At 69.2% G+C, this 114,426-nt stretch carries 106 protein-coding genes and 2 pseudogenes (2 of these 108 running past the window's edge); 39 read left to right on the forward strand and 69 right to left on the reverse strand.

From position 1 onward, the window contains the following. On the forward strand, positions 1–106 hold the 3' portion of the coding sequence (locus LCL61_RS38990) for an SURF1 family protein (protein WP_340684369.1). 716 nt of this gene lie to the left of the window's left edge; the window shows 106 of its 822 coding nt (coding positions 717–822); its start codon lies off the left edge, out of view; it ends in the stop codon at positions 104–106. 54 nt (positions 107–160) lie between these two features. Then, the gene (locus LCL61_RS38995) at positions 161–781 is read left to right on the forward strand and encodes an FMN-binding negative transcriptional regulator (RefSeq protein WP_340684370.1); all 621 of its coding nucleotides are present in this window, start codon (positions 161–163) and stop codon (positions 779–781) included. 389 nt (positions 782–1,170) lie between these two features. Here the strand turns inward: LCL61_RS38995 and LCL61_RS39000 are convergent, their stop codons facing one another. Both LCL61_RS39000 and LCL61_RS39005 read right to left on the reverse strand, forming a co-directional pair. Continuing rightward, positions 1,171–2,127 (reverse strand): CobD/CbiB family cobalamin biosynthesis protein, encoded by a 957-nt coding sequence (locus tag LCL61_RS39000; protein ID WP_340684371.1) that lies wholly within the window; start codon positions 2,125–2,127, stop codon positions 1,171–1,173. 38 nt (positions 2,128–2,165) lie between these two features. Beyond that, the gene (locus LCL61_RS39005; protein WP_340684372.1) at positions 2,166–2,861 is read right to left on the reverse strand and encodes a FadR/GntR family transcriptional regulator; all 696 of its coding nucleotides are present in this window, start codon (positions 2,859–2,861) and stop codon (positions 2,166–2,168) included. Between the two features lie 103 nt (positions 2,862–2,964). Here LCL61_RS39005 and LCL61_RS39010 point away from each other — a divergent pair, with 103 nt between their 5' ends. Together LCL61_RS39010 and LCL61_RS39015 are read left to right on the forward strand one after the other, a co-directional pair. After that, positions 2,965–3,459 (forward strand): gluconokinase, encoded by a 495-nt coding sequence (locus LCL61_RS39010; RefSeq protein ID WP_340684373.1) that lies wholly within the window; start codon positions 2,965–2,967, stop codon positions 3,457–3,459. After that, complete coding sequence (locus LCL61_RS39015) at positions 3,456–4,823, forward strand: gluconate:H+ symporter (protein ID WP_340684374.1); 1,368 nt, start codon at positions 3,456–3,458, stop codon at positions 4,821–4,823. The genes LCL61_RS39010 and LCL61_RS39015 overlap by 4 nt, the downstream gene beginning before the upstream one ends. Before the next feature lie 100 nt (positions 4,824–4,923). Here LCL61_RS39015 and LCL61_RS39020 read toward each other — a convergent pair whose 3' ends face one another. The 7 genes from LCL61_RS39020 to LCL61_RS39050 all read right to left on the reverse strand — a co-directional run bounded on the left by LCL61_RS39020 (position 4,924) and on the right by LCL61_RS39050 (position 12,211). Then, a complete protein-coding gene (locus LCL61_RS39020; RefSeq protein ID WP_340684375.1) occupies positions 4,924–5,928 on the reverse strand; it encodes an N-acetylglucosamine kinase in 1,005 nt (334 codons plus the stop codon). Next, positions 5,913–7,178, reverse strand: a complete 1,266-nt coding sequence (locus tag LCL61_RS39025; protein WP_340684376.1) for a 6-phospho-beta-glucosidase — start codon at positions 7,176–7,178, stop codon at positions 5,913–5,915. Before LCL61_RS39025 ends, LCL61_RS39020 begins: the two co-directional genes overlap by 16 nt. Further along, entirely contained in the window at positions 7,175–8,068 is an 894-nt protein-coding gene (locus LCL61_RS39030; protein WP_340684378.1) for a carbohydrate ABC transporter permease, read from the reverse strand. The genes LCL61_RS39025 and LCL61_RS39030 overlap by 4 nt, the downstream gene beginning before the upstream one ends. Beyond that, positions 8,065–9,054: a sugar ABC transporter permease gene (locus LCL61_RS39035; protein ID WP_340684379.1), complete on the reverse strand. Its 990-nt coding sequence runs from the start codon at positions 9,052–9,054 to the stop codon at positions 8,065–8,067. The genes LCL61_RS39030 and LCL61_RS39035 overlap by 4 nt, the downstream gene beginning before the upstream one ends. A 4-nt stretch (positions 9,055–9,058) precedes the next feature. Then, positions 9,059–10,441, reverse strand: coding sequence for an extracellular solute-binding protein (locus LCL61_RS39040; protein ID WP_340684380.1), 1,383 nt, complete (start codon positions 10,439–10,441; stop codon positions 9,059–9,061). A gap of 10 nt (positions 10,442–10,451) precedes the next feature. After that, a complete protein-coding gene (locus LCL61_RS39045; protein WP_340688789.1) occupies positions 10,452–11,702 on the reverse strand; it encodes an ROK family transcriptional regulator in 1,251 nt (416 codons plus the stop codon). Between the two features lie 263 nt (positions 11,703–11,965). After that, positions 11,966–12,211: a hypothetical protein gene (locus tag LCL61_RS39050; protein WP_340684381.1), complete on the reverse strand. Its 246-nt coding sequence runs from the start codon at positions 12,209–12,211 to the stop codon at positions 11,966–11,968. Positions 12,212–12,351: 140 nt separating this feature from the next. Here LCL61_RS39050 and LCL61_RS39055 point away from each other — a divergent pair, with 140 nt between their 5' ends. Beyond that, positions 12,352–12,729, forward strand: coding sequence for a helix-turn-helix domain-containing protein (locus tag LCL61_RS39055; protein WP_340684382.1), 378 nt, complete (start codon positions 12,352–12,354; stop codon positions 12,727–12,729). 851 nt (positions 12,730–13,580) lie between these two features. On the opposite strand, the gene nudC is transcribed toward LCL61_RS39055, so the two are convergent. The 6 genes and pseudogenes from nudC to LCL61_RS39090 all read right to left on the reverse strand — a co-directional run. Next, positions 13,581–14,594 carry an NAD(+) diphosphatase gene (gene nudC, locus LCL61_RS39065; RefSeq protein ID WP_340684384.1) on the reverse strand — a complete coding sequence of 338 codons (1,014 nt, stop codon included), beginning with the start codon at positions 14,592–14,594 and terminating at the stop codon, positions 13,581–13,583. Next, positions 14,594–15,970: a pitrilysin family protein gene (locus tag LCL61_RS39070; RefSeq protein WP_340684385.1), complete on the reverse strand. Its 1,377-nt coding sequence runs from the start codon at positions 15,968–15,970 to the stop codon at positions 14,594–14,596. Before LCL61_RS39070 ends, nudC begins: the two co-directional genes overlap by 1 nt. After that, on the reverse strand, positions 15,967–17,271 hold the full coding sequence (locus LCL61_RS39075; RefSeq protein WP_340684386.1) for a pitrilysin family protein: 1,305 nt from the start codon (positions 17,269–17,271) through the stop codon (positions 15,967–15,969). Before LCL61_RS39075 ends, LCL61_RS39070 begins: the two co-directional genes overlap by 4 nt. Before the next feature lie 21 nt (positions 17,272–17,292). Then, positions 17,293–18,891 carry a DUF2207 family protein gene (locus LCL61_RS39080; protein WP_340684387.1) on the reverse strand — a complete coding sequence of 533 codons (1,599 nt, stop codon included), beginning with the start codon at positions 18,889–18,891 and terminating at the stop codon, positions 17,293–17,295. Between the two features lie 40 nt (positions 18,892–18,931). Further along, on the reverse strand, positions 18,932–20,701 hold the full coding sequence (locus tag LCL61_RS39085; protein WP_340688790.1) for a DUF2207 family protein: 1,770 nt from the start codon (positions 20,699–20,701) through the stop codon (positions 18,932–18,934). Between the two features lie 919 nt (positions 20,702–21,620). Then, positions 21,621–22,526: pseudogene (locus LCL61_RS39090) on the reverse strand (RDD family protein); the annotation flags it as partial. A gap of 61 nt (positions 22,527–22,587) precedes the next feature. Here LCL61_RS39090 and LCL61_RS39095 point away from each other — a divergent pair. After that, complete coding sequence (locus LCL61_RS39095) at positions 22,588–23,595, forward strand: stage II sporulation protein M (RefSeq protein ID WP_340684388.1); 1,008 nt, start codon at positions 22,588–22,590, stop codon at positions 23,593–23,595. A 39-nt stretch (positions 23,596–23,634) separates the two neighbouring features. Here the strand turns inward: LCL61_RS39095 and LCL61_RS39100 are convergent, their stop codons facing one another. From LCL61_RS39100 to LCL61_RS39130, 7 genes are all read right to left on the reverse strand, one after another. After that, positions 23,635–24,417 (reverse strand): hypothetical protein, encoded by a 783-nt coding sequence (locus tag LCL61_RS39100; protein ID WP_340684389.1) that lies wholly within the window; start codon positions 24,415–24,417, stop codon positions 23,635–23,637. Positions 24,418–24,503: 86 nt separating this feature from the next. After that, positions 24,504–25,250 carry a maleylpyruvate isomerase family mycothiol-dependent enzyme gene (locus tag LCL61_RS39105; protein WP_340684390.1) on the reverse strand — a complete coding sequence of 249 codons (747 nt, stop codon included), beginning with the start codon at positions 25,248–25,250 and terminating at the stop codon, positions 24,504–24,506. Between the two features lie 58 nt (positions 25,251–25,308). Next, a complete protein-coding gene (locus LCL61_RS39110; protein WP_340684391.1) occupies positions 25,309–26,595 on the reverse strand; it encodes a DUF58 domain-containing protein in 1,287 nt (428 codons plus the stop codon). Then, positions 26,595–27,554, reverse strand: coding sequence for a MoxR family ATPase (locus LCL61_RS39115; protein ID WP_340688791.1), 960 nt, complete (start codon positions 27,552–27,554; stop codon positions 26,595–26,597). The genes LCL61_RS39110 and LCL61_RS39115 overlap by 1 nt, the downstream gene beginning before the upstream one ends. 17 nt (positions 27,555–27,571) lie before the next feature. After that, positions 27,572–28,696, reverse strand: coding sequence for a DUF4350 domain-containing protein (locus LCL61_RS39120; protein ID WP_340684392.1), 1,125 nt, complete (start codon positions 28,694–28,696; stop codon positions 27,572–27,574). After that, the gene (locus LCL61_RS39125) at positions 28,693–29,334 is read right to left on the reverse strand and encodes a DUF4129 domain-containing protein (protein ID WP_340684393.1); all 642 of its coding nucleotides are present in this window, start codon (positions 29,332–29,334) and stop codon (positions 28,693–28,695) included. Before LCL61_RS39125 ends, LCL61_RS39120 begins: the two co-directional genes overlap by 4 nt. Then, positions 29,328–30,482, reverse strand: a complete 1,155-nt coding sequence (locus LCL61_RS39130) for a hypothetical protein (protein ID WP_340684394.1) — start codon at positions 30,480–30,482, stop codon at positions 29,328–29,330. The genes LCL61_RS39125 and LCL61_RS39130 overlap by 7 nt, the downstream gene beginning before the upstream one ends. Positions 30,483–30,698: 216 nt before the next feature. Between LCL61_RS39130 and LCL61_RS39135 the strand changes: the two genes are divergently transcribed. Both LCL61_RS39135 and LCL61_RS42780 read left to right on the forward strand, forming a co-directional pair. Further along, positions 30,699–31,784, forward strand: coding sequence for a neutral zinc metallopeptidase (locus tag LCL61_RS39135; RefSeq protein WP_425341966.1), 1,086 nt, complete (start codon positions 30,699–30,701; stop codon positions 31,782–31,784). Positions 31,785–31,801: 17 nt separating this feature from the next. After that, positions 31,802–31,897, forward strand: a pseudogene (locus LCL61_RS42780) (putative glycoside hydrolase); the annotation flags it as partial. A 93-nt stretch (positions 31,898–31,990) separates the two neighbouring features. On the opposite strand, the gene LCL61_RS39140 reads toward LCL61_RS42780, so the two are convergent. Further along, on the reverse strand, positions 31,991–33,067 hold the full coding sequence (locus LCL61_RS39140) for a potassium channel family protein (protein WP_340684395.1): 1,077 nt from the start codon (positions 33,065–33,067) through the stop codon (positions 31,991–31,993). 88 nt (positions 33,068–33,155) lie between these two features. On the opposite strand from LCL61_RS39140, the gene LCL61_RS39145 reads away from it, so the two are divergent. Then, on the forward strand, positions 33,156–33,542 hold the full coding sequence (locus LCL61_RS39145; RefSeq protein ID WP_340684397.1) for a hypothetical protein: 387 nt from the start codon (positions 33,156–33,158) through the stop codon (positions 33,540–33,542). Positions 33,543–33,608: 66 nt separating this feature from the next. Here the strand turns inward: LCL61_RS39145 and LCL61_RS39150 are convergent, their stop codons facing one another. Continuing rightward, a complete protein-coding gene (locus LCL61_RS39150) occupies positions 33,609–36,866 on the reverse strand; it encodes an ATP-dependent helicase (RefSeq protein ID WP_340684398.1) in 3,258 nt (1,085 codons plus the stop codon). Further along, positions 36,863–40,078 carry an ATP-dependent helicase gene (locus tag LCL61_RS39155; RefSeq protein WP_425341967.1) on the reverse strand — a complete coding sequence of 1,072 codons (3,216 nt, stop codon included), beginning with the start codon at positions 40,076–40,078 and terminating at the stop codon, positions 36,863–36,865. The genes LCL61_RS39150 and LCL61_RS39155 overlap by 4 nt, the downstream gene beginning before the upstream one ends. 54 nt (positions 40,079–40,132) lie before the next feature. Here LCL61_RS39155 and LCL61_RS39160 point away from each other — a divergent pair, with 54 nt between their 5' ends. Then, the gene (locus LCL61_RS39160) at positions 40,133–40,456 is read left to right on the forward strand and encodes an MGMT family protein (protein ID WP_340684400.1); all 324 of its coding nucleotides are present in this window, start codon (positions 40,133–40,135) and stop codon (positions 40,454–40,456) included. 14 nt (positions 40,457–40,470) lie between these two features. Beyond that, positions 40,471–41,298, forward strand: coding sequence for a siderophore-interacting protein (locus LCL61_RS39165; RefSeq protein ID WP_340684401.1), 828 nt, complete (start codon positions 40,471–40,473; stop codon positions 41,296–41,298). Between the two features lie 374 nt (positions 41,299–41,672). Here the strand turns inward: LCL61_RS39165 and LCL61_RS39170 are convergent, their stop codons facing one another. The 3 genes from LCL61_RS39170 to LCL61_RS39180 are packed head-to-tail and all read right to left on the reverse strand — an operon-like array spanning position 41,673 to position 44,788. Continuing rightward, entirely contained in the window at positions 41,673–42,962 is a 1,290-nt protein-coding gene (locus LCL61_RS39170; protein WP_340684402.1) for a sensor histidine kinase, read from the reverse strand. A 55-nt stretch (positions 42,963–43,017) separates the two neighbouring features. Continuing rightward, entirely contained in the window at positions 43,018–43,827 is an 810-nt protein-coding gene (locus LCL61_RS39175) for a uroporphyrinogen-III synthase (RefSeq protein ID WP_340684403.1), read from the reverse strand. Beyond that, on the reverse strand, positions 43,820–44,788 hold the full coding sequence (locus LCL61_RS39180; RefSeq protein ID WP_340684404.1) for a YafY family protein: 969 nt from the start codon (positions 44,786–44,788) through the stop codon (positions 43,820–43,822). Before LCL61_RS39180 ends, LCL61_RS39175 begins: the two co-directional genes overlap by 8 nt. Before the next feature lie 60 nt (positions 44,789–44,848). Between LCL61_RS39180 and LCL61_RS39185 the strand changes: the two genes are divergently transcribed. The 3 genes from LCL61_RS39185 to LCL61_RS39195 all read left to right on the forward strand — a co-directional run bounded on the left by LCL61_RS39185 (position 44,849) and on the right by LCL61_RS39195 (position 47,647). Then, positions 44,849–45,244 carry a DUF3224 domain-containing protein gene (locus LCL61_RS39185; protein ID WP_340684405.1) on the forward strand — a complete coding sequence of 132 codons (396 nt, stop codon included), beginning with the start codon at positions 44,849–44,851 and terminating at the stop codon, positions 45,242–45,244. Between the two features lie 9 nt (positions 45,245–45,253). Beyond that, positions 45,254–46,372 carry a DNA glycosylase AlkZ-like family protein gene (locus LCL61_RS39190; RefSeq protein ID WP_340684406.1) on the forward strand — a complete coding sequence of 373 codons (1,119 nt, stop codon included), beginning with the start codon at positions 45,254–45,256 and terminating at the stop codon, positions 46,370–46,372. Between the two features lie 93 nt (positions 46,373–46,465). Then, positions 46,466–47,647, forward strand: a complete 1,182-nt coding sequence (locus tag LCL61_RS39195) for a Kelch repeat-containing protein (protein WP_340684407.1) — start codon at positions 46,466–46,468, stop codon at positions 47,645–47,647. Between the two features lie 35 nt (positions 47,648–47,682). On the opposite strand, the gene LCL61_RS39200 is transcribed toward LCL61_RS39195, so the two are convergent. Genes LCL61_RS39200 through LCL61_RS39225 form a run of 6 tightly spaced genes read right to left on the reverse strand, consistent with a single transcriptional unit; the run spans position 47,683 to position 56,512 of the window. Next, positions 47,683–48,786, reverse strand: coding sequence for a uroporphyrinogen-III synthase (locus LCL61_RS39200; protein ID WP_340684409.1), 1,104 nt, complete (start codon positions 48,784–48,786; stop codon positions 47,683–47,685). Continuing rightward, on the reverse strand, positions 48,783–49,130 hold the full coding sequence (nirD, locus tag LCL61_RS39205) for a nitrite reductase small subunit NirD (RefSeq protein WP_340684410.1): 348 nt from the start codon (positions 49,128–49,130) through the stop codon (positions 48,783–48,785). Before nirD ends, LCL61_RS39200 begins: the two co-directional genes overlap by 4 nt. Further along, positions 49,127–51,631: a nitrite reductase large subunit NirB gene (nirB, locus tag LCL61_RS39210; RefSeq protein ID WP_340684411.1), complete on the reverse strand. Its 2,505-nt coding sequence runs from the start codon at positions 51,629–51,631 to the stop codon at positions 49,127–49,129. The genes nirD and nirB overlap by 4 nt, the downstream gene beginning before the upstream one ends. Beyond that, on the reverse strand, positions 51,631–52,989 hold the full coding sequence (locus LCL61_RS39215) for a nitrate/nitrite transporter (RefSeq protein WP_340684412.1): 1,359 nt from the start codon (positions 52,987–52,989) through the stop codon (positions 51,631–51,633). The genes nirB and LCL61_RS39215 overlap by 1 nt, the downstream gene beginning before the upstream one ends. 29 nt (positions 52,990–53,018) lie before the next feature. Then, positions 53,019–54,446 carry an FAD-dependent oxidoreductase gene (locus LCL61_RS39220; protein ID WP_340684413.1) on the reverse strand — a complete coding sequence of 476 codons (1,428 nt, stop codon included), beginning with the start codon at positions 54,444–54,446 and terminating at the stop codon, positions 53,019–53,021. Beyond that, complete coding sequence (locus LCL61_RS39225; RefSeq protein ID WP_340684414.1) at positions 54,443–56,512, reverse strand: molybdopterin oxidoreductase family protein; 2,070 nt, start codon at positions 56,510–56,512, stop codon at positions 54,443–54,445. Before LCL61_RS39225 ends, LCL61_RS39220 begins: the two co-directional genes overlap by 4 nt. Positions 56,513–56,847: 335 nt before the next feature. Here LCL61_RS39225 and LCL61_RS39230 point away from each other — a divergent pair, with 335 nt between their 5' ends. The 3 genes from LCL61_RS39230 to LCL61_RS39240 are packed head-to-tail and all read left to right on the forward strand — an operon-like array spanning position 56,848 to position 60,308. Next, positions 56,848–57,372 carry a PadR family transcriptional regulator gene (locus LCL61_RS39230; protein ID WP_125680292.1) on the forward strand — a complete coding sequence of 175 codons (525 nt, stop codon included), beginning with the start codon at positions 56,848–56,850 and terminating at the stop codon, positions 57,370–57,372. Between the two features lie 15 nt (positions 57,373–57,387). After that, positions 57,388–58,068 (forward strand): ABC transporter ATP-binding protein, encoded by a 681-nt coding sequence (locus LCL61_RS39235; protein ID WP_340684415.1) that lies wholly within the window; start codon positions 57,388–57,390, stop codon positions 58,066–58,068. Further along, complete coding sequence (locus tag LCL61_RS39240) at positions 58,065–60,308, forward strand: FtsX-like permease family protein (RefSeq protein WP_340684416.1); 2,244 nt, start codon at positions 58,065–58,067, stop codon at positions 60,306–60,308. Before LCL61_RS39235 ends, LCL61_RS39240 begins: the two co-directional genes overlap by 4 nt. Position 60,309: 1 nt before the next feature. Here the strand turns inward: LCL61_RS39240 and LCL61_RS39245 are convergent, their stop codons facing one another. Further along, complete coding sequence (locus LCL61_RS39245; protein ID WP_340684417.1) at positions 60,310–61,107, reverse strand: TIGR02569 family protein; 798 nt, start codon at positions 61,105–61,107, stop codon at positions 60,310–60,312. 105 nt (positions 61,108–61,212) lie between these two features. On the opposite strand from LCL61_RS39245, the gene LCL61_RS39250 reads away from it, so the two are divergent. Further along, positions 61,213–62,181: a hypothetical protein gene (locus LCL61_RS39250; RefSeq protein WP_340684418.1), complete on the forward strand. Its 969-nt coding sequence runs from the start codon at positions 61,213–61,215 to the stop codon at positions 62,179–62,181. A gap of 233 nt (positions 62,182–62,414) precedes the next feature. On the opposite strand, the gene moeZ is transcribed toward LCL61_RS39250, so the two are convergent. The 3 genes from moeZ to LCL61_RS39265 form a co-directional block, all read right to left on the reverse strand. Then, positions 62,415–63,593 carry an adenylyltransferase/sulfurtransferase MoeZ gene (gene moeZ, locus LCL61_RS39255; RefSeq protein WP_034313402.1) on the reverse strand — a complete coding sequence of 393 codons (1,179 nt, stop codon included), beginning with the start codon at positions 63,591–63,593 and terminating at the stop codon, positions 62,415–62,417. Positions 63,594–63,711: 118 nt separating this feature from the next. Further along, on the reverse strand, positions 63,712–64,887 hold the full coding sequence (locus LCL61_RS39260; protein ID WP_340684419.1) for a DUF3152 domain-containing protein: 1,176 nt from the start codon (positions 64,885–64,887) through the stop codon (positions 63,712–63,714). 81 nt (positions 64,888–64,968) lie between these two features. Continuing rightward, positions 64,969–65,826 carry an alpha/beta hydrolase gene (locus LCL61_RS39265; protein WP_340684420.1) on the reverse strand — a complete coding sequence of 286 codons (858 nt, stop codon included), beginning with the start codon at positions 65,824–65,826 and terminating at the stop codon, positions 64,969–64,971. Positions 65,827–66,148: 322 nt separating this feature from the next. Between LCL61_RS39265 and LCL61_RS39270 the strand changes: the two genes are divergently transcribed. Continuing rightward, positions 66,149–66,772, forward strand: a complete 624-nt coding sequence (locus LCL61_RS39270; RefSeq protein ID WP_125680286.1) for a TetR/AcrR family transcriptional regulator — start codon at positions 66,149–66,151, stop codon at positions 66,770–66,772. A gap of 71 nt (positions 66,773–66,843) precedes the next feature. On the opposite strand, the gene LCL61_RS39275 is transcribed toward LCL61_RS39270, so the two are convergent. Further along, a complete protein-coding gene (locus LCL61_RS39275) occupies positions 66,844–68,265 on the reverse strand; it encodes an amidohydrolase family protein (RefSeq protein ID WP_340684421.1) in 1,422 nt (473 codons plus the stop codon). Positions 68,266–68,300: 35 nt separating this feature from the next. Continuing rightward, the gene (locus tag LCL61_RS39280) at positions 68,301–69,341 is read right to left on the reverse strand and encodes an amidohydrolase family protein (RefSeq protein WP_340684422.1); all 1,041 of its coding nucleotides are present in this window, start codon (positions 69,339–69,341) and stop codon (positions 68,301–68,303) included. A gap of 167 nt (positions 69,342–69,508) precedes the next feature. On the opposite strand from LCL61_RS39280, the gene LCL61_RS39285 reads away from it, so the two are divergent. Then, positions 69,509–70,045, forward strand: coding sequence for a carboxymuconolactone decarboxylase family protein (locus LCL61_RS39285; protein WP_340684423.1), 537 nt, complete (start codon positions 69,509–69,511; stop codon positions 70,043–70,045). 78 nt (positions 70,046–70,123) lie between these two features. Here LCL61_RS39285 and LCL61_RS39290 read toward each other — a convergent pair whose 3' ends face one another. Continuing rightward, the gene (locus LCL61_RS39290) at positions 70,124–71,047 is read right to left on the reverse strand and encodes an alpha/beta hydrolase (protein ID WP_340684424.1); all 924 of its coding nucleotides are present in this window, start codon (positions 71,045–71,047) and stop codon (positions 70,124–70,126) included. Next, positions 71,044–71,952 (reverse strand): diiron oxygenase, encoded by a 909-nt coding sequence (locus LCL61_RS39295; RefSeq protein WP_340684425.1) that lies wholly within the window; start codon positions 71,950–71,952, stop codon positions 71,044–71,046. Before LCL61_RS39295 ends, LCL61_RS39290 begins: the two co-directional genes overlap by 4 nt. 50 nt (positions 71,953–72,002) lie before the next feature. Here LCL61_RS39295 and LCL61_RS39300 point away from each other — a divergent pair, with 50 nt between their 5' ends. Both LCL61_RS39300 and LCL61_RS39305 read left to right on the forward strand, forming a co-directional pair. Beyond that, positions 72,003–72,770 carry a TetR/AcrR family transcriptional regulator gene (locus LCL61_RS39300; protein ID WP_340684426.1) on the forward strand — a complete coding sequence of 256 codons (768 nt, stop codon included), beginning with the start codon at positions 72,003–72,005 and terminating at the stop codon, positions 72,768–72,770. Next, on the forward strand, positions 72,767–73,093 hold the full coding sequence (locus tag LCL61_RS39305; protein ID WP_340684427.1) for a DUF4873 domain-containing protein: 327 nt from the start codon (positions 72,767–72,769) through the stop codon (positions 73,091–73,093). Before LCL61_RS39300 ends, LCL61_RS39305 begins: the two co-directional genes overlap by 4 nt. 87 nt (positions 73,094–73,180) lie before the next feature. Here the strand turns inward: LCL61_RS39305 and LCL61_RS39310 are convergent, their stop codons facing one another. The 3 genes from LCL61_RS39310 to LCL61_RS39320 form a co-directional block, all read right to left on the reverse strand. Next, complete coding sequence (locus LCL61_RS39310; RefSeq protein ID WP_340684428.1) at positions 73,181–74,461, reverse strand: heparan-alpha-glucosaminide N-acetyltransferase domain-containing protein; 1,281 nt, start codon at positions 74,459–74,461, stop codon at positions 73,181–73,183. A 114-nt stretch (positions 74,462–74,575) separates the two neighbouring features. After that, on the reverse strand, positions 74,576–74,806 hold the full coding sequence (locus tag LCL61_RS39315; RefSeq protein ID WP_005167610.1) for a DUF3107 domain-containing protein: 231 nt from the start codon (positions 74,804–74,806) through the stop codon (positions 74,576–74,578). A 60-nt stretch (positions 74,807–74,866) separates the two neighbouring features. Beyond that, positions 74,867–75,520 (reverse strand): ferritin-like fold-containing protein, encoded by a 654-nt coding sequence (locus LCL61_RS39320; RefSeq protein WP_034313407.1) that lies wholly within the window; start codon positions 75,518–75,520, stop codon positions 74,867–74,869. A 463-nt stretch (positions 75,521–75,983) separates the two neighbouring features. On the opposite strand from LCL61_RS39320, the gene LCL61_RS39325 reads away from it, so the two are divergent. Together LCL61_RS39325 and LCL61_RS39330 are read left to right on the forward strand one after the other, a co-directional pair. Further along, positions 75,984–77,582 (forward strand): DEAD/DEAH box helicase, encoded by a 1,599-nt coding sequence (locus LCL61_RS39325; protein WP_340688793.1) that lies wholly within the window; start codon positions 75,984–75,986, stop codon positions 77,580–77,582. A gap of 210 nt (positions 77,583–77,792) precedes the next feature. Further along, on the forward strand, positions 77,793–79,187 hold the full coding sequence (locus tag LCL61_RS39330) for a hypothetical protein (protein WP_340684430.1): 1,395 nt from the start codon (positions 77,793–77,795) through the stop codon (positions 79,185–79,187). A gap of 40 nt (positions 79,188–79,227) precedes the next feature. On the opposite strand, the gene LCL61_RS39335 is transcribed toward LCL61_RS39330, so the two are convergent. From LCL61_RS39335 to LCL61_RS39375, 9 genes are all read right to left on the reverse strand, one after another. Beyond that, complete coding sequence (locus LCL61_RS39335) at positions 79,228–79,911, reverse strand: hypothetical protein (RefSeq protein ID WP_340684431.1); 684 nt, start codon at positions 79,909–79,911, stop codon at positions 79,228–79,230. A 115-nt stretch (positions 79,912–80,026) separates the two neighbouring features. Continuing rightward, on the reverse strand, positions 80,027–80,365 hold the full coding sequence (locus LCL61_RS39340) for a hypothetical protein (protein WP_340684432.1): 339 nt from the start codon (positions 80,363–80,365) through the stop codon (positions 80,027–80,029). 34 nt (positions 80,366–80,399) lie between these two features. Beyond that, the gene (locus LCL61_RS39345) at positions 80,400–81,260 is read right to left on the reverse strand and encodes a PD-(D/E)XK nuclease family protein (protein WP_340684433.1); all 861 of its coding nucleotides are present in this window, start codon (positions 81,258–81,260) and stop codon (positions 80,400–80,402) included. Positions 81,261–81,467: 207 nt separating this feature from the next. After that, positions 81,468–82,097: a MarC family protein gene (locus LCL61_RS39350; RefSeq protein WP_340684434.1), complete on the reverse strand. Its 630-nt coding sequence runs from the start codon at positions 82,095–82,097 to the stop codon at positions 81,468–81,470. Next, on the reverse strand, positions 82,094–82,957 hold the full coding sequence (locus LCL61_RS39355) for a PHP domain-containing protein (RefSeq protein WP_219145857.1): 864 nt from the start codon (positions 82,955–82,957) through the stop codon (positions 82,094–82,096). Before LCL61_RS39355 ends, LCL61_RS39350 begins: the two co-directional genes overlap by 4 nt. A gap of 51 nt (positions 82,958–83,008) precedes the next feature. Continuing rightward, complete coding sequence (locus LCL61_RS39360) at positions 83,009–83,569, reverse strand: PH domain-containing protein (protein ID WP_276366931.1); 561 nt, start codon at positions 83,567–83,569, stop codon at positions 83,009–83,011. 24 nt (positions 83,570–83,593) lie between these two features. After that, positions 83,594–83,755, reverse strand: a complete 162-nt coding sequence (locus tag LCL61_RS39365) for a hypothetical protein (RefSeq protein WP_005167589.1) — start codon at positions 83,753–83,755, stop codon at positions 83,594–83,596. 681 nt (positions 83,756–84,436) lie between these two features. After that, on the reverse strand, positions 84,437–85,540 hold the full coding sequence (locus tag LCL61_RS39370; RefSeq protein WP_340684435.1) for a DUF2332 domain-containing protein: 1,104 nt from the start codon (positions 85,538–85,540) through the stop codon (positions 84,437–84,439). Positions 85,541–85,573: 33 nt separating this feature from the next. Then, positions 85,574–86,077 (reverse strand): MaoC family dehydratase, encoded by a 504-nt coding sequence (locus LCL61_RS39375; protein ID WP_340684436.1) that lies wholly within the window; start codon positions 86,075–86,077, stop codon positions 85,574–85,576. A gap of 324 nt (positions 86,078–86,401) precedes the next feature. Here LCL61_RS39375 and corA point away from each other — a divergent pair, with 324 nt between their 5' ends. From corA to LCL61_RS39390, 3 genes are all read left to right on the forward strand, one after another. Continuing rightward, the gene (gene corA / locus LCL61_RS39380) at positions 86,402–87,490 is read left to right on the forward strand and encodes a magnesium/cobalt transporter CorA (RefSeq protein ID WP_340684437.1); all 1,089 of its coding nucleotides are present in this window, start codon (positions 86,402–86,404) and stop codon (positions 87,488–87,490) included. A 177-nt stretch (positions 87,491–87,667) separates the two neighbouring features. Continuing rightward, the gene (locus tag LCL61_RS39385) at positions 87,668–88,315 is read left to right on the forward strand and encodes a metallophosphoesterase family protein (protein WP_340684438.1); all 648 of its coding nucleotides are present in this window, start codon (positions 87,668–87,670) and stop codon (positions 88,313–88,315) included. Beyond that, on the forward strand, positions 88,312–89,151 hold the full coding sequence (locus LCL61_RS39390) for a ParB N-terminal domain-containing protein (RefSeq protein ID WP_125680269.1): 840 nt from the start codon (positions 88,312–88,314) through the stop codon (positions 89,149–89,151). The genes LCL61_RS39385 and LCL61_RS39390 overlap by 4 nt, the downstream gene beginning before the upstream one ends. Before the next feature lie 223 nt (positions 89,152–89,374). Here LCL61_RS39390 and LCL61_RS39395 read toward each other — a convergent pair whose 3' ends face one another. Beyond that, positions 89,375–90,898, reverse strand: coding sequence for an MFS transporter (locus LCL61_RS39395; protein WP_340684439.1), 1,524 nt, complete (start codon positions 90,896–90,898; stop codon positions 89,375–89,377). Between the two features lie 122 nt (positions 90,899–91,020). On the opposite strand from LCL61_RS39395, the gene LCL61_RS39400 reads away from it, so the two are divergent. Next, positions 91,021–91,698 (forward strand): TetR/AcrR family transcriptional regulator, encoded by a 678-nt coding sequence (locus LCL61_RS39400; RefSeq protein ID WP_340684440.1) that lies wholly within the window; start codon positions 91,021–91,023, stop codon positions 91,696–91,698. Between the two features lie 25 nt (positions 91,699–91,723). Here LCL61_RS39400 and LCL61_RS39405 read toward each other — a convergent pair whose 3' ends face one another. Next, positions 91,724–92,647 (reverse strand): hypothetical protein, encoded by a 924-nt coding sequence (locus tag LCL61_RS39405; RefSeq protein WP_340684441.1) that lies wholly within the window; start codon positions 92,645–92,647, stop codon positions 91,724–91,726. A 247-nt stretch (positions 92,648–92,894) separates the two neighbouring features. On the opposite strand from LCL61_RS39405, the gene LCL61_RS39410 reads away from it, so the two are divergent. After that, positions 92,895–93,047: a PspC domain-containing protein gene (locus tag LCL61_RS39410; protein WP_016331469.1), complete on the forward strand. Its 153-nt coding sequence runs from the start codon at positions 92,895–92,897 to the stop codon at positions 93,045–93,047. 7 nt (positions 93,048–93,054) lie between these two features. Here the strand turns inward: LCL61_RS39410 and LCL61_RS39415 are convergent, their stop codons facing one another. From LCL61_RS39415 to LCL61_RS39445, 7 genes are all read right to left on the reverse strand, one after another. After that, positions 93,055–93,816: an NPP1 family protein gene (locus LCL61_RS39415; RefSeq protein ID WP_340684442.1), complete on the reverse strand. Its 762-nt coding sequence runs from the start codon at positions 93,814–93,816 to the stop codon at positions 93,055–93,057. 195 nt (positions 93,817–94,011) lie between these two features. Next, the gene (locus tag LCL61_RS39420; RefSeq protein WP_340684443.1) at positions 94,012–95,190 is read right to left on the reverse strand and encodes a sn-glycerol-3-phosphate ABC transporter ATP-binding protein UgpC; all 1,179 of its coding nucleotides are present in this window, start codon (positions 95,188–95,190) and stop codon (positions 94,012–94,014) included. A gap of 3 nt (positions 95,191–95,193) precedes the next feature. Further along, positions 95,194–96,036 carry a carbohydrate ABC transporter permease gene (locus LCL61_RS39425; RefSeq protein WP_034313318.1) on the reverse strand — a complete coding sequence of 281 codons (843 nt, stop codon included), beginning with the start codon at positions 96,034–96,036 and terminating at the stop codon, positions 95,194–95,196. Continuing rightward, a complete protein-coding gene (locus tag LCL61_RS39430) occupies positions 96,036–96,986 on the reverse strand; it encodes a sugar ABC transporter permease (RefSeq protein ID WP_340684444.1) in 951 nt (316 codons plus the stop codon). The genes LCL61_RS39425 and LCL61_RS39430 overlap by 1 nt, the downstream gene beginning before the upstream one ends. Then, positions 96,983–98,305 (reverse strand): ABC transporter substrate-binding protein, encoded by a 1,323-nt coding sequence (locus LCL61_RS39435; protein WP_340684445.1) that lies wholly within the window; start codon positions 98,303–98,305, stop codon positions 96,983–96,985. Before LCL61_RS39435 ends, LCL61_RS39430 begins: the two co-directional genes overlap by 4 nt. Positions 98,306–98,553: 248 nt before the next feature. Next, positions 98,554–99,066: a general stress protein gene (locus LCL61_RS39440; protein WP_340684446.1), complete on the reverse strand. Its 513-nt coding sequence runs from the start codon at positions 99,064–99,066 to the stop codon at positions 98,554–98,556. Between the two features lie 146 nt (positions 99,067–99,212). Continuing rightward, complete coding sequence (locus tag LCL61_RS39445) at positions 99,213–100,409, reverse strand: acyl-CoA dehydrogenase family protein (protein ID WP_126736350.1); 1,197 nt, start codon at positions 100,407–100,409, stop codon at positions 99,213–99,215. A 436-nt stretch (positions 100,410–100,845) separates the two neighbouring features. Between LCL61_RS39445 and LCL61_RS39450 the strand changes: the two genes are divergently transcribed. Both LCL61_RS39450 and LCL61_RS39455 read left to right on the forward strand, forming a co-directional pair. Continuing rightward, complete coding sequence (locus LCL61_RS39450) at positions 100,846–101,196, forward strand: DUF4190 domain-containing protein (RefSeq protein WP_340684447.1); 351 nt, start codon at positions 100,846–100,848, stop codon at positions 101,194–101,196. Between the two features lie 49 nt (positions 101,197–101,245). Next, on the forward strand, positions 101,246–101,896 hold the full coding sequence (locus LCL61_RS39455; protein WP_340684448.1) for a DUF4190 domain-containing protein: 651 nt from the start codon (positions 101,246–101,248) through the stop codon (positions 101,894–101,896). A gap of 76 nt (positions 101,897–101,972) precedes the next feature. Here LCL61_RS39455 and LCL61_RS39460 read toward each other — a convergent pair whose 3' ends face one another. Next, entirely contained in the window at positions 101,973–102,809 is an 837-nt protein-coding gene (locus tag LCL61_RS39460) for a slipin family protein (RefSeq protein WP_340684449.1), read from the reverse strand. Positions 102,810–102,897: 88 nt separating this feature from the next. Between LCL61_RS39460 and LCL61_RS39465 the strand changes: the two genes are divergently transcribed. From LCL61_RS39465 to LCL61_RS39480, 4 genes are all read left to right on the forward strand, one after another. Then, a complete protein-coding gene (locus LCL61_RS39465; RefSeq protein WP_340684450.1) occupies positions 102,898–103,809 on the forward strand; it encodes an aminoglycoside phosphotransferase family protein in 912 nt (303 codons plus the stop codon). 44 nt (positions 103,810–103,853) lie between these two features. Further along, complete coding sequence (locus LCL61_RS39470) at positions 103,854–105,152, forward strand: magnesium transporter MgtE N-terminal domain-containing protein (RefSeq protein ID WP_340684451.1); 1,299 nt, start codon at positions 103,854–103,856, stop codon at positions 105,150–105,152. Beyond that, a complete protein-coding gene (locus tag LCL61_RS39475; protein ID WP_340684452.1) occupies positions 105,145–105,654 on the forward strand; it encodes a DUF1003 domain-containing protein in 510 nt (169 codons plus the stop codon). Before LCL61_RS39470 ends, LCL61_RS39475 begins: the two co-directional genes overlap by 8 nt. Before the next feature lie 94 nt (positions 105,655–105,748). Further along, complete coding sequence (locus LCL61_RS39480) at positions 105,749–106,894, forward strand: Mrp/NBP35 family ATP-binding protein (protein ID WP_340684453.1); 1,146 nt, start codon at positions 105,749–105,751, stop codon at positions 106,892–106,894. Positions 106,895–106,975: 81 nt separating this feature from the next. Here the strand turns inward: LCL61_RS39480 and tatB are convergent, their stop codons facing one another. Continuing rightward, positions 106,976–107,395, reverse strand: coding sequence for a Sec-independent protein translocase protein TatB (gene tatB / locus LCL61_RS39485; RefSeq protein WP_340684454.1), 420 nt, complete (start codon positions 107,393–107,395; stop codon positions 106,976–106,978). Between the two features lie 55 nt (positions 107,396–107,450). Further along, positions 107,451–108,992, reverse strand: a complete 1,542-nt coding sequence (locus tag LCL61_RS39490; protein ID WP_340684455.1) for a S1C family serine protease — start codon at positions 108,990–108,992, stop codon at positions 107,451–107,453. Between the two features lie 261 nt (positions 108,993–109,253). On the opposite strand from LCL61_RS39490, the gene LCL61_RS39495 reads away from it, so the two are divergent. Then, positions 109,254–109,661, forward strand: coding sequence for a hypothetical protein (locus LCL61_RS39495; RefSeq protein WP_340684456.1), 408 nt, complete (start codon positions 109,254–109,256; stop codon positions 109,659–109,661). Positions 109,662–109,670: 9 nt separating this feature from the next. Here LCL61_RS39495 and LCL61_RS39500 read toward each other — a convergent pair whose 3' ends face one another. Both LCL61_RS39500 and sigE read right to left on the reverse strand, forming a co-directional pair. Then, positions 109,671–110,348 carry a zf-HC2 domain-containing protein gene (locus tag LCL61_RS39500; RefSeq protein ID WP_340684457.1) on the reverse strand — a complete coding sequence of 226 codons (678 nt, stop codon included), beginning with the start codon at positions 110,346–110,348 and terminating at the stop codon, positions 109,671–109,673. Beyond that, positions 110,345–110,944: an RNA polymerase sigma factor SigE gene (gene sigE, locus LCL61_RS39505; protein WP_016331450.1), complete on the reverse strand. Its 600-nt coding sequence runs from the start codon at positions 110,942–110,944 to the stop codon at positions 110,345–110,347. Before sigE ends, LCL61_RS39500 begins: the two co-directional genes overlap by 4 nt. A gap of 199 nt (positions 110,945–111,143) precedes the next feature. On the opposite strand from sigE, the gene LCL61_RS39510 reads away from it, so the two are divergent. Next, a complete protein-coding gene (locus LCL61_RS39510) occupies positions 111,144–111,794 on the forward strand; it encodes an O-methyltransferase (RefSeq protein WP_340684458.1) in 651 nt (216 codons plus the stop codon). A gap of 23 nt (positions 111,795–111,817) precedes the next feature. On the opposite strand, the gene LCL61_RS39515 is transcribed toward LCL61_RS39510, so the two are convergent. Then, complete coding sequence (locus LCL61_RS39515) at positions 111,818–113,053, reverse strand: MFS transporter (RefSeq protein WP_340688794.1); 1,236 nt, start codon at positions 113,051–113,053, stop codon at positions 111,818–111,820. 105 nt (positions 113,054–113,158) lie between these two features. On the opposite strand from LCL61_RS39515, the gene LCL61_RS39520 reads away from it, so the two are divergent. Together LCL61_RS39520 and LCL61_RS39525 are read left to right on the forward strand one after the other, a co-directional pair. Next, on the forward strand, positions 113,159–114,043 hold the full coding sequence (locus LCL61_RS39520) for a LysR family transcriptional regulator (RefSeq protein ID WP_340688795.1): 885 nt from the start codon (positions 113,159–113,161) through the stop codon (positions 114,041–114,043). 69 nt (positions 114,044–114,112) lie between these two features. Next, positions 114,113–114,426, forward strand: partial view of a phosphatase PAP2 family protein gene (locus tag LCL61_RS39525; RefSeq protein WP_340684459.1) — the 5' portion only. 298 nt of this gene lie beyond the right edge of the window; only the first 314 of its 612 coding nucleotides appear in the window; its start codon is at positions 114,113–114,115; its stop codon lies off the right edge, out of view.

Genomic DNA, 114,426 nt, shown 5'->3' on the forward strand with positions numbered 1-114,426 from the left:
CCGCGAGCTGAAGCCGGGCGGCGCGCTGGCCACGGAACGGCCGCAGCGGCGCAAGAGTGTCGCGGAGATGCTGGCCGAGGACGAACGCTCCGAAGTGGCCACCTGATCTGATGCAAAAATGGCCCTTTTATAGGTCCACTGCGCGTGATCTCCTTCGATCATGCTGATTCACCCGTGGGACGCCGCCCACGATGACGCCGAATGGCAGGCCTGGCTCTCCGCGCACGACTTCGGCCAGCTGATCGCCGGGGGCGCGGGCCGTGACCTGCCGATCGTCAACCCGGTGCACTTCGTCTACGACGGCGACCGAACGGTCCTGCTGCACCTCGCGCGCCCCAACCCGGTCTGGCCGTTGCTGGAGGAACACCCGCGCGCGCTGCTGTCGGTGATCGACGATCACACCTACATCCGCTCCGAATGGAACACCCCGGCCGACCCGCCGCACGGGGTGCCGACGTCGTATTACGCGTCCGTCCAGCTCGAATGCGACGTCCGGCTGATCGACGACGCCGCGGAGAAGGCCGCGCTTCTGGACCGGCAGCTCGCGCACTTCGAGCCCGGTTCGGACCGGGTGGGGGTGAGCGCCACCGAGGCGCCGGACAAGCGGGTTCTTCCCGGCATCCGGGGCGTCGAACTGACTGTCACCGGGGTGCGGGCGAAGTTCAAGTTCGGCGGGAACAAGCAGCCCGCCGACCGGTCACGGATCGACGCGGAACTCGCGCGTCGCGACGGGCCGATGGACGCACGGGCGCGGGCGCAGCTGGCGCGGCGGGAGCGGTAGCAAAGGTCCCTCGCTCCCCTCGGGCGATCACCGTGGGACTTCTGGTCACCCAACGCACCAAAATCCCCACGGTCACTACGCGGAGTAGGTGGTGTGTGGAAATAGGGACACTCAACGTCTCTATTTCCACACACCTCCACGCGGCAGCAAAGGTCCCCCGCTCTCTTTCCGCAGGTCAGAGCGCCAGTCGGCAGCAAAGGTCCCTTGCTCCCCCGCGGCGCGACGAAGCCAGGCCGGATCACGGTGACTGTGTGGATTTTGGGACGTCAGATGTCCCAAAATCCACACGGTCACCCGCGGCAGCAAAGGTCCCTCGCTCTCTTTCCGCAGGTCAGAGCACCAGGCGGTAGCAAAGGTCCCTTGCTCCCCCGCGGCGCCGGAACCGCGGGTCAGCGCCGCCGTCGCCGAAGCCCGACGAGACCCGCCAGCACCACCGAACTGATCGCGCCCAGCCAGCCGACCACCCGCGAGAGTTCCACGGCCCGCGTCACGTGCCCGGCGTCCGGGTTCCGGCCGATGCCGAGCACCGGCAGTTCCTCGACCCCGTGCGGATACACCGTCCGCCCGCCGACCCGGATCTCCAGCGCCCCGGCGAACGCGGCCTCGACGCGGCCGGCGTTCGGGCTCGGGTGCGCGGTGGTGTCCCGCCGCCACGCCCGCCACGCGCCGCCCGCCGAGCCGCCGACGACCGGGGCCGCGAGGACGGTCAGCCCGGCGGCGACCCGGGTGGGCACGAGATGGACGACCTCGTCCAGCCGGGCGACGAGCCACCGGTACCGCTCGGGACGCCCGCGCCCGATGCCGCGCAGCAGGCTGATCACGCGCGAGCCGAGCAGGCCGGGGACACCGGCCAGCGCTCCCCACACCAGCGGCGCGATGACGACGTCGGCGGTGTTCTCGGCGAGCGTCTCCACCGATGCGCGCGAGAGGCCGATGACACCGAGGCCGTCGGCGACCCGGGGGTCCAGTGTGGACAGTGTGCCGCGCGCGGTTTCGAGTTCGCCTTCTTCGAGGTCCCGGGCCAGCGACGTGCCGTGCGCGGCCAGGCCGGCGGCGCCGAGAACGGCCCAGGTGGTCACCGCGGTCGTGGTCGCCTGCAGGACGGGACTGCGCCGTCCGGCGCGTTCGGCGAGCACGCCCGCCAGCACGGCGGAACCCGCCAGGCCACCGATCCACAGGATTCCGGCCACCGGATGCTTCGACCGCACCTTCGTGTCCACCGCCGAAGCCGCCCTGGCGAACGCCGTCACCGGACGCCGTGACCGAGGGTCCCCGATCACCCCGTCCGCGGCCACCCCCAACACCAAGCCGATCGCGCGCGCCGCGCTCACCATCGCCCCCTGCATGCAGTATCCCTCGAAGACCTGCAGAGATTACTCGAAGATCATCCGTCCAGAAGGACGGCCATCTCGTCACGCGCCTGGATGACGATGTCCCGCATCGCGCGTTCGGCCCGGTCGGCGTCACCGGCGTCGACCGCCGCCGCGACCTCGACATGCAGGGCGACGGCCTCGGGTTGCGGCTCCTCCGGCATCAGCCCGTGCCCGGTGCGCCCGGCGAGCACCGCGGCGACGACGGCCGAAAGCTGCGCGAACATCGGATTCCGCGACGCGGACAGCAGCAGATCGTGGAAGGCGACGTCGTGGCCCAGGAAGGTTTCGAGGTCCCGCTGGTGCGCCGTCTCCTCGAGCCTCTTCGCCAAGGCCCGGAGGCGGCCGCCTTCTTCCGGTGTCGCCCGCAGCGCGGCGTACCGGGCGGCGCACGGTTCGACGCCGGAGCGCAGTTCGGTGAGGGTCCTCAGCGCGGTCTTCCGCTCGGATCCGTCGAGCTGCCAGCGGAGCAGTCTCGGGTCGTAATGGTTCCAGTCACGAGGCTCGCGCACGATCACCCCGACCCGGCGCTTGCTGCTGGTCAGGCACATCGTTTCGAGCACACGCACCACCTCGCGCGCCACCGTGCGGGACGCGCCGAACCGCTCCTGGAGCTCCTCCGAGCGCAGGACGGAGCCCGGCGGAAGCTCCCCGTTGGCGATCGCGGAGCCGAGCGCGTCGAGCACTTCGGCATGCCTGTCGTTGCCCACCAGGCGACTGTAACGTTCTGACTCGATTAAGTAGTACTTGATGTTGCTTAAGTAGTACTTTTGAGCTGTACTCGTCCCGGCTACAACGACGTGGGAGGTACGGATGACCGTCATCGTGGTGATGGGCGTTTCCGGCTCGGGCAAGACGACCGTGGGCACGGCACTCGCCGAACGCCTCGGCGTCGACTACGCCGAAGCGGACACGTTCCATCCGAAGGCGAACATCGACAAGATGAGCTCCGGCCACCCGCTGAACGACGAAGACCGGCGACCCTGGCTCGAAGCCATCGCCGCCTGGATCCGGGACCACCAGTCCTCCGGCGGCGTCGTGACGTCCTCCGCGCTCAAATACCGCTACCGCGACATCCTGCGCGGCGGCGGCGACGTCTGGTTCCTGCACCTGCACGGCGACCGAGACCTGCTCGCCGACCGGATGAAGACCCGCTCCGGTCATTTCATGCCGGTGTCCCTTCTGGACTCCCAGCTCGCCGACCTCGAACCGCTGCAGCCCGACGAATTCGGCCTCGTCGCCGACATCGCGAAGAAGCCGGAAGAGATCGTCGACACCGCCCTTTCCGCTTTCGAGGACCGCCGATGACCACCACTCTCGCCGCCGCCTGGACCGGACACGACACCCGCCTCATCGGCGCGACGGTGCTCGCCATCGCCGTGATCGTCGTCCTGATCACCAAGGCGAAGCAGCATCCGTTCCTGGCCCTGATCCTCGGCTCCGGCGTGCTCGGGCTCGTCGGGGGCATGCCGGTGGACAAGCTGATCAAGAGCTTCAGTTCCGGCGTCGGTTCCACCGTCGCCTCGGTCGGCGTGCTGATCGCGCTCGGTGCGATGCTCGGCAAGCTGCTCGCCGACTCCGGCGGCGCGGATCAGATCGTCGACACCATCCTGCGCCGCTCGGGCGACCGCGCGCTGCCGTGGGCGATGGCACTGGTCGCCGCGCTGATCGGGCTGCCGATGTTCTTCGAGATCGGCCTGGTCATGCTGATCCCGGTGATCCTGCTGGTCGCCAAGCGCACCGGGAAACCGCTGCTGATGCTGGGAATCCCCGCACTCGCCGGGCTTTCGGTGCTGCACGGTCTCGTCCCGCCGCACCCCGGACCGCTCGCCGCTGCGGGCGCGCTGAACGCCAACGTCGGCCTCACCCTGGCCTTCGGCCTGCTCGTCGCGATCCCGACGGTGATCATCGCCGGGCCGCTGTTCGGCAAGCTGGCCGCGAAGATGGTCCCGGACGCGGTCGCGCCGGAACGCCTCATCCCGGAATCGTCCTCTTCGGACGGCCGGCGGCCCGGCTTCCTCGCGACGCTGTCCACCGTGCTGCTGCCCGTCGTGCTGATGATGGGCAAGGCGCTCGCGGACATCCTGCTGGAGAAGGAGAACCACGTCCGCCGCGTGCTCGACTTCATCGGCGACCCGCTGGTGGCGCTGCTCGCCGCGGTCCTGCTCGGCATGCTCACCCTGGGCAAGTCCGCGGGCTTCACGCGGGACAAGCTGTCGTCCACGCTGGCGGACTCGCTGCCGCCGATCGCCGGCATCCTGCTCATCGTCGGCGCGGGCGGCGGGTTCAAGCAGACCCTCGTCGACGCCGGTGTCGGCAACGTCATCACCAGTCTCGCCACCGGCGCGAACCTGTCGCCACTGCTGCTCGGCTGGCTGGTCGCGGTCGCGATCCGGCTCGCCACCGGCTCCGCGACGGTCGCGACCGTGTCCGCCGCCGGCATCGTCGCCCCGCTCGCCGCGACCATGGACCCGTCGCACAGCGCGCTGCTGGTGCTCGCGATCGGCGCCGGTTCACTGTTCTTCTCCCATGTGAACGACGCCGGGTTCTGGCTGGTCAAGGAGTACTTCGGGCTTTCGGTCGGGCAGACGCTGAAGAGCTGGTCGATCATGGAGACGGTCATCTCGGTGGTCGCGATCGCGCTGATCCTGCCGCTGGGCGCCCTCCTGTAGCCGAAGTAGCCCCCTGCGCGTGAAGGCCCCCTTCCCTCGGCTGAGCCGNGAAGGCCCCCTTCCCTTCGCTGAGCCGAGGGAAGGGGGCCTTCACGCGCGTTCAGACGCGTTTGGTGGCGGCCTTCAGTGCGGCCTTGGCGGTGCCGGAAGCACCGATGGTGTCCAGCGCGAACAACGCCGCACCGACCACGGGGGCCACATCGACCACCTGGATCGAGGCCTGCGGCGCCACCTTCAGGCACCGCCGCTCGATCTCCGCGATCACCTGCGCGCCGACCCCGGTCAGCACTCCCCCGCCGAGGATGACTTCAGGTGCTTGTTCGGTGAGCTCCAGCCGCCGCAGGATGACCGAGACCAGCAGGGCGACCTCTTCGACGAACCGGTCGACCACGTCCTGCGCCACCTCGTCGCCGCCCGCCGCGACGGCGAACAGCAGCGGGCAGAGGGTGTGGATCGAATCGGAGTGCAGCTCCCCGAAGTGCAGGCGCTCCACCACTTCCAGCACCGAAGACGTCTTGAAGTGCGCGGTGACCGCGGCCTGCAAAGCCGTGCCGGGGCCCCGGCCGTCCTCGGCGCGGACGGCCCACCACAGCACCTCCTCACCGAGCCGGTAGCCGCCACCCCAGTCGCCGGAGATCTTGCCCAGCGCGGGAAACCGGTGCTCACGTCCGTCGGCGCTGACGCCGGCGCCGTTGATCCCGGCGCCGCACACCACCGCCACCCCTGTCCCGTCGGAACTCCCCGCGCGCAGCAGCGCGAGCGTGTCGTTGCCGACGATCAGCGTGTCGCTCCAGCCGCGCGCCGCCAGCGCGGCGTGCAGGATCGCTTCCTCCTGCGGGAAATCCAGCCCCGCGAGATAGGCGGACGTATGTGTCGCGAAAGGACGTTCGCCGGGAAGCCCTGCCCCGCGAAGGGCTTCCAGGACCAGCTTCTCCAGCGCCTGGACGCTGCCGTCGACCCCGATGTTCTGCGGGGACGCGCCCGGCCCTCGCGACTGTCCGAGCACCCGTCCGTCCCGGGAGACGATCAGGACGTCGGTCTTGCTGTTGCCGCCGTCGATCGCGACGACGACGTCCTGTGAGCCGGCCGTCATGCCCCCGCCCACGGCAGGAACTCACGGTTGGTCCGCACCAGCGTGTCGGCGAGCTGATCCGCCTTGGTGTACTGGCCGACCAGCGGATGCGCGAGCAGCGCGTCGGCCACCCGATCGCGGCCGCCCTTGATCGCCGCCTCCAGCGCGAGGTGCTCGTACGCGGTGACCCCGGCGATGAGCCCGGCGAACCGCTGCTCGACCGGCGGCTGCGGGATCGGACGCGGCCCGTTACCGTCCACAAGGGACGGCACCTCGATCACGGCGTCGTCCGGCAGGAAGTCGAAAGTGCCTTCGTTGCGGACGTTGACGACGTGTTCCTCCGCCGGGCCACCCGAGGTGAGTGCGTGCACGAGCTGCACCGCGGCCTCGGAATAGTAGGCACCGCCCCGCTTTTCCAGCTGCTCCGGTTTGGTCACCACCTCCGGGTCGAGGTAGACCTTCAGCAGTTCCTCCTCGACATCGCTGACGACGTCCGCGCGCGGCCGCTCGGTGCGCTGCTTCGTGACCTGCTCGTCGTGCCCGTAGTAGTACTTCAGGTAGTACGACGGCACGACGTTCATCCGCCGCATCCATTCGACCGGCGCGGTCACGTGCTCGCCGAGGAATTCCGCGTGTTCCGCGAGCAATTCGGGCAGCCGGTCCTCGCCGTTGACGAGCACCTTCCGTTCCCAGCTCAGGTGGTTCAGTCCGGTGTGGACGAGTTTGACGTCGTCGACGCCGGCACCGAGCAGATGCGCGAACGTGCGCTGGAGGTGGATCGCGACGTTGCACAGCCCGACGGCACGGTGGCCCTCGTTCAGCAGCGCCCGGGTGACGATGCCGACCGGGTTGGTGAAGTTGACGATCCAGGTGTCGTCCCCGGCGATCTTCCTTACCCTGTCGGCGATGTCGAGCACCACCGGAACGGTGCGCAGCGCCTTCGCGAGACCGCCCGCGCCCGTGGTCTCCTGTCCGACACAGCCACAGGCGTGCGGGAACGTCTCGTCCCCGCGCCGCGCGCGCTGCCCGCCGACCCGCAGCTGGATCAACACCGCCGAAGCCCCGTCGACGCCCTCTTCGAGACTCGACGTGGTGCGCACCCGGGCCGGGTGCCCGGCGTGGCTCAGCAAGCGGTTGCTGAAGTCCCCGACCGCCTCCACCCGGTACGCGTCCGGATCGATCAGCACGATCTCGTCGACGTCCAAAGTGGACCGCCGTCCGGCGATCCCGTCGATCAGCTCGGGCGTGTACGTGGACCCACCACCGACGACTGCCAGTTTCATCCCTTGACCCCTGTGAATGTGATGCCCTTGACGAAGGACTTCTGCGCGAACACGAACAACACGATCACCGGCAGCATGATCAGCGCGGTGGCCGCCATGGTGAGGTTCCATTCCACGTGGTGCATGCCGCGGAACGACGCGATCGCCAGCGAAAGCGGCCAGCTGTCCCGGGTCTCACCCGTGTAGAGCAGCGGACCGAAATAGTCGTTCCAGGTGAACAGGAAGCAGAACATCGCGGTGGCCGCGATCCCCGGCTTCGCCATCGGGATCAGCACCTTGACCATCGCCTTGAATTCGTTGCAGCCGTCGATCTTCGCCGCTTCGAGGTAGTCCTTCGGAATGGTGAGGAAGAACTGCCGCAGCAGGAAGATCGAGAACGCGTCGAAGAAGAAGTACGGTGCGATCAACGGGATCAGCGTCCCGGTGAACCCGAGCCGTACCCACAGGTCGTACAACGGCACGACGGTGACCTGCGGGGGCAGCATCATCGCGGCGACGGTCAGCATGAAGAACAGGTTCTGCCCGCGGAACTTCAGCTTCGAAAGCGCGTACGCCGCCGGGATCGCCGAGACGAGCGCCCCGACCGTGGCCAGTGTCGAATACAGCATGCTGTTGCCGAAGTACCGCAGCAACGGCGCCTTCTCGAACACCTCGATGAAGTTCTCGAAATGCCATTCCGTCGGCCAGAAGTTCGACGAAAGCGCCTGATCGCTGGACATCACCGCGGTGAGGAACACGAACAGGATGGGCAGCATGAAGATCACGCCCATCGCGATGCCCACGCTGTGCGTCGCGATCCAGTACAGCTTCTTGTCCCACTTGCGCCGCATCCGCACCTTCGGCGGTTCGGACGCCGGGGCGGCGTGCCGGGGTTCGGCGAGTGTCGTCATCCGCCCTCCTCCTGATGCTGGGACTTACGAAGCTGCCTGACCAGAATCCAGGTGAAACCGGCCGAAACGACGAACAGCAGGACCGCCATCGCCGCCGCGTAACCCATGTTGAAATACCGGAAACCCTGGACGTACAGCCAAACCGGATAGGTCAGCGTCGAGTTCTGTGGCGCGCCGATGAACTTGGTGTTACCCGCGACGTCGGCCGCGCCCGCCGCGGCCGATCCCGCGACGATCGCCTGCGTGAAGAACTGCAACGCGAAGATGATCGAGTTGACGACGCCGAACAGCAGTACCGGCGAGATCGACGGAAGCGTGACATGCCAGAACCGGCGGACCGGTCCGGCGCCGTCGAGTTCGGCGGCCTCGTACTGCTCCTGCGGCACATCGAGCAACGCCGCCAGAATGATGATCATCAGCTCGCCCGAACCCCACATCACCAGCAGGGTCAGCGCCGGCTTCGACATCGCCGGGTCGTTGAACCACAGCCCGCCGTCGATGCCGACGAAGTCCAGGAACGCGTTGACCGGGCCGTATTCCGGGTTGAACAGGAACACGAAGGCCAAGGTCGCCGCGGCGGGCGGGGCCAGCGAAGGCAGGTAGCACAGCGTCCGGACCAGTCCGACACCCGATTTCAGCCGGGAGATGACCGAGGCCACGCCGAGCGCGAACACCACCCGGCAGACGGTCAGGACGATCACCAGCCACAACGTGTTGTACGCGGCGGTGCCGACCAGCGGCTCGCTGGTGAACATCCGGACGTAGTTGTCGAAGCCGATGAACTCCGGCGCGTTGATCAGGTCGTACCGGGTGAACGAGTAGTACACCGTGGCGATCAGCGGGTAGCCGAAGAAGATCAGGAAACCGAGCATCGCCGGGGCGATGAAGTAGAAGACGGTGCGACGGCGGCGCGCCGCGTTCCCCTTCCGCGTCCGGGTGGACGCGGAAGGGGAGGCGACCGCCCTGGAATCCAGGGTCGAAGTCATGCGATCAGCCGCCGGCGCGCTTCTGGGCCAGCTCGTCGTTGATCTGAGCGTCGACCTGCTTCAGACCCGCGACCATGTCCGGGACGTTGCCCGCCTGCCACTTCTCGGCGAAGTCGTTGACCGCCTTGAGGTGCGCGTCGCCGATCGGGGTCGACGGGTTCGGCGTCAGCTTGCCGCCGTTGTACAGGTCGAGGAACGTCTTGAACTCCGGCGTGACCTCGAGCTTCGGGTCGGTCAGCGCGGCCTTGGTGCTCGGGACGTTCTTCAGGCCGTTCGACAGCTCGACCAGCGTCGACGTGTCGAGGGTGACCTGCTTGATCAGTTCCCAGGCCGCACCGGGGTTCTTGGCGCCCTTGGGGATCGCGATGATCGTGCCCGTGGTGAACGCGCCGCCGTAGCGGTCGGGCTTGCTGTCGAGCACCGGCGGGGCCGCCGTGCCGAACTTGAGCTGCGGCGCCTGGTCCTTGATGAACGCGGTGCGGTACTCGCCGTCGATCATCATCGCGAGCTTGCCGCGCTGGAAACCGTGGTCCGCCGAGTACTCCTCACCGAGACCGGCCTTGAACTGCTCGACCTTGGCGTGGCCGCCGTAGAAGTCCACCAGCTGCTTCTGGAAGTCGAACATCGCCTTCCACTCGGGGCTGTCGGCGAGATGCGACTGGCCGTCGGGGCCGAGGTAGGTGGCGCCGAAGTTCGGGGCCCAGTACTGCGCCATGTTGGCGTAGAACGGCATCGACGGCAGGAAGCCGGCGACCTTGATGGAGCCGTCCGTGTTGAACTCGGTCAGCTTCTTGGTGGCCTCGAACAGTTCCGAGGTCGTCTTCGGCGGCGAGGTGATGCCCTTCGCCGCGAACATGTCCTTGTTGTAGTAGAAGCCGTAGACGTCGGCGAGCAACGGCATGGCGCAGCGCTTGCCCTGGTATTCGGTGTAGCTGCGGACCGCGTCGGGGATCTGCGTCAGGTCGATCTTGTCGCGGTCGATATAAGGCTTGAGATCCTGGAAACTGCCCGTCGAGCACCACGCGCCGAGGTTGTCGGTGAAGAACGAGATCGCCACGTCCGGCGGATTGCCACCGCGGATGGACTGGGTGATCTTGTCGTCGTCCTGCTGGCCCTCGTGCTTGATCTCGATGTTCGGGAATTTCGCCTTGAGCTTGTTGAGCCCCGCGGTGACCACGTTGTATTCGCGGTCGGTGAACTTGCTGTAGACGGTCAGCGTGAGCTTCGCGTCCGCGGCGGGGGCGGCCGCCGCGTCGCCCGCCCCACCGTTCGGGCCGCTTGCGGCGCCCGAACAAGCGGACACCAGTGCGGCGACGGTGACCGCGCCGAGCACTATCGAGCCGCGCCAACGGCGGCCACTTCTCCGAACCTGGGTCGTGGAACTCATGACCCTCCTCCTAGTTGGTTGGGGCGGGAGACGGTGGTTCTGTTCGTGAATCCGGGATCGCCACGATCGGATTTGGCTCTCCCGCCCCGGACCGCCCGGGCCCGAGGAGCGAAGGGGTGTTGACGCCGAAGACGTCCCGTCGGACGGTGGCGAGCGCCGATTGGAGCGCGCCCGCGCGGACCGCGTTGCCCTGCACCGAAGCCACCCCGACGGGGGTGCGGGGCAGGACCAGTTCGTGCAGCCTTCGCGCGACCAGTGCGGCGAATTCGTCGCCACCGGCCCGGCTGGTGTCGCCGGAAAGCAGCACGAGTTCGGGGTCGACGACCGCGATCAGGCCTGCTGCTCCGCCCGCGACACGGCGGGCGAGGTCGTCGAGGAAGGCTTCGTTGTGGCTTTCCCGAGCCTTGGCGACGGCGTCCGCGCCGGTTTCGGCCACGATGCCGTGCGCGGCGGCCAGCTCGACGACGGCCGGAGAGGCGACGAGATCACCGAAACGATCTCCCGCGCGAGGCTTCTCCCTTGGCGTGGCAACGGAAACCGGATCGGGAACGCGCATCCAGTCGATCTCGCCACCACCGCCGGTCGCGCCGCGCAACAGCCTGCGGCCGACCACCACCGCGCCGCCGACGCCGTCGCTGAGCCAGATCATCACGAAGTCGTCGAGCCCGACGGCCTGGCCGACGGTCATCTCGACGATCGCGACGAGGTTGACGTCGTTCTCGATGGTGACCTCGACGCCGAGCTCGCGGCTGAGCCTGCGCGGCACGTCGAAACCGAGCCAGCCGGGGATGTGGGGCGCCGAGGAGAGCAAGCCGGTGCGGGGATCGAAGGCACCTTGGGCGCCGATGACGACGTGGCGGAGATCGGTGGCGGCGAGACCGGCGCTGTTCGCGACGTGGGTGAGCGCCGCGCCGAACGTGCCGACGACGTCCGCGCCCTCGTGGACCGGCAGCGGGACCTGGTACTCGGCGAGCACCGCGCCCGACACGTCGGCGACCACGAAGTCGGCCTGCCGCGGAGTCAGGTCCACGGCCGCGACGTAGGCGACACCACCGTTGACCTGCCAAAGCTGCGCCCTCGGGCCGCGGCCCCCGCCGCGGACGCCCGCCTTGGTGACGACGTCGTCCTGTTCGAGCCGAGTGAGCAACTGCGCCGTCGCGGGCTTCGACAGGCCGATGGCGACCTCGAGCTCGGAACGCGTCAGAGGACCGTCCCTGAGGAGGACCTCGATGGCCGCGCGATCGTTGATCTCGCGCAGCATTCGCGGACTGCCGGCTCGCACTTGGCTCGCTCCCGAGTTCGTTAGGAAACTTTACAGACGGTTTCCGGGGACTGTAGTGAGCCGAGCCACAGCCGTCAACGGCGCAGGGAAACGGGGAGGTAACGCTTGGCGTGTTCCGCACAGTGGGTACATGCACCGGCGCGGAGGGTGCTCGCGTGGCGGACTTGCCTGGGAGTGACGACAAAGGGCCGCTCAGGAGGTTCGAAGCCTCCCGAGCGGCCCTTCGGCGACGCGGTGGTGGATCAGAAGTTGGGCTGCACGTACAGGTCGTACACCCAGGGGAACGTGGGCGAGGGGTAGCACATCCACCCGTTCCAGTCCCCGGCGATCTGGCCGTGGTGGCCGGTGATTCCGCAGTCCTCCTGGCTGTACGAACCGAAGTACTCGTAGTCCGAGGCCTGCGCCGCTCCCGCGGTCACGGCGCCGATCGAGGCGAAGGCCGCGACAGCGGCTCCGGCGACGGCGAACCGCCGCAAGGTGTTCTTCATGTTTTCCCCAGTGTCCTAACTCGATGGTCCTGGAAACGGACAGCAGGAGAATAGCGGACACGTCACCGCCTTGAGGGCGAATCACCAACCTTCGCCAGGAGTTCTTGACTGGTCATTCTTGAATGACTATTCTCAAACCCATGGCCCGACCACGCCAGTTCGACGAGACGACAGCGATCGAAGCCGCGGCGGCGGTCTTCCGGCAGCGGGGATACAACGCGACTTCGGTCGATCACCTCGTCGAGGCGACGGGTGTCCACCGGGGAAGCCTGTACGGCGCGTTCGGCAGCAAGCACGGCTTGTTCGCCCGGGTGCTGGAACACGTCACCGCGGACCGCGACGAGCAGCTCGACATCCTGCTGGTCGCGCTGCTCGAACTGGCGCCCACCGACGAGCGGCTGCGCGCCCGGGCCCAGGCCGTCATCCAGGACCTCGGGACGACACCCGACCAGCTGGGACGACGGCTGCTGGCCCGCGCCCGTGTGCAGGACATCGACGACGAAGGAGAAAAGACATGAGCAACAACCGGGTCACCATCAGCGGCGACCGGCTCGTGGTCGAACCCGTGGGGATCGACAAGGTCTGGTCATTCACCCGACGGCTCGAATTCCCGCTCGCCCACGTACGCGGCGCGACACACGACCCGGGGATGCGCGACGAGCCGAAGGGCTGGCGCGGGCCGGGTCTCCGGATCCCCGGCAAACTCTCCGGCACCTTTCACGCCGACGGCGACCGGCAGTTCTGNCCGGGTCTCCGGATCCCCGGCAAACTCTCCGGCACCTTTCACGCCGACGGCGACCGGCAGTTCTGGAACGTCTCCGGGTTCGACCGCACGGTCGTCATCACCCTCGACGAGGCCGAGGACTTCAACCGGCTCGTGCTCACGGTCGACGATCCCGCCGAGACCGTCACCGCCGTCAACAACGCGATCGCGTGATCTACCCGCCTGAGTACGTGAAGGCCCCCTTCATGTACTCGGCAAGGTGTGAAGGTCGAGTTTTCTCGGCTGAGCCGAGGGAAGGGGGCCTTCACGCGCAGTCGTTGTGGCTGCTGGTGCGGGTGAGGCAAACGTGGCGACCCACCAGTGTGCAGGCGGTCGAGTGCGGAGGAAACGGCGTGTCCGCGAGGGACACACCACGCGACCAGATCTGCGGTTCATACCTATATAGGCAGTTCCGCATGGAGGCAGGGGCGATAGGGCTCGGTGTCCCCAATGTGGCATGGGGGACACCGAGCGTCTCCGATGCCACATTGGGCGCAGTCCGTGGGATCAACCGCAACCGGAATCCAAGGAACTGCCTACACACGCTGGCTCAACGACCCCACTCCCGGCACGAGAGCAAAGGTCCCTTGCTACCCCGCCAGCCTTCTAGACCCCGGCCCAAGCAGCCAGCATCACGCGCGCGATCGACGAGTTGCCCGGCAGCACCAGCTGCCGGGTGCCGCCGGCGATCGGCGTCGGCACGGCGCCCGCGTTCCGCAGCTGACTGTTCGCGAAAGCCGCCCGCACCTCCTCGCGCGAAACCCAGAACGCCTCTTCGATCTCGCCCTCCGCGGGCACGATCGTCGAAGAGATGTCGGCCCGCGCGGTGAAGCCGAGCATGATCGACCGCGGGAACGGCCACGGCTGACTGCCGAGATAGCGCACATCGCGCACCTCGACGCCGACCTCTTCGCGGATCTCCCGCTCGACACACCCTTCGAGCGACTCCCCAGCCTCGACGAAACCGGCGAGGATCGAGTACCGGTCCGGCGGCCAGATCGGCTGCCGCGCCAGCAGGACGTGCTCGCCGTTGACGCCGGCGTCGTCGTGCACGAGGCAGATCACCGCCGGGTCGGTGCGCGGGTACTCCTCGCGGCCGCAGCCGGTGCACTTGCTGGCCCAGCCCAGCTGGATCAGCTCGGTCGGGCTGCCGCAGCGCGTGCAGAACTTCGCCTGCAGCCGCCACGCCTGCAGCGCCTGCGCGGTGGTGAACAGCCCGGCCGACGTGTCGTCGAGCAGGTCGCCGTAGCCGCGCAGGTCGACCCAGATCTCGCCGTCGCGGCGCTGGACCTGTTCGACGACGCCCCAGCTGCCCGCCATTTCGACGGTCTCGGTCTCCCCGGCGGGGCGGCCGGGCATCGACCAGTAGTCGGCGCCCTGCCACTCCCCCAGGAAGACCGCGTCCGCGGGCGGCTCGGTGCCGAAGTCCTGCGACTTGCGGGTCGCGAGCGTGCCGGAACCCTCCACCACCGGGGTGCGCGCGTGCTCGTCGAGCAACACGATCCTGGCGTTCGGCCAGCGCTCGGCGAGCCTGTCCGGGTTGGTGCGCAAGGATTCCTGACGGTCCGCCGTGGAGCGCGAAAGCGTCGGGAGCGCCCCCAACCCGAACGGCGTCTCCATCAGGAGGGCTCCCCGACGGTCACGTCGCCCAGCGCCGTCAGCTTCGGCGCGAGGACATCGGCGTCGCCGACGACGACACCGGTGAACCGCTTGGGCGCGAAGAACTCCAGCGCCGCGTTCGCCACTTCTTCGGCGGTGACCGCGGCGAGGCGCTCCGGATGCCCGGCGAGCCATTCGACGCCCAGGCCGGTGGCGGCGAGCGCGGACAGCTGCGCGGCCAGGCCTCCTTGCGACGACGCCGCCGTGACCAGCGAACCGATCGCGTACTGCCGCACCGACTCGACCTCGTCGGCGGACGGCGGCACGAGACCGAGCCTGGCCAGCTCGTACCGCGTCTCCATGAGCGCGGCCGCGGTCGCGTCGGTCGCGGTGTCCGCGTCGACGTTCACCACGGCGGTCTGGTCGGTGAACTCGAATCCGGAGTGCGCGCTGTAGGTGTAACCCTTGTCCTCACGGATGTTCTCGACCAGCCGCGACGAGAAGTACCCGCCGTACACGAGGTTCGCCAGCTGCAGCGCCGGGTACCGCGGGTCCGTGCGCGACACGGTCTGCGCGGACAGCCTGATCTGCGACTGCACGGCACCGGCCCGCGGCACCAGCAGGACATTGCCGCCGGCGAGCTCGGGCAGCGCGGGCAGGCGGACGGCGGAGCGGTCCGAAGCCCAGCCGCCGAACGCCTTCTCCAGGTCGCCGATGACGGTCTCCGGGTCGATGTCCCCGACGATCACCAGCACGGACCCCCGCGGCAGCACCGAAGCCCGGTGCAGCGCGCGAACGCGATCGGGCGCGACGGCAGCCACATCGTCGGCCTGCGGGACCTCGCGCACCGCGGGGTGGTCACCGTAACGGTGCTTCTGCAGCGCCTCGCGGGCGATCGTCCTCGGCTGGGTGCGGGAGACGGCGATCCGCTCGATGAGCCGCTCGCGTTCCCGCTCGACCTCGGCGTCCGCGTACGAGGCGCCGGTGAGCGCGTCGGCGAGAACGTCGAGCATCGTCGGCAGGCCGTCGGCCAGCGAGGTACCGGTGATGACCAGGCGCTCCGGGTCGACGCCGGACGCGAGGTCACCGCCGATCAGCGCCAGATCCGCGTCGATCTCGATGCGGTCGCGGCGGGCGGTACCGGTCAGCAGGGTTTCGGCCAGCACCTCGGCGGTGGCCGGGTGCGACTTGTCGTCACCGGCGAACGGGATCCAGACGCGCAGCTCGACCAGCGGCACGGTGGGCTTGCGGACGGCGAGCACCCGCAACCCGTTGCTCAGCGTGGTGTCCACATGGGACAGATCGGCGACGGCGCGCTGTGTCCCCAGCGGCGGGACCGGCCGAGGCCCGGTGGCCGTGCGGCCGATCTCCTCGGCGGTGCGGTGCGGTGCGCTCACTGCTCGGTACCTTCCTGGTCTGAAGATCCACTGCCGGGGCGGATGACGAGGACGGCGCGCGAGTCCGGCCGCAGTGCCTTCGCCGCCGCCGAAACGGCTTCCGCGGTGACCGCCGACATCTTCTCGGCGAGCCGGTACACCAGCGACGCGTCGCCGTACAGCAGCTCGAACGAGCCGAGGGCCAGCGTGCGGGACACCAGCTTGTCGTGCTCGGAGTGCAGGCTCGCGGCCCAGCGCGCGGTGACCTTCTTCAGTTCGTGGTCCTCCGGCGGCGTGGCCGCCAGCTTCTCCAGCTCCTCGTCCAGCGCGGCGAGGACCTGATCGGTGCTCACCTCGTGCGGGTGGATCGCGGTGATGGTGAACGTGTCCGGGTCGCGGGCCTCGAAGGGCCCGAACAGCCCGGCACCCGCGCCGATGTCGACGACCAGCGGCTCGCGGTGCACCAGGCGCTGCTGCAGGCGGGAGCCGTCGCCGTCGGTCAGCACGCCGGCGAGCACGAGGTTCGCCAGGTAGCCGTCGAGGTCGTTGATCGGATCCGGCATGCGATAGCCGACGCCGACCGCGGGCAGCGGGGCGTGCGGGTCCACGTGCTCGCCGCGCAGCTCTCCCTCGGGGGCGGGCTCGGCGAACGACGGACGCTCCGGCGCGGGCCGGTGCGGCACGTCGCCGAAGTGCTTCTCGATCAGCTCGCGGGCCTCCTCGACGGTGAAGTCACCGGCGACGGTCAGCACCGCGTTGGCGGGCGAGTAGTAGGTGTCGAAGAAGGCCGCGCAGTCGTCGAGGGTGGCCTGTTCGAGATCCTCGAAACCGCCGTAACCGTTGTGCGCGTTGGGGAACGTGGAGTACAGCACCGGCGGGAGCAGGATCCACGGGAACCCGCCGTACGGCCGGTTCAGCACGTTGAGGCGGATCTCCTCCTTGACCACGTCGATCTGGTTGGCCAGGTTCTCCCGCGTCAGCTTCGGCGCCCGCATCCTGTCCGCTTCGAGGAACAGTGCGCGCTCGAGAGCCGCGGCGGGGAGGACCTCGAAGTAGTCCGTGTAGTCCGGATGGGTGGAGCCGTTGAAGCTGCCACCACTCGACTGGACGTACCGGAAGTGCGCGAGCTTCTCCAGGCTCTCGCTCCCCTGGAACATCAAATGCTCGAAGAGGTGCGCGAAACCGGTGCGCCCTTCGGGCTCGGAACGGAAGCCCACGTCGTAGTGGACGCTGACACCCACCACCGGAGCGGTCGCGTCGGGCGCGAGCACCACGCGCAGACCGTTGTCGAGGGTGAATCGGACAAGCTCGGGATCGGCCATGCGCACCACCCTACGGGCTACTCAGGCCTCCAGGCGACGACCCTGGCGGGTCGCGGCGAAGGTTCCCACTAGTGCGGCGGTGAAGTCGCTCACCCGCGCGATCGGGACTTCATCGCCGTCTTCCTTGCCGTACCAGTAGATCTTGGGCGGCCCCTTGAGCGCGGCGAATCCGGAGACCCACTGTTCTTGTTCGCCGAGAGCGAGCGCGTAGGGCAGCGCCCGGGAAAGCAGCACCTCGCGTTCGAGCTTCGGAACGGCCGTCGCCTCGGTCGCCAGCAGCGCGTCACGGACGCCGAGCAGCCGCCGGTGCAGCGCGACACCGGCGCCGGTGCGCACCGGCAGCCACCGGCCGGCGACGGCGAGTACCGCGCCCGCGGCGATGACGATCACCCCGAGCTGGGCGTAGCCGACGGTCAAGGCCAGCAGGACGGTGAGGAACAGACCGTAGAAGCAGATCCGCAGGCCGGCGCGGGTCAGCCTGCCGGGCAGCCGCGAGTACCAGCGGCGTTCGACGACGCTGTCGTCCAGCGTGTCCCGCACCGTTTCGATCCCGATCCGCGCCGACTGGATCTCCGACAGCAGCACGGACTCGCGTTCGCCGGGCAGCAGCGCGTCGAAGACGGCGCGTTCGTAGGCGGTCAGCTGGTCGTCCGGCGGGTTGCGGCGGACGAGCCGCCAGCCGGTCAGTTCACCGGGCTCCTCGCTCACCCAGAGGTAGTTCCGGACGGCGAGGTCGACGACCGTCGCGGCCAGGTCGACGGCGTCGGCGCGACCCGTGAGCACGGTCCCGACCTGTCCGGGCAGCACGCCGTCTGGCGAGGCGAACGCGGCCTGGTCGTCCTTCCCGGTGAGCAGCCGGACCGGGAGCGCGTCGCCAGGGTGCTCGTCCCGCCTCCTCAGCAGGGTCAACGCCACCGCGGCCGCGATCAGCGCGAGCGCGAAGCCGAACCAAGCCCAGCCGACCGGAGCGGTGAGCACGAACGCGCCGGCGAAGGTCTTCGACGGCTCCAGGCGCGCGTTCGCCGGGACGGTCCCGCCGGGCAGTTCGACCGAGATCTCCATCCGCTGCCCGGCCACGAGGTTCTGCTGGCTGAACCTGGTCAGCCCGGAATGCGCGATCTGGGCGGTGCCGCAGCGCGCGCGAGACCCCTCGGGCCCGGCGTGACAGGTGACCGCGTTCGGGACGGACGGCGCGGCGAAGCTCGCTCGCACGAGTTCGAGCCGGGAGTCCCAGCCGCCCGCGAGCCGCCAGCTCACCCGGGTCAGGCCGTCGGCTTCGGAGACCGCACCGTCCACTGTGTACCGGACGACCGAGGTTCCGCCCTTGAGCTTGACGGTGAACTCTTCGTCGGTCAGCTCGGCGTTGCCCGCGCCCTCGATGACGACGTCACGGATGCCGATGATCCGGTCACGGTCGTGCGGGGCCGCCGTGCGGAGCGGGATCCGGCGGGTCATCGTCGCCTCGCTCGGCACGGACACCGCCTCGACGACCGAAAGCGCTCCGTCACGCTCCACCTTGAGCGAGATCTCCGCGCTGTTCGGCAGCGAGGGCAGCTGCGGTTCGCCTTGTGCTCCCGCCGGTGCCGCGCCCAGCACGACCAGGAGCACCGCCAACCCCACGCATTTAGTCCTCTGAATGCGGTAGTTGCGCGGGTTCACGTCAGGCGGGGACCGGTTCGGGGCGGAGCGAGCGCAGGTGCCCGGATTCGGCGAGCAGACCGTCCAAAGCGGACAGGAACGACGGAAGGTGCGCGGCGAACCGGCGCAGATCCCGATCGCCTTCGAGGCCGCCGAACCAGTACAGCCCGGCCGAACCGTCCGCCGACGGGTCCAGCCCCTCGAACGTCCGGAGCCAGCGCTCGACGTCACCGAGCACGATGGCGTACGGCAGCGACCGGGAGAACACCATTTCCCGGTCCCCCACCGGAATGTCGGCGACCTTGACGGTGTGCAGGTATTCGAGCAGCCCGCGCACCTGGCCGACCAGGCGCCTGCCGCGCGAGGTCCGCGGCGGCACCCACGAAGCGCCCAGCAGCGCGGCGACCCCGGCGAGCACGGCCGCGACGCCGAGCAGCGCGTGCCCGATGGTGAAGGTCAGGACGGCGGTGCCCACGAGGCCGAGCGCGATCAGGCCGATGCCCGCCCACGTGAGTTTGCTCTTGCCCTTGTCCGGGCGGCGCGAGAACCAGCCCTTGCGCACTACGTCGGCGTACATCGCCTCGCCCGCGACACGGAGATCGACGGTGCCGCGGTCGCGGAGTTCCGACAGCAGCACGGAATCGGTGCCGTCGGGCAGGATCGCGGTGTAGATCTCGCGTTCGAAGGCGGCGAGGTGCTCGTCCGGCGCGTTGCGGCGCGCGATCCGCCAGTCGACCGTGCCCGCGCCGCGGACCTCGGCGATCCACAGGTAGTTGCGGACCGCGAGGTCGACCACCGTGCCGCTGACGTCCACGACGTCGACCGTCTCGTCGACGACCGTGCCGACCTGTCCCGGCAGGACACCGTCCGGCGAGGCGAACGAGACCCGGTCGCCTTCTCGCATGAGGACGTCGACCGGACCGGTGCCCGCGGTGAGCGCGCCCTTGTCGCGGCGGCGCAGCAGCCAGATGGCGAGCGCGCCGAGCACCAGGATCAGCGCCAGCGCCCCGAAACCGAGGCCGGCGAGGGCGGTGAGGGCGAACGCGCCGCCGACCGTGGCGATCTGCTCGAACCGCGCGTTCGCGGGCACCGTGCCCGCCGGGAGCTGAACGGCGAGGTCGACCCGTTCACCCGCCGGGAGTTTGTCCTGTTCGACGCGGACGACGCCGCTGTGGTCGGTCTCCGCGAGCGAACACTGCCTGTCCGAACCGAGCGGACCGGCGAAACAGTCCACTGTGGGCATTTCACGCGTCGGCGCGCTGAACGATGCGGACACCCGGGACAGCTCGCCGTCCCAGCCGCTCGCGACCTGCCAGCGGACCTGCTGCGCGCCGTTGACGTCCGCGACCGCCCCGTCCACTTTGTACTTGAGGGTGGCCGCGCCGCCGTCGAAGGTGGCGACCAGCTGTTCGCCGTTCGGCTCCGCCTTGCCCGTGCCCTCGACCGAGACGTCACGGACGACGTACACGCGGTCCTGCTCTTCTCCGGCGGGAACCTTCAAGGGAATCCGGCGTACGAGGTGCTGTCCACCCGGGACGGTCACCTGCTCGGTGATCGACAACGAACCGTCGCGTTCCACCTTCACCGCGACGTTCGCGGCCGCGCCGCTCGGCGGCTGGAGCAGCCCGAGCTGACCGCGCGCGCCGATCGGCGGCGGCTTCGGCAATTGCGGCGCGTTCGTCAGCGAAGGGCCCGCCGCGGGCGCCTCCGGAACGTTTGTATCCGACGGCGGGGCCATCAAGGCCGTGCTCGCCGCGACGGCCACGACCGCCGTCCCCCATTTCGTCAACACAGCCACACACTCTAGGGCAGCCGATCTATGCTGACCGCCGAAACGCCGAATCCGCCACCTGGGCGAACGGCGTTGCCGAATCGCATGGGGGATCCACTCGATGAACCAGCAGCCGCCCGGCCCGCCTGATCCGCGACGCCGGCCGACTCCGCCACCGTCACCACCCGGGCAGCCGCCGCGGGGTGGCCGTCCGCTCCCGCCGCCGGGAGCGCGTCCGCTGCCGCCGCGCGGTGGCCCGCCGATGCCTCCGCCGAACCGGCCGGGGCCCGTCCCGCCCGGTCGCCCTCGGCCGCCGATTTCGCGGCCGACGCCGATCCGGCCCGGGCCGCCGAGTGGCGGCATGCCGCTGCCCCCGCCGGGCGCGGCCCCGCTGCCGCCGCCGCGGATCGGCGCGCCGGTCCCGTTCCGGCCCGGAGCCGTCGGCCCGCCGCAGCTTCCGTACGGTCCGCGTTTCGCGCAGCCCGCGTTCGCGCCCTACGGGGGATACCAAGCCAAGAAGTCGAACGGCGGGGTCATCGCGGCGGTCGCGATCGTGGCGTTGATGGCGTTGATGGGCGGGCTGCTCATGGTGGTCACCATCGCCAACGGCGGCTCGAAGCACGTCGCTGATGTCGGATACTCGAGCTATCCGACGACCTCCTCTTCGGACTACACGACGACCACCACGTCCAGCGACACGTCGACGACGAGCACCCGTTCGCGCGATTCGACCGCTTCACGCGAGACGTCGGCGGGCTCGACCCGCGAGACGTCTGCCAGCCGCGCGCCGTCCGGGCCGCGACCGCACCACAAGCTGGCGGACAACCCGCTGTGGCTCGATTCCCAAGTCGGCCTGCCGAACCAGCCGTGCAACCTCGCGCGCNTACTTCTTCGCGCGCAAGACCATGTTCATCAAGTACTCGCAGGCGTTCATCTGCCTGCCCGGCGGCGCGAAGGGGTTCTCCGGAACCGGCGCTGAGGGAGATTCCGGCTGGACGACCGGCGCGGTCGCCTGAGGATAGGCCTGCTGCCCAGGCGCGGCGGGATATCCCGGCGCGGAAGGCGCCGGCTGCCCGTACTGCACCGCCGGTCGCAGCTTCGCCTGGTCCCGCCGCCGTCGCTCGGCCAGCACGGCCGACAGATACGCCCAGGACGGCACCCCTGGCGGCACCGGCGCCCCGATCGCCTCCGCGACCTGCTGCGCGAGCCCGTACCCGAGCGCTTCGACCGCTTCGGGGCGAAGCTCGCTCGTCCTGCTCAGGTACTGCCGGACGGCCAGCGCGAGGTCGTTCGAAAGCCGGGTCAAGTCCAGCTGCGAGGCCCAGTACGCCAGCTGCGGCGGCATCCCGACGTACGGCGTCCTGGCGGCGGGCATGCGTTCCCGGACCACCAGCGTGCCGGCGAGATAGTCGCCGACGCGGCGGCCGTTGGGCGACAGCAGCGACGTGACCACCGCCACGACGCCGAGCATCCCCAGCGCCCAGAAATCGATGAAGAACCCGGCGAGCCCGCGGACCAGCGCGTGCCGGAACCGCACCGGACCGCCGTCGGTGCGGACCACCCGCAGACCGAGCGCCATCTTCCCGAGGGTGCGGCCGCGGGTCAGCGTCTCGAAGATCACCGGGTAGCCGACCATGATCAGCACGACGGTCACCAGGAACAGGGTCAGCGCCAGCGCTTCGTCACCGAACGCGGCGACCTGGCTCAGCACCAGCATCGCGACGAACAGGGCGATGAGCTGGAGGACGACGTCGAGCATCATGGCGAGCCCGCGGCTGGCCAGTTTCGCCGCGCGGACGTCCAGGACGACGGCCTCGCCGGTGACGAGTTCGGACTCTTGTTCCACCGGGCAAGCGTAGTGACGAATAGGCTGGGCGACCAAGGACGATCGCCGGGAGGGCTCCGAGTTGGACGTGGACGTGTTCGTCGCCGCGCATCAGGCCGAATGGAACCGGCTGCGTGACCTCGTGGGCCGCGCCGGGAAACTCAGCGGCCCGGACGCCGACGAGCTGGTGACGCTGTACCAGCGCGTCGCGACGCATCTGTCGATCATCCGCTCGGTCGCGCCCGATCCCGTGCTCGTCGCGCAGTTGTCCGGCCTGGTCGCGAAGGCCCGCTCGGCCGTCACCGGTTCGCACAGCCCCGCCTGGCGCGAGATCGGCCTCTTCTTCACCCAGCGGTTCCCGGCGGCGCTGTACCTGAGCCGGCGCTGGTGGCTGGCGTCGGCGGCGGCGTCGATCGCGGTGATGGCGATCGCGGCGGTGTGGATCGCCGGTGACCCGCAGGTGCTCGCGTCGCTGGCCTCGCCCGAGGAGTTCAAGGACCTGACCGCGCCGGGCGGGAAGTACGAGACGTACTACTCGTCCGATCCCGCGGGCTCCTTCGCCGCACGCGTCTGGACCAACAACGCGTGGGTGGCCGCGACCTGCCTGTTCCTCGGCGTGGTGCTGGGTGTCCCGGTGATCTACGCGCTCTGGGCGAACTCGCTGAACCTCGCGATCGGCGCCGCCCTGATGTCCTCGGCCGGGCGGCTCGACGTGTTCTTCGGCCTGATCCTGCCGCACGGCCTGCTGGAGCTGACCGCGGTGTTCGTCGCCGCCGGGACGGGGCTGAAGCTCGGCTGGACGGTCATCGACCCGGGACGCCGTTCCCGGACGGCGGCGCTCGGCGAACAGGGTCGCTCGGTCGTGGTGATGGCGCTGGGGCTGACCGTGGTGCTGCTGATCTCCGGCGTGATCGAGGGTTTCGTGACCCCGTCGGGCCTGCCGACCTGGGCGCGCATCGGAATCGGTGTAGTCGCGGAGGTCGCGTTCCTGCTTTACGTGTTCGTCGTCGGGCGCAGGGCCGCGAAAGCGGGCGAAGTGGGCGACGTCGACTGGCGATACGCTGGAGACGCCCGGCCGGAAGCGGGCTGACCTGGGAAAAAGGAGCAAGGGACCTTTGCTGCCACTTGCTTAGCAGCTGCAACTACCCTCGAAGGTGATGCTGTTCCCGTCCTCCAGGCTCGCGCTGCCCGCGAACCGGATCTCGAACTCGCCGGGTTCGGTCAGGACGATCTTCGGGCTCGCCGCCGAGCCGTCGGCCCCGGTCTTCGCGGTCGCCGTCTCGGCACCGCCTTCGAAGACCAGCACGTTCTTAGGCCGTGCCGCGCGGACGAAGAAGTTCACCGGCACGTCGGCCGCGGGCTGGCCGTTCTCTCCGACCACGCGTACCACGAACGGCTGACCGGGCGTCTTCGTCGACAGCCGCTGCCCGTTCCCCGACAGGATCGCGAGCGTCCGCACGCCGGCCGCCCAGGTGTTGGAAAGTCCGGACAGCGAACAGACCTCCTGGTACAGCCGAGCCCCGACGACCGGTGCCTCCGCGGTCAGGCACCGAGCCGTCGCCACGTTCGCCAGCAGCACCAGCCCGGGCAGCCCGGCGTTGCGACGCCATTGCTGGTGACGGTCCTTGCCGTCGCACGCGACGAGTTTGACGCCGACCCCGTCGACGGGGCTGATCGCCGCCAGGCACTGTCCACTTGCGACATGCTTGTAGGAAAGCGCGGCCTTGTCGTACACCCAGTGCGCGTTGGCGTCCTTGGCGTCGGCGAGGGCGAGCTTGCCGTCGGCCGCGGCCAAGGAGATGGTGCCGCCCCCGTCGGCGAGGTAGACCGGTGTCCCGGCGGGCTGCGCGGAAGCGGGCGCCCCGGACAGCATCACCGAAACCACCGCGAAGAACAGTACGAACCTGCGCAAGCCTGGGCCCCAATCGTGTCGGTCCGGATCTCCTCCGAGCTAACCGCCCGCGACCGCCTTCGCCAACCGGCGCCACTCCATCGGGTTCAGCCGAACCGCACGTGGGTCCGCCACAGCTTGAACAGCTCAAGATCGCCGACGACGTCCCCGGCTTCCCTGCGCTGGTAAAGCGTCAGCACCAGATCCGTCAGCGAGCCGCGCACGGTCACCGCGGCACCTCGCCGCCCCCGCTCCCAGGTGACCGCCGAGCCGTCGAGGTCGAGGAACCAAGCGTGCTCCCCCGACTCGAAACCCACCGACCGGCCCGCCCCCAGGATTTCCCGCTTCTCCGGCCTGAACTCGAAGTGCGGTGGCAGCGCTTCGAGTTCCATCCACTCGTCGATCGCGTCGAACACGACGTCGGGCGCGGCGCGGAACTCCAGCCCCACGGCCAAGGTCGCGTCAGCGCGATGGACGAGCGTCTCATGCGTGAAGCGGCGCGCGTAGAACGACGCGTTCCGGTAGTGGAACGGCACCCAGACCTCGGCGTCCGGTCCCGCTTCCCGCAGTGCCGACGCCAGCCGGGAAGCACCGTCCACCAGCCAAGACCCGGGCAGCCGTCCGGAATCGTCGCCGTCCACCCGGCGCACCTGGTCGTCGGGCACCGGCGCGGTCGCCCGGCTCCGGACGATCTCGTCCGCCCATCGGTGCCCGGCGCCGAGATGCCGCACCAGCGCGCCCAGCGTCCAGCCTGGACAGGACGGCACGGGCGTCGTCAGGTCGGCGTCGGCCAGTTCGGTCGCGAGCAGCTCGGCCTGGGTGACGATCTCCGCGCAGTGCCGGTCGAAATCCATCGGTTCCTCCTGGTGATCGGTTCACCAGGGGGTCGGAGCCGGTCCACGGCTCTCGACATCACAGTCGTCCGGCCGCCTTCAACGCGAGATACCGGTCCGCCAGCCGCGGCGGCAGCTCCTCGGGCACGGCGTCGACGACCTCGACTCCGTGCCGCGCCAGCCGCGCGGTGACCTGGCGCCGTTCGGCCAGCACCCGCTCGGCCGCGGCCGCGTCGTAGACGGCTTCCGCGTCGCCACGGCCCGCCGCCATCTCGGCGACCCGCGGGTCCGCCACCGAAGCGATCATCAGCCGGTGCCGTGAGGTCAGCTTCGACAACACCGGGAACAGGCCTTCTTCCAGCGGTGCCGCGTCCAGCCCGGTCAGCAGGACGACCAGCGCGCGCCGCCGGGTCCGCCGCAGCACCTCCGCGACCATCCCCCGCGCGTCGGTCTCGACCAGCGACGATTCGAGCGGCGCCATCGCGTTCACCAAGGCGGGCAACAACTCCGTCGATCCCTGGACCGCGGCGTGGACCTGCCGGTCGTAGGCGAGGAGGTCGACGCGGTCACCCGCCCGAGCGGCGAGCACGGCCAGCAGCAGGGCCGCGTCCATCGCCGCGTCGAGCCGGGGCGCGTCCCCGACCCGGCCCGCCGAAACGCGGCCGGTGTCGAGCACCAGCACCACGTGCCGATCGCGTTCGGGGCGCCAGGTCCGCACCATGACGTCGGACGCGCGCGCCGAAGCCCGCCAGTCGATCGACCGGACGTCGTCGCCGATCACATACTCGCGCAGGGAGTCGAATTCGGTGCCCTGGCCCCGGATCAGCACCGCGTTGCGGCCGTCGAGCTGCTGCAGTCGCGCGAGCCGCGAAGGCAGATGCTTACGGCTGTGGAACGGCGGCAGCACCCGCACGGTCCACGGCACGTCATGCGAACCCTGTCGCGCGGCGAGCCCCAGCGGCCCGATCGACCGGACGGTCACCCTGGCGGCGATCCGGTCACCGCGCCGGGTCGGCAGGAGCCGCGTGGTCACGACGCGGCGTTCGCCAGGGGGCAACGTCAGCCGGTGCCGGTCTTCCGCGCCGGCGCTGGGCGGCCAGGCGTCCCGGAGCCACGCGCGCACCGGACGGCCGCCGGGGTTGGCCACCGTGAGCGTGACCTCGCACGCCTCCCCCAGCCGCACCGACGTCGCGCCGGAGCGCGCGAATTCCAACCGGCGCACACTCCCGGCGAGCAGGAGATCCAGCACCACCAACAAAAGCAGTACCGCGGCGGCCAGCCCGATCCCGGCCGACGAGGGCAGCAGGAAACCGACCACCGGCGCCGCGAGGAGCGCCAGTAGCCCAAGCCGCCCGGTGACGGCCATCAGCGCGGAACGGGCACGGACGCGAGGACACGGTCCAGCACGCCGTCGGCGGTCGCGCCTTCGAGCTCGGCCTCGGGCCGCAGGTCGAGACGGTGCCGCAAAGCCGGGCGGGCCAAGGCTTTGACGTCGTCCGGGGTGGCGTAGTCACGGCCCGCGAGCCACGCCCACGCCCGGGTGGCGGCAAGCAGCGCCGTCGCGCCACGCGGGGAGACGCCGAGCCGCACGGACGGCAGCGACCGCGTCGCCCGGCAGACGTCGACGATGTAGGCGAGCACTTCGGGGCGCACGGTGACCCCGGCGACCGCGCGCCGCGCGGCGTCGAGCTGGGCGATCCCGGCGACCGGGGTGACCCCCGCCGCGGACAGGTCCCGCGGGTCGAAACCCTGCGCGTGCCGGGAAAGAATGCCGAATTCGTCCTCACGGGACGGCATCGGCATGGTCAGCTTCAGCAGGAACCGGTCCAGCTGCGCCTCGGGCAGCGGGTACGTGCCCTCGTATTCGACCGGGTTCTGCGTCGCGATGACGATGAACGGGTCGGGCAGCGGCCGCGTCTTGCCGTCGCTGGAGACCTGACGCTCCTCCATCGCCTCCAGCAGCGAAGACTGTGTTTTCGGCGGGGTGCGGTTGATCTCGTCGGCCAGCAACAGGTTCGTGAACACCGGGCCCTCGCGGAACGAGAACTCGCCGCTGTGCGCGTCGTACACGATCGAACCGGTGATGTCGCCCGGCATGAGGTCCGGCGTGAACTGCACCCGGGTCGTCTCCAGGTCCAGCGCGGCCGCCAACGCCCGCACCAGCAGGGTCTTCGCCACGCCGGGGACGCCTTCGAGCAGCACATGTCCCCGGCACAGCAACGCGATGATGAGCCCGGTGACGGCCGCGTCGTTGCCCACCACGGCTTTTCCGACCTCGGTACGCAGCGCGATCAGCGCCGCGCGCGCGTCGGCCGCGGCGTCCACACTGGACTGTTCGGTACTCAAGACCGCTCCACCTCTCGTTCCACGACATCGAGTCCGTCCGCCAGCCGCACGAGCGCGGCGTCATCGGCGGGCGGGTCCCCGTACAACAGCGCGCCGATCTCGGCGGGCGCCCGGCCGGTCCGCGCGGCGACGGACTCCACGAGTGCGGCCGGTTCGGCGTCGCGGGTGAGCCCCAGCAACGGCCGGAGCCGCGCGCGAGCCGCCTCCCGCAGGGTTTCCCCGGCGTGCGCGGCGGCCTTCGCCTTGCGATACAACCTTGCCCGCCCTTCGGTGGCCTCCGCCGCGCGGACCACGACCGGGATCGGTTCGGTCACCACCGGCCCCAGTCGCCGGGACCGCCACAGCGCCAGCAGCACCACCGCGACCCCGGCCTGCAGCGCCGCGTACGACCAGCCCGCCGGGATCAGCTCGGACAGCGGCTTCTTCTCGGTCTCCAGCGACGGGTCGGCGGCCGTCGGCAGGTACCAGACCAGCCGCTCGTGCTTCCCGAGCAGCCGCATCGCCAGCGCCGCGTTGCCCTCGTCGGCCAGCCGGTCGTTGGTCAGCGGGGCGGGCGTGCCGAGCACGGTCACCGTCCCTTGTGGACCCGGGACTTCGAGATACGAGCCGCCGTAGCATTCCTGCGCCCTCGGCTGCGTGGCCGAATACTTCAGGCCGCCCATCGTCGCGTTCCCCGCCGCGACGGGATCCTTGGCCTCGCAGTCGGGCGCGCGGGTCTCGGTCTCGGCCTGGCCGTTCACCCGCACCCCGGGAAGGATTTCTTCGACCGTGCCAGGGCTCGGCTGCACCAGCACGACGTGCTCGGCGTTCTGCCTGATCTCCGTGAAGGCGCTCTTGGGCACGTACTCGGGCCGGGTGATCAAGACCGTCGCTCCCCTCGCGACCCCTTTGGCCGCGGCGGCGGTGCGCACGATCGGGATCTTGACGCCTTCCCGTTCCAGCAAGGTCGCCAGCGCGCGGCTGCCGGTGGGCTCGTAGGAACCCGGTTCGAGCGCGCCGGTGGTCTGGTCGCCCCGGAAGAGGACGAGCAGCGTCCCGGTCAGCACGATCAGGAGCACGACCGCGAGCGGGAGCCGCACCCCGCGCCAGATCCGGCGGGCGTCGGGCGAAACCGAGGTCATCCGGCCGCCAAGGCGACAGGCCTGGCACGACGGCAGCCTTCGTCCAATTCGGACAGTGACCGATAGCCGGCCTCCGTGGCGGGGATCCCGCCGTAGTGGACGTCGTCGAACAACCGGGCACCCGCACGCAACGGAACGGCGACATCGGGCAGCAGCCGTCCGGCTTCGATGGCGGCCTCGTCGGCGGTCCGCCCGGACTTCTCGTCCAGCAGCGCCCGCTCCTCCAAGGACCGCACCACGGCACGGAACCGCTCACGGACGGCGTCGTCGAAGTCGCCCCGCGACGCGGCCTCCTCGGCCGCCTCGCGATGTTCGCCGGACGCCTTGCGCTGCCCGGCGAACACGGCTCGCCCGCCTTTCGCCGACGTCGCCAGCGGACCGGATTTCAGCCGGATCACCACGACCACCACGATCAGCACGACGACCAGCAGCAGTACGGCGAAGATGCCGCCAGGTACCGCGCTGTCGACCGTTTCGAGGAAGCCCAGCAGCTTTTCGACCACCCAGTTGAACGCTTCGGACAGCCAGCTCGGTCTCGCGGCCAGATAGGCCTCGCCCGAGAGCTCCTCGGCGGCACGCAGCCGGGCGGTGTCCCGGTCGATGTCGACCGGGACCTCGGTGAGGAAGCGCGTCACCATGCCTGCGGCGGGGGCGGCGTCGCGATCCCGGCCGCGCGGGCCAGCTCGATGTCCATGCCCTCGCGGCGCATCCGCTGGTCGATGTAGAGGATCACGGTGACCAGCGCGGTGAACGGGCCGACGATCGTCTGCGCGATCACCGTGCCCACCGACTGCAGGATCAGGTCACCGGTCGACGGCACGTACATCTGGTCCAGATCGCCGAAAATGGACAGGAAGGCACTGAAGCTGAACGGGATCGTGATGATGGACGCCAGGAAGGACGAGATCACGGTGGCCAGCAGCAAGATGCCGAAGACCCGCCAGAACATCCCCGACACCAGCTTCACCGACCGGCGGAACGCCTCCATCACCGTGCCGCGTTCGAGGATGAACGCCGGGCTGGCCAGCGCCCAGAAGGTGTAGGGGATGATCGCGGGCAGCAGGCAGAAGATCGCGGCGACCATGATCGCCAGCGTGTAGAGCACGGTCAGGCCGAGCAGCGGCAGCAGCCGCGGCGTCGCCTCACGCAGCGCCTCCTTGAAGGTGACCGGCTTGCCCAGCACGGCCTTGCCCATCAGCACGGTGAGGAAACCGGTGAGGATCGTCGTCCCGAGCAGGGTGGCGACCAGGCTGATGGACGACGACGCCAGCGTCCCGCCGAGGACGCCGAGCATCTGGTTCATCAGTTCCTGATCGGTGGCCGCCGGGCCGAGATCGCGCATCCGTTCGAGATCGGCGGTGGTGTCGACCAGCAGCAGCCCGACCAGGTTGATGGCCGCGGTGAGCACGGCGGTGACCGCGGCGGCACCGAACACCATGCGCCAGTACTTGCGCATGGCGGTGACCGCGCCGTCGAGGATGTCGGTCAGGTTCAGCGGGCGCAGCGGGATGACGCCGGGCCTGCCGAGGCCGACCTTCCAGTTCGGGTACTGCTGCTGCGGCGGCGGCTGGTACGACGGCAGCGGGGGAGGCGGTGGCGTCGCCCCGGACGGGGACTGCCACTGCTGCTCCGGCGCCGGTGAAGGCGGCACTTCCCCCTGCGGCGGTGTCGGTGTCTCCGCCCGCGACTGTGGTGGTTCCCCCGCCTGCGACTGTGTTGGTTCCCCCGCCTGCGGCTTCGGCGTCTCGGTGCCTTCAGGCCCGGACGGTCCGCCGGTCTCCGTCATGCGACAGCCCCTTACCCGTTCACGTTGCTTGCGCCCACTCTTCCAGAGGGTCCGACACCCAGCCAGAGCTGGGGGGACGACACTGATGGGTGACCGCTCGCCTCACGCTGGATACCCTCTGCAGCCGAGCTGTGGGTGGGGACACCGTTAGCTCGTTATGCTGAACATCGGGCCGGGTACCCCCGGTTCGCCCCTAGAACCACCGGGACCGACTTGATGACGCAACCGCCCCACGGCCAGTGGCCGCCACGCGGCGCCGTCCAGCCACCGCCGGTGCACGGCCAGCACCCTGCCCAGTGGCACGGAGCGCCGCACCACTTCCCGCCTCCGCCGCCACGCCGTTCCGTGGGCGCGATCATCGGTATCTGCCTCGGCGCGGTCGCCGTACTGGTCCTCGGCCTGGTCGCGATCGTTTCACTCAATCGTGACGACTCCGATCACGTAGCGAACGCGGGCTACAGCACTCTCCCGGCCACGTCGTCGCGGACGGAACTGCCACCGAGCGGGTCTTCGTCGCCGTCTTCCTCGACGAACCCGTTCCCGACGTCGCCGTCCAGGGCGCCGTCCTCGTCGAGCGGGCCGCAGAAGATCCTCAAGCTCGGCGACCACCCGATCCTCCAGGACCCCAACGCCGGCCTGCGGAACCGCGTCTGCACGCTGCCGCAATGGCAGAGCAGCCAGCAGGCCGCCGAGGCGTTCTTCACGGCGGCGGGCAAATGCCTCGACAACGCCTGGGGCCCGTTCCTCGACGCCTACGACCTGCCGTTCACCCCGCCCGCGCTGCACTTCCCGACCGGGGCCAGCTTCGAGACCGAATGCGGCACGATCCAGGTGGGCATCGCGACGGCGGCGTACTACTGCGAGAACAACCTCTACGTGCCGTTCCGTGGTCTTCAGACCGACCAGTACGGCAACAACCCCGGCGTCTACCTTGCCCTTTTCGCGCACGAGTACGGGCACCACGTGCAGGAGGTCGCCGGGCTGATGGACGCGGCCTGGCAGAAGATCTACGACGCCGGGCAGAACAGCCCGGCCGGGCTGGAGATGTCGCGGCGCAAGGAACTCCAGGCACAGTGCTTCTCCGGGATGTTCCTCGGCGCGCACGTCGACCAGGGCGGCACGATCAGCCGGGACATGTACAACAAGGCCTGGAACGACCAGGAGACCCGCGGCGACAACACTTCGCGCAGCCAGGACCACGGGACGAACGCGCACTACGCGTCCTGGTGGCGGGCGGGTGCGAGCAACAACCGGATCGCCGACTGCAACACCTTCTCGGCGCCGGCGAGCGCCGTTTCCTGACGTTTGCGCGTGAAGGCCCGGTGTCGTGCTTCGCCAACGGCCTGGATCTGGAGAACGTCAACACGCCGTTCCTGGTGTACACCGACGGCAGGTTCTCCGCTTCGTTCGCCAACGTNGGGGTCCGATCGCTTACGCACGAACGCCATGCTCCCAGAACCTCGCGGCAAAACACAGAAGCCCCGGGAGGCGTCACCAAAGGTCCCCCGCTACCGCTCGATCGTCTCCGCGGAGGTCACCTTCCGGATGTACAGCAGCTTGTCCCCCGGCTCGATCGCGTCCGCCTGTGGCGCGTCCACGCGGTACAGGACGCCGTCGCGGACGACGCCCAGCACGATGTCCGGCAGATGCCGCGGCGAACCGCCCTCTTCGGACGGCTCCACCGGGCGTTCGGCGATCGCGAGACCGGACTCGGGGGTGAGCAGGTCCTCGACCATGTCGACCACCAGCGGCGTCGACGTCGCCATGCCGAGCAGGCGTCCGGCGGTCTCACTCGACACCACGACCTGGTTCGCGCCCGACTGCTTGAGCAGGTGGACGTTCTCCGCCTCCCGCACCGACGCCACGATATGCGACTTCGGCGCCAGCTCACGGGCGGTCAGCGTGACCAGCACGGCCGTGTCGTCCCGGTTCGGGGCGACGACGACGGCACGCGCCCGCTGGACCCCGGCGACGCGCAGCACGTCGGCGCGGGTGGCCGAGCCGTGCACGGTCACCAGGCCGAGTGAGGTGGCCGCTTCGAGGGCCTGCTGGTCGGTGTCCACGACGACGATGTGATCGGGTTCGACGTTCTCGTCCCCGAGCAGCGCGTTGACCGCCGACCGGCCCTTCGTGCCGAATCCGACGACGACCGTGTGGTCACGCACCTTCGTCCTCCACTTTTGGATCTTGAAAGCCTGGCGGGAGCGCTCGGTGAGCACTTCGAGGGTGGTACCGACCAGGACGATGAGGAAAAGCACCCGCAGCGGGGTGATCACCAGGACGTTCACCAGCCGCGCGGACGGTGTCGCGGGTGCGATGTCACCGTACCCCGTCGTCGACAGCGACACCGTCGCGTAATAGAGGCTGTCGAGGAAGGTGAGCCCGTCGCCGTTGGCGTCGCGGTAGCCGTCCCGGTCGAGGTAGACGATCAGGACGGTCGCGAGCAGGGCGAGGACCGCGCCGATGATCCGCTTGAGGATCGACCGCAGCGGGCTGACCGTCAGTTCCGGCATCCGGATCACGCCGACGAGCTCGTGGTCCGGGCGGTCGCTCAGCCTGACCGGGAAACGCTTGAGAACCCTCATGCACAGGCTCCGGCCTGGTCCGCGTCACTCACGGTCGGGAGGATAGCCGAAGATCCTCGCGTTGAGCGCGGTATGCGAAGCTCGGGGCATGTCTTCGGATTCCAAGCCGTCTCAGCGGCCCGCGTATTTCCTCGCCGGCCTGCTCGGCGCGGCCGGTGTACTGCATTTCGTCCAGCCGAAGCCGTTCGACGCCATCATCCCGAAGCAGCTTCCCGGCTCCCCGCGAGCGTGGACCTACGGCTCCGGCGTGGCCGAGCTGGGCGTCGCCACCGCTGTCGCCAACCCGAAGACGCGACGTCTCGGTGGGCTCGCGGCCGCGCTGCTGTTCGTCGTGGTCCTGCCGGGGAACGTGAAGATGGCCGTCGACGCCGATCGCCGCAAGGCCCCGAAGCACTGGCGGGTGGCCTTCTGGGCCCGCGTCCCGCTCCAGATCCCGCTGGTGACCTGGGCACTCAAGGTCCGCGACCGCGCCTGACCCCCGCATTTCGTCCTCCGAATGCGGTAGTTGCACACGCAAGGACCGCATTCAGAGGACGAAAAGCTAGATCGTCGGGACGCTCCGCAGGAGCTGCCGCAGTCCTTCGGCGTCCAGCAGATCCGCCGGGCGGACGGTCTTGTCGTGTTTCACGTAGTGGAACGCCGCCCGCACCTTCTCCACGGGGATGTTCTTCAAAGCCGCCCACGCCAGCCGGTACGCCGCCAGCTGCACGGCCAGGGATTCGAGCCGGTCGGCTTCCGGGACGGCACCGGTCTTCCAGTCGACGACGGTCCAGCCGCCGTCCGCGTCGGCGAACACCGCGTCCATCCGCCCACGCACCGTGACGCCCACGACGTCCGCGGAAAACGGGACCTCGACGGCGTGCGGCACCCGATGCGCCCACTCGCTCTTCTCGAACGCGGTCTGCAGCGCCTCCAGCTCGGTATCGGGCGCCTCGTCGACGTCCGCCGCCCCTGGCAGGTCGTGGATCTCCAGCAACTGCTCGCCGCCGAACCGCTGCTCCAGCCAACCGTGGAACGCCGTTCCCCGCCGCGCGTAGGTGTTGGGGCGCACGGGGAGCGGCCGCCGCAGCCGTTTGGCCAGCGCGGCGGGATCGGCCGACAGCTCGACCAGCTGACTCACCGAAAGATGCGGCGGCAGGACGACCTGCTGCACCCGGTCCCGCGCCCGTGCCCGCTCCTCCAGCAGCACCTTGGTGTCGGAGATCCAGCCGTCCGGATCGTCCTCTTCGTCTTCCTCGGCATGCTCCGCGTCTTCCAGCGCACCGAGCACCAGATCGACGCCGTTGGTGACGCCTTCGCGCCGCGGCCACAGCGGATCGACCGGCCAGCGCGCCCGGCGGGAGTCGGCGACCAGCGGATTCTCGCCGTCGGTTTCCGGCTCCTCGGCCCAATGCTCGATCCGGCCGACCGAGTTCGCCCGCATCACCTCGCCGATTTCGAGCAGGAACTCCGACGGCCCCTTCGGCCGCGCGCTGCTCTCGTTCCACCAATGGCCGGAGATCAGCATCGTGTGCTCGGAACGGGTCAGCGCGACGTAACAGAGCCGCCGCTCCTCGTCCGCTTCACGCGCGACAAAGCCTTCTTCGTGCAGCTCCAGCGCTTCCTGCACTTCCTTGCGGTCGGCACCTTCGGGAATCCGCAACTCCGGCAGGTCCTCCGAGTCGCCACGCAGCGCGGCGGGCAGCGAGGTCGACGTCCGCAGCCACGACGACGAACGCCGCCGCCCCGGGAAGACCTCCTTGACCAGATGCGGAATCGCGACGATGCGCCATTCCAGCCCCTTGGCCGAGTGCACCGTCAGCACCTGGACCCGATCCGGGACGACCTCCACCTCGCCGGGGGTGAGCCCGTCCTCCGCGTGCGCGGCCGTATTCAGATAGTCCACAAAGGACAGAAGGGTGGCCGTCGGCGACGTCTCGGCGAAATCCGTGACGACGTCGGCGAAAGCGTCCAGATGAGCGCGTCCGGCAGGTCCCGGGCGGGCCAGCGACTCGACATCGAGCAGCATCGTGCGCTCAACGTCGGCGACCAGCTCGGGCAGCGACTGGTCCAGCCGCCGTCGCAACGCCGAAAGCTCGGCGCCGATCTTCCGGATCCGCCGGTAGCCCTCGGGCGAATACCGTTCCGGTGTCCCGGGATCGTCGATGGCGTCGGCGAGCCCCGCCTGCTCGACCCGTTCGGTCACCAGCACCGGGTCGTCCACATCGGAGTTGCCGGAAGGCGGCACCGGCGAGGACAGTTCGCCCGCTCGGCGCCACAACGCCGCGAGGTCGGCGGCCGCGATCCGCCAGCGAGCCCCGGTCAGCAACCGTGCCGCCGCGCTGCCCGCGAGCGGGTCCGCGAGTACGCGCAACGTGCTCACCAGATCCGCGACCTCGGGTTCGTCGAGGAGGCCGCCGAGACCGACGACCTCCACCGGCAGCCCGCGTGCCCGCATTTCCGCCGCGATCGGCGCCATGTCGGCGCGGCGGCGCACCAGTACCGCGGCCGTCGGCGGTTTTCCGGTCTCCTCCACGGTTTCGAACCAGCGCTTCGCCACCGCGTCGGCCACCCACTCGCGTTCGGCGCGGACGTCCGGCAGCAGCGCGGCCGCGATATCGGCCGAACCCGCGCCTTCCAGCGCGCGCAGCCGGGCGACGCCGAGACCGCGTTCCCGCAAGGGTTCCGAGATCGCGTTCGCGAGTTCGAGCACCTCGGGCGGGTTGCGGAAACTGGTCAGCAGCCCGAAATCCCAGGCCGGGACGAGCCGTTCGCCGTTGTCGCGGGGGAAGTCCGTGGTGAACCGGGGCAGGTTCGCCGCGCTCGCCCCGCGCCAGCCGTAGATGGCCTGCGCCGGGTCGCCCACCGCCGTCACCGGCATCGGCGGATGTTCGACACCGCCGAACAGCGAACGCAGCAGGATCCGCTGGGCGTGCCCGGTGTCCTGGTACTCGTCGAGCAGGACGGCGCCGTAGCGCTCGCGCTCCCCCGCGACCACCGCCGGATAGCTGCTGGCGAGCTGCGCCGCGAGCGAAATCTGGTCGGCGAAGTCGAGCGCGCCTTCCGCTCGTTTCCGCGCGTGGTACGCCTCGACCAGCGGCAGGAGCGCGAGCCGGAACCGTTGCGCCGTCATGACTTCGGCCAGCTTCTGCGGCAACGACGCACGCTGCCCCTTCGCGCGTGGCGCGTTCTCGATGACATCGCACAGCCAGGACGTGTACTCCGCGAGCCGTTCGGTCTCGACCAGATGCTCGCCGAGTTCCCCGGCCAGCGCCAGCAACTGCGCCGTCACCGTGGACGGCACCCGATCGGTGTCCAGGTCATTGTCCCAAGTGGACACGACGCGATGCGAGAACTGCCACGAAGACGTCTCCGAAAGCAGCCGGACCCCGGGCTGGACGGGCAACCGCAGGCCGTGCTCGGACAGCAGCCGACCGGCGTACGCGTGATACGTGAGCACCGTCGGCTCGCCCGCGGTCACCGTCGTCCGCAGGTCGCCGGTCGGGTCGATCTTGTCGAGCAGCCCCGATCCGACCAGGCGGCGCAGCCTGGTGCGGACCCGTTCACCGAGCTGACGGGCGGCCTTGCGGGTGAAGGTCAGGCCGAGCACGCGTTCCGGCGGGACGACACTGTTGGCCACCAACCAGACGACGCGCGCGGCCATCGTCTCGGTCTTGCCCGCGCCCGCGCCCGCGACGACCAGCGACGGCTCGATCGGCGCGGCGATGACCTCGGCTTGTTCGTCGGTGGGACTGTGCAGGCCGAGCGCACGGGCGATCTCGCCCGGCTCGACCTGGCGGCGCTGGAGTTCGGAGATCAAGGGCCGGTCACCTGCCTGCCCTCGGGCCGCAGCGGGCAGCAACCCCTTGCGGGGCAGCGATCACAGTCCGGGTTCTCGGTGACGCCGTATTCCGGGCCCGCGGCGGATCCGGCCGCCGAGCGCACCAGCTCCAGCCATTGCTTGCCGCCGTCCTCGTCCAGCGGCGCCTGCTCGCGCTGGGTGGATCCGGTCTTGTTGTTGGACTTCGCGACGTAGACCAGCCGCGCGCCACCGGGTTTCGAACCGCCCTCGACCGCGCCGAGCAGCACGGCGAGCTGGTACGCGGCGAGCTGCGGATGCTGTTCGGCGTCGGCGGCGGAGATCGGGACCTTACCGGTCTTGATGTCGATGACGACCGGACGGCCGTCCTTGTCCATCTCCACCCGGTCGACACGGCCGCGCAGGAGCACGCGGACATCGTCATCGCCGACCGGAAGTTCGACCTCGATGTCCTGCTCGACCCCGGCTTCGATCAGCTCCTTGCGGCTGGATTCCAGCCAGGTGATGAAGTTCCGCAGCATCTGCTCGACCCGCGACCGCTCGCGGCGCGAGAACCACGGAGCCCCCGCGTCGACCCGGACCCACGCCTCGTCGAGGGCGGCGCGGATCTGCTCGTCGCTGCTGCCGCCCGCGACCGCCTGCGCGAGACCGTGCACCAGCGTTCCCGTGACGGCCGCGAGTTGCGCCGGGTCACTGCCGCCGTGGCGTTCGATCAGCCAGCGCAGCGGGCATTTGACCAGAACCTCCACAGTGGACGGTGAGATGCGGATGAGATCGCCCGGCCCGTGCACCGGTTCGCCGGTGGAGGGTTCCAGCAGGCCGTACCAGGTGCCCGGATGCGCGCCCGGCACCCCGGCGGCGGCCAGTTTGGCGAGCTGACGCGCCGCCCGTTGCCGCCTTTCCGGCTCGCTCGATTCGTCGCAGACGACCTCGCGCAGTTCACCGACGAGTTCGGCGAGCACCAGCGAGCGTCCCGCCGGCTTCATCCGCGAATCGAGGCCGCCGTCGTCCGCGCCGTTCTCCTCCAGGTCGTCGATGAACCGCGAGGGTTGCTCGTCCTCCCCCGCGACCGCGCTGACCAGCAACGTCTTCCGCGCGCGGCTCGCGGCGAGGTAGAACAGCCGCCGCTCTTCGGCGAGGATCGGCGCGGTGGCGGACACCTTTTCGTCGTCGACGCCGGACATGAGGTCGACCAGCCGCTCGACGCCGAGCACGGAACCGCGCAGCCGCAGATCCGGCCAGCTGCCCTCCTGGACACCGGCGATCGCCACGACCGTCCACTCGCGACCGGCGGACGCGTGCGCCGTGAGCAGCGAGACGCCGTCGCTCTTCATCGCGGCGGGCGCCAGCGTGTCACCGGCGATGTTCTGCGAGGACAGGTAATCCGCGAACGAGGCGACACTCGCTTTCGGCAATCTGTCGACATAGCGACCGGCCGCGTCGAAGAGCGCGACGATGGCGTCGAGGTCACGATCCGCCTGGGAGCCGAGCGAACCACCACGGTCGACCAAACGCAGCAGGCGCTCCTCCAGACCACTCGCCTGCCAGAGATCCCACAGCACCTGCTCGACGCCATCCCCGCGCACGACGGCCTGGTGCGCGGCGTGCAGCAGGCCGCCGATCCGGCGCATCGGCAGCGCCTCGGCCTCGGCGAGTCCGGTGAGGACGTCGTTGGTACGTAAGGCTTCCACCAGCAGTTCGTCGCTCGACCGCTGTCCGCCGCCCGCGAGCTCCAGCCTGCGCAGGCCGCGCCGCAGCCTTCGCAGGGCGAGCGGATCCGCGCCGCCCAAGGGCGAGGACAGCAGCATCTCGGCGAGGTCGACGTCGAGCAGCTCCGGATCCGCGGCGAGCCGCAGCATCGCCAGCAGAGGACGAACTGCGGGCTGCTTCGCGAGCGGCAGTTCTTCGGTGGCCGAACCGATGGGTACCCCGGCTGCCCGCAGAGCACGTTGCAGGACAAGGAAAGTACGGGCGGGCGACCGGACGAGCACCGCCATCTCCGACCACGGCACGCCGTCGACGAGATGCGCGCGGCGGAGCTGATCGGCGATCCAGCTCGCCTCGGCGGCCGGGGTCGGCATCAGGCGGACTCGGACGGCTCCGCCCTCGGCGTCCGGCGCGTCGACGAGTTTGCGCTGCGGCGACGAACCGGGCAGCACGGAGCCGAGTTTCGTGACGGCCGCGCGGATCACCGGGGCGAGCCGGTGGGCCGTGGTCAGCAGGACGGTGCGCTCGCCGTCCTCGTCCGCGTCGGCGAACAGGCTGGGATCCGCGCCACGGAAGGAGAACACGGACTGATCGGGATCGCCCGCGACGACGAACTCGTCCGCCGCGTGCCCGATGAGCCGGATGAGCTGCGTCTGCAACGGGTCGAGATGCTGCGCGTCGTCGACGAAAAGGTGCCGGACGCGGCACTGCTCCCGTTCGCGCAGTTCGGGATCGTCCTCCAGCGCGAGCAGCGCGGAAGTGACCAGCTCGGCGGCGTCCAGTGCGGGCGCGCTCGCGACGCCGAGCGCGTTGCCGCCCGCGCCCTGCAGCAGCGTGACCTCTTCATACTGGCTCCAGAAACGCCCGGCCGCGATCCATTCCTCGCGGCCGCGGCGCCTGCCGAGTTCGACCAGATCCTCCGGGCCGAGCCCGCGTTCGGCGGCGCGGAGCAGGAGGTCTCGCAGTTCCTCGGCGAACCCGGGCACACCCAACGCGGGCCGCAGCTGCTCCGGCCAGTCGAGCGCGCCCTCTTCGAGGTCGCCTGCGAGCAGGTCACGGACGACGACGTCCTGTTCCGCTCCGGCCAGCAGGCGGGGCGGCGGGAGATCGTCGGCCTGCGCCTCCATCCGCAACAGCGCGTACGCGTACGAGTGCACCGTGCGCACGAGCGGCTCACGGATCGTGCGCGGCAACGGATCCTCTTCCGGATCGGTGGTGAGCCGGTGGGTGATGTCCGCGCGCAGGACCTCGGCCGCCTTGCGGGAGGTGGTCAGGATGAGCACGCTCTCCGGATTCGCGCCCTCCGCGATGCGCCGCGACGCCGCCGACGCCAGCAAGGCCGTCTTGCCCGTGCCCGGCCCGCCGAGGACCCGGCGGAACCCGTCCGGGGCGGCCAGCAGGCGGCGGGCGCCGGAATCCCACTGGAAGGACGGCGTGCCGGTGACCGGCGTGCGGACCAGCCGCGCGTCGGTTCGTGCCGCTGTTCGCCGCCCGTTCACGCCCACGATGGAACCACGCCCCGCCGACACAACCTCGCAGCGGCACGGCAAAGTGGTCCCATGGATGACGAACTGCACGAGCGGGTGCGCGAGGTCATCGCGAGCGTTCCCGCCGGCTCGGTCGCGACTTATGGGGATATAGCGTCGGTTTCGGGAGCCCCATCGCCGCGGCTGGTCGGCCGGATCCTCGGCGAGGACGGCCACGATCTGCCCTGGCACCGCATTCTGCGGGCCGACGGGACGCCGGCCCCGCACCTGGTCGACGAGCAGCTGCAACGGCTGCGGGCGGAGGGCGTCATATCCGACGGACAGCGCGTCGACCTGCGGAAATACCGATGGCAACGTGATCCCGGCGACGACGCCGGTCCAGGCGCTCTCTTTTAGGTTAGCCTCGCCTAATGAGCTACATCGAGGCGAAGGTGACCGGTGTCCGGCGGCTCACGCCGCATATGAGCAGGGTGACCTTCTCGGGGGCGTCGCTGGCGGACCAGGCGCCCGACCAGTACCTGAAGGTGTTCTTCCCGCAGCCCGGCCAGCCGGAGCCCGTGCTGCCCGCTCCGCTGAGCGGCGACGAAGTGCTGTCCTGGTACCGGACCTACCTCGCGATGCCCGACGACGTCCGGCCGCCGATGCGCACCTACACCGTGCGGGCGCTGCGGCCGTCGGCGCAGGAGGTGGACATCGACTTCGTGCTGCACGGCGACGAAGGCCCGGCCTCGGCTTGGGCCTCGCGCGCCTCGGAGGGCGATCGGGTCGCCTTCCTGGGTCCGCACGGGCTCTACGACGTGCCCTCGGACACGAACTGGCAACTGCTGGTCGGCGACGAGACCGCGATCCCGGCGATCGGCGCGATCGTCGAAGCACTGCCCGCCGGAACGCGAGCGGTGGTCTATGTCGAGATCAGTGATCGCGAAGACCGGCAGGTCTTCGATACGCAGGGGACCGTGGAGCTGCACTGGGTGGTACGAGGTTCCGGCGACGTCGGCTCGGCGGTTCTGGAGGCCGTGCGGAAGGCGGAGTTGCCGGGCGGGACGGCCTACGCGTGGATCTCCGGCGAGGCGAACATGGTGAAGCTGGTGCGGCGTCACCTCGTGCGGGAGCGCGGGATCGACAAGCGGGCGATCTGCTTCACGGGGTACTGGCGGCAGGGGGTCAGCGAAGAGGCCGCTGGCCGCGAGGCGATACGGCGGGCGGAGGCCGGGGAGGCTCCGGTCGAGGAGGACTGAGCGCCTCTCGCGTTGTGGGTTTAGTGCGCCCAATGTGACATTGGGGTCATTGAGTGTCCCCTATGCCACATTGGGCGCGCTCTGCTCTGCGGCTTGTCCTGAAGGGCCCCTTTGAGACGTTGGACGTCCTGAAGGGCCCCAATGAGACATCGGCGCCCGCGCCAGCAGGGACTTGACCTGCGAAAAGAGAGCAAGGGACCTTTGCTACCACTTACGTAGGCACGCTAACCAAGCGATAGCAAAGGTCCCTTGCTCCCGCCCGGAAGTCCGTGAAGGCCTCCCTACCTACCCTCAAGGTAGTGAAGGAGGCCTTCACGGACTCTGGCTCCCTCAAGGAGTCCTTCACGCGCCAAAGTCGAACCTCGAAGCCCACCTCAGTGCGGCACCCAAAGCGTCACCCTGGTCCCCCGTCCCGGCTGCGAATCGATCGTCCCCCGCCCGCCGACCTCCGCCAGCCGCGCCATGATCGACTGGCTGATCCCGAAGCCCGGCGGCCGGTCCAGCATGCTGAAGCCGGTCCCCTGGTCCCGCGCGATGACCGCGACGCCGCCTTCGCACTCCTCGACGCGAAGCACGACCTGTTTCGTCCCGGCGTGCTTCACAGTGTTTCGAAGCGCTTCGCGTACGGCGTCACGGATAGCGGTCCGGCGCGCGTGCGAGAGGCGGTAGTCCTGTTCGGTCTCGGCGGCGACGAGCTGGGTGCGGAGGCCGTCGCGCGCCATTTCGGTGGCGACCTCGGCGAGGTCGGCCGCGAGGCCCCGAGCCGAGGGCGCGTCGGGGCCGGTCAGTTCGCGACGCAGTTCGGCGGCTTGCGCCCGCGCGGTGGCGCGCATTTCGGCGAGCCGTTCCGCGGCCGCGGAATCGTCGTCCGGTGCTTCGAGCCCCATCGCTTCCAACGTCTGCAACACGGAATCGTGCATCACCCGCTGCGTCCGCAGACGTTCGGCGCGCTGCCCCCGGCGCATCCCGATGCCCAGCGCGAACCGGGTCCCGACACCGAGCAGGATCAGGATCCCGGCCGTGGTCACCATCGCCACGACGAGCGCGACCATGCACCCCACCGACCGGCTCATCGCGAGCGGATGGTCGAGCGGGAGCCCGCCGACCCACGTCAGGAAGGCCCGGAACGGCACGGCCGCGATCACCAGCAGACAGGCGGCGGGCAAGCCGAACGACAGCGTCCACAACGCCACCGTCCCGACCATCCACGTCCACGCGACGTCGACGGCGAACGGCTGGATCTCGGCGGGCGCCGCGACGGCCACGATCGTCGTGAGCACCACGCCCACGGCGAGATCCGCGTACATCAGCCGTCCGGACGTCTTCGCCCGGATCCCGCGGCCGCGCACCACCCACCAGACCGCGAAGACGTTGAGCAGCATCCCGAGAATCGTCGTGCTCAGCACCGGAACGATCCCCGCCGAGCCGTTGGCGACCAGGAAACCGATGTACACCTTCGGAAACGCGGCCACCCGGTAGAAGATCGGGCCGAGCGCGGAGTAGCGGATCGCGCGCATCAGCAGGGTGTCCGCGGAATCTTCCCGATAGCGCCAATCGGGAACGGAATCGGGGTCGGGTGCTTCGTCGGCGGGGCTCGCGCCCAAGACCGAAGAACCCTTTCGCAACATCGCGCGCACGAACGTGACCGATTGAGACTCGGACATCCGCCGCCCTCCCCGCGTCCGATGTGTTCGAGCCTGGCAAAGCGGACTTCCTGCGTCAAGACGGCCGAATGCGCAGTTCCGCGACGAGAAGTTTGACCAACGCGCCGAGCCGCTGACGTTCGGGCTGCACGGTCGGTACGCCGGCGGCTTCCAGTGGCGCCGCGGTCACCGGTCCGACGCACGCGCACAGCACCGGACCTCGCAGTGCGGCAAGGAGTTCCTCGCGACGCGACCCCGCCAGCGTGAGCAGGTTCGCCGCCGCAGGCGCCGAAGTGAAGGCCAAAGCGTGCACACGTCCGGCGATCACGCTTTCGACGAGTTCGTGCACAGGTGCGACGTCCGCGGGCGAAAGCCAGCGATAGGGCTGCGCTTGGACGACGTCCGCGCCCGCGTCCCGCAGCGACGCGGTGAGTTCGGGCAGCAGGGTGCCGTGCAGCTGGACCGCGACCCGTTCGCCGCGAACCCCGGCGTCGCGCAATCCTTCGAACAGTTCGGCGTTGCTCTCCTCGGGCGCGGAAAACTCCTCCCGGAGGCCGAAACCACGCACTGCGCCCACTGCCTTCGGCCCGCGCGCGAAGATCCGTGACGCCGCCAGCCGTTCCAACAACGGCTCGCGCAATCCCCAGCCTTCGGCCGCCGAAAGCCAGCCGCGGAACCCGGCGCCGGTGGTGACCGCGGTGAACCCGACCGGTCCGGCCAGCACGGCGTCCGTCGCCGCCCGCAGTTCCGTATCGTCGGGCAGCGGGACGATCCGGATGGTGGGCGCATGCAAGACGGTCGCGCCGTGCCGCGTCAGCGCGCCGATGAAGTCGTCGGCCCGCCGCTCCGCGGTGATCCCGATCGTGATTCCGTCCAGGTCAGCCATAACGCGCGCCCATCTTCCTGATCTCTTCCGCCAGCCGCTCGCGCAGCTCCGGCGGTTCGAGCACTTCGAGGTTCCCGCCGAACCGCAGTAGTTCACCGACCGCCGGTTCTCCGGGTTCCACGGGCAGTTCCATCGTCAGCCAGCCGTTTTCGTCCGGCTCGGCGTCCGCTTCCCGCAACGCCCGTGCTCCGACGGCACCGAGATGGAACGGCACCAGTATGCGGGCGAACTCGTTCAGCCGGACCACCGCCACTCGCGAGTACATCCGCTTTTCGAACTGCTCCGACCATTCCCGCCAATAGCGCGCGAGGTCGAAGTCGGACGGCCGCTCGAAGGTCTCACCGAGGTCTTCGAGCTCTTCGATCCGGGAGACCCGATAGGTCCGGTCGGTCCCGTCGCATCGCGCCGCGAGATACCAGTTCCCGGCCTTGAGGATCAGGCCCAGCGGGTCGAGCACGCGATCGACCTTCCGCTGCCCCCAGCGTTCGTACCGGACCTTGATCCGCCGCCCGTGCCAGACCGCGTCGGCCAGTTCGGACAGTCGCGGCAGGCTTTCGATCCCGCGATGCCAGCCAGGCACGTCGAGACAGAACCGTTCGGAGATCTTGCTCGCCCCGGCACGCAGCTCCGCCGGCATGGCGGCGTGCAGTTTGAGCTGCGCGGCGGCGAGTACGGTGCCCAGCCCGAGTTCACTGGCCGCGCCCGGCAGGCCCGCCAGCGAAAGCGATTGCGCCTCCTCCTCGGTGAGCCCGGTCAGCCGCGTGCGATAGCCGTCGATCAGCTGATATCCGCCCGTGCGCCCGCGATCGGCGTACACCGGCACACCGGCCGCGGACAGCGCCTCGACGTCGCGGTAGACCGTCCGGACCGACACCTCCAGCTCGGTCGCCAGCTCCTCGGCCGTCATCCGGCCGCGGTTCTGCAGCAGGAGGAGGACCGACAGGAGTCTGCTCGCGCGCATGGATCCAGTATCGCCGAAAACCTGACACAACCTGACAGGTTTGGCTGACAGGGTGCACCCATGAACACGTTCGCCATGAAGAACTGGGAAGAATCCGTCGTCAGCGGCACGGAGGGCGCGCCGCGAGTCGCCTACGCGCACGCCACGCTCGCCTACAGCGGGCTGATCGAAGGCGAGTCCGTCCTCGACTACTTGCTGTACTACGCGGGCGAGGGCTACGACGGCGGCGACACGACCTCTCCCGGCCTCGAACGGATCGAAGGCAGTGTGGACGGACGTAAGGGAAGCTTCGTGATCAAGCACGACACCGGGTTCGACACGCAGGGGATCAGGTCTGCGTTCACCGTGGTCGAGGGCTCCGGAACGGGTGAACTCGCCGGGATCACCGGCAGCGGCACCACGACGGGCGCCCTCGGCGAGCCGACGATGTCGTACACGCTCGAATACGCGCTCTAGGGAGAAAAGGTGCTCGAGGTCGATCGCAAGCAGGTGCTGGCATACCGGATCGCCGCGCACGGCCTGCACCGCGAGGAGACGGATCCGGCCGCGGCGGCCGTGTTCGACCTCGGTCTGCAGGATTCCGTACGGGACGCCGCCCTGCTGGGCCTCGCCGCCCGGATCGACGGCGACATCACGCCCGGCGTCTGGGACGACGAACGTTTCGTGCTCGCGTGGACGCATCGCGGCGCGCCGCATTTCCACCGGCGCGCGGAACTGGACGCGATCCGGGCCGCGCTCGTGCCGCTCGACGAGAAGGACGCGATGGCCCGGATCCTCTGGCAGCGCAAGCAGGTCGAGGACGCGGGCAGGTCCGCCACGGACGCGCTGTTCACCGCCACGAAAGCGATCCGCAAGGTCGTCACCGGCCCGCAGACCAAGGGCACGGTGAGCGGCGCGGTCACGAAACTGATCCCCGAAGGCCTGTCGTACGCCTGCCGCGGCTGCGGTGTCGTCCACATCTACGAGCAGTTGATGCGGATCGCGTCGATCCACGCCGGGGTCCGGCTGGAAGCGGGCGCGACGCCGGCGACGTTGGCCCCACTGGAAGGGCGCGGCAGGCTCAAGACGTCGCCGGACGCCAAGGCGGCCACCCGCGTGGTCGAGGGTTACCTGCGGATCAACGGTCCCGCCGCTCCCGGCGACGCCGCCGCCTATGTCGGGACGACCCGCACCGGGGTCGACGCGATGTGGCCGGACGGCTTGGCCGAGGTCCGCGTCGACGGCAAGAAGGCCTTCCTGCCGGAAGACCGGGTAGCGCTGCTGGAGAATCCGCCGGAGCCGGACGTGGTGCGCCTGCTGCCGCCGCTCGATCCGTTCGTCCAGGCACGCGACCGCGCCGTCCTTCTGCCGGACAAGACCCGGCAGAAGGAGGTCTGGAAGATCCTCGGCAGTCCCGGCGCGCTGCTGGCCGACGGCGAGATCTCCGGTGTGTGGCGGGCCAAGGCGAACGGCAGGAAACGGCTCGACTTCACCGTCACCCCGTTCGGCGCCCTCCGCCCGGCCGTCCGGAAAGCGGCCGAAGAGGAGGCGGCCCGCGTCGCCGCCGCCAGGGAGTTCCCCGGCTTCCGCGTCGCCTGGTCCTGAAGGCGGTCCGATCGGTCCCGTTCCGGGTGCCCAAGAGGTAGGCCATCGCGCAACCGCTTGCCGCGGAAGGACACGGCGTCGACCGTCGAGGACATGAGCACACAGACGGAACCCCGGACGACGGCGAGCGGCTGGGCGGCCACCGGTGACCTGCCCTGGGCGCGCCAATGGGACGGCATGAACGAAGGTCCGGTCCTGCTGCCGGACGGACGTGTCCTCGCCGCGGGCGGTGGCGACAACCGCGGTGCGGTGACGTACGCCGACGCCGCGCTCTACGACCCGGGCAGTGGCCAGTGGACGGTCACCGGATCGCTCGCGACCAGCCGCCGCCTGCACTCGCTGACCGTCCTGCCGGACGGCAAGGTGCTGGCGGCGGGCGGTTTCCATGGCCATCCGTCCACTTCGCCCAACATCCTCACCTCCGCGGAGGTCTTCGACCCGGCGACCGGGACCTGGAGCCCGACCGGCTCGATGCACACCGCCCGCTGCAACCATCACGCGATCGCGCTGGCCGACGGCCGGGTGCTCGTGATGGGCGGCGGGAGCGAACGGCCGCCGATCGATTCCCTGGTGATCGCGGCGGCGGAGATCTACGACCCGGCGACGGGAACCTGGACCGAAACCGCGCCGATGATCCACGCCAGGGCGGCGTTCCCCGCGGCGCTGCTGCCGGACGGCAGGGTGCTCGTCGCGGCGGGCCTCGTCGAAACCGGCGGCGATCTCGTCGGCCTGACCTTCTGCGAGCTCTACGACCCGGTCGCGCGCACCTGGACCCCCACCACGCCGATCGGCACCGCTGTCCCGCTCGAAGCCGGACGGCCGCGCGTCGGCGCGCAGATGGTCGCGCTGGCCGACGGGACCGTGCTGCTCACCGGCGGCCACACCGGCGGGCCGCAGAACTGGAACTACGCGCCGTTCAGCCTCGGCGAATCCGAGCGCTACGACCCGGTCACCGGCAAATGGACCGACGCGGCGCCGATGGGGATCCCGCGCGACGAATTCCGCCTGATCCGCTTGGACTCCGGCAAGGTGCTGGCCATCGGTGGCCTCGAATACGGCGGGTACGACGCCGGCTACCAGAACTCCGAGATCTTCGACCCCGCGACCGGGAACTGGGGGCCGCTGCTCGGGCTCACCATCGGCCGGGCGAAGTTCGGCGCGGTCAAACTCGCCGACGGCCGGGTCCTCATCGCGGGTGGCGCCGCCGTGCTGGCCAACGCCGGCCCGGACGGCAACCACGTCCTCATCACCAAGACCGACCTCTTCACCCCCTGACCCACCTCCCGCATTCCGAGGACGAAATGCGGGCGTCAGGGGTCGACGGCCAGCCGGTAGCCGCGTTTCACCACCGTCTGGACCAGTTTCGGCGTGCCCAAAGAGCTCCGCAGGCGTCCGATGGCGGTCTCGACGGCGTGTTCCTCGCCGCCATCGGGCAAGGCGGCGACCAGTTCCCGCCGGGAGAACACCCGCCCCGGCGATTCCGCCAGCACCCGCAGCATGGCCATCGGCGCGGGCGCGATGTCACACCACTGCCCGTCGACCAGCGCCGCCTGCCCCCGCAGTTCGATGCTCCGGCCGCCCGCGGTCAGCCGCGGCGAACGGGATTCGAGCGCGTCGGACACCGTCCGCGCCAGCGCCCCGATCCGCGACCGGGTGGGCTGCACCGTCGGGATCCCGAGCGCGGCCAACGGCGCCGCCGTGATCGGCCCGACACAGGCCGCCACGACCCGTTTCTCCAGTGCCCGCACGATTCCCGGCAACCGTCCGGTCCGTTTCGCGACCGCCAGCATGGACGCGACGGCGGGCGCGCTGGTGAACGGCAACGCGTCCACCGAACCGTCGAGAACGCCGTCGAGCAGCCGGTCCAGTGGGCCGGGGTCGGCCGGGCCGACCCAGCGGTACACCGGCACCTCGATCACCTCGGCGCCCGCGGCGCGCAGACTGTCCACGAAGTACGGAAGCGGTTCGCCGTGCAGCTGCACCGCGATCCGCTGACCGTCCACACCGGAATCGAGAAGATGTCTCAGCACCTCGGCGTTGCTCTCCGAGGCGGGCGAGTAGTCCTCCGAAAGCCCGGCCGCGCGGATCGCGCCCTTGGCCTTCGGGCCACGCGCCAGAAGCGACGACTTGCCGAGCCGGTCGAGCAGCTCCTCCCCCAGCCCCCAGCCCTCGGCCGCCTCGACCCAGCCGCGGAAGCCGATCCCGGTCGTCGCGACGACGACGTCGACCCGGTCGTCCAGCAGGCGCATGGTCGCCGACCGCAGTTCGGTGTCGTCGGCGAGCGGCACGATCCGGATGGCCGGGCCGTAGCGCACGCTCGCACCCTTACGCACGAACAGCGCGCCGAGCTCGTCAGCCCGTCGCGCCGCCGTGATCCCGATGACGAATCCCGCCAGGGGAAGGGCTTCTGTCACGGTGAGAATTCCACCTCCACGACGCCATCGGTGACCCGCACCCGATAGGCCGCGACCGAGACACCTTCGGCGTCGAGACAGTCTCCGGTCCGCAGATCGAAACGTTCCTTGTACACCGGCGACGCCACCACGGGGACGCCGCCCGCGTCGCCGACGATCCCCCGCGAAAGCACCGCCGCGCCGCTGATCGGGTCCATATTGGACAGTGCGTACCATCGGTCGCCGGGCAGCCGGAAGATCGCCACCTGCACGCCGCCGTCGAGCAGGGCGGCGACACCGGACCATTCGGGGACGGCTCCCGCCGCGCAGACGGCGGTCCAGGTGCGCTGGATCGAGGTCGTCACTGTTTCACCTCCGGGATGCCCAGCAGCACGGGTACGTTCTGGTCGCGTTCTCGTCGGAACGAGATCGTCGGGTCCGGCGTGCCCGGCGCGTTGACGAACGAGCTGAACTTCGCCAGCTTCTCCGGGTCCTCCAGCACGCCGCGCCATTCGTCGGCGTAGTCGCCGACGTGTTTGGCCATCGCCGCGTCGAGGTCCTCGCAGATGCCGAGCTTGTCGTCGACGATCACCGCGCGCAGGTGATCGAGGCCACCCTCCATCTCCTCGACCCACGGCGCGGTGCGCTGCAGGCGGTCGGCCGTGCGGACGTAGAACATCAGGAACCGGTCGATCGTGCGGATCAGCGTCTCCGTGTCCACTTCGGACACCAGCAGATCGGCGTGCCGCGGGGTCGCGCCGCCGTTCCCGCCGACATAGAGGTTCCAGCCCTTGTCGGTGGCGATGATGCCGAAGTCCTTGCTCCGCGCCTCGGCGCATTCCCGGGCACAGCCCGAAACGGCGGACTTCAGCTTGTGCGGCGAGCGCAGGCCGCGGTAGCGCAGCTCCAGCTCGATCGCCAGCCCGACGCTGTCCTGCACGCCGTAGCGGCACCACGTCGAACCGACGCACGACTTCACCGTGCGCAACGACTTCCCGTACGCGTGCCCTGACTCGAACCCGGCGTCGACGAGCCGCCGCCAGATCAGCGGGAGCTGGTCGACGGTGGCGCCGAACAGGTCGATCCGCTGTCCGCCGGTGATCTTGGTGTACAGCCCGAAGTCCATCGCCACCTGCGCGATCACCATGAGCTTCTCCGGTGTGATCTCGCCGCCGGGGATCCGCGGGACCACCGAGTACGTCCCGTTGCGCTGCAGGTTCGCGAGGAACTTGTCGTTGGTGTCCTGCAGGGTCGCCTGCTCGCCGGCGAGGATATGCCCGTTGCCCAGCGTGGCCAGGATGGACGCGATCGCCGGTTTGCAGATGGCGCAGCCGGTTCCGGTGCCGTAGCGGTCGATCATCTCGCTGAACGTGGTGATCCGCGTGGCCTGGAGGATCTGGAACAGCTCCGCGCGGGACTGCGTGAAGTGCTCGCACAACGCCTTCGACTGTTCGACACCGCACGCCGTCAGCAGCTTGCCCAGCAGCGGGACACAGGATCCGCAGGCCGTGCCCGCCCGGGTGCAGCCCTTGATCTTGGCGACCGAATCGCAGCCCTCTTCGGTGATCGCGTGCGTGATCGCACCCTTGGAAACCGCGTTGCAGGAACAGATCTGCGCGGCATCGGGCAGCGCGTCGACGCCGACCGCCGCCCCGCCACCGGCCGGGGCGAGGATCGCGCCGGGTTCGGCGGGCAGCGGCCTGCCGACCATCGCGCGCAGCGTGTTGAACTCGCTCGCGTCACCGACGAGCACACCGCCGAGCAACGTCTTCGAGTCGTCCGAAACGACGAGCTTCTTGTACGTCCCGGCGACGGCGTCGTTGAACGCGACCTCCAGCGCACCCTCGGTCGCCGCGTGCGCGTCGCCGAAGCTGGCGACGTCGACACCCATCAGTTTGAGCTTCGTCGACATGTCCGGCTCGGGAAAGCTGCCCTCGCCACCGGTCAGCCGCGCCGCGACGATCTCCGCCATCGCGTATCCGGGCGCCACGATGCCGTACACCTTGCCGTCCACGGCCGCGCATTCGCCGATCGCGTACACCGCCGGATCGGACGTCCGGCAGGTGTCGTCGACCAGGATCCCGCCCCGCGCGCCGACCTCCAGCCCGGACGAACGCGCCAGATCGTCACGCGGCCGGATACCGGCGGAGAACACGACCAGATCGACGTCGAGTTCCGTGCCGTTGCCGAGCTTCGCGATGTAGCGTTCGCCGTCCGGCTCGATGGCGTCGGTCGACGTTCCCGTGTGGACGGTCACGTCGAGGTCGGTGATCAGCCGCCGGAGCAGGCCGCCGCCGCCCTCGTCGACCTGCAGCGGCATCAGGCGCGGCGCCATCTCGACCACGTGCGGCGAAAGGCCCATGTCCCGCAACGCCTTCGCGGCCTCGAGACCGAGCAGCCCGCCACCGATGACGACCGCCGAACGACGTCCGCGCCCGGGCCGCTGAGCGGCTTCCCGGATGGCGTCGAGGTCCTCGATCGTCCGGTAGACGAAGCAGCCAGGAAGATCATGGCCCGGCACCGGCGGGACGAACGGCCGCGAACCGGTCGCGAGGACGAGTGCGTCGTACGGCTGCTCGTATCCGGCTTCGGTGACGACGACCTTCCGATCCCGGTCAACCGAAACCACCGCGTCGCCGAGCCGCAGTTCGACCAGCGGGTCGTCCGCGTAGTCCGCGCCTTCCAGGGCAAGGGACGCGGGGTCCCAGGTATCCACATAGGACGTCAAGGCGACGCGGTCGTAGGCGGGGCGCGCCTCCTCGGCGAGCACCACGACCTGCCACTGGCCGGCCTTGTCCTCCGCGCGCACCGCTTCCACGAGCCGGTGCGCGACCATGCCATGTCCCGCGACGACGAGTTTCCGCATCAGACCTCCGCTCCGGCGAGCGCCAGACCCCGGACGCTCGTCACCTCCGACTGCTGCTTGCGCAGGTACACCGCCCACGTGACGGCGAAGCACAGGCCGTAGAAGACCAGGAAGGCGATGAACGCCGGCACCCCGCTCTTCGTGTCCGCGAACGACTGGCGGAAGGCCAGGTTGATGAAGAGCCCGCCGAGTGCGCCGATGGCCCCGGCCAGTCCGATCAACGCGCCGGAAAGCTTGCGGGCCTTGAGCATCTCCAGCGTCTCGTCCGCGCCCTCGCTGATCGCGACCTTCGCCTTGGCGCGGAAGATCGCCGGGATCATCTTGTACGTCGAGCCGTTGCCGATACCGGTGAGCACGAACAGCACGATGAACGCGACGGTGAACAGCGCCAGCGAATTCGACGTCGAGGCCAGGATCAGCACCACGGTCGCCGCGGCCATGCCGACGAACGTCACGAAGGTGATCTTGCCGCCGCCGATCCGGTCGGCCAGCCAGCCGCCGGTAGGCCGCGAGAACGAACCGAGCAGCGGGCCGAGGAACGTCACCGCGGCCGCCTGCAGCGGGGTGCGGCCGAACTGGTTCTGCAGCACCAGGCCGAAGGCGAAGCTGTACCCGATGAACGAGCCGAAAGTGCCGACGTAGAGGAACGACATCACCCAGGTGTGCGGATCCTTGACGACCTCGCGCATCGCCTTGGTGTCGCCCTTCATCGAGGCGAGGTTGTCCATGTAGAAGTACGCGCAGACCGCCGCGACCACGATGAGCGGGATGTAGATCGCCAGCACCACCCGGGGCGCGGTCGCGCCGACGGTGCCGATGACCAGCAGCCCGATGAGCTGGATCGCCGCCACGCCGAGGTTCCCGCCGCCCGCGTTGAGCCCGAGCGCCCAGCCTTTGTGCTTCTCGGGGTAGAAGGCGTTGATGTTGGTCATCGACGACGCGAAGTTCCCGCCGCCGACCCCGCCGAGCGCGGCGATCAGCAGGAACGTGCCGAGCGAAGTGCCCGGCTCCATCGCGATCGCCGCCAGGATCGTGGGCGCCAGCAACAGCATCGCGCTGACGATCGTCCAGTTCCGGCCGCCGAACCGCGCCACCGCGAAGGTGTAGAGCGGCCGCATCAGCGCGCCGATCAGCGTCGGGGTCGAGACCAGCAGGAACTTGTCGGCGGCGGAGAAGCCGTACTGCGGCCCCATGAACAGGACCATGACCGACCACAGTGTCCAGACGGAGAAGCCGATGTGCTCGGCCAGGATGGAGAACCAGAGGTTCCGCCGGGCGACCTTCTTCCCGGTCTCCTCCCAGAACTGCTCGTTCTCCGGATCCCAGTGCTCGATCCAGCGCTTTCCACGAGCGTGCATGAGGCCCTCCTTGGTGGATGCGTTCGGGTTCACTGGGCGGCCAGCCATTTCGCGACCCCGCCGACGGCGTCCTTGCAGCCGCCGCAGCCGGTCGTCGCGCGGGTCGCCCCGGCGAGGGCGGCGACGTCGGTGGCGCCGCCGCGCCACGCTTCGACGAGCCGTCCCTTGGTCACCGCGTTGCAGCGGCAGATGACCGCCGACGCGGGCAGATCGGCCGGGCTCGCCGCCGACGGCGACCCGGGCGGCAACGAGCGTCCTAAAAGGACCGCCAGCCGGTCTTCGGGCACCGGGGTTCCCCGGTCGTAGAGCTGCGTGATCGTCGCGGCCGCGTCGGGCAGGCCGAGCAGGATCGCGCCGGCCACCCGGTTCTCACGGATGACGAGCTTCCCGTAGCGGCAGCCCGCCGGGTCGCTGAAGGTGAGCACTTCGGCGGTCGGGTCGTCCGCGCCGGTCATCGTCTCGCCGAGCGCGGTGAGGTCGATGCCGCGGGCCTTGAGCCGCGTCACCGCCTGGGTGCCGCGATAGCGTGACGCGGATTTCGTGCCGGTGACCAGATCCGCGACCACGGCGGCCTGTTCCCACGCGGGTTGCACGAGACCGCCGAACGCGCCCGGATGCTTCGCGCAGTCGCCGATCGCGTGGATCCGGCCGTCGCTGGTGCGCAGCAGATCGTCGACGACGATGCCGCCCTCGACAGTCAGCCCTGCCTCCACGGCCAGTTTCGTCTCGGGCCGGACACCGGTGGAGACGACGATGAGATCGGCGGGCACGTGCGTGCCGTCGTCGAGTTTGAGCCCGTCGCCGCTGACGTAACGCGCGGCCCCGACACCGAGCCGGAAGGCGACGCCGAGTTCTTCGAGCTTCCTGGTCAGCACCCGCGCGGATTCCGCGTCCAGCTGGCGTTCCATGATGTGCGGCATCGGATGCACGACGGTGACGAGATTCCCCCGTCCGGCAAGACCTCGCGCGGCTTCCAGACCGAGCAGCCCGCCGCCGAGCACCGCGACCGGCGCGCCCAGCTTGGCGGCGTCGAGAATGCGCGCGCAGTCGTCGAGGGTGCGGAACGCGACGACGTCCGGGCCGGGTTCGAGCCCTTCGACCGGCGGCATCCACGGGTTCGCGCCGGTGGCGAGCACGAGCGCGTCATAGTCCACAGTGGACCCGTCGTCGAGATGGACCCGCCGCGTGCCCCGGTCGATCGACGTCGCGGAGACACCCCGGCGCAGGTCGGCGCGGGTGCGGGACGGCCATTCGTCGTCGTGCAGCCGGACGGCCTCGGGCCGCATGGTGCCGGCGACCACCGACGAGAGCAGCACCCGGTTGTAGGCGGTGTGCTTTTCCGCGCCGACGACGGTGAGCCGCACGCGCTCGCCCTCGGGATCGCGGCGCTGGATCTCGTCCGCGAGCCGCGCGCCCGCCATCCCGTATCCGGCGATGACCACCGACCGGGGGCTCACGCGACGGCCTCGGCCGGGGCGAGCGCGACCGCGCACACCTTGAACTCGGGCATCCGGCTCGTCGGGTCGAGCGCCGGGTTGGTCAACAGGTTCGCCCTTCCCTCACCGGGGAAGTGGAACGGCAGGAACACGAGGTCGGGGCGCAGCGACGCCACGCAGCGGACCCGCGCGACGGTCTCGCCGCGCCGGGAGCGCACGACCGCGAGGTCGCCCTCGGACAGCCCCGCCCTCGCGGCGGTGTCGGGATGAACTTCCACGAAGGCCTCCGCCACGACGTCGTTGAGTTCTTTGACCAGCCGGGTCTGCGCCCCGGATTGGTAGTGCTGCAGGACCCGTCCGGTGGTGGCCTGCAAGGGGAATTCGGCGTCGGGCAGCTCGGCCGGGCCGACGTGGTCCACCGGGACGAACCGCGCGCGGCCGTCCGGATGGGCGAAGCGGTCGAGGAACATCCGCGGCGTGCCGGGATGCGATTCCGCCGGGACGGGCCAGTAGAGGGCCTCGCCGTCCCGGAGCCGGTCGTAGGTGATGCCCGAGTAGTCGGCGACACCGCCCTTGGACGCCTGGCGGAGCTCGGTGAAGACGGTCTCGGCGTCCGTCGGGAACCGCCCGTCGGGCTGGCCGAACCGGCGGGCGAGTTCGGAAAGCACGCAGAGATCGGTCTTCGCGCCGGGGGGCGGGTCGATCGCCTTGCGGCGCAGGAGGATCCGGCCTTCGAGGTTGGTCATCGTGCCGTCCTCCTCGGCCCACTGCGTGACCGGCAGGACGACGTCGGCCATCGCCGCCGTCTCCGACAGGACGAGGTCCGAGACCACCAGGAAGTCCAAAGAGGACACCTTGTCCTGGATGTTCCCGGCACCGGGCGCGGAAACGACGAGGTTGCTGCCGAACACCATCAGCGCGCTCGGCCCGTCTTCGGTGCCGAGCGCCTCCAGCAGTTCGACCGCCGAACGGCCCGGCCCCGGCAGGGATTCCGGCGGCACACCCCACACCCCGGCGACGTACTCGCGGGCGGCGGGGTCGTCGATCTTGCGGTAGCCGGGCAGCTGGTCGGCCTTCTGCCCGTGCTCGCGCCCGCCCTGTCCGTTGCCCTGCCCGGTCAGGCAGCCGAAGCCGGAACCCTTGCGCCCCGGCAGTCCGAGAGCGAGCGAGAGGTTGATCCAGGCGTTGACCATCGCGGTGCCGTTGGCGTGCTGCTCGGTGCCGCGCGCGGTGAGGATGTAGGCGTTCCGGGCCGCGGCGAGCTTGGCGGCGACGCGACGCTGGTCCGCGGCGGAGACCCCCGTGACCTGCTCGACACGCTCCGGCCACCACGCCGCGGCCGACCGCCACAGCTCTTCGAAGCCGTTCGTCCTCGAGACCACATAGGACTTGTCGAGCAGGCCATCGGCGACGACGGCGTGCAAGATGCCCTGCGCCAGCACGAGATCGGTTCCCGGCGCGGGCTGCAAGTGCAGTCCGGCCAGCTCGGCGGTCGGCGTGCGGCGCGGGTCGACGACGATCAGGTCCGCGCCCCGCAGATGCTGGGTGAACGGCGGCATCGTCTCGGCGGGATTCGCGCCGATCAGCAGGACCGCGTCGGCGTCGGCGAGATCCGTGACCGGGAACGGCATCCCGCGGTCGGCGCCGAACGCCTTGATCCCGGCGGCCGCCGCCGACGACATGCAGAACCGGCCGTTGTAGTCGATCTGCGAGGTGCCCAGCGCGATCCGCGCGAACTTCCCCAGCAGGTACGCCTTCTCGTTGGTCAGCCCGCCGCCGCCGAAGACGGCGACCGAGTCGGCACCCTTGGCCGCGCGGATCTCGGTGAGCCGCTTCGCGACGAGGTCGAGGGCTTGGGTCCAGGTCGCGGGCCGGAGTTCACCGTCGACCCTGATCAGTGGTGTCGTCAGGCGGGACGGCGAGGTGAGGAGCTCCCCCGACGTCCAGCCTTTCTGGCACAGGCCGCCGGCGTTGACCGGGAAGTCACGCGGGGCGACCCGGGCGCCGTCGAGGCTCATCCCGCACTGCAGGGCGCAGTACGGGCAGTGCGTGTCCACCGCGGTCGCGGTGGGGGCGGCGAGCGGCACGGGCACCTCCTCCAGGCGTCGATAGCGCTTGAAGGTAGGTAGGCCGTGTTACCTGAAAACTCCTGAATGTTTCAGGCGTTTGACATTGCCCGCCGCCGATGGACGTCACACCGTGAGGTCGGGCCTGCCGCGTTCGCCTGCCGGAAGTACCTGAGCGCTGCCACTCACGAGCCTGAAATCGACCCGAGCTGGGGAATCACTCCAGCTCCCACGCGGCGAAGGGGACCTTCACCGCATGCGACGCGATGAAGGCTCCCTTCGCTGCGTCGCATGCGGGGAAAGTCCCCTTCAGCAACTATGCACACGATGTATAGACACTGTGTATAGTCGCCGGCATGTCCATCGGGAACACGTTGCTCGGCCTGCTCGAAGCCGGCCCGAAGCACGGCTACGACCTCAAACAGCTTTACGACAAGCAGTTCCGCCAAGACCGTCCGCTGCACTACGGGCAGGTCTACTCGACGCTGAACCGGCTCCTGAAGAACGGCCTGGTCGAGGAGAACGGCGTCGAGGCGGGCGGCGGCCCGGACCGGAAGCGGTACGCGATCACCGAGGCGGGCGTCACCAACGTCGAGGAATGGCTGAAAAGCCCGGAAAGTCCTTCGGTCTACCTGCAGAACACGCTCTACACCAAGGTCGTGCTCGCGCTGCTGTCCGGCCGCGGCGCGCAGGACCTGCTCGACGCCCAGCGGAGCTCCCACCTGCGCGCCATGCGCGAGCTCACCGCCCGCAAGACCGACGGCGACCTCGCCGACCAGCTGATCTGCGACCACGCGCTCTTCCACCTGGAAGCGGATCTGCGGTGGCTGGAACTCACCGCCGCCCGCCTCGACGACCTCGCGCGCCAGCTGGCGCGCTGATCTGGGGACCACACAGTGGAAACACCGTTGTTACATGGGCTCGGCCTGCACAAGGCCTTCGGCCCGAATCAGGCGCTCGCCGGGGCGGGGCTGACGCTCGAAGCCGGCGAGATCGTCGCGGTCATGGGTCCCTCCGGCTCCGGGAAGTCGACACTGCTGCACTGCCTGTCCGGAATCGTGCGGCCGGACGCGGGTCAGGTGCTGTTCCGCGGGCGAGACCTCGCGAGCATGTCCGACACCGAACGCAGCGCCTTGCGGCGCACCGAATTCGGCTTCGTCTTCCAGTTCGGCCAGCTCGTCCCGGAGCTGACCTGCCTGGAGAACGTCGCGCTGCCGCTGCGCCTGGGCGGGATGAAGCGCCGCCCCGCCGAGCGGATCGCGCGGACCTGGCTCGACCGGCTGGCGGTCGGCGACACCGACGACAGCACACCCGGCCAGGTTTCGGGCGGGCAGAGCCAGCGGGTCGCCATGGCCAGGGCGCTGGTCACCGAACCGTCGGTGGTCTTCGCCGACGAACCGACCGGCGCGCTGGACACGCTCAGCGGCGAGCTGGTCATGCGCCTGCTGTCCGAGACGGCGAAGCAGACCGACGCCGCCGTCGTCCTGGTCACCCACGAACCGAGGGTGGCCGCCTACTCCGACCGGGAGGTCATCGTGCGAGACGGCCGGACACGCGAACCGGTGGTCACCCGATGACCGGGCGCGAAGACCTGATGCTGGGGTTCCGGCTGGCCGTCGGGGGCGGCCGGGGCTCGATCGTCAGGCTCGTCCTGAGCACTGTCGGCATCGGGCTCGCGGTGGCGGTCCTCCTGATCGGCGCCTCCGCGGGCACCGTCAAGGAGAACCGCGACCAGCGGGCGCACGCCGCCTCGCCGCGGTACGAACAGATCCCGGGTGTCGCACCGCTGAACTATCACACGACGACGACCGACTTCCGCGGTCAGGCGATCTCGCTCGTTCACCTTCAGGGCACCGGGCCGAACTCACCGATCCCGCCGGGGGTGGACCGGCTGCCCGCGCCGGGAGAGGTCTTCCTTTCGCCGAAGCTCGAAGAACTCGTCGCGGCCGACACCAGTGGCCTGTTGCGGCCCCGCCTGCCCGGCAAGCCGATCGGGATCATCGACGCGGAAGCCGTGCTCAATCCGAATGATCTCGTCGTCTATGCCGGCACGGGCAATCCGCGGAACGGCGTCGCGATCTATGCCTTCGGTTTCGCTCCCGGCTACGAAACACCGTTCGAACGGGGAATCCTCTCGCTGCTGCTGATCGGCCTCTTCGTCCTGCTCACGCCGGTGTTCATCTTCGTCGGGACGATCTCCCGGCTCGGCGGTGCGGCCCGCGACCGGCGGCTCGCCGCGCTGCGGCTGGCGGGCTCGTCCCTCAAGCAGCTGCACCGGATCACCGCGGCGGAATCCCTCGTGGGCGCCGTGGCCGGGCTGGTCGCCGGTGCCGCGGCGTTCCTGCTCTTCCGCGGCGCGGTGGCGGACTTCCAGGTGTTCCGGTTCGGGGTGTACCCGAAGGACCTGACGCCGCCGTGGCCGCTGGTGGTGCTGATCGTGCTCGTGGTCCCCGCCCTGACCGTGGCGGCGACTTGGGCTGCCCAGCGGCACACGGTCGTCGAACCGCTCGGCGTCGTCCGTGAAAGCGTGCCGCCGAAGCGGCACTTGTGGTGGCGGCTGCTGCCGATCGTTGTCGGAATCGCCCTTATAGCACCGGATTTCGGCGTCGCCAGCGAACTCGGCCGCACGGCGCTGATCGCCGGTGCCGTGCTGCTGATGCTCGGGATACCCGCGGTGCTGCCGTGGCTGCTGGAGCGCGTCGTCGCCCGGATCAAGGGCGGGCCGCCGTCGTTCCAGCTCGCGATCCGCCGTCTGCGGAACGACAGCGGGACCCCGGCTCGGGTGGTCGCGGGTCTCTGCGTGGTGCTCGCCGGGGTGATCGCGCTGCAGAGCCTGTTGGCGGGCCAGGTGTCGTCGGCGGCCGTCTACCAGGAGAGGACCGATGATCGGATCACCGTCCATGCCGACGGCTCGGTGGCCGACCAGGCGATCTCCGCGGTCCGGGCGGTGCCCGGTGCGGCCGATTTCCAGGCCATGCGCTCGATGCTCGTCGACGCGGACCGCGTGGACAGCGCGCTTGTCTCGTTCGCCGTCGCCGACTGCGCCACGATCGAAGCGGTCACCACCGCGACCGGATGCCGCGACGGTGACGTGTTCGCCGATCCGGCCTCTCTCCACAAAGGACAGTCGGTGAAGCTCACCGACAACGACAAGCGGGAGCGGCCCTGGACCGTTCCGGCCACGCCCCGCCCGCTCGACGTGAAGCCGTCGGCGCTCGTCGAGCAGCTCCAGCCGCACGTGCTCGCGACGCCCGCCGCGATGGCGGGTGTCAACCTGGCCGCCGCGCCGGTCACGGTGAGCCTGCGTGGGACGACCGGGGGACCGGACTTCGTCGAACTGGTGCGGAACTCGGTGGCGCCGTACAGCGGGCAGGTCGCCGTGGCGTCCTCCAACGAAAAGCGGGCCTCCGACGAGGCCCGGATGTACGACGACGCACGGAACATCCTGCTCGGCGGCGCGTTGTTGGTCCTGCTGCTGGCTGGGGTGAGTCTGCTGGTGCTCGCCCAGGAACAGATCCGGGAACGACGCCGGGCGCTCGGGGCCCTGTCCGCCACCGGCGTGCCGGTGCGGGTGATCGTCCGGTCCCTGTTGTGGCAGAACGGGATTCCGCTGCTGCTGGGCATCGTGGTCGCGACGGCGACCGGGATCGCCGTCGCCGCGCTGGGCAGGCGGCTGTTCTGGGACGGGCTGTACGTCGACTGGTCCGCGGTCGGGATGCTCGCCGCGGCGGCGATCGCGGTGGTGCTGCTGGTGACGGCGTCGACGGTGCCGACCGTGCGCGCGGCGGCGAAGACGGAGAACCTGCGCACCGAGTGACCTACAGCACGGCGCTCACGTCCCGGGCGGCGGCACGGAGTCCGTCGTGCGCCGCCCGGGTCGACCGCGGGTCGAGGGCGTTGGCGGCCAGGCGGAAGAGGACCGCCCGCAGGAGAAGCTGAGGCCATTCGGGCAGATGCGCCCAGCGTTCGAGGAGATCGATGGTGGCGCCGCCCCAGGCCAGCGCGTCGACCGCGACGATCGCGGCGCCCCATTCACCCGGCCGGTAGTACGGCACGAAATCGACGATGCCGGGGGCCGCGTCACCGTCGAACAGCACGCCGGCGAGGAGCTCCCCGTGGACGACCTGGTCCGGCAGTTTGACGGGTCTTCGCGAGCCGGCCAGCACCTCGAACCAGCGGCCGCCCTTGTTCTCGTCGAGGGACGTTTCCGCCTCGCCCCAAGCGAGTTTGTCGGCCAGTGCCTCGATATCGGTGCGCCGTCCCAGGAAATCCGGCCTCGGCAGCCCGGCCGTCGCGCGATGCAGTTTGACCGCCGCGTGCACGACCTCGTCGTACCGGTGCTCGGCCGTGCCGGACACGAACCGGTTCGCCGACCAGCCGCCGACGATCCATCGGCCGTCGCTGGACCGGACGGGCTTCGCGACCCGCAGCCCCGGCTCGTCGACGGCTTCCAGCGCCCTGGCCGTCCACAGGGTCCGCGACTTGTCGACGACGGGTTTGAGCACGAGATCGTTGTAGCGCCAGGCGGTGGTGCCGGGCAGCGGTTCCGCGTCACCGGTACGTCCGCCGAACGCCGAACAGACGTGTTCCGGAGGGCTTTCAAGGGTGGCACGCACGGCTCGGCACGTTACCCCGTCTTCCGCGCCACGAACGAGAAGACGCGCTGGTCTTGAGTAGCGATACTCAAGACAGGATCGCTTCTGACCTGCCATTCTTCGACCGTGGTCCCCCGAACGGCGCAGCGCCGACTCACCGACGGGCAACTCGCCGCGCTCGCGCTCGGCTCACTGTGGCTGCTCGGCACTCTGGGAGCGCTCACCGTGGGCTTGTTGCTCCCGCTCGCCGCGTTCCTGCACATTCCCTGGATCGCGTTGCCGGTGCCACTCGTGGCGATCGGCGTGGTCTACCTCATCGGTTTCGCGGCACCGGAGGCGTTTCCGTCCGTCGCGAACCCTTGGCCGCGGCTGGCGTGGGCCTTCGCGACCGGGATTTGCGGTGTTTTCGGCGCGATCTTCGTCCTGGAGGTGGCGGAGGCGTTCGATCCCTGGTTCGCCGTGCCGTTCCTCGGAGTGCCGGTGCTGCTCGTCGCGGGACTGTTCACCCGTGATCTCCGGGTGCGGATAGGCGCGGGTGTCCTTCTGGCCGCCCTGGTCGCGGGCGGGATCGCCGTCCCCGCGTCGCTGCCTCTGGACACCCCCGCACGGCGCCTCGCCTCGACCGGCGTCCCGCACGACCGCACCCTCGCGGCGGATCTCGGCCCGCAGCGGCTCCCGACCAAGACGACCGAAGACTCCGGGTCGCTGATCGTCGAGTACGCGCCTCAGCTGTGGATCTCGCCCGTCTGGACCTTCGCGACCGACGCCGTCGAGAGCTGCGAGACGTCGGTGAAGACCGCTTGGCGCCTCGAGAACGCGACGTGCGCCCAAGTCGGCGAAGGCGAGTTCATCCGGCGGAACGCGGACCGGATCGAGTTCATCCAGCGGCGCGGTGCCCTGTCGGTGCACCTCGCGGGGAACCACAACTGGAAGCCCGAGGAACTCCGCGAACTGGCCGGGAAGACCCATCCGCTGACCGACGCCGAGATCATCGCCGCCGTGCCGAAGTCACCCCGCGGGAACCGGACGGACGTCGTCGCGGGGTTCGCGACGTTCGTCCGGGCGATCTTCGTGGGCCGGTCCGTCGGCTATTGAGGGGAGCAAGGGACCTTTGCTATCGCCTCGGTGCCTGCGGATCCGTGAGGGGCCCCTTCAGGGCCCCAGAGTCCGTGAAGGCCTCCTTCACTACCTTCAGAGTAGGCAAGGAGGCCTTCACGGCACCGCCAAGCCGCCAAGAGAGCAAGGGACCTTTGCTAGCGTTCGTTAGCGCACTAACTAACGCCAGCAAAGGTCCCTTGCTCTCTTTCCGCTGGTCAGCGGACTGAAGCTCAGTAAGTCGGCAGGCTCTGGTCGATCTGCCGCGCCCAGGCCAGCACGCCGCCCCCGAGGTGGGTCGCGTCCTTGAACCCGGCCTTGTGCAGCGCCGCGAGCGCCTCCGCCGAACGCGCACCCGACTTGCAGTGCAGCACGATCGGCTTGTCCTGCGGCAGTTCCGCCAGCGCCTCACCCGAGAGGATCTTGTCCTTCGGGATCAGCGTCGCGCCCTTGATGTTCACGATCTCGTACTCGTGCGGCTCGCGGACGTCGATGAGGGCGAAGTTGTCGCCGTTGTCGAACTTGGCCTTGAGCTCCGCCGGAGTGATCGTGTGCCCCGAAGCGGCCGAAGCGGCTTCGTCGGACACAACACCACAGAACGCTTCGTAGTCGATGAGCTCGGTGATCTTCGGGGTCTCCGGATCCTTGCGGATCTTGACCTCGCGGTACTTCATCTCCAGCGCGTCGTAGCTGACGAGCCTGCCCAGCAGCGGCTCACCGATACCGGTGATCAGCTTGATCGCCTCGTTCACCATGATCGAGCCGATCGACGCGCACAGCACGCCCAGCACACCGCCCTCGGCGCACGACGGCACCATGCCGGGCGGCGGTGGCTCGGGGTAGAGGTCGCGGTAGTTGAGGCCCTTGCCGTTCGGCGCGTCCTCCCAGAACACGCTCGCCTGCCCCTCGAACCGGTAGATCGAGCCCCACACATAGGGCTTGCCGGTGAGCACGGCGGCGTCGTTGACCAGGTAGCGCGTCGCGAAGTTGTCGGTGCCGTCGAGGATGAGGTCGTACTGCTCGAACAGCTCCAGCGCGTTGGACGACTCGAGCCGGTCGGTGTGCAGGTGCACCTTGACGAACGGGTTGATCTCGGCGAGCGACTCCTGCGCGGACGCCGCCTTCAGCTTGCCGATGTCGGACTGGCCGTGGATGACCTGGCGGTGCAGGTTCGATTCGTCGACCTCGTCGAAGTCGACGATGCCGAGCGTGCCGACCCCGGCCGCGGCGAGGTACAGCAGCGCCGGGCTGCCGAGGCCGCCGGCACCGATGACCAGCACCTTGGCGTTCTTCAGCCGCTTCTGCCCGGTCATCCCGACGTCCGGGATGATCAGGTGACGGCTGTACCGGGCCACCTCTTCCTTGGTGAGCTCGGCGGCCGGCTCGACGAGCGGCGGCAGCGTGCCTGACATCGGGTCCTCCATCTCGCGTGGATCGCGGGTCGCATCCCAGTATCTACAACACGGAAAGGCCCGAACGCCTTCCCCTGTTCCAGACCCTGGGATATTCCAGCTGATGAGACGGCGCGGACTAAGGTGTCTGATTCGGCCAGGAGCCCGGCTTGCAGACCTTGCCGTCCGCGGGCACCTTGCCACGGTCACCGCCGGGGAGATTGTTCAGCTGCGCCACGAAGTCGTTGGAGACGCCGAACGTCTGCTGCATCATCACCGGCGCGATCCCGCCGTTCTCCTTGCAGCCCACATGCTTTCCGCCGAGGGCATGCCCGACTTCGTGATTGATGGCGTACTGGCGATACCCGGTCATATCGCTCTCGAAGGCCATCGCTCCCCGCACCCAGCGGGCGAGGTTGATCACCACGCGCTTGTCGAAGCTCGCGCGGTAACACGAGGTCTCGTAGGTGATCTGGAACATGCAGACGTCCGCGCGATGCGTCGTGTTCGGTGTGGTGAGGCTCACCCGGAAGCTGGGGTTCGGGTAGCTCGCATCGACGCGCTGGAGCGCCTTCTTGCCGTCCCACGTCCAGCTCTTGGGATTGGACAGGGTGCCCTCCACCATCGCGGCGAAGCTGTCGTCACCGCTGTAGCTGGCCGAATCGATACCGTCCTCGACCTCGACGGTGTACGTGTACAGCTGGCCCGTCCCGACCTTTTCGCCCTTGCCCGGCACCACGTGATAGGTGCCCTTGCCGGACTCGGTGAAGGGGCCGCCCTTGGGCAGGTCCGCGGTCGGGATCTTGAGGTCGACCGGTTTGGCCGGGTTCTCCGGGAGGACGTCGCCGCCCCCGTCCACACCGGCGCCCGGCTCGCCGCCGTTGCCGGCGGAACCGTCGGATCCATCGCCCGACGCGAGACTCGCCCCGTCCGTGGCGATCGGCTCGGGCGGGCCGGTGGCGGTGTTGAACACGACCAGCGCGGTGATCACCACGAGGATCGGCAGCGCGTACACGCGCCAGCCGTAGGTCTTGGCGAACTGACCGATGCCGCCTTTGCCCTTGCGTTTGGCGGTCTTCGCGGCGCCGGGCTCGTGCGGCTTCCAGGAGGCGCTGAGCGGCTGGGCACTGGTGCGGCGGCCACCGGGGCGGTAGCGGTCCTCGTCGAGCCGCTGCGACGGCGGCGCCGTCGGCCGATACTGCCCGGTGCGCGGCGCGTCGGTGGCCCGGGGCTGGGCGCGCGGCGGACGACGGGCGGAGGCGGAGTACTGAGACCGCCGACCTTCGCCCTGCGCGCCTTGCTTTACCCGATCCACGCGCACCAGGGTGCCATAACCGAACTGTGATGTTGTGAGCGACCGGCGCTTCGCGCGGCGTGTCCCGCCCACCTGAATGGGCTACCAGGTGCCCGATTCGACCGATTCCCACATCCCCAAAACGGCCTTCGCTACGACATTCGGGCGTTCCATCTGCGCCACGTGGCCGGTTCGGGGAAGTACCAGCAACCGGGCGTGCGGAAGTAGCCGAGCGGTGCGCTCGGCGCGCCGGACGGAGATCACCCGGTCGTGCTGCCCCCACACGACGAGTGTCGGCGCGTCGACGGTCGGCGCGACCGCCCACAGCGACGCGGGCCCGCGGGCGGACCACGTCCGGAAGATGCCGAAGGTGCTGCGTGCCAGAGCGGGGGCGGCCCACTCGAAGGCGGCACGAGCGCTGTGCTCCTCTTCGAGCTCGTCCAGCCTGCTTTCGGCGAAGCGGCTGGGATCGGCGAAGCACAGCTTGATGACCTGCATGGCACGTTCACGCGGACCGAGCGCGGCCAGCTGCCGTCGCACCCGCGGACCGATCAGCGGCAGGTACGCGAACGCCATCCGCGGGTCGGACAGCCGTTTCATGCTGGGCCGGAGATCCGGCATCGCGGGTGAGATCAGCGTGAGCGTCTTCACCAGCTCCGGACGGCGGGCCGCGACGAGCAGCGCGACCGCGCCGCCCATCGAGTTGCCGAACAAGTGCACCGGCCCCGTTTCGAGGCTCTCGATGTGGCTCGCGACGATCTCGGCGTGCGAGTCGAGGCTGAAATCGAACCTGCCGGGCGGCTCCGAATAGCCGAAACCCGGCAAATCGACCGAGGTGCCTCCCGCTTGGGGCGCCAGCAACGCGGCCAGGTCGGTCCAGTTCGTGGACGAACCGCCGAGCCCGTGGACGTAGACGGCCGTCTCCGGGCCGCCCGGTGTCCGGCGGATGTGCAATTTCACCCCGGCGACACCTATTGTTTCCCCGGGCCAAGGGGGCGGCGCGGGGTCCAGTGACGGCAACGACCTGCGCGAAAGCGGCACGTGGGTCAGCGGCGGACGGCCCCCGGCGGCACGGGAAACTGGAGAAGACACAGCATCAAGGATGCCTGACCCTTGGCGGTCCGGCTGTACCGGCGAGTAATCTCGACCTCACTTCACGCGGTGGTGACCCCGCCCTGTGAAGCGCCGCTCGACTGCGCTGATGAGTTCTCGGCGGTAAGGATTGCCTCGAACAAGGCTGATGCGTTCTCGGCGGAGACGAGTGCCTCGAACTGGAGGAACGATGACAGACATGGCGCGACTGCAGGCCCGAGGTGTCCGCCTGCCCAGAACGGAACGCCGCGCCCAGCTGCTGGCCGCCGCCCAGCGGGTGTTCGCCGCGAACGGATACCACGCCGCCGCGATGGACGAGATCGCCGAAGAGGCCGGAGTCAGCAAGCCGGTCCTCTACCAGCATTTCCCCGGCAAGCTCGACCTCTACATCGCGCTGCTGGAGAGCCACGTCGACGAACTGGTACGGCGGGTCAAGGACGCGCTCGACTCCACGACGGACAACAAGCAGCGCGTGCCGGCGACCGTCGGCGCGTTCTTCGACTTCGTCAACAACGACGCCGGCGCGTTCCGCATGGTCTTCGAGTCCGACCTGCGCGGCGAGCCCGCCGTGCAGGAGGCGGTGGACCGGGCGACGTCGGCCAGCGTCGACGCGATCACCGAGACCATCACCGCCGACGCGGGCCTCGACGAGGACAAGGCCCGGCTGCTCGCTGTCGGCCTCGTGGGCCTCTCGCAGGTCAGCGCGCGGTTCTGGCTGGCGCACCACAAGTCGATGAGCCGCGAAGAGGCCGTCGCCCTCACCGCCAACCTCGCCTGGCGGGGCATCGGCGGTGGCTTCCCGCTGCAGCACTGACCCACGTTTCGTCCTCTGAATGCGGTCCTTGCGCGTGCAACTACCGCATTCAGAGGACGAAATGCGTGAGGTTACTGGGGCAGGAGCTTCTTCAGGCGGTCGGCGGCAAGCTGGGCGTCGGCGACGACCTTCGCGGTGTCGATGCCGACGACGCGTCCTTCGCGCTTGAGGGCGCGACCGTCGACGAACACCCACGAGACGTTCGCGGGCTGGGTGTTGAAGACCAGCTGATTCACCCAGTCCACCTTCGGCGCGAAGTTGACCGTCTGGGCGTCGACCAACTGGAGATCCGCCCGCTTGCCCGGCGTCAGCGACCCGATCTCCTTGTCCATCCCCAGCGCTTCCGCGCCACCGAGGGTCGCCATACGCAGGACGTCCGCCGTGGTCGGGTAGACCGCCGGATCCGTCGTGGTCGCCCGCTGGAGACCGACGGCCGCGCGCATCACGTTGAACATGTCGCTCGTGTCGTTCGTGCCGCCGTCGAGGCCGAGCCCGACCTTCATGTTCCGCTTCTTCATCTCCGGCAGCCGGATCACCCCGGACGCGAGGCGCATGTTCGACAGCGGGTTGTGCGCCACGCTGACGCCGGCGGCCGCGAGCTCGTCGAGGTCTGCGTCGGTGGTCTGGATGACGTGGTTCGCCACCAGCCCGGGGTGCAGCGCGTTCGCCCGCCGGAGCGCGTCCATCTGCCCCGCGGTCAGATCGGCCTTCGATTCGAGCAGGTGCACGTTCAGTGAGACGCCGAGTTCGCGCGCGAGCTTCTCCGACGCCTCGACGCTCGGGAAGTTCCCCGTGGACGGATGAGTGCCGATCTGCAGGCGTGCCAACGGGTTCGGGTCGATGACCTCGCGCTTCACGCGGCGGATCTCGTTCTGCAGCGCGGGATCGGTGGTGCCGTTGTAGGAGTAGAGGAACCGCAGCTTCGACTCGCCGAGCGCGCGGAGACCGCCCTTGGCGAAGTCGGTGTTGAACGCGTGCGACCAGTCGGTGACGGTGGTGATGCCGGTCGAGACGACGTCGGCCGCGGCGAGTTTCGTGCCCGCGTACGCGTCCGCGTCGGTCACGGGCGCGCGGTACAACGGGATGACGCATTTGCCGAGCCAGCCGATGAGTTCCTTGTCGGCCGCGCAGCCGCGGATGAGCGACTGCCACAGGTGGTTGTGCAGGTCGACGAATCCGGGCAGCACGATCTTGCCGCGGCCGTCGACGACCTTCGCGGAGCCCGCGTCGAGGTCCTTGCCGACCTGCTTGATCTTGGTGCCTTCCAGCACGACGTCGGCGTCGGCGAGGGCGCCGAGCGGTCCTTCGCCGAGGCTGGGATCCATGGTGAGCACCATCGAGGCGTCACGGATGACGACACGGCCGGCCCCGGCGAACTCGGCGTCGCTCCCGGCTTCGGTGGTCTCACCGCCGAGGTTCGTGAGCAGGGCCGCGCCGAGGACCACGGCGAGGGTGAGGGTGAAGACGGACAGAATCGATCCACGCTGTTTCATCGTTTCAACTCCCCAGTCGATGAGATCACGTTAGCTCACCTGACGCGGACGCCCCGCAAAACGACCGCGACGGGATGCTCCAGCTGTCCGAGGTCTTCGCGCGGATCCTCCGCGTAGACGACGGCGTCGGCGGGCGCGCCCGGCACCAGCCCGGGCAACCCCAGGTACTCGCGCGCGGCCCACGAGCCCGCGGCGAGGGCGTGGTGCGGTCGCAGCCCCGCTTCCGCCAGCGCGCGGATTTCGTCGCCGACACGACCATGCGGCCGGGAATCCGTACCGGCGAGGATCTTCACGCCTGCCTCGGCCGCCGCCACGACCAGCGCGGGATGCGCCTCCGCCCCGCCGACGAACCAGCGTTTCCGCGGGGTGTCCTCGCGGTCCCGTGCCCTCCCCAGCGCCGCCTGGAACACCGAAAGCGTCGGTGTGAGCGCGGTGCCGCGGGCCGCCATGTCCGGCAGATAGCCGGGATCGAGCCACATTCCGTGTTCGACGGAATCGACTCCGGCGGCCACCGCGGCTTCGCCTCCGGCGGCGTGCTGCGAGTGCACCGCGAGACGCCCGCCCACCGCGTGCACCGCCTCGACGACCGCGGTCAGTACGTCGGACGGCACGGCGTCGTCCCCGGTCTGCCAGTCGGCGATGACCTTGGCCCAGCCGGTACGTTTCGCCTGCTCCGCGGCGAGCGCGGGAAGCTCCGCGTGCGTGGCGCGGCGACCCCAGCCGTCGAAGAACTCGCCGTGCTGGGCGATCCACGGTCCGGCGTGCACCGCGCGGGGCAGCCCGGGTTCGGCACCGAACCACTCGGGCGGCTCACCGGGCAGCCCCGGCGAACGGATCATCGTGACCCCGGCGTCGACGTGCCGGTGCAGGTCGGCACGCAGGATCTCGTCGTCCATCGGATCGCCGGGCTCCTCGGCTCCGGGATGGGTGTGGGCGTCAACGAGCCCCGGCAGGAGCCAGCCCTCGGCCACCAGCTCCGCACCCGGAACCGGATCGGACGTCCAGCGGTCGCCGTCGGCGTACAAATCGACGTACTCGCCATCGGGAAGCGCGCGCCCACGGACTCTGGCGATCACGGTGTCCCCCTCGTGAGTTGGTCGTCCCGACCCAACCACGGACGGCGCCCTCGCGAGAAGAGCAAGGGACCTTTGCTACCGCTTTTGATCCATCCAGCGGCACCGGTCCTGGCCGGATCTCGGCTATGAATCGAGCGATCACGTCACCGATCCGCGAGGAGTCACCCATGCCCCACATCGCGCTCGACGAGAACCTGCCCGGCATCACGGCTCTGTTCGCCTACCGGCCGGAGACGGCCGCGCCGCTCGGGCAACTCGCCGAGGTCCTGCTTCGCGGCCCGAGCAGCCTCAGCGTGGGCGAGCGCGAACTGATCGGCGCGGTCGTCTCGCGCGGCAACGACTGCACGTTCTGCTCACGCAGTCACGCCGCCGTCGCCGCCGAAGCGCTCGAAGGCGGCATGCCGGTCGTCGAAGCGGCTTGGAAGGACGTCGACGGCGCACCTGTGTCGGCGAAGGTGAAGGCGCTTCTGCACGTCGCGCTCGCGGTCCGGGAAAGCGGGAAATCCGTGGGCGAAGATCTGATCGAGCTGGCCCGCGCGGAGGGCGCTACGGACGTCGAAATCCACGACACGGTCCTGATCGCGGCTGCCTTCTGCATGTTCAACCGCTACGTCGACGGGCTGGCCACCCTCGCCGTCGACGACCAGGACGCCTACCGGGAGGCCGGTGTCCGTCTCCTTGAGCACGGCTACACGAACCTCTGAGGGGAGCAAGGGACCTTTGCTCCCACTTGTCTCAATGTCGAGAGAAGCGGTAGCAAAGGTCCCTTGCTCCCCCTTATTTCAGACCCTCGCGGCGCGGCGGACGAGGGCGGCGATGCGGTCCGAAACCTCTTGCGCCCGTTCCTGCGGGAGCATGTGCCCGGCGCCCGGGTAGCGCACGAACTCCGCCTCCGGCAGCTCGTCGGCGATGACCTTGGCGTGCGGCGGCGGGCAGAGCCGGTCCCGCTCCCCCGCGAGCACGACCACCGGTTTACCCTGCAGCGCCGCCAGCGTGACCCGGCAGTCGTGCCGCGAGATCGCGTCCTGGAAACCCGCGACGCTCGCCGGATGCGCGCACAGCAGCTGTTCGGCGACCGAGTCCACGTCGGCCCGAGCGGGTCGCCGCCCGAAGACGAGCAGCCGGGCACCCGGCCGCACCACCGACAGCGGCAGCGGCAAGGCGTCACGGCGGTTCTTCGCGAGCAGCTTCGCGAGCCTCCGTTCGAACCTCGCCGCGCCGCTGCCCGCGATCCCCGGCAAGCCGAGGGTGATCCGGTCCATCTCACCGGACGATGTGGCGACGAACGCGACCCCTGCGACGCGCCGGGCCACGAGATCGGGATGTCTGCGGGAAAGCTCCATGATCGTCATACCGCCCATGGAGTGCCCGGCGAGCACGAGCGGTCCGTTCGGGACACGGTCTTCGATCAGCTCGGCGAGGTCGTCGGCGAGGGTCGCGATCGTGGCCGTCCCCGGTTTCGCCGGCGCGGAACCGCCGTGGCCGCGCAGGTCGTAGCGCAGGGTCCGGACGGAGTCGCCGAGCCGCGACGCCACGCCGTCCCAGGTCCGGTGGTCCTGTGTCCAGCCGTGCACGAGTACCAGCGTGAGTTCGGAGTCGGCGGGCCCGCTCGTCTCGACGTGCAGGGCGGTGCCGTCACCGGTCACGAACCGGTGTTCCCGCGACGGGTCCCACGAGACCGCGTCGCGCTGCTTGACGCTCCTCATCGCTTCCCCGGCAGCAGGAAGGACTTGCGCCAGAAGTACATGCCCGGCTTGCCGACCAGACCGGATTCCTGCAGGAACGGCATGATCTTCTCGCCCGCCCACTGGATGCTTTCGCGCCAGTTGGGGTTGTTCAGCGCGGCTTCGACGCCGTCTCGCGGACGGATGCCGACGGCCTTGTAGACGTTCGGGTTGATGAAGGCCCGCGTCACGAAGTACGAAATGAGCGCGATGATGAACTGCTGGTAGAGGATTTCCTTCTTCGACAGTTTGGCCATCCCGCGAGTCACCTCTTCGCGGGCGAAAGTGACGTGCCGGGCCTCTTCGAGCACGTGGATCCGGTTCACCATGCGCACCAGCGGCTGGATCTCCGGGTCGTTCATCTGCTCGCGCTGAAGCCGGTCGAGTACCTCTTCGGCGACGAGGATCGCGCCGTAGCGCGCGGGGCCGTAGCTGATCGTCGGCATCAGTTTCGCCAGCCGCCGCAACCACGGCACCGGCCCGTAGGACGGGCAGCCGATCCGCGAAGCCATCCGCGCGAACATCGTCGAGTGACGGCATTCGTCCGCGATCTCGGTCAACGCGTACTGGGCGTGCGAGCTGGTCGGGTCCGCTTCGTAGACCTCCTTGAGCAGCATCTGCATCAGGAGGATCTCGAACCACAGCCCCGTCGTGGCGACGCTCGCGACTTCGTGCTTTCCGAGTTCGATGCGCTGCTCTTCGGACAGCGAGTCCCACAACTCGGTGCCGTAGAGCGAAGAACGGTGAGCCGGGATGAAGCGCTTCCCGTCGACGAGCGGGGCGTTCCAGTCGATGTCGACGTCGGGATCGTAGAACTTGTTCGCGGAGGACTTGAGCAGCCGCTCGGCCGTCTTCTCCCGGTCTGTTTCCTTCAGCGCCCGCGTCATTGCCGACACACCCCTATCTGTAACTCGTGGTAACAGTTACCTCTGGTAGCATGACCGGGGTGATCGAACGTGTCAAGCGCAACAGCAAGCAGTCGAGCAAGCACCCCACAGCGGGTGAGGCCGACACGGGTGATGCCCGTCGTGACCGCTGGCGCAAGCACCGGATCGCGCGCCGCGCGGAGTTCGTCGAGGCCGCCCTGCGCGCGCTCGACACCCACGGGCCGGACCTCGGCATGGAAGACGTCGCCGCCGAAGCGGGTGTCACGAAACCCGTGCTGTACCGGCACTTCGACGACAAGGCGGATCTGTACGTCGCGCTCGGGCAGCGCGGCACGGAGATCCTCTTCCAGCGGCTGATCCCGGCCATCAACTCCGAACTCGCCCCGGTCCCCCGGATCCGGATGGCGCTCGACGCGTTCTTCAGCGTCATCGAGGAGCACCCCAACCTGTACCGACTGCTCGCGCGCGGCGGCCTTCAGGAGAAGGTGGTCGTCAAGTCCGACGTCGTCGCCGAAGACAAGGAACTGATCGCCACCGCGCTGACCGCGCTGCTCGGCGACTACATGCGGATGTTCAACATGGACTCCGGCGCCGCCGAACCGTGGGCGCACGGCATCGTCGGCATGGTGCAGAGCACCGGCGAATGGTGGCTGGACCGGCGCTCGATGGGCCGCGACAGCGTCGTCGAGTATCTGACGCAGATCATCTGGGCCGCGATCGACGGCCTCTCCCGGCAGCAGGGCATCGTCATCGACCCGAACCTGCCGCTCGAAGAGAACAAGGTCGTCCAAATGCGGAAGGAATCGGAGGCGCAATGAGCGAGCACGACGAAGACGGTTACTCCGGCGAAGCGGTCCTCGTGATCGACGGGACCGAGATCGCGACCACGGTCGACTTGAGGGGCTACTTCCAGCCCATCGACGGGTACTACCGCTGGTACGGCCGCGTGGCCACCAACGAGCAGGTGTCTGCGGCCGCCGGCGGCAAGAAGACCGCCGTCGAGATCCGCGCGGGCGAGTACAGCGCGAAGGGCGAACTCTCCGACCCGGACCCGTGGGACCGCTACCGCATCATGGGCACCAGCACGCCGCCCTTCCACGTGCCCACCAGCCTGGAAGAACTGAACGAACTCAACCCCTGACCAGGCGGAAGTACGTGAAGGCCCTCTTCCCTCGGCTGAGCCGAGGGAAGAGGGCGTTCACGCGCAATAGCTCGCTACAAGGAAGCGTCAGCCCTGCCGTTGAGCGGGCACCCGAGTACGCGGCACCACGTACTTCGGCCAGCTCGACAACTTGTTCATCGCCCATTCCAGCGGCCCGCGCCCGACGAACTTCCGCCACAGCACCGCCGCGGTCAGCGCGACCACCGAGAACTCGACGAAGTGCAGCACGCTGAAGATCGAGTCGCCGTCGCTCTCGTCCCACAGCAGCGCGATCGCCACGAAATGCAGCACGTACGCGCTGAGCACCCGCCCGCCCAGATCCGAAAGCGGCCGCAGCACGCGTTCGAACTTCGGCATCAGCAGCTGGCAGCCGCCGATCACCGCCGCCGCGATCCCGATCGAGATCAGCAGGTCGAACGGCGTGTACGAGGTTCCCGTCGGCAGTAGTTCCCAGGCCCAGCTGGTGGTCGGCGGCGTGCCGTGGATCCACGTCTGGTGGAGCCGGAGGAATTCCGGCGGCGTCATCCCCATCTGCGCGGCGGCCGGTTCCAGCGAGCGGTAGACGGCCTGCATGCCGCCGAGCGGCCCGGTCGCGATCCAGGACACGACGTACCCGCCCACCGCGAGCGCCGATCCGCCGAAGAACAGCCGCCGGCACGCGCTGCGCGAGGTCAGGTCCATCCGCCCGATCGCCATCCCGGCGAACACGTACGCCATCAGCGTCAACGCGGGGAACGTCCCGGTCAGGACGAGGACGGTCGCGGCCTTCAGCAATCCGGTCGACGTGACGTCGTCCGCGGTCAGATCCGGCGCGAAGAAGAGCAGGTCGCGGGGCAGCAGTTGCGCCCTGATCAGATGCGAGAGCAGCGGGCCCGCCACGGCGACGACGACCGCCGCGATCGCCAGCGCCTTCGCGCCCGCGCGCAGCCACGGGATCGCGAAGAGGAAACAGGCCCCGTAGTAGGCCAGGATCACCATGTAGCCGGTCTCGAGGCTGGTCAGCCACAGCCCCAGCGCCACCAAGAGCGGGGCGCGGGTCGCCAGTTTGAGTGCGACGCGGGTCCGGTCGCGGCCCTGTTTGGGACGGCGTCCGCCGGACATCAGCGCGATCGAGACCCCGGCCAGCACCGCGAACAACGCCGCGGAATGGCCTTCGAACGGTTTGAACAGCACCCCGAAGCCGCCTTTGGCGGGATCAGGGCCGACATGCACCGCGTACATGCCGAGTACGGCCAGGCCGCGGGCGACGTCGATACCGGTCAGCCGCCCCGCGACCCGTTTGCCTTGCTCGGGAACAGTGCGCGCGCCGTCGACCAGCGCGCGGTCCATCACAGTGACGCCGTCCACCTCATTTCTCGGCTAGCCCCCTGCCGTCCCCGCCTTAGCGTGACGATCAAATCTGAGAGCTGGCTGAGACGCGGCGGTGACGCCACTGTGACATCCGACTACAACCCGATCGGGTTAGCCACCCACAGCGAAGCCGACCTTGCGAACATCCGACGGCGCGATCTCGACGTAGGCGATCCGGTCGGTGGGCACGATGTACTTACGGCCCTTTTCGTCGTCGAGGCGGAAGATCCCGTCGCCGGCCCTCAAGGCGTTCGCGACCAGTTCCTCGACCTCGTCGGGCGACTGGCTGCTGGACACCACGAGCTCCCGCGGCGTGTCCTTGATGCCGATCTTGACCTCCACGTGGGACCTCCGCTTGAAAGTTCGAAAATTACTGGTGCGCCAAGGCTAGCCGAAGAGACGTCAGCCGAGCCCCAGCACCTGCATGCGTTTGGTGTGCCCCTGCTGCAACCGGCGGAACAGCGCGGCGATTCCCGAAAGGTCGCCAGAGCCCTCGACGATCAGCTCGGCGAGCCCATCCCGCTCGGCGACGACGTACTGGGCCTGCGTCAACGCCTCGCCCAGCAGGCGGCGGCCCCACAGCGCGAGCTTGTCCCGCGCCTTCGGGTCGGCCTCGATACCGGCCGCGACTTCGCGCTCGGCGAACGCGGAATGCCCCGTGTCGGCGAGCACGGTGAGCACCAGATCCTTGGTCTCGGGATCGAGCCAGCTGGCCATCTCACGGTAGAGATCCGCCGCGAGCCCGTCGCCGACGTAGGCCTTAACCAGGGACTCGAGCCACGAACGCGGCGCCGTGGAGGCGTGCCAGGCGTCGATGTGCCCGACGAACGGCCGCATCGCGTCCTCGATCGCGACGCCGTGCCCCGCGAGATGCTTGGTGAGCAGGTCGTAGTGCCCGATCTCGGCGGCCGCCATGGACGCCAGCGCGGCCCGGCCCGACAGCGTCGGCGCGGTGCGCGCGTCCTCGGCCATGCGATCGAATGCGGACAATTCCCCATAGGCGAGTACGCCGAGCAAATCGACTACGCCCTCACTGATCTGCTTTGCCTCCGTCACGGCGGAAAGGGTATCGCCGAACACACCTCCGGGGCGGTGAAGAGACCGATCCCACCCCGCCCGGCGCGCCGGGGGGTATCGAAAAACCGCAGATCAGGTAGACTGGCCGCCGGATACGACGGATCTTCCGTCCCGGATCGGGGCGCCGCTGCGGCTGAAGGACAGCCGGTGTGGCCCCGGTCAGCACAAGAATGATGTGCGTGCACGCCATCCTGCGGCATTCCCACGAAGGGCCGCTCCAGCGCCAGTAGCGCGGAGCCCGAGCGAATTTTCGTGGTCGAGTGTCGATCGGTGACCAGGGCAGTGCGCGCTGGTCACGAGAGAGGCGAGCACCCTGACCACGAACGAAACCACAACCGAAGAGCACACCACCACCGGCGTCCCGGAGGCCGTCGCGCTGGAGCACAGCGAGACAGGCCCGGCGACGTTGGACACGTCGCACCCGCTGCAGGCGGGCGCGCCGGTGGAGGCCGAATCCCCCACCTTCGCCTCCTTCGGCGTCAAGCCGGAGATCGTGAAGGCCCTCAGCGAGGCCGGGATCGAGCGCACCTTCGCCATCCAGGCCCTGACGCTGCCGCTGGCCATGGCGGGCGACGACCTCATCGGCCAGGCCCGTACGGGCATGGGCAAGACGCTGGGCTTCGGTGTCCCGCTGCTGCACCGCGTCGAGGTCCCCGGCGACGGCACCCCGCAGGTGCTGGTCGTCGTGCCGACCCGTGAGCTGTGCATCCAGGTCGCGAACGACCTCAAGGGCGCGGGCAAGCACCTCGGCATCCGCACGCTGGCCATCTACGGCGGCCGCCCGTACGAGCCGCAGATCGAGGCCCTCCGCAAGGGCGTCGACGTCGTCATCGGCACGCCCGGCCGCCTGCTGGACCTGGCCGAGCAGCAGCACCTGGTGCTCGGCAAGATCCGCGGCCTGGTGCTGGACGAGGCCGACGAAATGCTCGACCTGGGCTTCCTGCCCGACATCGAGCGCATCCTGCGGATGGTCCCGGAAAAGCGCCAGACGATGCTGTTCTCGGCGACCATGCCGGGCCCGATCATCACGCTGGCCCGCACGTTCCTCACGCAGCCGACGCATATCCGCGCCGAGGAGAACGACGCAGGCGCCATCCACGAGCGCACCACCCAGTTCGTCTACCGGGCGCACTCGATGGACAAGCCCGAGCTGATCGCCCGCGCGCTGCAGGCCGGAGGCCGTGGCCTGACGATGATCTTCACCCGCACCAAGCGCACCGCGCAGAAGGTCGCCGACGAGCTCGTCGAGCGCGGCTTCGCGGCCGCCGCCGTGCACGGTGACCTCGGCCAGGGCGCCCGCGAGCAGGCGCTGCGCGCGTTCCGCTCCGGCAAGGTCGACGTGCTGGTCGCCACCGATGTCGCCGCCCGCGGTATCGACATCGACGATGTCACGCACGTGATCAACTATCAGACGCCGGAGGACGAGAAGACCTACGTCCACCGCATCGGCCGCACCGGCCGCGCCGGGCGCACCGGTGTCGCGATCACCCTCGTCGACTGGGACGAGGAGCCGCGCTGGAAGCTGATCTCCGACACCCTGGGCCTCGACATGCCCGAGCCGGTCGAGACGTACTCGTCGTCGAAGCACCTGTTCAGCGACCTCGGCATCCCGGAGGGCACCACCGGGCGCCTGCCGCTGTCGAAGCGCACCCGCGCAGGCCTTTCGGCCGAGGTCGAAGAGGACCTGGGCGGCAAGCGCCGCGGCCGTGGCCAGGGTCCGGCGAAGGACGAAGAAGCGCCTCGCAAGCGCAATCGCACGCCGCGCAAGCGGACCCGTGGCGGGGCGAACGCGGCCGCCAAGATCGAGGCCGCCGACGCCGCCGCGAGTGCTTCCGCGGACAGCGCCGAAGCCCAGAGCGAAGCCGCTTCCGAGGGCCGCACGCGAACCCGTCGCCGTAGCCGCGGTGCCGCGAAGCCGAGCCCGGAGGTCAGCGGTCCGGCGGTCGAGAAGGAGGCAGGCGACAGCGCCGAGCGTCCGGCTCGCCGACGCCGCCGTCGCCGTCCCTCGGCGACTTCTGATACACCTGCGTCGGCAGACTGAGAGCTTCAGCCCGGCTGGCGGAGCTGAAGCCTTACTGTGGCACCAGCCACAAGTGTGAACCCGCCCCGGCCGAACGGCCCCGCGATCTCGGCGGCAGGGCGCCTGGCTCGGACACCGCGAGGTGTGCGACCGGTCGGCGCCCTGGCGACGAGATCGCGGTCGCGGGTTCACGGTAAGAACGCAGACCGCGACGTGGGGAGCTAGGGGCACGTGAGCGAACGCTGGGACGCCGCGCCGGACGACGAACCGGTGCGGCCCGTGTCCGCCGATCCCGGCAAGCCGGACGGCGGTGAGCCGGAGACGGCCGAAAACGCGATCGGCACGGAAGACGTGCTGGACGCCGATCCCGCCCACCCGGTGGCCGACGAGCCGCCGCTGGGCGGGAAACGCGCCCGGCGCTCGCCGTGGAACCGCACGCGGGATCGCGTGATCGCCGCGGCGATCGTGGTGGTCGTCGCGATCACCGGCGTGGTCGTCGGCGTGACCAGCGACAACGCGGCGACGGTCGCGCAGGTCGCCGCCACCCTGCCGCCGGGGCTCCCGCCCGCGCCGGCGCAGGTTCCCGGCTCCCTCAGCGAACTGTGGCAGGCACCGAGTTCCTCGACACCCGTCCCGATCGGCGAAGCCAACAGCGTCGTCACAGCGGACAAGGGCGAGGTACTCGGCCGGGATCCGTATACCGGCGATGTCCGGTGGCGGTACTCGCGCGACCTCGAACTGTGCACCGTCGCGCTCGCCGGGATCAAGGTGGACGCGGTGTACCGCAAGGACACCGGCTGCAGCGAGGTCACCCAGCTCGACGCGGGCACCGGGCGCCGCACGGCGCAGCGCAACGGCGACGCCGAACTCGGGACCAGGCTGGTCGTCGACGGATCGCACGTCACCACGACCGGCAAGAAACTGCTGAACACCTGGCGCGACGACCTGGTCAAGAGCATGGAGTACGGCCAGGTCCCCGCCATCGTGAACCCGAACAAGCAGCCGAGGACCGGCTGCACCTACGGCACGGTGGCCGCCGCGGCGGGCAAGATCGGTGTGATCGAGCGCTGCCCCGGCGACCCGGCCGACCGCTTCACCGTCTACCGCGCGACCAACGACGAAGCCGACGACCCGAAGGTCGACTACAGCACCGTGCTCGCGGGCAGGAACGCGAAGGTCGTCGCGATGTCCGGCGATCTCGCGCTGATCGTGCTGCCCGAGCAGAAACTGCTCGTCATCTACGGTGGCGACGGCCTGCAGAAATCGGCGTACCCACTCGACGTGCCCGACGCGGACATCGCGCAGGATCCGGTGGGCGGCGTCATGACGACCTCGTGGACCGCGGAAGGCGTCTACTGGTTCACCGGCTCGAAGACCATGGCTTTCTCACGGGACGACCTCACGCCGCGCTGGACGCTGAACAACTCCACCGGTCCCGGGGTGACCTTCGGGGAGCAGCTGGTCGTGCCGATCCAGGGCGGGCTCGCCGTGCTCGACGAGACGACCGGCGCCACGATCCGCACCGTCGGCGTCGACAGGCGCGGCTACACCGGCCCGGTGCTGCTTTCCTCGGTCGGGCCGGTGCTGCTGGAGCAACGCGGCCACACCCTCGTCGCCCTCAAGTGACCGGCAGGCGGTAGCAAAGGTCCCTTGCTCCCGCCGGCCGTCATCGCGTCGTCGAAGTCCTGGAAGTACGCAGCCTGCTGACTTCCTTCCAACACCACTTGCCGCCTTCGCTGGCGAGCGTGCCGGTGGCGGTGCCCGGCCGCCCCGCGACGCTCAGCGTGACGGCGACCGTGTACTTGGTCTCGGAGACCTTCGTGACCGCGCCGAGCGAAGCGTCCGACGCTTCGCTGACCCGATCGATGATCTGGTCGATGTCCTTTTCGGCGTTCCCGCACTTGAGCGCCGTCAACGCCGCCCTGTCGTGGGCGTTGATGCCGTCGATGATCGCCTGCGCGGTCCCTTCCGGGCCTGCCGCCTTTTCGGCCTTGTCGTCGCTGAGGAAGAACCCGGGAGCGACGAATCCGGTGATACCCAGCGTGACCACCACCACGGCAGCGGCGGCGATGCCCACGATCAGGCCGGTCTTGTTGTTCTTCGGGGGCGCGGGCGGCCCGCCGAAGCCCTGGGGGTACTGCTGGTTCTGGCCGTACTGCTGCTGGCCGTAACCAGGGTACTGCTGCTGCGGGTAGGCGCCGCTCTGATCGTAACCGCCCTGCGGGTACTGCTGCTGTCCTGGGTATTGCTGTTGCCCTGGGTACTGCTGCCCGCCTTGGTCCGGCTGCCCCGGGTACTGCTGCCCGCCTTGGCCGTGGTCGGGCTGTCCTGGCTGGGGTGGGTAGGTCATCAACAGTGCCCTTCGTCCTCGCTGCGGGGCAGCGTGTTCATCTACGACATGCCCAGTGAGCCACAGTTTCGCAGGGACGGGACGCCTTTTCGGGCAATGGCACTTTCCTGCCGTGTCAGCTCCACCAGAACAGGCTGAGCGCGGCCGTCACGCTCACCACGACCACAAGACCGGCGCAGCCCGCGGCGCGGCCATTACGCGAGTCCGCGACCCGTTGTGCCAGCAAGGAGACGACCGCCGCGACCGGGTGGCCGATCAGCATCAGGAGCCCCGGCCCCGGCGCGCCGGTGAACAGGCAGAGCGAGGCGATCGCGACGACGCACACCGCCAGCACGGCCATCCCGGCCGCGAGCGCTCCGGTCAGCCCGCGCCAGAATCGGCCGCTTCCGGGCGTCGTGGGCTCGTCCGCGGGCGGCGGGGTGGTCGCGAGCTCTTCGGTGTCCGGGGACGACACGTCCTCGCCTGTCCAATCGTCGGGTTTCGAGAATCTAGGGCGCCAGCAACTCCCACGGCTGAGCCGCGGGCCCGGCCTCCTGGCCTGCCGCGCAACTGGGCCGGAAGTCGCACCATGAGCAACGACGGCCAGGGCGCGCCGGGAACAACACGTCCTCGTCGCCGCCGGCGTCCAGGGTATCCGCTGCCAGCCGCAGGTCCCCGGCGGTCTCGTCGGCGCGTTGGAGATGCCGTTTCAGGCTCTTTTCGGTGTGCTCGGCGGCCGCGATGGTCCCGGTGGGCACGTGGTGCAGCTCGACCTGGTAGCACGGCGTCCGCAGCGTCCTGGCGGCCGCGACCGCGTACAGCGCCAAGGCCTGCGACGAACGCGCCTCGTACTCGTCCGGCTCGCGGCGGCCGGTCTTGTAATCGATGATCACCAATTCGCGGCCGCGCTGGTCGATCCGGTCGGCGCGGCCCTCGATGATGAGGCTGGGCCCGCTGCCCGGCTCCAGCGTGACCGGCGCCGAAACCCAGCGCTCCAGCCCGACGGGATCGACGCTGACGTCGTTGTGCTCGACGTACTCCGCGACCCAGGCCTTGGCCCTGGCGCGGTACCGGGCGGCCTGGTCGGCGTCTTCGAACCCGGCGTCCTTCCAGTGTTCGGCGACGAGCGCCATCGCCCGCTGCGGCACGCGCTTGATCACCGGCAGGTCGAACAACGCCCGCAAAGCGTTGTGCACCACCGCACCCAGCGTGCTGTGCGCCCACGCGCCGGTGCGTGCCGGGGACGGACGGTCGAGATACGCCATGCGGTAGCGGCGCGGGCAATCTTCGAACGTCGCGAGGCGCGCGGGCGAGACCTTCGTCAGCTTGCGCGGCGCCTCGACGCCGAAGTCGAAACCAATCTGCTCCATCGGATCACCCCGCGCGCAACGCTACGCACCCCCACCGACACTTTTCGAGGGGATCCCCAGGAAGGGAGCAAGGGACCTTTGCTATCACCGGCGGCCGGGCGGTCCGGCGGTCCGTGAAGGCCCCCTTCACTACCTTCAGAGTAGGCAAGGAGGCCTTCACGACTCCGAGCGCGGGAGCAAGGGACCTTTGCTACCGCCCGCGGAACGTCACGTGCCCGAGATGAAGCCCTTCACCGAGTTCGCCACCAGCTCGACCGCGATCGCCGCCAGCAGCAGACCGGCGATCTTCGCCAGCAGCGTGATCCCGCTTTCCTTGATCAGCCGGATGACCACGCCCGAGTACCGCATGCACAGGTACAGCACGAAGTGCACCGTCACGATCGAAAGCGCGAGAGCCACGTACGCGCCGACGTGCCCATCGGCCTGCCGGACGAAGACGATGGTCGCGGCGATCGCGCCCGGGCCGGCGAGCAGCGGTGTCCCGAGCGGCACGAGGGCGACGTTGACGTCGTCGCCCGCCGCCTCGGCCTCGCCGCCGGTCTTGCCGGTCAGCAGCTGCAGTGCGATGAGCAGCAGCAACAGCCCGCCAGCGCCCTGCAGCGCCGGGATCCCGATGCCGAGGTACGACAGGATCGCTTGTCCCGCGACGGCGAACAGCGAGATCACCAGCAAGGAGACCAGCACCGCCTGCCGCGCGGCCTTGGCGCGGAACGCCACCGATTTGCGGCCGGTCAGGCTCAGGAACACCGGCACCGTGCCGGGCGGGTCCATGATGACGATCAGCGTGATCGTCGCGCTCATGAACAGGCGCGTGTCGAAGAAGTCCGTGATCGTCACCGCGTCACGACCTGGTAGCCGGTCGACCGCGCGACGAGTTCTTCGAGCGCGAGCGGGTCGGTGGTCTCGTCGCCGAGATCGATGGTCTTGTTCGTGCCGTGGTAGTCGCTCGAACCGGTGCGCACGAGCCCCAGCTCCCCCGCCAGCCCGTGCAGCTGGACGCGGGTCTCCTCGTCGTGGTTCGGGTGATCGACCTCGACACCGGTGAGCCCGTGCCCGGCCAGCCCGGCGAGCACGTCGACGGTGATGGTCGCGCCGCGCGTGTAGGCGAAGGGGTGCGCGATGACGGTGACGCCGCCCGCCTCCGCGATCATGTCGATCGCGTCCTCCACGAGCGTGTCCTGCCGCGCCACGAAGTACCCGCTGCCGTTGCCGAGATAGCTCCCGAAGGCCTCGTTCACCGACGAGACGACGCCTGCCCGCACCAGGGCCTGCGCGAGATGCGGCCGCCCGGCCGAACCGTCCTCCGGCAGCAGCGACATGACCTCGTCGGGATCGACGGGGAGACCGTCGGCGGCCATCCGCTCCGCCATCACGCGCAGCCGCCACCGCCGCTCCGACCGGAGCCGGGTCTGTTCGGCGACGATCGACGGCGACGCCGGGTCGAAGAGGTACGCGAGCAGGTGGACGCTGATGTGCCGCCCGGTCACCGGATCGACGGAGATCGTGGACAGCTCGGCACCGGGGACCAGGGTGAGTCCCGGCGGAAGTGCCTCGGCGGCCGGGGCCCAGCCGGCCGTGGTGTCGTGATCGGTGATCGCGACTACGTCGAGGCCCGCCTTCGCGGCGGCGGCGACCAGCCCGGCAGGGCTGTCGGTGCCGTCGGAGGCGGTGGAGTGGGCGTGCAGGTCGATGCGCATCGCCGCTCAGTATCGACGATGCTCCAGGTCACAGCGACTCCGGGACCTGCGCTAACCGACCTTCTTCTTGCCGCGCGCCGCACGCTGCGCCTTGATCATCGAAAAGCGCTCGGCCTGCTTTTGCTTGTCGCCGAAGACGAGCTCGGAAATCGTGTCGTAGAACTCTTCCGGCTTCGGCAGGTAGTCGATGCGGTTCAGCGCCTGGATCTGACCGGCGGACTCGACCACCATGGTCCCGTACCCCATCATCCGGCCCCACGCCGAACGCTCGTAGGTGAGGTCGGTGACCTTGGTGATCGGCATCATCAGCACTTTCGTGGTGAAGACACCGGTGGTCATGACGAACCGCTTGTCCGTGACCACCAGGCGCTCGACCCACCACTCCATCACCACGTACGCGAAGCGCAGGATGATGAGCAACGCGGCATACCAGAGGATGTTCTGGATGATCCACGCGGCGGGCGGCAACAGGTAGGAGACCAGGACGCAGACGGCCAGCAACGCGGCCGTCTCGAAGGTTTCCCACAACAGCACAGCCCAGTGCCGGCGGATCCTGATGACCCGCCGCTCGGTGTCGAGGAGATACTCGTCTGGATCGCGTGGGGCGAACATACCGCTAGAGTATCCGCTCCCTCGCTAGCTGAAGACGTTGCTGACGAAGGTGATCACCGATTCGGCCGAGTCACGCAGGAAGCCGATGATGTTTCCCACGAGGCCCGCGGCCTGACCTGGCTGCGCGATCACGAAGAACAGCACCAACGCGATTCCTGCGAAAGTGAGGAGCTTTTTCGCGTTCACAGCGATCAATCCTGTCTCTTACGGTGACTGACTGCGGATACTGACCATTCATTTTGTACCGCACCTTCCACCGGCGCGGGAGGGAAGTCCCGCGCTTGGGTCAGCCGGCGAGGGGAAGTGTACCGTATGGCTACTCTCCGTGTACAGGACAGCCATTGTCAGGAAGCCCGCGTCTACCATTCGGGAATGAACACCGTTTCGGACAGCACCGTCCGCTGCGTAGGCGGCATCGTCCACGACGAGTTGGGGCGGATNGGCAAACGTGTCGTGATGAAGCCGGCGACGGGACCGGAACTCCAAGAACCTGGCGCGACCTGACTGTCCACAAGGGATATGGAAGCAGGTCCAGGCGTCCGTTTTGGACACTTCGCGCGGGGGGTGGCGAGTGGCAATTCGGGTTCTAACCCGAAACGCCACTCACGACCTCCTCGTGCAATCGCCCATCCCGGCATCAATCGGACATTGAGTCGGCAAAAAATGTCCTCGGTGGACACTCAGGGGCGCAGTCGGCTCCTGTCGGCCAGGGCAACCGAGCGCGTGACCTGTGGCAATCCTCACCGCTTACGATCAAGACCCCCATCCAAGATCAACTTAAGCTACGTGGCATCGGGTTGGAACCCGAATCGCCACTCACGACCAGCCGGACCCACCACGCCACCGCTGCTGCCAGAGAACAGCCGGCTAGACCGGCAACCAGGTCATCCGTTGTCCGTGCGGCGCCGTCCGGGCCAGCGCCCGTACGTCCGGGACACCGGCGTCCCAGCGGACGAGCCCGAGCACGGCCTGGTCGGCGGGTTCGGCGAGATCGGCCCGGCCGGGCACCAAAGGCTCCAGCGCGGCGGCGTAGAACTCCTCGCTGACCCACCACAACGGCCGGTCCGCGGCGAGTTTCCGGAGCGCCTCGAGGAAGTCCGTCCGCCGCTCCCCCAGGTACGCCAGCACGTGACTGGTCAACACGACGAGCGGAGCGTCGGCGGGCAGGGTGGCGGCCGCCGACGCGAGGTCGTCGACGGCGTCGCCCGCGATCAGCTCCGGTCGTTGCTTGCCCTGCGCCGCCGCGGCCGTGCGCAGGAGCCGGATCCGGTCCGGCTGGTCGGCCCAGACGCAGGCTTCGAGCCAGGCCAGTTCGTCCTCGTCGGCGAGGTCCACCGGCGCGCGGTCGAGGCCGGCGCGGGCGGTGATCGTCAGCTTCTTCGGCACCTTCGGCGTGACGGCGCCGGGCGCGAGGTCCAGCGCGCAGTGCAGGCCGACCGCGGTCTTCGCGGGCCCGGCGGTGAGCTGTTCGCCGCCGTCGCACTGGTAGCGGTAGGCGTATTTGTCCAGGCCGAGCAGCAGGCCCGCGCTGCAGCCGACCTCGAGCAGCGCGATCTTGCCGCCCGCCTCCTTCGCGGCCGTCGTCATCGCGGGGTAGAGCAGCGCGGCACGGCGGACCTCGTTGGTCTGCGTGTACCGCGAGGAGATGATCGTCCTGGCCTTGTCCGCTCGTTCCAGCAGGAACGAGCGGAACAGCGGCCAGGTCTCCGAGTCCACGCCGTCGAAACCGCCGACGGAGGGGTAGTACCGCGAGAGCGGGTGGATGGGGTCGGCCTGGATGAGCCGGTGCGCCGTCGCCATGAGCAGCGTTCCGCGCGCTTCACCGCCGCGGGCGTCGGTCAGGAGCCCGGCGACATCGTCGTCCTCGGACGCCTTCGCCGCCAGGTGCTCGTACAGCGGCGAAACCCCGGCCGCTTCGACCGTCGCGAACTTCCGCAGACGGCTCTTGATCTCATCCAGCCCGATGGGCATCGACGCGCTCCCTCTTCCCGTTCGTGACACCCATTATTCGTGCGGGACGGGGCGGCCGGGCTGTTCACCGCCCCTGCTGTCTCCGTAAGACCGCTTCGGCACCATCACCTTGCGACGGAAGACACACACGATCGTGCCGTCCTGCTTGTAGCCGCGGGTCTCGACGTAGACGACACCGCGATCGTCCTTCGACTTCGACGGCGTCTTGTCCAGCACCTCGGTCTCGCCGTAGATGGTGTCGCCGTGGAAGGTCGGCTTCACGTGCTTCAGCGATTCGACCTCGAGGTTCGCGATCGCCTTGCCGGACACGTCCGGCACCGACATCCCCAGCAGCAGCGAGTAGATGTAGTTGCCGACCACGACGTTCTTGCCGAAGTCGGTGGTCTCCTCGGCGTAGTGCGAGTCGAGGTGCAGCGGATGGTGGTTCATGGTGATGAGGCAGAACAGGTGGTCGTCGTACTCGGTGACCGTTTTACCCGGCCAGTGCTTGTAGACCGCACCGACCTCGAACTCTTCGTAATAGCGACCGAACTGCACCCATTCCTCCTGCACGAGTAACGCGGCGTGAGCCTGGAACGACAGGCCTTCGTGTTGAGGAGTACCCTCGACCATTGGTGTCGGGTCGTCAACGCGACCCACACCACTGCGTAACCGTCCGCCGAGCCAAGGAGGTGAGGAACCCGATGTCGAGTGGCGATAGTCCGCTTCCTAGTAGTCGCAGCGTTTCCGCCTTCACGTCTCGCCGGATCCCCACCTGGCAGGGCTGACGAAACCGGGAACGCTGGCCTAGCCGAGCGGCCCCCCGACCGCTTGGCCCGTCGTCTTCGCGCATCAACGCACGACGTCTGCCCAGGAGATCCCATGCCTGCCATTCCCTCGCTCGGCGGCCTTCGCGGCCGGAGCAACGGCCGCGCCAAGAGCGTCCCCGAACGCCCGCTGCCCGTCCCCCTTTCGGCGTACGTCGTCGATTGCGCGGTGTACGTGGAGGGCAAGCGCCTGCCCGGCCGCTGGACGCACGCCGAGGCCATCAAAGAGGTGCGCAAGCGGCACGCCGGGTTCGTCTGGATCGGCCTGCACGAGCCCGACGCGGTCCAGATCCAGGGCATCGCGGACACCTTCGGCCTCCACGAGCTGGCCGTCGAGGACGCGCTGGAAGCACACCAGCGGCCGAAGCTGGAGCGCTACGACGACACGCTGTTCATGGTGCTGAAGACCGTCCGGTACGTCGAGCACGAGTCGCCCGCGACGGCGAACGAGATCGTCGAGACCGGCGAGCTGATGGCCTTCCTCGGCCGCGACTTCGTGATCACGGTGCGGCACGGGAACCACTCGGGGCTCGCCAGGCTGCGCCGCGAACTCGACCAGGACCCGGAGCGGCTCGACCTCGGGCCGTCCGCGGTGCTGCACGCGATCGCGGATCACGTCGTCGACCACTACCTCGATGTCACCACCGCCATCGAGGCGGACATCGACGAGATGGAGACGCACGTCTTCGCGCCGCGGTCCAAGGTGAGCGCCGAGCAGATCTACTTCATGAAGCGCGAAGTGCTGGAGCTGCGCCGCGCGGTCATGCCGCTGGGCACCCCGCTGCAGCGCCTCGCCGAGGGCTACACGCGGCTGATCCCGGACGAGGTCCGCTCGTACTTCCGTGACGTCTCCGACCACTTGACGACCGTGGCGGAGCGGGTCGCGAACTTCGACGAACTGCTGACCACCCTGGTCGACGCGACACTGGCGAAGATCACGCTCCAGCAGAACACCGACATGCGCAAGATCACCGCGTGGGCGGCGATCATCGCGGTGCCGACGGCGCTCGCCGGGATCTACGGGATGAACTTCGACTACATGCCGGAACTGCATTGGCGTTTCGGCTACCCGGTGGCGATGACGGTCATCTTCGGCGTCTGCATCCTGCTCTACCGAATATTCAGGAAGAACCGCTGGCTCTGACCTCTTCCCGCTTTCGGTAGTACCTGGAGTTCCCCATGCCAAGGATCCTGACCAACCTCAAGTTCTGGGCGCTGGCCTTCTGCGTCGTCTGGCTCGGCATCGTGATCGCGATCATCGCGAAGGACCCCGCGTTCGCGCACGGCCCGAAGTAGCGCGTCCGGCATTACGCTGGAGCGCGTGAAAGCGCTGGTCGTCGCGGACGAGGTCGAAGAGCGGTTGTGGACGTCCGCCGTCCGCAACCACCGGGCCGACCTCGTCATCGGCGCCGGCGACCTGCCGTACGACTACCTGGAGTTCCTGGCGGGCGCGCTCGACGTGCCGTGCGTGTTCGTCCCCGGCAACCACGACCCCGACCTGTCCGGCTACACGCGCTACGGCGGACTGTCCATGAAGGACGGTTTCCCCACCGTGTGGCCAGGGCCGGCGGGCGGGGTGAACGCGGACGGCCGCATCGTCGACGTCGGCGGGCTCCGGTTCGCCGGGCTCGGCGGCTCGGTGCGCTACAACGACGGCCCGAACCAGTGGACACAACGCCAGCAGGCGCGGCGTGCCCGGCGGCTGGTGCGCCGGGCCCGGTTCCGCCGCTGGCGGGACGGAAGGGGCGTCGACGTCCTGCTCACGCACGCGCCGCCGCGGCATTGCGGCGACCGCGAGGACCCGCCGCACCGCGGGTTCGACTGTCTCCATCGCACGATCGAGTTGCTGCGCCCGAAGTGGTTGCTGCACGGGCATATCCACCCGCACGGTGAACCCGTGCCGGACCGGGTGGTCGGCGGGACCACGGTCCGCAACGTCGTCGGGCACCGGATCATGGAGTTCTCATGAAGGACACGGGCTTTCCCCGCGCGGACGCGGAGCACGACTTCCTTCGCGCGCGACGGCGTCAGGTGTTGTCACGGCTGGCGAACTGGCTGCGCCGCGAGCCCGACGACGTCAACATCATGCTGCCGTTCCACGAGGTGGTCGACGCGCTCGGCTATCTCGGCGAACGGAAGATCGGCGCGCGAGTGATCCGGCTCGATTCGATCGTCGGCAGCGTCGACCGCGGCCGCGACTTCGACCGCCGCTTCCGCCCGACGTCCGGGCGGGTCCGCGAACGCTGGGAACGGCTGGCGCTCGCCACCCGGCGCGGCGAGTCGATCCCGCCGATCGAGGTGTACCGCGTCGGCGAACTGCATTTCATCATCGACGGGCACCACCGCGTTTCGGTGGCGCACGCGATGCGACTGTCCACAATAGAGGCGATGGTCACCGAGGTGCGGACCAAACTGGACCCGAGCGGGATCCGGTACCGCGGCGACCTGATCGTGAAGGACTACCGGCGGCTGTTCCTGGAACGCGTCCCGCTTTCGGGGCACGCGCGGGCTTCTGTGGTATTCACGGACCCGTGGGACTACGCGCGGCTCGGCGAGCACGTCGAGGCGTGGGGTTTCCGGCTGATGCAGGACGAAGGGGCGTACTCGGACCGCGCGACGCTGGCGCAGCGGTGGTTCGACGAGGAGTTCGTGCCGGTGGTGGCGATGCTGCGGCAGGCGGACCTGATCGGAGACCGGACCGACGCCGAGGCGTACCTGTGGGTGGCTTGCGAACGGTACCGGCTGATCCGGACGCACCGGTGGGACGACGAGGTCTTCGAGGCCGTGCGGTCACAGTCCCGCTGACGGGTCCCTCAAGTGTCATGAAAGGGTCGTTCAGGACATTATTTGTCCTGAACGACCCTTTCATGACATCCGGCGGTGGCGTTCCGCACAACCACGCCGCGCGAAGGACGCCTTCCCCTCATGCCATGCGGGGAAAGTCCCCTTGACACCCCTCCCCGTGCCAGGAAAGGACCGTTCCTTGCAAATTTTGCACGGAACGGTCCTTTCCTAGCATTCGAGGGACCTACATGTGCACGGCGACCGGCGCACCCTCCGAAGCACCTTCGGGAGCCTTCGCCGGAGCACCCGACCGCAGCAGCAGCCCGCAGATCACCGCACCGATGACGAAGATCCACCCGCCCCACACGAAAGCGGTCGTGTAGCTGTGCACTGCCGCTTCGGCCGCCAGTTGCGCCGAAGGCAACTTCCCGGCCGTGAACGACGTCGCCGCGTTACCGGCCAGCGTGCTCAGCAGCGCGGTCCCGATCGAGCCGCCGACCTGCTGCGCGGTGTTGACCGCCGCCGACGCGACACCGGCGTCGTGCGTGTCGACGCCGAAGGTCGCGACGCTCATCGCGGGCGCCATCGCGAGGCCGATGCCGACACCCATGACCATCAGCGGGAACAGCACCCCGCCGGCGTACGTGCTGGTGACGTCGATGGCCGAGAGCCAGAACAGCCCCGCCCCCGCGATCAGCATTCCCAGTGACACCAACGGTTTCGCGCCGAACTTCGGCAGCAGCACGGCCGTCGCCGATGTCGCGCTGGCCATCAGGGTGGCCACCATCGGCAGGAACGCGACCCCGCTCTGCACCGGCGTGAACCCGAGGTTCAGCTGGATGTAGAAGGTGAGGAACAGGAAGATCGAGAACATCCCGATGGCGAGCAGGAACATCGCGAGGTACGAGCCGCCGCGGTCGCGGTCGAGCAGCACGCGCAGCGGCAGGAGCGGATGCGAGACCCGCTGCTGGATCGCCACGAAAGCGGCGAGCAGCACGACACCGGCGGCGAGGAAACCCCACACCGAGACCGAGGACCACGAGTCGCGCTCGGCGTTCGCGAAGCCGTAGACGAGCGCGAAGAGACCGGCCGACGCGGTGATCGTGCCCGGGATGTCGAGCTTCGGGCGCGGGCCGTCGGTTTCGGAGTTCTTCAGCAGCACGGCCGAACCGGCGAACGCGATCGCCGCGAAGATGATGTTGACGTACATCGACCAGCGCCAGTCGAGGTACTCGGTCAGCACGCCGCCGAGCAGCAGGCCGATCGCCGCGCCGCCACCGCCGATCGCGCCGAAGACCCCGAACGCCTTGCCGCGTTCCTTCGGGTCGGTGAAGGTCGTGGTCAGCAGCGAAAGGGCGGCCGGGGCGAGAAGCGCGCCGAAGACACCTTGCGCGGCGCGGGCGACGAGCAGCATTTCGATACTGGTGGCGGCGCCGCCGATCGCGGACACGATGGCGAAACCGGCGAGCCCGACGAGGAACGCGCGTTTGCGGCCGAAGAGATCCGCGAGCCGCCCGCCCAGCAGGAGCAGGCTGCCGAACGCGAGCGCATAGGCGGTGACGACCCATTGGCGGGCGTCGTTCGAGAACTCGAGGTCCTGCTGCGCCGACGGCAGCGCGATATTCACGACGGTGGCGTCGAGGACGACCATCAGCTGAGCGAGGCCGATCATCACCAGGATCAGCCATCTCCTGGAGTGGTGCGGGTTGGCGTGCTGCGCGGCCGCGTCCCCCGGCGGCGTGGCGACAGCGGTGGATGAGTCAGACATACGGGCGGTTTCCTCACCGATAGTGACGAAGAAGCTATGTGGAGTAGGTATCTCCCCTTTCCGCGCCCAAGGTACACAAGAAGTGGAGAAGTGTCCTCTACTTCGTTTGTTAAGCTGGACGAATGGCTCGGGAACTCGCTCCTGCCGCACCGGCGCGGCCGCTGCGGCGCGACGCTGAACTCAACCGGCAGCGCATCATCGCGGCGGCACACACTGTCTTCGGAAAGCGCGGGCTCGAAGCGACTCTGGACGACGTCGCGCATCACGCGGGCGTCGGCGTGGGCACCGTCTATCGTCGATTTCCGAGCAAAGAACACCTGGTCGAAGCCATGTTCGTCGACCAGTTCGAGACGATCCGCGAGTTCGCCGAAGAAGCGCTTCGCGCCGAAGATCCCTGGGAGGGATTCGCAGGCTTCACGTGGCGCGCGGCCGAACTGCACGCCGGTGACCGCGGGTTACGTGAAGTCATGCTGTCGAACGTCTTCGGCCAGGAGCGCGTCGCCGAGGCGAAATCCCGCATGGTGCCGTTGATCACACAGCTCGTCGAACGGGCTCAGGCGGCCGGTGCCCTCCGCGCCGATTTCGTGCCGACGGACATACCGCTCCTGCACCAGATGCTCGGCTCGGTCATCGAGTTCACGCACGGTATCCAGCCGGACCTGTGGCGCCGGTGCCTCGCGATGCTGCTGGACGGCCTGCGCGCCGAACCCGGATGCGCCACCGCGTTGCCGCATCCGCCGCTGGACGTCGAGGCGCTGGACGAGGCGATGTGCTCGTTCCGGCTGCCCAAGCTGCGCTAGCCCCGCATTTGGTCCTCTGAATGCGTCAAGGGAGCTTCGGGAACACCGCGACGGCGACCTCGCGCGCCGCCGCGCAGGTGGCGTCCTCCGGCGCCCCGTCGACGCCCACCACCGAGAGCATCGCCTGCTCGACCCGGTCCGGGGTGCCGGGGATCGGCCGGTGCGTGGTCACCTGGCAGAACGCGCCGGACGTCGTGACCTGGGCCTGCCGGCCGCCCAGCGCCTCCGTCGCGCCCGGCGTGGTGTCCGCGCCCACCGACAGCGAGAAGCTGACCTTGCCGCGGATGCAGCTGTGCCCGGACAACGCCGGGGCCGGTTTGGTCTCCGGACCGGCGGCGGCGTCGAGCTCGTGCTGGTCGAGCGGCGCGCACGGGGCGACCCGGCCCCACGAACGCTGGTCGAGGTTCAGCCGCCCGACCTTGCGCGCGCCGATCACGCCGGCCGCGCCGTCGACCGTCGCGTCGGCGATCCGGCAGCGGCCGGCCTGATCGGCGGGCGCCGTGTCGTCGGAGGTCACCGTGATGGACAGCCTGATCCCGTCGGCGAAGGTGAGCAGCCGGGTGCATGCGGTGTCCTCGTTGAACGTCGACCGCTGGACGCTGACGCCTTCCGGCAGCGGACCGGCGTATTCGTACGGCTGATTGTTCGGATCCTGCCCGGAAGTGATCGGGCCGGTGGTCACGGTGTAGCGATTGGCGCCCTCGACGAATTCGAGGCGGCAGAACTCGAAAGACGTCAACGGCGGTTTGACCGCGTTTCCGCCGCCGATCACTTTCCGCTGGTCGACAAGGCTGCAGTAATCGAGCGACGAGTATTCCCCGAGCGCCTCGGAAGCGGTCAGGGCCTCCCCACCCGCCGTGGTCGACGGCGCCACCGCCGGTTCCGGGGTGGAACAGGCCGCGGCGAGGAACAGGCCGCAGAGTACTGCGCTGAGTCTCTTCGAGGGCACCGGAGCAGTATCGTCAAAAGATCGCGGAACACCAGCCCCTACGGGCGAAGAACACAGGGGCCGCCACGTTTTCCCAGGTGACCGCCTTACCGCGATTTCACGCCCTTAAGGGTGCGTTTCGTTCCGCGGTGGGATGCGGCAGGGCCGTCACGAGACGAGAATGGGTCTCACACACCGTGACGACCGAGAGGGAAGTACCGTGACGAACCCCGTAGCCGCCCGCCTGACCCGACCGCGCCAGGGCCGCATGATCGGCGGCGTCTGCGCCGGTCTCGCCAAACGCTTCGGCACCACGCCGGGCAAGGTCCGTCTGCTCGCCGTGCTGTCCTGCCTGCTGCCCGGCCCGCAGTTCATCGTCTACCTCGTGCTGTGGCTCGCCCTGCCCGAGAGCGAGTACTGAGCCGGCCTCAGCCGTGGGGATCGAAGGGGATGCCCGCCGGTTTGGCCTTTCCCAGATTGTGTTCGAAGGCGCCGTCCTTGATCGCCAGGCTCGCGCTGCCGAAATCGGCGCGGACGAGCGTGTCCCGGATACCGGGCGGGAACCCGTCCCAGCTGACGAGGTCCGGGTACTGCCAGGCGTTGTAGTGGTTCTCCGGCGGTTCGGTCGCGCTCGCGATGCGGAAGCAGTGGGTGCTCGCGCCGTCCTTGTGATAGACGATCTTCGGGTGGGTCCCCTCCCAGGAGACCTTGGAGCGGTCGTGAGTGGAGTAGTTGCCGTGCGCTGACGTCGAGACGTACCGGGCCTGGCCCTCGTTGACCCAGACGACGACGTGTTCGATGTCGTGCCGGTGCCCGCAGCAGTCGATGCCCGGGACGGCCTGGTCCTTTTCGAAGTAGAGGTCGTAGAGGTGGGCGCACCAGCCGTTGTTGCACTTCGACCGCGCGTAGGAGTTGGTGTTGTCGAGGTCCGACCGGTCGCGACACTGACCGTTGAGGGCTCCGGAGTTCTTGAGACCGGTGGCGATCGCGCCGGTCGGTGAGATCGCGGGCGTCGGGTAGCAGCCGTCGGTGTCGTAGTCGAACGCGGGCTGCCACTTGCGATCGGCTTCGGTCGCGTTCGCCGGCAAGGCCTGTGGTGGTTCGGCCCAGGCGACGGCGGGGGCGAGCGTGGTGATGAGGACCGCTCCGACCAGGCCCTGCAGGAGACGGCGTGACAGCTTCTTCGGCAAGGCAGGCGCCCTTCTCTAGGTACCGATGCGGGGCCGAGGATCCCCGATCGCCCATGAGACGTACACCGCCGAAGGTGGGGAATTCACGATGTCCGAAGTGGACAACCGCAACTCGCGTGATCGAAGGCGTAATTCGCGTGAAGGCCCCCTCCCCGCCGAGGCGGGAAGAGGGCCTTCAGTGTTCGGCGAAGCGAGCTAGTCGGTGTAGGTCAGGTTCTTGCCGCTGGCCCCGTCGAACAGCTTGATCTTGTCCGCGTCGAACCACAGCTCGACGTCCTGGTTCTCCGCCGCCGCCGAGGCCGCCGAGAGGCGGGCCACGATCTGCGACTCGGAACCGGGGACGTCCGAGGAACCGCTGTCGGCGGCGAGATCCGCGAGGTCGGACGACGACGCGGCCTCACCCTCGACCGAGAAGTGCGCGAACTTCTCGGAACCCATCGACTCGAGGACATCGACGTGGGCGGTGAACGTCGCGCCCTGGCGGGCAGCGGCGTCCACCAGCGCGGCGTCCTCGAAGTGCTCCGGCCGGATGCCGACGATGACCTCACGCGGCGCGTTGGCCGCTTCGACCAGCCGCCGTACCCGGTCGGTGAGCGGGATGTCGCCCAGCGCGCTGCGGGCCGTCCCGTTCTCCAGCGTCGCGGGCACGAAGTTCATCGACGGGCTGCCGATGAACCCGGCCACGAACAGGTTCGCCGGGTTGTCGTAGAGGAACTGCGGCGACCCGATCTGCTGCACGTGGCCCGCCCGGAGCACGACGACCCGGTCGCCGAGGGTCATGGCCTCGGTCTGGTCGTGCGTGACGTAGAGCGTCGTCGTACCCAGCTGTTTCTGGATCTTCGACACCGACGTCCGCATCTGGCCGCGGAGCTTCGCGTCCAGATTGGACAGTGGCTCGTCCATCAGGAACGCCTTGGGATTGCGGACGATCGCCCGCCCCATCGCGACGCGCTGGCGCTGACCACCGGAGAGGTTCGCCGGTTTGCGGTCCAGATGACCGGTCAGGTCGAGGATCTGCGCCGCCTCCTCGACCTTCGCCCGCACCGTCCGGTCGTCGACCTTGGCCAGCCGCAACGGGAACGCCATGTTCTCCCGCACGCTCATATGCGGGTACAGCGCGTAGGACTGGAACACCATCGCGATGTCGCGGTCCTTGGGTGCCTTCTCGTTGACGCGCTGGCCGTCGATGCGCAGTTCGCCGGAGGAGATGTCCTCCAGCCCCGCGACCATGTTCAGCGTCGTGGACTTCCCGCAGCCGGACGGGCCGACCAGGATGATGAACTCACCGTCGGCGATCGTGATGTCCACTTCGGACACCGCGAGGGCGCCGTCGGGGTACTTCTTGGACACTTTTTCGAGAACGATTTCAGCCATGGGTCAGCCCTTCACCGCACCGGACGTCAGCCCCGCCACGATGCGACGCTGGAAGAACAACACGAACAGGATGATCGGGACGGTGATCACCACGGCGGCCGCGGAGATCGTCCCGGTGGGGTCTTCGAACTGCGAGGACCCCGTGAAGAACGACAGCGCCGCCGGGACCGTGCGCGAGGCCTCGGTCGAGGTCAGCGAGATCGCGAACAGGAAGTCGTTCCAGCAGAAGATGAACACCAGGATCGCGGTGGTGAACACCCCCGGTGCCGCCAGGGGCGCGATCACCTTCCGGAACGCCTGCGCCGGGGTCGCGCCGTCCATCTTCGCCGCCTTTTCCAGCTCCCACGGGATTTCCCGGAAGAACGCGGACAGCGTGTAGATCGACAGCGGCAGCGCGAACGTGATGTAGGGCAGGATCAGCCCCGGCCAGGTGTCGAACAGGCCCAGCTCACGTTCGATGTTGAACAGCGGCGTCACCAGCGACACCTGCGGGAACATCGCGATCAGCAGCGACATCCCGACCAGCACCTGCTTGCCGGGGAAGTCCAGCCGCGCGATCGCGTACGCCGCCATCGTGCCGAGGACGACCGCGATCACCGTCGCGATGATCGCGATCCCGATCGAGTTCACCAGTGCCCTGATGAACTCCGTGGTCTCGAAGATGTCCGCGTAGTTCTGCCACGTCCATTCCGACGGGATGAAATTCCCGTCGTCCAGGGTCTCCTTGGTCTTGAACGAAAGCGAGACCACCCACAGCACCGGGAACAGCGCGAACACCAGGACCAGGATGTCGACGAGACCCCACTTGAACTTGCGGCCGGGAGTGACCGCTCCACCGATCGCCATCAGCGCTTACCCCCATTGTCACTGCCGGGTGCGGCCGTGCCGAACACCTTGATGAAGATGAACGCGATGATCGCCACCGTGAGGAAGATCAGCACCGCCATCGTCGACCCGATCCCGAGGTTCAGGCCCTTGACCAGGTTGTTGTAGGTCTGCATCGACACCGAAGACGTGTCCTGCGCGCCGTTGGTGAGCACGAAGATGTTGTCGAAGATGCGGAACGCGTCCAGGGTGCGGAACAGCAGCGCCACCAGGATCGCGGGCTTCATCACCGGCAGCATCACCTTCGTGAACCGCTGCCACGCCGTCGCGCCGTCCATCGCCGCGGCCTTCAGCAGGTCGTCCGGCACCAGCGCCAGGCCCGCCATCAGCAGCAGCGCCATGAACGGGGTCGTCTTCCACACCTCGGCCAGCACGATGATCGCCAGCGATGGCCAGTACTCGGTCAGCGGCGCGCTGTCCGGGAAGAACAGGTTGGCCAGGTAGCCCGTGTCCGGCGTCCAGGCGTAGTACCAGGAGAACGCCGCGACCACCGTCACGATTCCGTACGGGATCAGGGCGACCGTCCGCACGAGGCCCCGTCCGACGAGCGTCCGGTGCATGATCAGCGCCAAGCCCATGCCGAGGACGAACTCGATCACCACCGAAACGATGGTCAACCCCATCGTCGTCCCGAACGCCGTCCACCAGTAGCCGTTGGACAGCACCGCGATGTAGTTGTCGAGGCCGACGAACTCCTGCTGCGCCGGGAACCTGAGGTCGTAGCGCTGCAGGGAGAGCCAGATCGAGTAGATGATCGGGTACCCGGTGACCGCGATCATCACGATCGCCGCCGGGGCGCACAGCCACAGCCCGAGCCTGCGCTCGGCCTTCTTTCCTTCACTGAGAACGGGTTTGGCCTTCTTGCCCGGCTTGCTCCCAGTCGCCGTACCGGCGGTTTCCTGCACGGTCACGGGATCACTCCCTTCGACTGGAGCGCGTCGGCGAGTTCTTCCTTGAGTTTCTCCGCCGTCTTCCGCGGATCGATCTCGGACGGCGGGGAAAGCACCTTCGACAACACCGTCGAGGCGTTCTGGTAGGCCGGGGTCAGCGGCCGCACCGCGGCGTCCTTGAGGGCCTCCAGGATCGTTTCCCGCATCGGGTACTTCGTGTCCATACTCGGGTTGTCGTCACTCTGCGGCGCCGTCGCGTCGAGTGGCAGCGTGTCCGTGTAGAGCGATTCGATCGTCGGCGGGACACCGTCCTTGAGCGCGGAGAACTTCTGGTTCTTCGCGCTGCGCAGGCACAAAGCGACCTCGTAGGCCTCGGCCTTGTGCTTCGAGGTCGAGCTGACCGCCAGGTTGTAGCCACCGATCGTGGTCTTGGCGGGCTTGCCCGCTTCGAACTCCGGATAGGTGGTCCACTTGAAGTGCTTCAGCTCGTCCTTCTTCTCCTTGGCGTAGGAGGCGTAGACGAACGGCCAGTTCAACTCGAAGGCGGCGTTCCCGCGCTGGAAGGCCTGGCGGACCTCGTCCTCCTTGGAGTTGGTCAGCGACGGGTCGGTGATCCCGGCCGTGGTGACCTTCTTGAGCATCTCCAGCGCCTTGATCGCGCCCTCGTCCATCACGACCGACTTGCCGTCGTCGGAGAGGATCTTGCCGCCCGCCGACTCGACGAGCGTGTTGTAGATGACGACCAGGCCTTCGTACTGCGCGCCGGTGAACACGACGTTCGCCGGCTTGCCCTGCGCCTTGAGCGCCTGGGCCTGCTGGATCATCTCGTCCCAGGTCTTCGGCGGCGTCGGGGTCAGCCGATCGTCGTACCAGAGCAACTGGACGTTGGTGTTCTTGGTCGCCGCGTAGAGCTTTCCGTTCCACGTGGCGGTTTCGAGGGGACCCGGCAGGACACCCGCGGTCGCCTCGGCCTTGGCTTCACCGGTCCATTCGTCGATCCAGCCCGCCTCGGCGAACTCCGAGACCCAGGTGACGTCCAGCCCCAGTACGTCGAGCGAATCGTCCCCGGCGGCCAGCCGTCGCACCATCTGTTCCCGCTGGCCGTCGGCCGGGCGCGGGAGCTTGTTGTACACGACCTCGTACCGCCCTCCCGAGGCCTTCGTGCAATCGTCCACAACGGACTGGAAATTGTCTTCGGGCGCGTAGTAGACGTTGATCTTCAGCCCGGCATCCGAACCGCAACCCGCCAGCAAGCCGGCCGTCAGCGCTGCCGCGCCGAGTAGCGAGCCGGTGCGGCCTGGTGAGCGGCCCCTCCGGCTCGCGCTCATCCTCTTCCCCATGAGGCCTCCTCACCCGCGCACGCCTGGGGAGCGGCGGCACTAGGACGCGTTGAAGAAGCCCGCGCGCCAGCACCCCGACGTGCTAGTGCTCGGGCGGACACGCTGGAGTACGCGACCGCCCGACTGGTGTTGTGCAACCTATTCCGGGCGATCACCGCCCGCAAGCAGTATCGGTAACGATTCAGCGGACCGCACGACGAACAGGTGAACAAGTACCGCCGAATGTCAGTGGCCTGGACTCGGAGTCATCAGGTGGGACGGCCGCCCAACGCCAGCTGGGCGAGGAGCTCGCGCCCCTGTTCGGCCGAACGCGGCTGGCAGAGCACGTCGTAGCGGCCGGCGACCAGCTGGCTCGCGGAGGAGAAGTCGCGGCGGGACATGCCGTAGCTGATCGCCGCGAAGACCGTCCACGCCAGGATGCCGAGCACGAGCCCGCCGATCATGGGCTGCCAGGCGAAACCCTGGTTGTTGAACATGCCCAGCAGCAACCCGATGATCAGGCCGAACCACGCGCCGGACACCGCGCCCGTGCCGAGCACCCGGCCCCAGCTCAGCCGTCCGACGACGCGCTCGACGAGCATCAGGTCGACGCCGACGATGGTCACGTCGGAGACCCCGAACTCCTTCTCCGCGAGGAAACCGACGGCTTGCTGGGCTTCGCCGTACGTCGCGTAGGAACCGATCGGCCAGCCGGTAGGCGGTGTCGGCAGCCTGGGCAGCCCACCCGCGGCCCGGCCGCTTCCGCCAAAGGGAGCACTCACGTAATCACCTCTCGCCCATCCTGGTCCATCTTCTCAAGGACGGGCGAAAGGTGCGAACGTGAGCTGAAGGACGCCTTCCCCTCATCGGACGCGGTGAAGGGAGCTTTCACCACGTAGGACGCGGTGAAAGCGTCCTTCAGCGCCCGTCAGGAGCGGGACTTGTATTCGCGGAGCAGGCCGCGGCTGATGATGGTCTTCTGGATCTCGCTGGTGCCTTCGCCGATGAGCAGGAACGGCGCCTCGCGCATGAGGCGTTCGATCTCGTATTCCTTGGAGTAGCCGTAGCCGCCATGGATGCGGAAGGAGTCCTGGGTGACCTCGGCGCAGTACTCGCTCGCGATCAGCTTCGCCATCCCGGCCTCGACGTCGTTGCGCTCGCCGGAGTCCTTGAGGCGGGCGGCGTTGACCATCATCAGGTGCGCGGCCTCGACCTTGGTGGCCATCTCGGCGAGTTTGAACGCGACCGCCTGGTGCTCGGCGATGGCCTTGCCGAACGTCTTGCGCTGCTGGGCGTACTCCACCGCGAGCTCGAACGCGCGGATCGCGATCCCGCAGGCGCGGGCGGCGACGTTGACGCGGCCGACCTCGACACCGTCCATCATGTACGCGAAGCCCTTGCCCGGCGCTTCGCCGAGGACCTTGTCGGCACCGATCTTGAAGCCGTCGAACACGGCCTCGGTGGTGTCGACGCCCTTGTAGCCCATCTTGTCGATCTTGCCGGGGATGGTGAGGCCGGGAGCGACCTCGCCGAAGCCCTCGGGCTTCTCGACCAGGAAAGTGGTCAGGTTCTGGTGGGCCTTCTCGGCACCTTCGTCGGTCTTGACGAGCAGCGCGATCAGGTTGGAGCTGCCTCCGTTGGTCAGCCACATCTTCGAACCGTCGATGACGTAACCGTCGTCGGTCCTGCGGGCGCGGGTCTTGATCGCGGCGACGTCGGAGCCGAGATCCGGCTCGGACATCGAGAACGAGCCGCGGACCTCGCCGGTCGCCATCCGCGGCAGGAAGTGCTGCTTCTGCTCCGGCGTCCCGTGTTGCTTGATCATGTGCGCGACGATGAAGTGCGTGTTGATGACGCCGGAGACGCTCATCCAGCCGCGCGCGATCTCCTCGACCACGAGCGCGTAGGTCAGCAGCGATTCGCCGAGGCCGCCGTACTCCTCCGGGATGGTGAGCCCGAACAGGCCCATCTCCTTCATCCCCTCGACGATGTCGGCGGGATAGGTGTCGGAATGCTCGAGCTCCTGCGCGCGCGGGATGACCTCCTTGTCCACGAACTGGCGGACCGTGGCCAGGATTTCGGACTGCACGTCGGTCAAGCCGGCGGTCTGGGCGAGGCGAGCCATCGCTGCTCCCTAAATTCGCGCGCACCGGGCTCCCGGCGCTGGGTTACCGGTGAGTATGACGCCTGCACGGAGACCTCGCTATGAGCGCAGTCACGCGTACGCCATCCGTGACCATGGCATTACAGTGCCAGGCCGATCACAGTCCGAGGGAACGAAATGTGGTTCAGCAGCCCTTTGGCGGATTCCCGCCACACCAGCAGTACGCCTTTCCGAACCAGCCTCCGGCGCGGGGCAAGGACTCCGGCCTGGCGACCGCCGCCCTGATCTTTTCACTCTTCGGGTTGATCGGACTGGTGTCGTGATCCGAGGGATCGTCCTGGGCCACGCCGCCTGATGATCGTCCTGTACGCCATCGCGATCCCCGTCGCGCTGAACATCGCCGCGAAACACGGGGCTTTCCGGTAGCGATACGGTCCTCGTCGACGAGGGGACCAGCATGACGAATCCGCATGATCCGTACGGCCGGCAGCCCTACGGTCTCCAGCCTTACCAGCCACCTCAGCAGTACTACGTCCAGCAGGCCTACGTGCGGCCGCCGGACCAGGGCATGGCGGTGGCGTCACTGGTGTGCTCGCTGATCGGGCTGATCATGTGCTTCCCGGCGATCTTGGGGATCGTCTTCGGGCACATCGCGCTCTCGAAGGCCAAACGCGGCGAAGCGGGCGGCCAGGGCATGGCGCAGGCGGGCATGATCATCGGATACGTCGTCACCGCGCTCTGGCTGATCCCGGTCATCCTGTGGTTCGTTTTCGTCGTGCTCGCGATCGGAGCCGCGGGCGTCTCGTGACCCGTCCCCGGATACGGTGGTGTCCCGCACGAACCAGGGGGCCAACCGGATGAGCAGTTCCGACTCGCAGGACACACCGTCGACGTCGTCCTACACCGACTCGAACACCTTCTCGGACCCGACTTCGGCGCCCGAAACCGTGTCAGGCCCGGCGGAACCGCAGCAGTTCCAGCCGCCGGCGCCCTTCACGCCGCCTCCGCCGTTCGAGCCACCCACTCCGTTCGAGCCGCCTTCGGCCTCAGCGCCGGACCCTGTACCCCCTCACGACCCGGCTCCCGTTCCGGTTCCGGTCGAGACGTACGGGCAGGCCATCGACCCGCTGACCGCCGAGCCCGTGCCGCCGCCCTACGCGACTCCGGAGCCGCCGGCCCCGCCGGTGTACACGCCCGTGCCGTTGCCCGCCGCGTACCCGCCGCCGCAGCCGTACAACCCGTACGCGGCGGTGGCTCCCCCGCGATCGCAGGACAACGGGATGGCGATCGCCGGGCTGGTGTGCTCACTCATCGGGATCTGCTCCTGCGTGACGGTGATCGTCGGGCTGATCCTGGGGCATATCGGGCTGGCGAAGGCGAACCGCGGTGAGGCGGGCGGGCGCGGCATGGCGCTCGCGGCGGTGATCATCGCCTACGTCGTGATCGCGCTGTACGTCGGTTTCGGCGGCACGATGATCATCCTGGGCGTGAACGGCCAACTCGATTAGCAGCGGGAATGTGGCGGCGCGTGAAGGCGGCGGTGGCCTCGCGAGTGGTAAGGACGGTTAGAACCGTCCTTACCACTCACGAGACTTGACCGACATCACCCGGTTCCCTGGGCGCCGGCGCCACCTGACCGTTGGCCTCCGGCTCTTCCGGCACTCCCCGCTTCGGCGTGTTCGCGTCGAGGAAACGCAGCAGCTCCACCGGGAACGGCAAGACCAGCGTCGAGTTCTTCTCCGCCGAGACCTGCACGACGGTCTCGAGCAGCCGCAACTGCAACGCCGCCGGAGTGTCGGCCATGGTCGCGGCCGCCTGCGAAAGCTTGTGCGACGCCTGCAACTCCCCGTCCGCCGAGATGACCCGCGCCCGCCGTTCGCGTTCGGCTTCGGCCTGGCGCGACATCGAGCGTTTCATCGACTCCGGCAGCGCGACGTCCTTGATCTCGACCCGGTCGATGTGGATGCCCCAGTCCAAGGCCGGGCTGTCGATCATCAGCTCCAGGCCCTCGTTCAGCCGTTCTCGGTTCGACAGCAGGTCGTCCAGGTCGCTCTTGCCGATGATCGACCGCAGCGAGGTCTGCGCGACCTGCCCGACGGCCGAGCGGTAGTCCTGCACGTTGACCGCGGCCAGCACCGGGTCGATCACCTTGAAGTACACGACCGCGTCGACCCGCACGGTGACGTTGTCGCGGGTGATGCCGTCCTGTGCGGGGATCGGCATCGTGACGATCTGCATGTTGACCTTCTGCAGCCTGTCCGCGATCGGCACCAGCAGTGCGAGCCCCGGCTGCCGGATGGCCGGGCGCACCCGCCCGAACCGGAACACGAGACCGCGTTCGTACTGTTTCACCACGCGAAGGCTGGCCGCGAGCCACGCACCGCCCGCGACGGCGACCGCACTGAGAATCTCCACCACCATGGCTGCTCCCGGGGTTGTTCTCGCTGTTCACGGTACGCCCGGCGGGTCACGGGGGAAACACGGTGGACAAGCCTGCCAAGGTGGGTTCGTGACCGGTTTCAAGATCCCGCCCAAGTTCCTCGACCGCGCCGCCGAACTCGGCCCCGGAGCCGCCGAGTGGCTCGACTCCCTCCCGTTCCTCGCCGAGAAGTACACCGCCAAGTGGCAGCTCGAATACGACGGCGAGGCCATGCACGGCTTCGTCGGCGTCGCGCAGCCGGTGCGCCGAGCGGACGGCTCCCCCGCGATCCTCAAACTCGGCTGGCCGCACGAGGAATCCGATGACGAACCGCTCGCACTGTCCACTTGGGCCGGTCAGGGCGCGGTTTTGATGTACGACAACGTGCCCGAGGACGGCGTGCTGCTGCTGGAGCGGCTCGACGCCACCAGGTCGCTCGAAACGGAGCCGATCCGGGAGGCCGTCGAGACCGTCGGCGCCCTGGCACGACGGTTGGCCGTCCCCGCTCCCGAAACGCTGCAGCGATCCCTTCGCGAGGAAGCCGCGGAACTGGTCACCGGACTCCCGGAGACCTGGAGCGAGCTGGGCGAACCGTTCGATCGCAAGTACCTCGACGCCGCCGTGGAAATCTGCGTGAACCTCGGACCGGAGGCCGGTGAGCTGATGGTGAACGAGGACCTTCATTTCGAGAACGTCCTCGCCGGGACGCGCGAACCGTGGCTGGTGATCGACCCGAAGCCGCTTTCGGGTGATCTCGAGTTCGGCGCGATCTCGATCCTCTGGAACCGGGCGAACGAGTCCACAATGGACGAAAAGCTCGCGTGGTTCGCCGCGGCCGCCGGGGTGGACGCCGAACGCGCGCGGGCGTGGACGCTGGTCCGCGCGGTGCAGAACTGGACCTGGCTGTACGAAGACCTCGCGGAGGGCGCCTCGCCCGAGACCCTCGCCGAAGACCCGGCCTACGCCGCCGTTCCCGGAATCGCCGACTGGGCATTGCGGTGATCACACGAATCGTCTCGGGCCCCGGGAGCGGATAACCTTCGGGCATGGCAGCCGTGAACAGGGTATTCGCAGCTCAGCTGGCCGGTTTGCCGGTTTTCGGCCCCGATGGTGAATCGATCGGCAAGGTGCGGGACCTGGTGGCGGGCCTGCGCTTGGACCAGCAACCCCCGCGGATCCTGGGCATCGTGGTCGAGCTGACGACGAGGCGCCGCGTGTTCGTGCCGATGTTGCGCGTGACCTCGATCGAGCCCAGCGCGGTCACGCTCGCCACCGGATCGGTGAACATGCGGCGGTTCCACCAACGGCCCAACGAGGTGCTGGTGGTCGGGCAGCTGTTCGACGCGCACGCCACCCTCGCCGGCTCGGACACGCGGGTCACCGTCGTCGACGCCGGCATGGAACCGACCCGGACGCGGGACTGGGTGCTCGCGAAACTCGCGATCCGGGAACGGTCGAGCAGGCTCGGCCTCGGCAGACGGCGCTCGGCGATGCAGGTGCTGCCGTGGGCGGAGGTGTCCGGGCTCGGGCTCACCGACCTGACCGGCCAGACCCAGGGCGCGGCGCAGCTGCTGATGCTGTTCGACACCATGCGCGCGGCCGACGTCGCCGCCACGGTCCGCGATCTGCCGCTCAAACGACGGCACGAGGTCGCCGACGCGATGGACGACGAGCACCTGGCCGACGTCATCGAGGAGCTTCCCGAAGACGACCAGAAGGAACTGCTGTCCTACCTCGCCGAGGAACGCGCAGCCGACATCCTGGAAGCGATGGACCCCGACGACGCCGCCGACCTGCTGGCCGAATTGGCTCCCGCCGAGCAGAACCGGTTCCTGGAGCTGATGGAACCCGAGGAGTCGGCGCCGGTGAAGCGGCTGCTGGAGTACTCCTCCGACACCGCGGGCGGGTTGATGACGCCCGAACCGGTGGTGCTGACGCCGGACGCCACGGTCGCGGAGGCGCTCGCGCACATCCGCAACGCGGACCTCCCGGTGGCGCTGGCGAGCATGGTGTTCGTCTGCCGTCCGCCGACGGAGACGCCGACCGGGCGCTTCGTCGGCGTCGTGCACTTCCAGCGTCTGCTGCGCGAACCACCCGCGGAGATGGTGGCGAGCGCCGTCGACTCGCAGCTGCCCGCGCTGCGGCCGAACGCCACCTTGTCCGAGGTCACCCGCTACTTCGCCGCCTACAACCTCACCTGCGGGCCGGTGGTGGACGCCGAGGACCACCTGCTCGGCGCGGTCACCGTCGACGACGTGCTCGACCACCTACTCCCCGAGGACTGGCGCGAGACCGGCCTGCACGACATCACCGGAGAGATCACCGAGGAGGCCGAACGTGCCTGAACTGATGTCCGGGCGGCGGCTCGACCAGCCCCGCGGCCAGAGCCGGTTCAGGCTGAACATCGATCCGGACACCTTCGGCAGGCTCACCGAACGGGTCGCGCGGTTCCTCGGCACCGGCAAGTACCTGTTCTGGCAGACGCTGATCGTCATCGTCTGGATCGTGCTGAACCTGGTCGCGGTCTCGCTGCGATGGGACCCGTACCCGTTCATCCTGCTGAACCTGGCGTTCTCGACTCAGGCCGCGTACGCCGCGCCGCTGATCCTGCTGGCGCAGAACCGGCAGGACGACCGCGACCGCGTCTCGCTGGAGGAGGACCGGAACCGCGCCGCGCAGACGAAGGCCGACACCGAGTACCTCGCGCGGGAGCTGGCTTCGCTGCGGATCGCGCTCGGCGAGGTCGCCACCCGGGACTTCCTGCGGGGCGAACTCGACCGGCTCCGTGAGGATCTTGATGCCAAGCCGCGCAAGGCCAAACCCGACCGCGCCCCTACCGGTACTTGATTTTTGCGGATGAGCCCCGACCGCGATCCCATCGCCGGGGCCTTCAATCAGGCGGGTTTGTCCAGCTCCGCCTACCGGTACGTAACATGGTGGGGTGACCAGTACGCAGCAACTCCCCAGCGTCGACGATGTCCGCACCGCGCTGAAGGCCGTGTACGACCCGGAGATCAAGAAACCGATCACCGAACTCGGCATGGTCAAGGACGTGGAGGTCGGCTCGGACGGTGTGGTCACCGTCGGGATCTACCTGACGGTCGCCGGTTGCCCGCTGAAGGCGACGTTGACCAACGACACCACCGAAGCCGTCAAGAAGCTCCCCGGCGTCAGCGACGTCCGGGTCGAGCTCGACGTGATGAGCGACGAGCAACGCACGGAGCTGCGAAAATCGCTGCGCGGCGACGCCGCGGAGCCGGTGATCCCGTTCGCGCAGCCCGGTTCGCTGACGCGGGTCTACTGCGTCGCGTCCGGCAAGGGCGGTGTCGGCAAGTCCTCGGTGACGGTGAACCTCGCGGCCGCGATGGCCGAACGCGGGCTTTCCGTCGGCGTGGTGGACGCGGACATCTACGGGCACTCGGTGCCGCGGATGCTCGGAGCGCGGGAGAAGCCGACCAAGGTCGACACCATGATCATGCCGCCCCAGGCGCACGGCGTGAAGGTCATCTCGATCGGCATGTTCACCCCGGGCAACACCCCCGTGGTGTGGCGCGGGCCGATGCTGCACCGCGCGTTGCAGCAGTTCCTCGCCGACGTGTTCTGGGGCGACCTCGACATCCTGCTGCTGGATCTGCCGCCGGGCACCGGTGACATCGCGATCTCGGTGGCGCAGCTGATCCCGAACGCGGAGATCCTGGTCGTCACCACTCCGCAGCAGGCGGCCGCCGAGGTGGCCGAGCGCGCGGGCGCGATCGCGCTCCAGACGCGGCAGCGCGTGGCCGGGGTCATCGAGAACATGTCGTGGCTGGAGACGCCCGACGGGCAGAAGATGGAGATCTTCGGATCCGGCGGCGGGCAGTCCGTGGCCGACTCGCTGTCGAAGTCGGTCGGGTCGACCGTGCCGCTGCTCGGGCAGGTCCCGATGGACCCGCGCGTGGTCTCCAACGGCGACGCCGGGACGCCGATCGTGCTGGCCGAGCCGGACGCCCCGGCGTCGCTCGTGCTCAAGGAGGCGGCGAAGAAGCTGACCGTCCGGGCACGCGGGCTGGCCGGGATGATGCTGAACGTCACTCCCGCCGGCCGCTGACGGCCCCTCTTACGCATTTAGTCCTCTGAATGCGGTACTTGCGCACGCAAGGACCGCATTCAGAGGACTAAATGCGTGGGGTCAGGTCGCGTCCGGGTCGACCGGCGGGCGCTCCCCCGGCTTCAGAGGCTCGGGCTGCGAAGCCGTCGCCGGGTAGCCGTTGGGCTTCGAAGCGCCGTTGGCACCGTTCGTCCCGTTGGTGCCGTTGATGTTGTTGAGCCCCAGCGGATCCGAGTCACCGTCGAACAGGTGCTGGGTGACGACCCGCTTCGGGTCGAAGTTCCGCAGGCCCCTCAGGTCCTCCAGCGGCTTGCGCAGCTGATCGAACTCCGGGCCCATCTCCTCGCGCAACTGCGTCTTGGCCCCGGTCGCGAAGTCGCGGACCTTGCGGACGCTCTTCGCCACCCAGGACGCCGCTTCGGGCAGCCGTTCCGGACCGAGGATGAAAAGACCCGCGACGACGATGATGAGGATCTCTCCCCAGCCGACACTCTCGAACACCCGTGTGAACCTCCGCCTCGGCGTCTTCCCCGTTCAGGGTACCCGGCCGAACTCGCTAGTCCGAGGCCAGTTTCACGTCCACGACAAGAGAAGACCCATCCCGGACAAGGCGGACAGGGACCACTTCGCCGACTTCGCGGGCGCGGACCGCGACGAGCAGTTCCGCCGAGTCGCGCACGAGCCGTCCGCCGACTTCCGTGATGACGTCGCCTTCTTTGATCCCGGCGGAGGCCGCGGGGCCGCCAGGGGCGACGTTGCGGACCTGTGCGCCCATGGTGCTGGAGCCCGCGACGGTCGACGAAGCGTTGATGCCGATGTCGGGATGGACGACCTTGCCGTCCTTGATCAGTGTTTTCGCGATTTTCACCGCGTAGTCACTGGGGATGGCGAACCCGATGCCGATGCTGCCGCCTTCGGCGCTGGAAGAGCGGATCGCGGAGTTGATCCCGACCAGCGCCCCGGTCGCGTCGACGAGCGCGCCGCCCGAGTTTCCGTGGTTGATCGCGGCGTCGGTCTGGATGGCCTCGTAGATCACCGGCGCGCTCCCGCCGTCGCCACCGGCGGTCACCGGGCGGTTGAGCGCGCTCACGATGCCCGCGGTGACCGAGTTCTGCAGCGCCAGCGGCGAACCGACGGCGATCACCGAGTCGCCGACGGCGAGGTCGGAAGACTTCCCGACCTGCAGCGCGGTCAGGTTCTTGACGTCGACCTTGACCACGGCGAGGTCGGTTTTGGGGTCGGCGCCGACGACCTTCGCCTCGACGCGCCTGCCGTCGAAGAACACGGCGGTGACCTTGGTGGCCGCGTCGGCCGTCGCGGCGGAGATCACGTGTTCGTTCGTGAGCACGTAGCCCTGGGTGTCGATGACGACGCCGGAGCCCTGCTGGCCCGCGTCGGCGCCGGGTTTGAACACTTCGAGCGAGACCACGGCGGGCGCCACCCGGTGGGCGATGTCCGCGATCGAACCCGCCGGACGCTCCTTGGCCGCGTCGGCTTCGGAGATGCTTGCCTGCCCGGTCAGTTCGGTGCCGGTGTCGGCGAACCACCAGCCGATCAGCCCGCCGGCGGCGCCGATTACCAACGCGACGGCGGCGAGCATCGCCAGCGCCTTCGTCTGCACACGCCGCCCGAAAAGGACCTCCGGAAGGCTCAGCAGCGCACCCTGCGGGCGCTTCGCGTCCTTCTCCTCTTCCGAGTCCTGGTGCACGGCGGGCCCGGCGAGCACCGCGCCGGACGAAGGGTCGCGCCAGGGATCCGAGGTCGTGGTCCAGAGCGGGCCTTCGGCGCCGTTCGCGGACGGTGCGGAGCCGTTGGTCCCGTGCGGCCGCTCCAGCACGACACCTTCGGCGCCCGGCGGGCGGCGGAAGGCCTCGGCGAGCGATTCCGGCGTGGGGGGCGCGAGGTTCAGACCCGGCGCGGACTGCCCGTTGGCGCCTGGCTGGTACAGCTTGTCGAAGGCACCGTCGACACCGTGCGGCCTGCCGAACGTGGCCGCCTGCGCCGGATCGACGGCGGGCCTGGCCAGCGGGCGCGGCGCCAGCCGATCCCCCGCCGGGTCACCAGGCTGCTGCGGATTCGCGTTCGGCTGCTCGGTCATCATTCCCCGGGGCTGAGATCAGGTTGGCCGGACGCGAGAGTACGCCAGGCCTTACCCGGGATTCTGCCGTGACCACGGTGAAGTGCGCGTTGATTCCCCGAACCGGCGAGAAATGTGACACTTGAGGCAACTATGTCTCACGTCTGGCAGTCCAACGGGCATGCCGGAGAACCCGGGGCTCCTTTTCCGCCTCAGAACGTCCCTCACCAGCAATGGTCTCAGCAGCCGCCCAAGCAGAAGGGCTTCTCCTGCAAAGTCCAAATGGTCCTGTTCGCCATATCCATCGGCGGATTCGCCGTGATCATCACGCTGAACAACATCGCGGGGCCGGAGAAGCAGGCCAAAACGCTGAGCGAGGGCGACTGCGTCGTGCTGACCGGAGCCGGCGAGGAGGCCGACGCGGTCCCGACTCCGTGCGATTCACCGCAAGCGTCATACGCGGTGAGCCTCACCGGGGTCACAAGGGCGACTGGAACGGCAAGGACGGTTTCTACAACACCACCGCCGCTGAAGGACTGCGGCTCGGCGCGGCTGAAGATCAGCGAGGTCTTCCCGGAGGCGAGCGTGGCGAACAGTCCGTGCGCCGAGGGCACGGCTGAGGTCGTCTCCTACGCCGGCTACGCGACTTCGAAGTTCAAGAGCGCGACCATCTGCTTCGTCACGCCCTGACGAAGCAGATCAGCGGGCGGACACCGGCATGGGCACGCTGGGCGTGCTCGGGCTCGGCGTGGTGCTGCGCGGCGGTTCCGGCTGGGCGCCGCCGCCCAGCTGCGCGGGAAGCAGCCCGGCGTTGACGCCTTGCGGCGGGGTGAAACCGGTGGTCGGCTGGTCTTCGGTGCCGTCACCCGAGGTCGCGACGAGGGCCAGGGCGCTCAGGACCAGGCCCGAAACGACGACTCCGGCGCCCTGCGCGTACTTCCGCCGGGCGAGACCGAACCGCCCGCCGCCGAGGACGTTCGGCGACTGGCCCAGTGGCGCCGTTGATCCCAACGGCGCCGTACCGCCCAAAACCCCGGTGTCGCGCAGTCCGGCGACCCGGTCGGGCCGCTGGATGGCCACCAGCTGACCGTCGGCGGTCATCGCCAGGTTGTCCGGTGTGCCGGGAAGTTCGGTGTTCTGCGGGATGGAGCACAGGCTGGCCAGGAAACCCGCCGACATCGACGGGGCTCCCGCCTGCTTCACGGCGGCGACGGCCTGGCGCTGCGCGGTCACCTCTGCCGCGCACGCCTGGCAGCGGGCGATATGCGCCGAGGCCCTGTCCTGGGCACCGAGGGACAGCTCCCCGTCGACGAAGGCGACGATGGCGTCCGGAAGCAGATGCGACTCGGGGAGTCCCCAACCTCGCGGTGCGGTCATACCCCCACCTTCGCAGACTCCTGCGCCGCGGCGCGACGGCGCTCCAAAGAAGCGCGAAGCGCCTGGCGGCCGCGGTGGATCCGGCTGCGCACGGTGCCGAGCTTGACACCCAGGGTGGCGCCGATCTCCTCGTACGAGAGGCCTTCGACGTCGCACAGCACGACCGCGGCACGGAACTCGGGCGGCAACTCGTCGAGCGCGGCCTGCAGATCCGGGTCGAGATGGGTGTCCGAGTAGACCTGCTCCGGGCTCGGGTCGTCACCGACGATGCGGTCGGTGTCCTCGGGGAGGCCTTCCATCCGCACGCGCGAGCGGCGGCGGGCCATGTCGAGGAAGAGGTTCGTGGTGATGCGGTGCAGCCAGCCTTCGAACGTGCCGGGCTTGTAGGACGCGAGGGAGCGGAAGACCCGGATGAAGGTCTCCTGCGTCAGGTCCTCGGCGTCGTGGGCGTTACCGGTCAGGCGGTACGCCAGCCGGTACACGCGGTCGGCGTGTTCACGCACGACCTCGTCCCACGAGGGCGGCGTCCATGCGGCCTCGTCCACCGTCACCGGCGTGACCTGGTCCGCGTGCTGGTCCTGCATCGTTTCCTGCATCGGGGAAGTAGGCACCTCCATCAGCGTCTTCTCCCAACTACTCCACCCAACGCGGGCGATGAGCACGGTGTTCCCGTTGTCGAGGACCAGTCTGTCCGGCCTGCATATGTTTCTAGTGAGACTGGACTGAGAGGAGGCTGAGAAGTCGGTACCAGGGAGTCTTCGCTCTTTTGACGATAGGCAGCGCTAACCTCCGCGTGTGAATTCCGGGACGCATGCGGGCTCGCCTGCCGAGGCCGCCGACGCCGACCTCGTCGACGGATACGTCCCCGACGATGAGGTACTGGCCGCCGCGCGGGCGCGGTCGGCCGATCTGGGATGCGGTCCACTGAGCGCGGGCGCGGGTGCGACTCTGCGTTTTCTCGCCACGACGCTGCGGGCGAAGGCTGTCGTCGAGGTCGGGACCGGGGCCGGGGTGAGCGGGTTGTGCCTGCTCGGCGGCATGGTCGACGACGGGATCCTCACCTCGATCGACATCGAGCCGGAGTACCACCGGGCGGCGCGGACGGCGTTCCGCGAGGCCGGCTACGCGCCGGGGCGGACCCGCCTGATCATGGGGCGCGCGCTCGACGTCCTCCCCCGGCTCACCCCCGGCGGCTACGACCTGGTGTTCGTCGATTCGGCGCCGGTCGAATACCCGAGCTGCTACGAGAAGGCCGTCTCGCTGCTCCGGCCCGGCGGGATACTGGCGTTCCACAACGTCTCGGGGTCCAGGGTGACCGATCCCTCACGACGTGATCCGGACACCCTCGCGCTGCGGGAGGTAGCGCGGGCCTTCCGCGAGGACGCGCGGCTGGTCCCGGCACTGTTGCCGGTGGGCGGCGGGCTGCTGGTCGCCGCGATCGCGTAGCAAGGGACCTTTGCTACCACTTTTCAGACCCGTTCCGTGAAGGCCTCCTTGCCTACCCTCAAAGTAGGGAAGGAGGCCTTCACGGACTTGGGGACCACCGCGACCACGGCCACCGCGGCGAGGGCCAGCCAGGCGGCGGTGAGCACGATCAGCCAGGTCCAGCCCGCGTGCCCGTAGACGGTCGCGCCGACGGCGCCGCCGATACTGCTGCCGAGGTAGTACGAAAGCGTGTAGAGCCCGCCTACCTGGCCTCGGGCGTTCTCGGGCGCCTCCGCGGCGGCCCAGCCGTTGGCGACGGCGTGCGCGGCGAAGAACGCGCCGGTCAGCACCACGAACCCGGCGACGACCACGGGCAGCGAGTCGGACAGCGTCAGCGCGGCGCCCGCGATCGTGAGCAGCAGGGCACCCGCGAGCGACCGGCGGCGGCCGAATCGGCCGACGAGCTTGCCCGCCGTCGCCGACGAGACCGAGCCCATCGCGTACGCGAGGAAGACGAGCGACGCGATCGCGGGCGAGAGGTTCAGCGGCTCGCCGGTCAGGCGGAATCCGGCGGCGTTGTACAGCGCGACGAAGGAGCCCATCGCCAGCAGCGCGACCGCGTACTGGACCAGCAGGACCGGCCTCCGCACCGCCGCGCCGAGCCCGGCCAGCACCGCCCTGCCCTGCTCACGCAACCGCTCTGACCTGCGCCGATCCGCGAAAGTGGTAGCAAAGGTCCCTTGCTCCCCCGGCGGCAGGGCCAGCACCGTGACCACCGTGCAGACCAGCCCGATCCCCGCGACCACGAGCAGCGCGCCGTGGTAGCCGAACGGTCCGGCGGTGAACCCGGCCGCGAGCCGTCCGATCATGCCGCCGATGGTGTTCCCGGCGATCATCGCGCCCACCGCCGCCGCGAGCCCGGCCTTGCCGAGCCGTTCCGCGAGGTAAGCGGCGGCCACTCCGGGGAACCCCGCGATCGCGATTCCCTGCAGCGCCCGGAGCACGAGCAGCGCCGAGTAGCTGGGCGCCAGCGGCAGCAGGAAACCGAACACGACCGATGCGACCACCGAAGCGATGATCACCGGACGCCGTCCGACGACCTCGGAGAGCGCCGCGATGGGCAAGACGGCGATCGCGAGCGCACCGGTCGCGACGCTCACCGCGAGCGAAGCGCCACCCGGATCGAGGTGATACTGCTCGGCCAGCTGCGGCAGCACCGGCTGTGGCGCGTAGAGCAGCGCGAAGGATGAGATCCCGGCCGCGGCGACGGCGATCGTCACGCGGCGGGTGGTTCCGGTGGCAGGCACGGTCCCGAAGCTAAGCCTGGCTAAACGATACGTCTAATACGCTCATCTGCCACAATCGATGCCGTGCTGAATGAAAGGATGACCGCCCAGCTAGCCCCGCAGCTCGCGCTGCTCACCGCACTCCGCCGCACGACGAACGTCACACGCGCGGCCGAGCTGCTCGGTGTCCCCCAGCCCACGGTAAGCCGCCGGATCTCGGCGCTCGGCGAGGCCCTCGGCGCCCCCCTCACGGTCCCCGACGGCCGCGGCATCCGGCTCACCCGGGCCGCCGAACTGCTGGCCGATGCCGCCGAACGTGCCCTCGCCGCCATCGACGCCGGAGTCCGCCAAGCCCGCGAAGAGGTCGACCCCGAATCCGGGCATGTCGTCCTAGGCTTCCTGCACCTGCTCGGCAGGTCGCTGGTTCCCACGTTGCTCCGCGGCTACCGCGCGGACCATCCGGGCGTCCGGTTCACCCTGGTCCAGGGGTCACGTCAGGACATGGTCGACAGGCTGACCAGCGGAGAACTCGACCTCGCGCTGCTCGCGCCCGCACCCGTCGACGACCCGCTGCTCGACGCCGCCGTACTCACCGAGCAGGAGATCTTCCTGTCCGTTCCGACGTCGCACCGCCTCGCCGACCGGCCCAGCGCCGCCATCGAGGACCTCAAGGACGAGGAATTCGTGCTCCTCGAAACCGGGTACGGACTCCGCACCATCACCGACGACCTGTGCGCCGCGGCCGGCTTCGAGCCGAAGATCGCCTTCGAAGGGCAGGAGTCCGACACAGTCCGCGGGCTGGTCGCGGCCGGGCTCGGCGTCGCGCTGCTCCCCCGTTTCGAGCCGGGCAGCCCTGCGGGGGTCGTCGAAGTCCCGCTGGTGCCGCCGGTCGGGCGGACCATCGGGCTGGCCTGGCGGCGCGACGTGGTCCTGCCACCCGCCGTGCTGCGGTTCCGTGAGCGAGTCCGCGCGCAGCCTTGGTGACGATCGTCAGGGTCGATCACTGCCGTTCGTCCACCCCGGCAGGGAAGCATTTTCGCTAACTTCGGGTGAATGTACGACGACATCGTGAAGTTGGCGGGTGAGAGCCCGAGCTGGCTTCAGGCGACGGGAATCCTGTTCACCGAGGCAGGACTACTCGCCTTCGCGGCGCTCTTCGCCTGGCTGTTGTGGCGGGCCCGCACCTCACCCGTCCGGCTGGCCGTGGCGCTGCTGCCGCCCGCCGCGACCGCGATCGCGTACTTGATCAGCGAAGGGGTGAAGAGCGTGATCCAGGAGGACCGGCCGTGCCGTCACCTGGTCACACTCGTCGAATGCCCGCCGACGGGCGACTGGTCCTTGCCGAGCAATCACTCCACGATCGCCGC

It is taken from the genome of Amycolatopsis coloradensis (genome assembly GCF_037997115.1).
GTDB lineage: Bacteria > Actinomycetota > Actinomycetes > Mycobacteriales > Pseudonocardiaceae > Amycolatopsis > Amycolatopsis coloradensis_A.

Bases quoted from the DNA above. Each gene is read 5' to 3' on its own strand.
- LCL61_RS38995 (WP_340684370.1), top strand. From the start codon at position 161: ATGCTGATTCACCCGTGGGACGCCGCCCACGATGACGCCGAATGGCAG.
- LCL61_RS39000 (WP_340684371.1), bottom strand. From the start codon at position 2,127: ATGCAGGGGGCGATGGTGAGCGCGGCGCGCGCGATCGGCTTGGTGTTG.
- LCL61_RS39010 (WP_340684373.1), top strand. From the start codon at position 2,965: ATGACCGTCATCGTGGTGATGGGCGTTTCCGGCTCGGGCAAGACGACC.
- LCL61_RS39015 (WP_340684374.1), top strand. From the start codon at position 3,456: ATGACCACCACTCTCGCCGCCGCCTGGACCGGACACGACACCCGCCTC.
- LCL61_RS39025 (WP_340684376.1), bottom strand. From the start codon at position 7,178: ATGAAACTGGCAGTCGTCGGTGGTGGGTCCACGTACACGCCCGAGCTG.
- LCL61_RS39030 (WP_340684378.1), bottom strand. From the start codon at position 8,068: ATGACGACACTCGCCGAACCCCGGCACGCCGCCCCGGCGTCCGAACCG.
- LCL61_RS39035 (WP_340684379.1), bottom strand. From the start codon at position 9,054: ATGACTTCGACCCTGGATTCCAGGGCGGTCGCCTCCCCTTCCGCGTCC.
- LCL61_RS39040 (WP_340684380.1), bottom strand. From the start codon at position 10,441: ATGAGTTCCACGACCCAGGTTCGGAGAAGTGGCCGCCGTTGGCGCGGC.
- LCL61_RS39045 (WP_340688789.1), bottom strand. From the start codon at position 11,702: ATGCTGCGCGAGATCAACGATCGCGCGGCCATCGAGGTCCTCCTCAGG.
- LCL61_RS39050 (WP_340684381.1), bottom strand. From the start codon at position 12,211: ATGAAGAACACCTTGCGGCGGTTCGCCGTCGCCGGAGCCGCTGTCGCG.
- LCL61_RS39055 (WP_340684382.1), top strand. From the start codon at position 12,352: ATGGCCCGACCACGCCAGTTCGACGAGACGACAGCGATCGAAGCCGCG.
- nudC (WP_340684384.1), bottom strand. From the start codon at position 14,594: ATGGAGACGCCGTTCGGGTTGGGGGCGCTCCCGACGCTTTCGCGCTCC.
- LCL61_RS39075 (WP_340684386.1), bottom strand. From the start codon at position 17,271: ATGGCCGATCCCGAGCTTGTCCGATTCACCCTCGACAACGGTCTGCGC.
- LCL61_RS39105 (WP_340684390.1), bottom strand. From the start codon at position 25,250: ATGGATTTCGACCGGCACTGCGCGGAGATCGTCACCCAGGCCGAGCTG.
- LCL61_RS39110 (WP_340684391.1), bottom strand. From the start codon at position 26,595: ATGGCCGTCACCGGGCGGCTTGGGCTACTGGCGCTCCTCGCGGCGCCG.
- LCL61_RS39120 (WP_340684392.1), bottom strand. From the start codon at position 28,696: ATGACCTCGGTTTCGCCCGACGCCCGCCGGATCTGGCGCGGGGTGCGG.
- LCL61_RS39125 (WP_340684393.1), bottom strand. From the start codon at position 29,334: ATGGTGACGCGCTTCCTCACCGAGGTCCCGGTCGACATCGACCGGGAC.
- LCL61_RS39130 (WP_340684394.1), bottom strand. From the start codon at position 30,482: ATGACGGAGACCGGCGGACCGTCCGGGCCTGAAGGCACCGAGACGCCG.
- LCL61_RS39135 (WP_425341966.1), top strand. From the start codon at position 30,699: ATGACGCAACCGCCCCACGGCCAGTGGCCGCCACGCGGCGCCGTCCAG.
- LCL61_RS39140 (WP_340684395.1), bottom strand. From the start codon at position 33,067: ATGAGGGTTCTCAAGCGTTTCCCGGTCAGGCTGAGCGACCGCCCGGAC.
- LCL61_RS39145 (WP_340684397.1), top strand. From the start codon at position 33,156: ATGTCTTCGGATTCCAAGCCGTCTCAGCGGCCCGCGTATTTCCTCGCC.
- LCL61_RS39160 (WP_340684400.1), top strand. From the start codon at position 40,133: ATGGATGACGAACTGCACGAGCGGGTGCGCGAGGTCATCGCGAGCGTT.
- LCL61_RS39165 (WP_340684401.1), top strand. From the start codon at position 40,471: ATGAGCTACATCGAGGCGAAGGTGACCGGTGTCCGGCGGCTCACGCCG.
- LCL61_RS39170 (WP_340684402.1), bottom strand. From the start codon at position 42,962: ATGTCCGAGTCTCAATCGGTCACGTTCGTGCGCGCGATGTTGCGAAAG.
- LCL61_RS39175 (WP_340684403.1), bottom strand. From the start codon at position 43,827: ATGGCTGACCTGGACGGAATCACGATCGGGATCACCGCGGAGCGGCGG.
- LCL61_RS39180 (WP_340684404.1), bottom strand. From the start codon at position 44,788: ATGCGCGCGAGCAGACTCCTGTCGGTCCTCCTCCTGCTGCAGAACCGC.
- LCL61_RS39185 (WP_340684405.1), top strand. From the start codon at position 44,849: ATGAACACGTTCGCCATGAAGAACTGGGAAGAATCCGTCGTCAGCGGC.
- LCL61_RS39195 (WP_340684407.1), top strand. From the start codon at position 46,466: ATGAGCACACAGACGGAACCCCGGACGACGGCGAGCGGCTGGGCGGCC.
- nirB (WP_340684411.1), bottom strand. From the start codon at position 51,631: ATGCGGAAACTCGTCGTCGCGGGACATGGCATGGTCGCGCACCGGCTC.
- LCL61_RS39215 (WP_340684412.1), bottom strand. From the start codon at position 52,989: ATGCACGCTCGTGGAAAGCGCTGGATCGAGCACTGGGATCCGGAGAAC.
- LCL61_RS39230 (WP_125680292.1), top strand. From the start codon at position 56,848: ATGTCCATCGGGAACACGTTGCTCGGCCTGCTCGAAGCCGGCCCGAAG.
- LCL61_RS39240 (WP_340684416.1), top strand. From the start codon at position 58,065: ATGACCGGGCGCGAAGACCTGATGCTGGGGTTCCGGCTGGCCGTCGGG.
- moeZ (WP_034313402.1), bottom strand. From the start codon at position 63,593: ATGTCAGGCACGCTGCCGCCGCTCGTCGAGCCGGCCGCCGAGCTCACC.
- LCL61_RS39270 (WP_125680286.1), top strand. From the start codon at position 66,149: ATGACAGACATGGCGCGACTGCAGGCCCGAGGTGTCCGCCTGCCCAGA.
- LCL61_RS39275 (WP_340684421.1), bottom strand. From the start codon at position 68,265: ATGAAACAGCGTGGATCGATTCTGTCCGTCTTCACCCTCACCCTCGCC.
- LCL61_RS39285 (WP_340684423.1), top strand. From the start codon at position 69,509: ATGCCCCACATCGCGCTCGACGAGAACCTGCCCGGCATCACGGCTCTG.
- LCL61_RS39290 (WP_340684424.1), bottom strand. From the start codon at position 71,047: ATGAGGAGCGTCAAGCAGCGCGACGCGGTCTCGTGGGACCCGTCGCGG.
- LCL61_RS39295 (WP_340684425.1), bottom strand. From the start codon at position 71,952: ATGACGCGGGCGCTGAAGGAAACAGACCGGGAGAAGACGGCCGAGCGG.
- LCL61_RS39300 (WP_340684426.1), top strand. From the start codon at position 72,003: ATGACCGGGGTGATCGAACGTGTCAAGCGCAACAGCAAGCAGTCGAGC.
- LCL61_RS39305 (WP_340684427.1), top strand. From the start codon at position 72,767: ATGAGCGAGCACGACGAAGACGGTTACTCCGGCGAAGCGGTCCTCGTG.
- LCL61_RS39335 (WP_340684431.1), bottom strand. From the start codon at position 79,911: ATGACCTACCCACCCCAGCCAGGACAGCCCGACCACGGCCAAGGCGGG.
- LCL61_RS39345 (WP_340684433.1), bottom strand. From the start codon at position 81,260: ATGGAGCAGATTGGTTTCGACTTCGGCGTCGAGGCGCCGCGCAAGCTG.
- LCL61_RS39355 (WP_219145857.1), bottom strand. From the start codon at position 82,957: ATGCGCATCGACCTGCACGCCCACTCCACCGCCTCCGACGGCACCGAC.
- LCL61_RS39360 (WP_276366931.1), bottom strand. From the start codon at position 83,569: ATGTTCGCCCCACGCGATCCAGACGAGTATCTCCTCGACACCGAGCGG.
- LCL61_RS39370 (WP_340684435.1), bottom strand. From the start codon at position 85,540: ATGCCCATCGGGCTGGATGAGATCAAGAGCCGTCTGCGGAAGTTCGCG.
- corA (WP_340684437.1), top strand. From the start codon at position 86,402: ATGCCTGCCATTCCCTCGCTCGGCGGCCTTCGCGGCCGGAGCAACGGC.
- LCL61_RS39390 (WP_125680269.1), top strand. From the start codon at position 88,312: ATGAAGGACACGGGCTTTCCCCGCGCGGACGCGGAGCACGACTTCCTT.
- LCL61_RS39395 (WP_340684439.1), bottom strand. From the start codon at position 90,898: ATGTCTGACTCATCCACCGCTGTCGCCACGCCGCCGGGGGACGCGGCC.
- LCL61_RS39400 (WP_340684440.1), top strand. From the start codon at position 91,021: ATGGCTCGGGAACTCGCTCCTGCCGCACCGGCGCGGCCGCTGCGGCGC.
- LCL61_RS39410 (WP_016331469.1), top strand. From the start codon at position 92,895: ATGATCGGCGGCGTCTGCGCCGGTCTCGCCAAACGCTTCGGCACCACG.
- LCL61_RS39420 (WP_340684443.1), bottom strand. From the start codon at position 95,190: ATGGCTGAAATCGTTCTCGAAAAAGTGTCCAAGAAGTACCCCGACGGC.
- LCL61_RS39425 (WP_034313318.1), bottom strand. From the start codon at position 96,036: ATGGCGATCGGTGGAGCGGTCACTCCCGGCCGCAAGTTCAAGTGGGGT.
- LCL61_RS39435 (WP_340684445.1), bottom strand. From the start codon at position 98,305: ATGGGGAAGAGGATGAGCGCGAGCCGGAGGGGCCGCTCACCAGGCCGC.
- LCL61_RS39445 (WP_126736350.1), bottom strand. From the start codon at position 100,409: ATGGCTCGCCTCGCCCAGACCGCCGGCTTGACCGACGTGCAGTCCGAA.
- LCL61_RS39450 (WP_340684447.1), top strand. From the start codon at position 100,846: ATGACGAATCCGCATGATCCGTACGGCCGGCAGCCCTACGGTCTCCAG.
- LCL61_RS39455 (WP_340684448.1), top strand. From the start codon at position 101,246: ATGAGCAGTTCCGACTCGCAGGACACACCGTCGACGTCGTCCTACACC.
- LCL61_RS39460 (WP_340684449.1), bottom strand. From the start codon at position 102,809: ATGGTGGTGGAGATTCTCAGTGCGGTCGCCGTCGCGGGCGGTGCGTGG.
- LCL61_RS39470 (WP_340684451.1), top strand. From the start codon at position 103,854: ATGGCAGCCGTGAACAGGGTATTCGCAGCTCAGCTGGCCGGTTTGCCG.
- LCL61_RS39490 (WP_340684455.1), bottom strand. From the start codon at position 108,992: ATGACCGAGCAGCCGAACGCGAATCCGCAGCAGCCTGGTGACCCGGCG.
- LCL61_RS39495 (WP_340684456.1), top strand. From the start codon at position 109,254: ATGGTCCTGTTCGCCATATCCATCGGCGGATTCGCCGTGATCATCACG.
- LCL61_RS39500 (WP_340684457.1), bottom strand. From the start codon at position 110,348: ATGACCGCACCGCGAGGTTGGGGACTCCCCGAGTCGCATCTGCTTCCG.
- sigE (WP_016331450.1), bottom strand. From the start codon at position 110,944: ATGCAGGAAACGATGCAGGACCAGCACGCGGACCAGGTCACGCCGGTG.
- LCL61_RS39520 (WP_340688795.1), top strand. From the start codon at position 113,159: ATGACCGCCCAGCTAGCCCCGCAGCTCGCGCTGCTCACCGCACTCCGC.